Source organism: Halomicrococcus gelatinilyticus (genome assembly GCA_024227995.1).
Taxonomy (GTDB): Archaea; Halobacteriota; Halobacteria; order Halobacteriales; family Haladaptataceae; genus Halomicrococcus; species Halomicrococcus gelatinilyticus.
Genome location: CP100465.1, coordinates 1,758,754 through 1,872,204 on the forward strand (window position 1 = coordinate 1,758,754; position 113,451 = coordinate 1,872,204).

The following is a 113,451-nucleotide window of genomic DNA, read 5'->3' on the forward strand; positions in this document are numbered from 1 at the left end:
GGGATGGCCGGCGCGTTCGTCGAGGACGACGCCGAGGACGACGTCGGCGGCTACTACTGGGACCTCCGATTCGTCCTCGACAGCCTCGCCGCGCGGTCGTTCCGCATCGTCGGCCTGTTCTCGCTGGTCGTCGGTCTGACGTTCACGGCGCTGTACAGCGGCGGCATCGGCCTGCTGAAGCGCGACTTCCTCGCGCGGCTCCCGGCCGACGTCCCCCGGTCGTCGCTGGACATCGTACTGCTGCACCCGGTGGAGGCGCTCGCGTTCCAGATGAAACTGAGCCTTATCGCCGGCGTCGTCGCCGTGCTCCCGCTGGTGGGCTACTACGCGTGGCCGGCGGTCGTCGAGCGCGGACTGGCCGGCGGCGATCGGTCCGTCTTCCGCACCTGGGCGGCGGTGCTGGCCGGCGGCCTGCTCGCCGGGAGCGCCGCCGGCTACTACCTCGTCGCGCCCGTGGTCGTGTCAGCGCTGGTCACCGACGCCGTGCGGGCGGACATGGTGCTGGCCTACCGGGTCGCGCCGTTCTTCTGGCTGGTCTTCGCGACGACGGTCGGCGTCGGCCTGCTGGCGGCGGTGCCGCTCACGATGCTGCTGTTCCACCGCGGTGGCGTCGTCTCCTACCGGACGATGCGGCGTCGGTGGCGGGTGGTCGCCGTCGGCGTCCTCGTCCTCGCGTCGATGCTGCCGGGCGGCGTCCTGCTGATGCTCGGCGTCGGCGTCGCGGTGACAGCCGCGTACGGCGTCGGCCTCGGCCTCCTGTGGCTCGTGACCCTCGGGTCGCGGGTGCGGCGGCCGACGCCGACCTGACCCGCGCCGCCCGACCTGCCCGCGACCGGCGCTCGTGCCGACGTCCTCCAGCCGACGTGTCGACGTCCGCGACCGCCCCGTTCAGAAACCCATTTACTGCCCGCCCGGGAATGGACGCGTATGTTCCTGAGCTTCAGGGAGGAAGTCGAGGACGCGCTCGTCGACGCGCTCGACGGCCTCGACCTCCCGACCGACGACCTCGGTATCGAGACGCCCCCGGAGGGCGTGGACGCCGTGCTCGCCTCCAGCGCGGCGTTCCGACTCGCGGGGGAGGTCGGCGCGCCGCCGCCGAAGGTGGCCGCCGACGTCGCCGACGCGGTCGACCTCGCGGACGCCGACCTCGTCGCTGCGGCCACCGCACAGGGTCCGTACGTCAACTTCCTGCCGAGCGACGCCTACTACGAGGGGACGGTCGAGCAGGCCCAGGACGAGGCGTTCGGCCGCCTCGCCCCGACGGGCGAGGAGGTAGTCGTCGAGCACACCAGCGCCAACCCGACCGGCCCCGTCCACGTCGGCCGGGCGCGCAACCCCATCACGGGCGACGCCGTCGCGCGCATCCTCGACTTCGCGGGCCACGACGTCGACCGCCACTACTACGTCAACGACGCCGGCCGCCAGATGGCAGTGTTCACATGGGCGTACGAGACGTTCGACGAGGACGACCTCCCGGCCCCCGAGCGCGAGCGCGCCGACTACGACCTCGTGCGCTACTACCGCAAGGGTCACGAGTTCCTGGAGGAGGGCGACCCCGAGGCGGTCGAGGAGGCCGAGACGGAGATCCAGTCGCTCATCCAGGGGATGGAGGCGAACGACGAGGAGACGTTCGAGCGCGTCGCCCGCGTCGTCGACCAGGTGCTGTCCGGCATGCAGGTCACGCTCGACCGCCTCCCCGCGCCGTTCGACGAGTTCGTCAAGGAGACGCGGTTCATGCGCGACGGCAGCACCGACGCGGTCGTCGACCGCCTCAAGGACTCGGAGTACGCCGAACGGGAGGACGGCGCGTGGCAGCTCGACCTCGAACCGTTCGACGTCGACAAGGAGTTCGTCTTCCTGCGCTCGGACGGGTCGACGCTGTACACGACCCGCGACCTCGCCCACCACGAGTGGAAGTTCGACAACTACGACCGCGCGGTCACCGTGCTCGGCGAGGACCAGCAGCTCCACGCCTCCCAGCTGGAGGCCGCCCTGGAGGTGCTCGGCAACGACACCGACCAGCTGGAGTCGGTGTTCTACTCCTGGGTCAACCTCCCCGACGGCGGCATGAGCACCCGCGAGGGGACCGGCGTCGACCTGGACGACCTGCTCGACGAGGCCGTCGCCCGCGCCCGCGAGGAGGTCGAGAAGCGCATGGACGACCGCATCCGCGACGACGACCTCTCGGAGGCCGACGTCGACCGCATCGCCCGCCAGGTCGGCATCGGCGCGGTCCGCTACGACATCATCTCCAAGCAGCGCTCGAAGACCATCACCTTCGAGTGGTCCCGCGCGCTCGACTTCGAGGCCCAGAGCGCGCCGTACGTCCAGTACGTCCACGCGCGCTGCTGTGGCATCCTCGCGGAGGCGGGCGAGGGTTCCGTCCCCGACGCCGTCGACGCCTCGCTGCTCGACAGCGACGAGGAGCGCGAACTGCTGGAGACCGTCGCGCGCTTCCCGGCGGTCATCGAGGAGGCCGCCGCGGACCTCGAACCGCACACGGTCGCCACCTACACCCGCGAGTTCGCGGAGACGTTCAACGCCTTCTACCGCGAGTGTCCCGTCCTCGCCGACGACGTGGACGACGACCTGCGCGACGCCCGCCTCGCGCTCGTCGCCGCCGCGCGCCACACCGTCGGCAACGCGCTGTACGTCCTCGGCGTCGAAGCGCCGGAGTCGATGTAGAGACGGCGGCGTTCGTCGGACTGGACTCCGACCGTCCGCCTGCGCCTCGTCGTGGGTCGAGAGCACCGGTCCCCGGCTTCTACCCGAGTTTCAGGAACTCCGCGGTACCGCTCTGGTCGACGTGGATGCGATACCCCTCGTAGTTGAACGAGACCTCCACCTCCGCGGCCCGCGACGGCGGGTCGGAGAAGAGGTTGTCGACGAGGTGGTCGATGGTCTCGTACATGCTCCCCAGTTCGTCCACGTCCTTCCCCTCGATGTCGGCCACTGCCAGCGCGATCTGCGTCGCCGGTTCGTCTTCGTCCGTATCTAGCTCTCGACTGATTATCTCGTGCTCGTGGTCTTCGGTCATGGTTCGGTGGGGTCCGTTCGGAGTCTCCAATCCGGTCGCTCGACGTGTGACTACGGCCTGCTTCGACTGACGAATCGTGCAGTCGTCCTTCGATGTAGTTCCTCAAGTAACTGGTTGCCGTCCTTCATTTCACCTCCGGCGGCGGTCCGTCACGACGATGAGTGTCCCCGGAGCGACGGCTCGCGCTCCGTCCTCCGGAGCGGTCCCGTCCGCCCACCGGAGCGGTCTCGTCCGCCGGGCGCGTACACCACCCGATGACCGACGACACGTTCCGTGACGACGCGCCCGACGCATCCGACGACCCCGACCGGACCGCCGTCGAACGCACCCGCCCCGAGACCGAGGCGAGCTACGGCATCCCGACAGACCGGGAGGGGATGCTGCCGTGGTCGTTCGTCGCGGCGTCGCTGGCGACCGACCGCACGTTCTGGGTGTCGACCATGCGCCCCGACGGCCGTCCGCACGCCCGGCCCGTCTGGGGGGTCTGGGTCGACGGGCGGTTCCACTGCGGCGGCGGCGAGCGGACGCGGCGGGTCCGGAACCTCGCCGTCACCCCTGCCGTGACCGCTCACCGCGAGAGCGGCGACGAGGTCGTCATCGTCGAGGGGACGGCGGAGCGGGTCACGGACGTCGACGAAGCGCGCCTGGAACGCATCGACGCGGCGTACGAGGAGAAGTACGACGTCCAGCACGGCACGCCCGCGTTCGCGGTCCATCTCGACGCGGTGTTGGCGTGGCGCGACTACCCGACGGACGCGACCCGGTGGACGTTCGAGGAGAACGGGTAAGCGTCCGACCCACTCATCTTCCAGAACAGTCTACTCCGGCGAATCCTGTGCGGCTAGCTACTGCTTGAGCCCCTGAGAAGCGAAGCCCTCGCTCGCACCTGCGGTGCTCGCTCGCCCCTCATCCGCCACGGTCCACCCCGCACAGTCCCTCGTCCTCCCCAGCCGCCTGCGCGTCTCGGCGCTCGCTACGCTCGCGCCGGCGATGCTCGGCCCTCGCGCGCGTTGCTCGCACGCGCTCGACGACTTGATACAAGGGGTAACGGGTTTCGAACGACTGTCCTGGCCGGTCAGTCGACGGACGCCCACTCCCAGCCCTTGTTCGCCACCGTCTCGTCGTGGAGGTGGCAGGCCGCCGGGTGGCCCGCCTCGGTCGCCTGTTCGGTGGGGTCCTCTCGCTCGCAGACGGTGCCGAACTCGTCGGCGAGGCGTTCGTCCGCGGCGGCCACGTCGCCCGCGGCGACGTCCTCCAGCGCGGCCGACAGCACGCGGTCGGCGGCGTCGTCGCCGAGTTCGTCGGGGAGGTCGAACTCCTCGCGGAGCGCGGTCCGGACGCCCGCCTCGCCGACGGCGTCGGGGTCGTCGGCGACGCCCTCGGCCACGGCGAGTTCGCGCAGCGACTGGCGGTCGACGTCGCGGTCCGCGACGGCCATCCGCAGGTCCATCACCGCGCGCCAGTTGTCCTGGTCGAGGTCGTACTGCTCGGGCTGGATGACCTGTGGACAGCGCGGGTGGAACCGGCATCCGGAAGGCGGACTGGCGGCGTCCGGGACGTCGCCGGAGAGGGTCACGTCTCGGTCCGGCGCGTCCGGGTCCGGCGTCGGGACTGCGGCGACGAGCGCCCGCGTGTAGGGGTGTTGCGGGTCGGTGAACAGCTCCTCGGTCGGCCCGCGCTCGACGATCTCGCCGAGGTACATCACGCAGACGCGGTCGCAGATCTCGTGGACGACCCCCATGTCGTGGCTGATGAGCAGCAGCGAGAGGTCGAACTGCGCCTGCAGGTCGTCGATGAGCGCCAGTATCTCGGCCTGCACGCTCACGTCCAGCGCGGAGACGGGTTCGTCGGCGACCACGAGGTCGGGGTTCAGCACGAGTGCCCGCGCGAGGGCGGCGCGCTGCTTCTGGCCGCCGGAGAGTTCGTGGGGGTAGCGGTCGAACTCGTCGGCCGACAGCCCCACGCGCTCCAGCAGGTCCTCCGCGATGGCGCGGCGGCGCTCGGCGTCGGTCATGCCGTGGACGAGCAGCGGTTCGGTGACGGACTCGCCGATGGACATCCGCGGGTCGAAGCTGGCTGTGGGGTCCTGGAACACCATCTGGGCGCGCCGCCGGAACGCCTTGCGCTCGGCGCGGCCGTACGCGCCGACGTCCTCGCCGTCGAAGGTGACGGTGCCGGCGGTGGGCTCTTCGAGGTACAGCAGCGACGTCGCCGCCGTCGACTTCCCGCTGCCGGACTCGCCGATGAGCCCGACCGTCTCGCCCGGTCGGACCTCGAAGGAGATGCCGTCGACGGCGCGGACCTGCCCCACCTCGCGCTGGAGCGGTCCCTCGGTGACCGGGTAGTGTTTCTGCAGCCCCTCGACGGACAGCAGCGGTTCGTGGTCGTCGGTGCGTTCGGTCGGGTCGTCGTCGATACGTATCGGTCGGTCGTCAGTCATCGTTCACCTCCTGGCTTGCGGCCGGTCCGTCGAGGACGGTCGACGCGTCGCGGTCCGACCCGTAGTAGACGCAGGACGCCCGTTGGCCGTTCGCGACGGCGTGCAGCGGCGGCTGGCCCTCCCGCCGGCACGCCTCGGTCGCGTGCGGACAGCGCGGATGGAATCGACAGCCGTCCGGAGGGTCGACGGGGTCGGCCAGCGACCCCTCGATGGGCCTGAGTTCGGTCCCCTGCCCCGGCAGGCAGTCGAGCAGCGCCTGGGTGTAGGGATGGCTCGGCTGGTCGAACACGTCGTGGACGTCGCCGCGCTCCATCACCTTCCCGGCGTACATGATGACGACGCGGTCGGCGATCTCGGCGACGACGCCGAGGTCGTGCGTGACGAACAGGACGGCCATGTCGCGTTCGGCCTGCAGGTCCGCGAGCAGGTCCAGTATCTGGGCCTCGATGGTCACGTCGAGCGCGGTCGTCGGTTCGTCGGCGATGAGCAGGTCGGGGTCGGACGCGAGCGCCATGGCGATGACCGCCCGCTGGCGCATCCCGCCCGAGAACTCGTGGGGGTAGTCGTCGACGCGCGTCGACGCCTTCGGGATGCCGACCCGTTCGAGCAGGTCGATGGCCCGCCGTCGAGCGGCGGCGTCGCCCACGTCGCGGTGGAACTGCATCGTCTCGACGATCTGCGCGCCGACGGTGTACACCGGGTCGAGTGCGTTCTGCGGATTCTGGAAGACGTGGGCGATGCGGTTGCCCCTGACGTTCCGCAGTCGCTTCTCCGAGTACTCCGTGAGGTCGTCGCCGTCGAAGACGATGCGGCCGTCCGTGACCTCGCCCGGCGGCGTCGGGATGAGTCGCGTGACGGACTCGCAGGTGACGGTCTTGCCGGACCCCGACTCGCCGACGAGGCACACCGTCTCGCCGCGGTCGACGTCGAAGGAGACGCCGTCGACCGCCCTGACCGTCCCGTCGCGGGTGTCGAACTGCGTGTGCAGGTTCTCCACCGAGAGCAGCGGGTCGTCCATCAGCCGCTCACCCCCTCGACGCGGGGGTCGAGCACGTCGCGTAGCGCGTCACCCAGGACGTTGAACGAGAGCGTCGTGAGCACGAGCACGACGACGGTCGACCCGGACTGCCACCAGAGGAACGTCGGGAAGCTGGGGTTGTGCATGGCACCCCGGATGAGGTAGCCCCACGAGTCGTACGCGGAGATGGGGCCGAGCTTCAGGAACGACAGCGTCGTCTCGATGATGATGAGCGTGGGAATCTGGAGCGTCACGGCGGTCACCACCGTGCTCGAGACGTTCGGGACGAGGTGCCGGCGGACGACCTGGAGGCGACTGCTGCCCGCGGCCCGGGCGGCCTGGACGAACTGGGCCTCGCTGGTCTGGAGCGTGTCGCTGCGAACCAGGCGCGCGATGCCGCCCCAGTTCAGCAGCCCGAAGATGAGGATGAGCAACACCAGTTCGACGTCGGAGTACAGCGCCCGCGCGACGAGGTAGACGAAGAAGGCCGGCACGGCCTGCTGGACGTCGACGTAGCGCATCAGCACCTCGTCGACGCGGCCGCCGTAGTGGGCCGCGACGGTGCCGACGACCGTCGCCAGCGGCACCACGAGCATCGAGGTTATCAGCGCGATCTGGAGCGCCATCCGACTGCCGCGCAGGATGCTCAGCGCGACGTCCTTGCCGGCAACGGTCGTCCCGAGCGGGTGCAACCACGTCCCCTGACACATGTTGCCCTCGACCGGGCCGGCACAGAGCGAGGGGTTGTTCACGTACCGCTCGAACCCGACGGGCGGTTGTTTCGCCGAGATGCCGAGGTAGCCCGGGTCGTGGGCGACCATGTACTCGCGGAGCGGCCCGGCGAGCACCGGGCCGACGAGCCCCGCGAGGAAGAACAGGCCGATGTAGGCGAGACTCGCGGTCGCCAGCCAGTCGGTCCGGAGCTGGTCCCAGTAGTAGCGGGCCAGCCGGGGTTTCTGGACGAGCGGGGCGACGACGTAGAACGCGAAGACGGCGAGCGAGAGGAGGAACAGCCAGTCGAGGAGGGTGACGTCCCACCACTCGACCGTCGGCTCTCCGGAGGGGACGACGAGGTGGTCGTAGAGGAAGGCGGCGACGAGGAGGCCGACGACGCCGAGGAACGCCTTCGTCCGTCGACTCGCGAGGCGGCGACTGCCGTCCAGCGAGTCCCAGTCGACGGACTCGACGTCGGTCGCGCGGGCGGCAGGACCGCTCATGAACGGGGGTCACCCCCGTGTCGTGGTGCAGGATGGAAGTCGGGTTGGGGGACTAGGAGCGGATGCGGAAGCATGTTACGATTGAGACAATTACGACTACTAAAAACTTGAGGTCGTGTGGCACACGAGGCGTCGACCGACTGTTGCGGACGCCCGCTGGCTCGAATCCGGCGAAACATTCATACTGTTACGCGAGTGGAAACCTAACATGGCTTATAGGTCCCCGGACGCTCTACACGACGCGTCCGCCGGTGGCCGCGGGACAGCGTCGCCCTCGCGGGACCGGCACGCCCCTCCAGCAGAACCGGGCGGAACCGAACGCGGTCGTCGACCGGAGAACGCGGCTGACGGAACCTGGGCCCGGTGACCGGCGATGTGGCGATACCTCACCCGTCGGTTGCTCTGGACCGCCTTCGCCGCGTACCTCATCCTCTCGGTGACGTTCCTCGCGTTCGCGGCCGCGCCGCCGCCGGTGACGACGGAGGGCGAGTCGCCGATATCGACTCCGGCGCGGTGGCCGTCGACGCAGGACGAGACGTCGCTGCTCACCCAGTACACGGACTGGATCGTCCAGTACGCCACGCTCGACTTCGAGAAGGAGACGATCGACCGCATCGCCGGTGCGCTGAAGGTCACGCTCGCCTACCTCGCCCCGGCGTTGCTCGCGGCGGTCGTCGGCGGGGTGGTGCTCGGCGTGTACGCGGCCGTCAACCGCGGGACGTTGCCGGGTCGCTTCGCCACGCTGGCGACCTACGTCGTCGTCGGCATCCCGAGCTACTGGATTGCCGAATGGTCCGTGATACTGGCGTACGAGCGACTCGGAGTGATGCGCAAGTTCGCCTACGACCCCAGCCTTGACCCCTGGAGCGGGAAGAACCTCCCCATCACCCTCCTGCCGCTCGCCGTCGTGCTCGTCAGCATGCTCGCCGTCCAGGCGCGGTACGCCCGCTCCGAATCGGCCGAACACGTGCACGCCGAATTCGTGAAGACGCTCCGCGCCAACGGCGCGCGACCGCTGGACGTCGCCCGGCACGTCGTCCGCAACGCCGCGATGCCGCTGCTCTCGCTGTTCTTCATCCGGACCATCACGATGCTGTTCATCACCGTCGCGGTCGCCGAAGTCGTCTTCGGCCTTCCCGGCATCGGCTGGCTCGCGCTCTGGGCCGTCCGCAACCGTGAGATCGACATCGTCATCCTCACGACGATGATCCCGGTCGGACTCGCGCTCTTCGGCAACCTCCTTCAGGACGTCGCCTACGTGAAACTCGACCCGCGCGTCGAGTTCGGCGACCGGTAGCGGACCGCCGGCGACGGAAGCTTCCCACCGTCGCAGTCTTCGTCCTACTCCTGCGTCTCGACCGTCGCGTCGGGCGCGTTCTTCTTCACGCTCTCGATGCCCTTCCTCGCGCCCGCCTTCCGGTCGTAGCCCTCGCCGCTGTCGGCGATGACGTTGCCGTTGTCGTGGACCAGTCGCCACCGCCACTCGTCGGCCTGGTCGCGGTACAGTTCGAATGTCGCTTTGCTCATGTTCCGTCGGTCGTCGGCCAGGGCTTTAATCGCGGTGTTCCCGGCCCGTACGTTCATCATCCTGCGCGTCGACACCCGCTGTCGGATGCGAACGCGTTCGCTCGTTCCCGTCGTCCTGGTCCTCGGAACCCTCCTCTTCGCCGGTGCGTACCTCGCCGGGTACGCCGTCCCCGGCGAGTCGTCAATCGAGTCGTTCCAGGGTGCGGAGGTGGTCGACGTCCCCGACGAGGAGCCGTCGAGCCTCACCGAGCCCTCGTCGCCGCGGTTCCGGCGGTGGGTCGAGTTCCACGTCCACCGGTACGTCAACCGGGAGCGGGTCGAGCGCGGCAAGGAACCGCTGGAGTTCGACGCCGCCCTGCGCGACGTCGCGCGCGGACACAGCCAGGCGATGGCCCGCCAGGACTACTTCGCGCACGTCTCGCCCGCCGGCGAGGACCCCGGCGACCGCTACCGCGACGCCGACTACTACTGCCTGCGCGGTGCCGGCGAGAACATCGCGTACACCTACTTCGACCGCCGGGTCCGGACCGACGGCGGCACCGTCGCCCGGTACCGGAACGCCTCGGAACTCGCCCGCGGCATCGTCTCCCAGTGGATGCACTCGGAAAGCCACCGCGAGAACCTCCTCTCGTCGAAGTGGAAACGGGAGGGAATCGGCCTCCACTACGGCGACGACGGCCGTCTGTTCGTCACGCAGAACTTCTGCTGACGGCCACAAACTACTAAGTGTCCGGCACGCCACCTCACGAAAGAGAAGTTACACTTCGGGTTGCACGATGAGCGAAATACAACGTCGAGCATCCGACGACGCTGAATCCGACACGCCGTCTCGTGACGTGATCTTTCAGGTGCTCGGTAATCAGCGACGACGGTACGCCCTTCACTATCTCAAGCACTACGAGAACCCGGCGGAGATCGGAACGCTCGCCACGCAGGTGGCGGCCTGGGAGAACGAGGTGCCAGCGTCGGACGTGACGTCACAGCAGCGCAAACGAGTGTACAACACCCTCCAGCAGGCTCATCTCCCGAAGCTGAACGAGACGGGGTTCGTCGAGTACGACGCCGCTCACGGACTGGTCGAACTGACCGACCGCGCCGGGGGTCTCGACGTCTACCTCGAACTCGAACCGGAGAACAGCCTCCCGTGGTCGGAGTACTACCTCGTCCTCGGGGGTACCGGTCTCGCGCTGACGACCGCCGCGTGGCTCGACGCCGGCCCGCTCGGCGCCGTCCCGCCCGCCATCTGGGGGATGCTCCTGGGTGCGCTGGTCGTCGTCTCCGGCGTCGCCCAGCGCTACTACCGCCGGAACGTCCGCCTCGGGCACGCCGAGGCACCCGTCGAGACCGAGTGAGGACGGGGGTCACTCCCTGACGAGGCGGACCCCTCCCGGCGACCGCTCCAGCGACACGTCGTATCCGAATGCCGCGAGCAGGTCGCGGTTCGTCTCGACGTGGTCGGTCACCGCCGGCACCGTCATCTCGCCGCCCGCCAGCCCGAGGAAGACGAGCAACTGGTCGGCCAGGTGCTCGTCCACCGCGCCCGGCCCCGCGTGGAAGCCCAGGAAGGATTCGACGGCGTCGGCGGCGACCGTCTCCGCGGGCGTCCCGCGCTCGCCGTACTCGTCGAACCCGGCGACCGAGTGCTCGTAGTCCGCCCGCACGACCAGCGACGTCCCCGGCGAACGGGTGTCGACGTACGTCATCTGCGACCCGGTCACGTCGTGGCCGGCCGCCTCGACCCGCTCGCGGGCCGTCGTCGCCTGGCGCTCGGCCACCTCCGCGTCCATAAGGTCGGTCGACGCCGTCGAGTAGACGCGGACGCCCGACGCCTCGCCCCGCTCCGCGAGCGAGAGCGGCGACGGCGACGAGGGCGCGAGCAGCAGCGTCGCCTCGCCGCCGCCGGCGGGATAGAAGCCGGTCCGGGCGACGTCCACGGCGGCCGCCAGACCGGCGCGACGCAGCAGCGGGAGCTTCACCCGGCGGTAGAACGCCATCGGCGGCGACCACTTCACTTCCGTCCCGCCGCGGGCGGTCACGGCGAGCGGCTCGTCGAGCACGGTCGCCAGCGGGAGCAGCGCGTCGAACAGCAGCGTCACGCTCCCCGCGGTGCCGATGTCGACCGAGACCGTTCCTCCTGTCGGCGTCCCGGGTTCGAACGTCAGCGTCTCCGACCCGACGTCGTCGCCCTCGACCGTCGCGTCGCAGGCCTGCGCCACCGCGCGGACGGCCGTCCGGTGCTGCGGGCGGAGCCCCGGCTTCGGGCGGTTCGCGCGGACGCCCTCCATCCGGAACGGTTTCCCGGAGAGCGCGGACAGCGAGAGCGCCGTCCGGACGAGCTGGCCACCGCCGGTCGACCCGTCGAGTTCGAGCATCGCTGGCGATACGGTGCGGACGACCCTGTAGGTTACGCGAGCGCGGCGGCGGATGGGGGGCGGCCGACGCGGCGGAGCGCGCCGACGCGATGCGAACGCCGTCGCTGGTGACGGTCGCGGCGTTGCGCACGAAAAGCGGCGACGGTCGTCCGGTACGGCGTTACTCCAGGTGGACGGCGGGTCGCATCGGCACGGCGTGGCGGGCCTTGTCCGCCGGGTCCGGGACGTCCTCGCCCTCGCGGTAGACCTCGACGTCGGCGTCGAACTCGCGCTCCAGGAAACCGACGGCGTCCTCGTAGACGGCCACCTCGTCGACCTCGGAGAGGACCGCGACCTCGTCGTCGGGGCGCTCGCGCACGTCCTCGACGAGGTCCTGCACGAGGTCGTTGACGGCGTCGCCCTTCTCGCGCAGTTCCTCGTTCTGCATCACGCTACCCATCACGGCACCCACGTCGGGGCCAGTTGCCACGACCTCGTCGAGCACCGTCCGCTTCCAGTCGGCGGCGACGTACACCCGGACGGTGTCGGGGTCCGTCTCGGTCACGTCGACGATGTCGCGCACGTCCTCGGTCAGGTTCTCGACGAGGCTCTCCTCCAGTTCCGTCGTCGCGCTCTCGAACGCGGGGTCGGGGTCGGGCCACGCGGCCTCGGCGATGGGGTCGCCCGTGAGACGCTCGTGCAGTTCCGTCGCCATGAACGGGACGAACGGGGCCAGCAGGCGCAGGCGCGTCCGCAGCACCTCCTGCAGCGTCCAGCGCGCACCGGGTCGGTCCAGGTCGGCGCGCTTGCGGTACCACTTCAGGTGCTCCTCGAAGGCGTAGAAGGCGGCCTGGCTGGCGGTCCGCGTCTCGAAGCGGTCCATCGCCGCGGTCGCCTCGCGGACGGTGGCCTGCAGCTTCGACAGCAGCCAGCGGTCGACGCGCTCCAGGTCGGGGTCGGCGGGCGTCTCCCCGTCGACGATCTCCATCGCGCGGTTCCAGAAGCGGTCCAGCTGGTCGCGGGTGCTCTCGACCTGCTCGGAGCGCCAGTCGTAGTCCTGCCACGGCTCGGCGCTGTTCAGCAGGAAGAAGCGGACGGTGTCCGCGCCGTACTTCTGGATGGCCTCCTGGGGCAGGACGACGTGGCCCTTCGAGGAGGACATCTTCTCGCCCTCCAGCAGCCCCATGCCCATCACGGTGATGCCCTGCGGCCAGTTGGGCTGCTCGAAGAACTCCGCGTGGTGGAACAGGTAGAAGGTGAGGTGGTTGCTGATCAGGTCGTTGCCCGAGCAGCGGTAGTCGACGGGGTACCAGTAGTCCCACTCCTCGCGCAGGTCCAGCGCCGTCTCGTCCGGGTTCTCCACTTCCTCGGGCCCGAAGAACAGCGTGTCGAAGAAGTTCCGGTCCAGCGCCTCGACCGGCACGTCGTCGATGCGGTGGGCGATGGTGTAGTAGGACATGTACAGCGTCGAGTCCGACAGCGGCTCGATGACGAACTCGGGGTCCCACGGCAGTCGAGTGCCCAGGCCGTAGTTGCGGATGGCCGGCCACTCGTTCAGCCAGTCGATGGTGTGGTCGTACTGCTCGCGCGTGTTCTCCGGGATGGCGTCCAGCTGCGCGACCGCGTCGTGGGCCTTCTCCTTCCACTCGGCGTCGTCGTAGCGCAGGAACCACGTCTCCTGTTTCGCCACCTCGACGTCGCCGCCGCAGCGACAGACGACCTCCTCGCTGAACTCCTGCATCGAGTCGAACGACCCGCGGGCCTCGAAGTCGGCCTTCAGTTCGTCGCGGACGTCCTCGACGACCTCGCCGGCGTAGTCGCCGTACATCTCCCCCAGTCGTCCGCCGTGGAACTCGCGGTTGTACACTTCCTGGGTGGCGTCTGCCAGCGCGGGGTCGTCGCTGGATTCGATGCCGTGCTCCTCGACGGCGTCGCGGGCGGGGACCTCGCCGTACTCGTCGACGTCCAGGATGGCCACCGGCTCGATGGCTTCGACGTCGGCGGGGTCGATGTCGTACGCCTCCATCCGCTCGTCGTCGGCCTTGGCCTCCTGCAGCGCCATCCAGTCGTCCGGCGAGTGGGCGGGGACGGACATCACGACGCCCGTCGCGTTCTCGGCGTCGACGAAGCCGGCCGGCAGCACCAGCACCTCGTCGCCGGTGACCGGGTTCTCGACGCGCTCGCCGACGAGGCGCTCGCCCGTGAACCGGTCGTGCACCTCGACGTCGCGCTCCTGCAGGCGGAACTTCTCGGCGGCCGCCTCGGAGACGACCCAGCGTTCGCCGTCGACCGTGGCCTCGACGTAGTCGGCCTCGGGGTCGATGTAGGCGTTCGTGACGCCGTGGACCGTCTCCGGGCGCAGGGTCGCCATCGGCACGACCGCGTCGCCGGTGCGGAACTTGACCAGGGTGTACTCCTGGAACTCCGCCTCCTCTCCCTCCAGCAGGTCGTGGGTCGTGACCGGGTTCTCCTCCTCGGTGCAGTACTTGACGGGGTGCAGGCCCTTCTCCAGCAGGCCGCGCTCCTTCAGCGTCTCGTACTGCCAGGTGATGAACTTCGAGTAGCGGTCGTCGTTCGTGGTGAACTGGCGACGCCAGTCGATGGACAGCCCCAGCGACTTCATGTTCTTCCGGTAGCTGTTCTCGATGAAGTGGCGGGCGAAGCCCATCGGCGTCTCCATCTCCGCCAGCTGCTCGTCGGAGACGTTGTAGGTGTCCTGCAGCACCGACAGCTGGTCCTCTTCGCGCTTTTTCAGGCGCTCGACGGCGCCGACGATGGGCGTCCCCGTGACGTGCCACGCGATGGGGAAGAGGACGTTGTCCCCCTGCAGACGACGGTAGCGCGCCCACACGTCCGGCACGGTGTACGTCCTGGCGTGGCCGATGTGCATCCCGCCGCTGGGATACGGGTAGGGGACCGTGACGAAGGTGGCCTCCCCGTCGTCGGGGTCCACCTCGTAGCGCCCCTCCTCGGCCCATCGGGACTGCCACTTCTCCTCGATCTCCCGCGGGTCGTAGTCCATACAGGTCATTCCGTACAGGCGATTAAAAGAACTACCATACCTGACTGTCCGGTCTGTCTGTGCGCGAGTAGTCGTTTCCCGGGAACGGGGCGTCGGCCGTCGCGGTCGCCGACCCCTCTCTCCTACTGGGGGTCCAGCGACGCCAGTCCCTCGTCGAGGAGGTCGCCGAGCACCTCGCGGGCGTGGCCGTCGGGGTCGACGCCCTCGTAGGCCGCCTGCACCTCGCCGTGGGCGAGGACGAACGTCGTCCGGGCGGTGTACCCCTCGTCGACGTCGACGTCGAACGCCGCGGCGACCTCGCCGTCCGGGTCGGCGAGCAGGTCGAAGTCGAGGTCGTACTTGTCGGCGAACGCCTCGTGGCTGTCGACGTCGTCGGTCGAGACGCCGTACACCGCGACGTCGGCGTCGCGGTACGACTCTAGCTCCTTGTCGAACTGCTTGGCCTCGACGGTGCACCCGGGCGTGTCGTCGCGCGGGTAGAAGTAGAGGACGGTCGGCTCCTCGAAGTCGGGTTCGACCGTCTCGCCGTGCTGGTTTTGCGCCGCTACCGCCGGTGCGTCGTCGCCGTCGTCGAGCGTCATGTCCGGGCCTACCGTCCCGGGCGGCAAGCCGCTTGTGGTCGCGGCACCCTGGTAGTCGTACGCAGCGCCAGTGGCGAATCTGCGGACGGAACGGACGACGCCCGTCGAAAAGTCGGGTGCGACCGGACCGCTAGCTGATGTCGATGCTGTGGGACTCCTCGCTCGTCTCCACCTTCGGCATCGTGACGGTCAGGACGCCGTTGTGGTACTCCGCGGCGACGCTCTCCTCGTCGACCGGCTCCGGCAGCGCGACCGAGCGGCTGACCGAGCGCTGACTGCGCTCGCGGCGGAGGTACTCGCCTTCCCCTTCCTCGGTCTCCGTCTCGCTCTCGGCGTCGATGTGGAGGTGGTCGTCGTGCAGTCGGACGTCGATGTCGTCTTTCTCGAAGCCCGGCAGGTCGGCGGTGACGACGTACTCGTCGCCGTGGTCGGCCAGGTCGAGCGACATCCCGTTCGTTCCGAGGTCGATTCCCAGCCCCTCCGAGGACTCGCCGAACTGCTGTTCGAAGTTCTCGAACTGCCGGCTCATCCGTTCGAACATCTCCTCGAGTTCGTCGAATGGGTTTCTACGTCGAGCCATGGTTCTCCCCGCCAACCTGTTGGACGCGACGGGTCATAAAAATTCGCGCCGGTCGAGATGTCACGCTCGGGAACGGTGGGCTGCTGCCGTCGTCCTGCGACAGCGAGGACGTTGCGGCCGCGAGAACGCTTATCCTTCCGGCCGTCGCTCTGGTGAGCATGAGCGACGACGAACCCGGCGCGGTCAAGAAGGCCGCCCGGACCGTGACCCCGTACTACCGCGGGCGTCCCGACGCCGAGATGACGGTCATCGGCGTCCTCTACTTCCTGGGTCTCGTCATCCTGCTCGTTCCACTACTGCCGTTCATCGTCATCGTCTGGCTCATCTCGAAGCTGACGGGCGCGGTCGCACAGCGCGCGCCGACGGACGAGGACTGAAAAGGAAGGCTTCAGAGCGAGCGACCCGCTCAGTGCTGGGCGCCGACGAGGTCGAAGGGATAGCCGTTGTCGTTCTCGTCGGCGTGCTCGTAGACGACGTGGGCGGCCGCGACGTCCTGGATGGCCAGGCCCGTGCTGTCGAAGACGGTGACGCCGTCGTCGTCGGTGCGCCCCTCGACGTCGCCGACGACGATGTCGCCGATCTCGCCGTAGATGTCGTCGTCCGTCATCGTGCCCTCGTGGTAGGGGACGTTGATCTCGCCGGAGTGGGTGGTCTGGGCGTGGTCGTCGATGACGACCTTCGCGTCGAGCAGGAGTTCGTCCGCGAGTTCGTGCTTGCCCTCCGCGTCTGCGCCCATGGCGTTGACGTGCGTGTGCTCGCCGACGTCCGCGGCCGAGACGATGGGGTCCTCGACGGGCGTCACGGTCGAGAGGACGTCGCAGGACGCCGCCTCGCTGATGGTGCCGCCCCGGACGTCGAACTCGTCGTCGAAGTAGTCGACGAAGTCGGCGACGGCCGCCTCGTCGGGGTCGCTGACGACGACCTCCTCGATGGGGCGGATCTCCGAGATGGCCTCCAGTTGCGTGTACGACTGGACGCCCGCGCCGACGATACCCATCGACGTGGCGTCCTCGACGGCGAGGTGGTCGGTGGCGACGGCGGCGGCCGCACCGGTGCGCTTCATCGTCAGCGCGGTGCCGTCCATGATGGCCAGCGGGATGGCCGTCTCGGGGTCGCTGTACACCATCGTCCCCATCACGGTCGGCAGGTCGAACTGCTCGGGGTTGTCGGGGTGGACGTTCACCCACTTGATGCCGGCGGCGTCCCAGTCGTCGGCTTCGAGGTAGGCGGGCATCGACCGGAAGTCGCCGTTGTACTGCGGCAGGTCGATGTACGACTTCGCGGGCATCTGGGCGTCGCCGCGAGCGTACGCCGCGAACGCGTCCTCGATGGCCCGGATTACCTCCGGCATCTGGGTGTTGACGTCTACGTCGTCCTGGTTCAGCAGGAGCGTCTCCATACGTCTGGGATTCGCCCGCCTGCACTATAAAGTATCTAAAGTCCCCCGAATCACGCAGCGTTTGCCGGGCACTGATATGTTCCGCTCGCCTGCGCGATGCGGGCGATGACGAAGCTGCTGCTGTCGGACGAAGCCGCCGCTGTCGGGTCGTCGGACGCGAAAGAAGAACCGAACTGGGCTCGGGAGCGATGCGTCGGGCGTCGGTGGGTGGCTGGGCTGCCGTGCAATCGCGGCAGGCAGTCGTACCGCGAGGGCGGAGCCCGAGCGGGCCAAGGAACCCCGGAGGGGGTGACGCGGTGTTTTTGGTGGAGCTTTTGCCAGCGCCGGAACGCGGCGAAGCCGCGTTCCAAGCGCAGCAAAAGGTCCGCTTACATCGCGCCGCCCATGCCGCCCATGCCGCCCATGCCGCCCATGCCGCCAGCGCCGCCGGCCTCGTCGTCGCCCTTGTCGGTCGACAGTTCGCCGGCGGAGATGATGTCGTCGATCTTGAGCACGAGGTTCGCGGCCTCGGTGGCAGAGGAGACGGCCTGTTCCTTGGCGTGGGCCGGCTCGACGACGCCGGCGTCGAAGGTGTCCTCGACCTCGGTGCTGAAGACGTTCAGGCCGGCGCGGACGTCGCCGCCCTCGTGGGCCGCGCGCAGGTCGACGAGCGTGTCGATGCTGTCGAGACCGGCGTTCTCGGCGAGCACGCGCGGGACGAGTTCGAGGGAGTCGGCGAACGCCTCGACGGCGAGCTGCTCGCGCCCCTCGACGCCGTCGGCGTAGTCGCGGAGGCGGCTGGCGAGCTCGACCTCGATGGCACCGCCGCCGGCGACGACGCGGCCGTCGCTGACGGTCTGGGCGACGACGTCGAGCGCGTCCGTGACGCCGCGCTCCAGCTCGTCGACGACGTGGTCGGTGGAGCCGCGCAGGAGGAGGGTGACGCCGTGGGAGTCCTCGCCCTCGACGTAGAACATCTCGTCGTCCTCGTCGCGGGTGACGTTGCCCGTGGCGACGTGGTCTTCGGTCGCGCTGTCGAGGTCGGAGACGATGTCCGTGTCGAGGACCTCACGGAGGAACTGGACGTCGCTCTTCTTGACGCGGCGGACGGCCAGGATGTCCTCCTTCGCGAGGTAGTGCTGGGCCATGTCGTCGATGCCCTTCTGGCAGAAGACGACGTCCGCGCCCGTCTCCTTGATCTGCTCGACCTTCTCCTTCAGCTGCTTCTCCTCCTGGTCGAGGAAGTTCTGGAGCTGGTCGGGGTCGTTGATGGAGATCTCGGTGTCGACGTCCGTCTCCTCGACCTCGATGGCCTCGTTGAGGAGGAGGACATTGGCGTCCTCGACGGACTTGGGCATGTTGTCGTGGACGGGGTCCTTGTCGACGATGGCTCCCTCGAGGAGCTCGGACTCGCCGGCGGAGTGGCCGGTCTGGGTCTCGATGTTGATGAACTCCATGTCGACGGTGTCCTCGACGGTGACCTGTTGGACCGCGTCGACGATGATCTCGCTCAGGCGCTCCTTGTTGAGTTCGGCGCCCTTGCCGGTCATCGACGTCTCGGCGACCTTCCGGAGGAGGTCCTCGTCGTCGGTGTCGATGTCCTCGGCGATGTCGTCGATCTCCTCACGGGCCTTCTCGCTGGCGAGGTGGAAGCCCTTGATGACCGCCGTCGGGTGGATGTCCTGCTCGAGGAGGTCCTCGGCGCTCTTGAGGAGTTCGCCGGTGACCGCGACGGCCGTCGTGGTGCCGTCGCCCGCCTCGTCCTCCTGGGTCTCGGCGACCTCGATGATCATCTCGGCCGTCGGGTTGTCGATGTCCATCTCCTTGAGGATGGTCACGCCGTCGTTGGTGATGGTCACGTCGCCCATCGAGTCGACGAGCATCTTGTCCATCCCTTTCGGGCCGAGCGTGGACCGAACGGCGTCCGCGACTGCGCGGGCCGCCGTGATGTTGTGCTCCTGCGCGTCCTTGTCCTTGACGCGCTGGGAGTCCTCCGACATTACGATCATCGGCTGGCCTTGCATACGCTGACTCATAGTACAGTGTCGAGTATGATTGTGCTTCTATATAAAAGTTTTCTTCAGGGCGGTGGTCGGTGACGAGTAGCGGACGGAGCTCGGAGCGGAAAACCCGGCGACTGCGTTCGGGGAGACCGGATTTCGTGCGAATCTATAGCATGTTAAACTCTGCCGAACTGGTTGGCCGGCCGAGGTTTTAAATAGAATAGTGGTGCGGTTCGGCTGCACGTCGCGTCGAGCATCGGAGACCGACGTCGCCGGCGCGTCGAGGACCGAACTTCAGCCCGAGTCGGAGAACATGACGTGTTCCGTGTCGTAGGAGCCGAGCCGGCGGACCCAGCCGTTCTCGGCGATCTCCTCGACGACCTCGACGGCCTCCCTGGCGCGGTCCTCGTACAGCCCCGCCTCGAGGTCGACGTGGAAGACGTAGTCGCCGAGTCGCTCGCCGCTGGGTCGCGACTCCAGGCGCGTCAGGTTCACGGCGCGGTCGGCGAACGGTTCGAGCAGTTCCAGCAGCAGGCCGGGGTAGTTCGCGTTCGGGTAGATGACGAGCGAGGACTTCCCGCCGGCCTCCGTGCGCTCCTCGGCCGGCGCGAGGACGAAGAAGCGCGTCTCGTTCGAGTTGCGGTCCTGGATGTCCTCGGCGAGCACCGTCAACACCTCCGCGCTGTCGGGGTGGGCGATGGCGGCGACCGAGGGGTCCTCCCGCGCCCGCTCGACCCCGCGGGCGGTGCTCGCGACCGCCTCGCTGTCGACGTCGGGGTACTCGTCTTCGAGGTACGACCGGCACTGCGCGAGCGCCTGCGCGTGGCTGGCGACGACGTCGAAGTCCGCCGACTGGGCCATCAGCGCGTGCCGGATGGGCGTCACGAGCTCCCTGACGACCGCAACGTCGTGTTCGGTGAGCGCGTCCAGCGTCTCGGTGACGCTGCCCTCGATGCTGTTCTCGATGGGGACGACCCCGCGCTGGAACTCGCCGTCCACGACCGCCTCGACGATGGCCGTGACCGACTCGCGGAACGCTACCTCGTCGGCGACCGAGCTGGCGGCGCGGTGCGAGTAGGTCCCCGCCGGCCCGAGCGTGACTGCTTTCATCTGCTCGTTCCTTCCACAGTGGTCGTGAAAAGACCGTCGGGTGTGACAGATATGGCTGCCCGGGAGTACGTGGCAGCCAAACTACAGAAAAGCGGCCGCGAGTCAGCGGTTCAGCACGCGCGCCTATCGGTTCAGCGTGTGGATGGCGTGGCCGAGCGCGTTCTCGGCGGACTCCATGACCGCCTCCGACAGCGTCGGATGGGTGTGGACCGTGGCGGCCACGTCCTCCAGCGTCGCGCCCATCTCGATGGCCAGACCGAGTTCGGCGACGAGTTCGGACGCCTCGGGGCCGACGATCTGCGCGCCGAGCAGGAAGCCGCTGGGCTCGTCGGCGACGACGCGCACGAAGCCCTCGGCGTGGCCGGTGGTGAGCGCGCGGCCGCTCGCCTGGAACGGGAACTGGCCGACCGTCGGCTCGAATCCCTGCTCCTCGGCTTCCGCCTCGGTCATGCCGACCGTCCCGATCTCCGGTTCGGTGAACACGGCGGCGGGCATGGCCTGGTAGTCGATGGCCGCGGGCTCGCCCGCGATGACCTCTGCGGCGACCTGCCCCTCCGTGCTCGCCTTGTGCGCGAGCATCGGCTCGCCGGCCACGTCGCCGATGGCGTAGATGTGGTCGACCTCGGTGCGCGCGCGGTCGTCGGTCTCGATGAAGCCGGCGTCGTCGGTCTCGATGCCGGCGTTCTCCAGTTTGAGCGTGTCCGTGACGGGCTCGCGGCCGACCGCCACGAGCACCTTCTCCGCGCCGAACTCCGAGACCTCGCCGTCCTCGTTCTCGGTCGTGACGGTGATGCCGCGGCCGGCCTCCTCCCAGCCCTGCGCGGCCTCGCCGAAGTGGAAGTCGACGCCCAGTTCCTCGGCCTTCTGCTTCACCGGGCGGGCGAGGTCGTCCTCGTAGCCCGGCAGCACGGAGTCGAGCATCTCGACGACGGTGACGTCCGTGCCGAGCTTGGCGAACACGCCCGCCAGCTCCATGCCGATGTAGCCCGCGCCGACGATGACGAGGCTCTCGGGCGCCTCCTCGAGCGCGAGCGCCTGCCGCGAGTTCAGCACGGGGTCGTCGCCGAAGTCGAAGCCCGGCACCTGGATGGGCCGGGAGCCCGTGGCGACGATGGCGTGCTCGAACTCGACCGTCTCCGCGCCCTGGCCCTCGCCGCCGTGGACGACGCGCGCGGAGTTCTCGTCGGCGAACTCGGCGCGGCCCTCCATCAGCGTCACGCCGTTGGCCTTGCAGAGCTTCTCGACGCCGCCGGTGAGCTGGTCGACGACGCCGTCCTTCCACTCGACCATCTCCGCGACGTTCACGTCGAGCTTCGTGTAGATGCCCATCTCCTCCGCGTTGTTCGCGTCGTGGGCTAGCCCGGTCGCGGTTATCATCGCCTTCGAGGGGATGCAGCCGTAGTTCAGGCAGGTCCCGCCGTAGGCGTCCTTTTCCACCAGCGTCACGTCCAGGTCGAGCTGACCCGCGCGGATGGCGGCGACGTAGCCGCCCGGTCCCGCGCCGACGACCAGCACGTCCGTTCCAGTTGATATGTCTCCGACGACCATGTTATTCGAGTAGCAGCAGCTTCGGTTCGTTCAGGTACTTCAGCACCGTGTTGGCGAACTCGGCGGCGACCGCGCCGTCGATGACGCGGTGGTCGATGGACAGCGAGATGGGGAGCGTGTAGCGCGCCTCCACCTCGCCGTCGACCACTGTCGGCCGCTGTTTCAGTTCGCCCAGACCGAGGATGGCGACCTCGGGGTAGTTGATGATGGGCGTGGCGTACTCGCCGCCGATGGCGCCGAAGTTCGTGATGGAGAAGGTCCCGCCCTGCATCTCGTCGACGGCGATGGTGCGGTCGCGTGCCTTCTGGACCTTCTCGTTCATCTCCGAGGCGACCTGGAGCATGTCCTTCTGGTCGACGTCGTCGACGACGGGCACCATCAGTCCGTGGTCGGTGCCGACCGCGACGCCGATGTTGTAGTAGTTCTTGAGGACGATCTCCTCGTTCTCCTCGTCGAGCGTGGAGTTGAGGTAGGGGAACTCCTTCAGCGCCGCCACGATGGCCTTCATGATGAAGGGCATGTAGGTGAGGTGGATGCCGCGCTCCTCGGCGACCGCCTTCAGCTCCTCTCGCGTCTCCACCAGCTTCGTCACGTCGATGGTGTCGTGGTGGGTGACGTGCGGCGCGGTGTACTTCGACTGCTCCATCTGCTCGCCGATGGTCTTGCGGATGCCCTTGTAGGGGACCCGCTCCTCGCGCGGGCCGGTCTCGCCCGTCGCGACCGCCGCGGCGTCGGCCTGCTGGGCCGCCTGCTGCGCTTCGGCGTACTCCATCACGGCCTCGGGCGTGACGAACGCCTCGCCGTCGCGCTGTTCGACCGCCGGCACGGCGTCGAGGTCGACGCCCTCCTCCTCGGCGAGGCGTCGGGTCGCGGGCGCGGCCAGCGTGCGGTCGCGGTCGGCGGGCTCGACCGACGACGTGTCCGGGCCGCTGTTGGCGCCACCGCCCAGCGGTTCGACCGGCTCCTCCCCGGTCTCCGGTTCCGTCGACTCGACGTCGGGGCCGCTGTTGGCACCGCCGCCGGTCGGCTCGATCGGCTCCTCGTCTTCCTCGGCCGCGGCGCGCACGTCGCGCTCGGTCACGCGACCGCTCGGGCCGGTGCCCTCGACCGCGGCGATGTCGACGCCGAGTTCGCGGGCGACGCGCCGAGCGCTCGGCGCGGCGAACACGCGCCCCTCGGGCGTCTCCGTCTCCTCGCTGGCCTCGGCTTCGCCGGACACTTCCGGCTCCTCGGCGACCGCCTCCTGGGACTCGGTCGGCTCGTCGCTCCCGGCGCTCTCGGTCTCCGCCGTGTCCGCCGTTTCGGACAGTTCGTCCTCACCCTCGACGTTGAAGGTGATGATGACGTCGCCGACGGGGACGACCTCGCCCTCCTCGGCGAGCAGTTCGCGGACGGTACCGTTGACCGGCGAGGGAACCTCGACGATGGCCTTGTCCGTCTCGACCTCGGCGACGGGCTGGTCCTCGCTGACCTCGTCGCCGGGTTCGACCTGCCAGCTGACGAGTTCGCCCTCGGCGACGCCCTCGCCGACGTCGGGAAGCTTGAACTCTCGTACCATGTCAGAATCCCACCGCGTCGCGGATGCCTTCCTTGATGCGAGCCGGTTCGGGCAGGTAGTAGTCCTCGAGGCTGTACAGCGGGAACGGCGTGTCGAAGCCGGTGATGCGCTCGACGGGCGCCTCCTGGTACAGCAGTGCCTCCTCCTGGATGGTCGCGGCGATCTCGCCGGCGAGGCCGCCGGTCTTCGGTGCCTCGTGGACGACCGCCGCGCGGCCGGTCTTCTTGAACGACTCGACGATGGTCTCGTCGTCGAGCGGCGAGACGGTCCGGAGGTCGACGACCTCGACGTCGATCTCGCCTTCGAGGTCCTCGGCGGCCTCCATCGTCGGGCGCACCATCGCGCCCCACGTGAACACCGAGATGTCCGACCCTTCGCTGCGGACCTTGGCCTCGCCGATGGGGACCTCGTAGGACTCCTCGGGAACCTCCTCGCGGAACGCGCGGTAGATGAGCTTCGGTTCGAGGAAGATGACCGGGTCGGGGTCGCGGATGGCGCTGGTGAGCAGTCCCTTCGTGTCGTAGGGCGTGCTCGGCATGACCACCTTCAGCCCGGGCTGGTGGGCGTACATCGCCTCCATCGACTCGGAGTGGTGCTCGGGCGCGCGGATGCCGCCGCCGTACGGCGCGCGGACGACCATCGGGCAGGTGAACCGCCCGCGGCTCCGGGTGCGCAGCCGGGCCGCGTGGGAGACGATCTGGTCGTACGCCGGGTACATGAACCCGGAGAACTGCATCTCGGGGACGGGCTTGAGGCCGTAGGCCGCCATCCCGATGGCGGTCCCGACGATGCCGGACTCGGCGAGCGGCGTGTCGATGACGCGGTCCTCGCCGAACTCCTCGTAGAGGCCCTCGGTGGCGCGGAAGACGCCGCCGTTCTTGCCGACGTCCTCGCCCATGACGACGACGTCCTCGTCCTGCTTCATCTCGGTGTACAGTCCGTCGCGAACCGCCTGAACGAGCGTGAGATTCTCCGTTTCCTGCGTGGTTTCAGCCTGACTCATTGGTTAGTCCTCCAGAAGTGCTTCGTCGCCGTACTGCTCTCGGATCCGCTCGAACCACTCGAGCTGTTCCTCGAGGCGCTTGGGCATGCCCTCGTAGACGCTCGCGAACATCTCCTCGGGCTCGGGGCGTTCGACGGCCTCCGCCGCGTCGATGGCGTCGGCGACGCGCTGTTCGACCTCGTTGCCGATGGCTTCGACGCCCTCGTCGTCGAGCCGGCCCGTGTTCCGGAGGAACGACTCCAGGCGCGGGATGGGGTCCTTCTGCTTCCAGCGCTCGACCTCCTCCTCCTCGCGGTAGACGGACGGGTCGTCGGCCGTCGTGTGCGCGCCGAAGCGGTACTGGACCGCCTCGATGAGCGTCGGGCGCAGTTCGTCGTCGCCCGGGTTCTTCGCCTTCTCGACGGCGTCGCGGGTCACCTTGTACACCGCGAGCGGGTCCATGCCGTCGACCTGGACGCCCTCGAAGCCGTACGCCTGGGCCTTCTGGGCGATGGTCTCGCTGGCCGTCTGGCGCTCCCGCGGTACGGAGATCGCCCACTGGTTGTTGTTGCAGAAGAACACCGACGGGGTGTCGAACACGCCGGCGAAGTTGAGTCCCTCGTGGAAGTCGCCCTCGCTGGTCGCGCCGTCGCCGAAGTAACAGAGGAATGCGTTCTCCTCTCCCTTCAGCTTCGACGCCCACGCCGCCCCCGTCGTGTGGGGGATCTGGGTGGCGATGGGCACCGCGACGGTGAAGATGTTGGCGTCGTCCGGGATGGCGTTGCCCTCCTCGTGGCCCATCCAGTACAGCAGCGTCTGCTTCAGCGAGAGGCCGCGGACGACCGCCGCCGCGTGCTCGCGGTAGCTGGGGAACATCCAGTCGTCGTCGTCCAGGGCGTAGACGCTGCCTACCTGGGCGCCCTCCTGGCCCGACAGCGGCGGGTACGTCCCCATCCGGCCCTGGCGCTGCAGGCTGACCGCCCGCTCGTCGAAGTGGCGGGCCAGCCGCATGTCCCTGTACATCTCCACGAGTTCCTCGTCGGAGAGGTCCGGGACCTCCGCATCGTCCAGCACCGAACCGTCCTCGTCGAGTACCTGTACGCGTTCACGGGGGTCTTGGTGTACGATGCTCACGGTCGAACCCATCCTGACATGTATAGGCAATCTCTGCCTCTGGTTATAGGGTTTTCGTAATTAACTTCCCATAGGGAACTGCTGTCGCTGGATTTTACCTGGTTTGTATTTTGTACGCTCACAGAAATTCAGTGTTTAAACTTCGGTGCCCGTATCGGCCCTGGAACTGTCGGTGCGTTCTCACCGTACAACGCTCAGGGCGTTCCTTTCGGTTCACGTTGGCGTGACGAAACTATCGTGCGCTCCCCGCTCGCTCAGTCCGAGGCAACTGCGTTGCCCGCGGCTCGCGGGTCGCTGTGCTCCCCGCTCGCTCAGTCCGAGGCGGCTACGCCGCCTCGTGCCTCTCGCCGCGCCTGTTCCACCGACTTGCCGTCCCGGATGACGGCGTCCACGAACAGTTCGCCCGCCTTGTACGACGAGCGGACCATCGGGCCGCTGGCGCAGTAGAGAAAGGAGAGTTCCTCCTCGGCGACCGCCCGCCACGTCTCGAACTTCGAGGGGTGGACGTACGACTCGACGTCGAGGTGGTCGCGGGAGGGTTGGAGGTACTGTCCGAGCGTGACGATGTCCACGTCGATCTCCCGGAGGTCCGACAGCGTCTGGTACACCTCGTGGTCGTACTCGCCGACGCCGAGCATCAGGCTCGTCTTCGTGTAGATGTCCGACTCGCGCTCGACCTGTTCGAGCACCGCGAGGCTCTGCTCGTAGCCCGCTCGCGGGTCGCGGACCGGCTGCTGGAGGCGTTCGACCGTCTCGACGTTGTGCGCGATGACGTCCGGCTCCGCGTCGATGATCTTCCGTATCAGCTCCGCGTCGCCCTGGAAGTCCGGGATGAGCACCTCGACGAGGATGCCGGGGTCGCGCTCCTTTATCTCCCGGATGGTCCGGGCGAAGTGGGCGGCGCCCTGGCCCTCCAGGTCGTCGCGGTCGACCGACGTCAGGACGACGTAGTCCAGACCGATCTCGGCGACGGCGCTCGCCACGTTCGCCGGTTCGTCCGGGTCGAGCGGCTGGCCGCCGCCGGTCGCCACGTCGCAGAAACTGCAGTTGCGGGTGCAGTGGTCGCCCATCAGCATGAACGTCGCCGTGCCGCCGGCGTCCCCGCTGCCCGACGACGCGCGATTCCGCCCGCTCCAGCACTCCCCCAGGTTCGGGCAGTTCGCCTCCTCGCAGACCGTGTGGAGGTCGTGGTCCCGCAGCGTCTGCTTGATGTCCGTGAACTCCTTCCCGGCGGGTGGCTGCGTCTTCAGCCAGTCGGGTTTCCGGCGGCGACTCATTGGCGGACGTTGGGGGTGCGACGACAAAAGGATACGGTGTTCGAGGGCGGGAGTGGACGTTCGTTCGGTTTTCTCGCCCTCGGGTCGGCGGTCGCGGCTCGACGCCGGCACCGCTGGCGACTGCGGGGTCGGGACGCGGTACGGTTGCCGGTCGCGCAGGTCGAGGGTACAGCGCCGGACCGTCCGGCGGCGACCGCTCGTCGGCGGCCCGAGGAGTAATCGCGACTACTCGCCGGCGCTCCCTGACGCCGTGCTGTGAGCGCCGTCCGACGGTCGACCGGTGTCGTCGACCGCCGGCAGGTATCGTGACGATTCCGTCCTGTAACCAGCACATAACAAAGGAGCGCAGCGTCCTTCCTTGACTCATGAACACGAACGGATGGGACTGGCTCGCCGTGCTGCTGGTCGTCGTCGGTGCCCTCAACTGGGGCGTCATCGGCGCCACCGGTCTCATGGGTGACGAGACCAACCCGGTCGAGGTGGCGAGCGAGACCATCTTCCAGCCGGGTATCGACGACACGGTGAGCTACCTCGTCTACCTCCTCGTCGGTCTCGCCGGCCTCTACCACGTCTACATCGGCTACAGGATGTTCCGGTCGAGCCGTCGGGACACGAGACGGGCGCAGCGCGCCACCGAAGAGCGGACGGAGGCCGACCAGCGGACGGAGGCCGACCAGCGGACGGAGGCCGACCAGCGGACGGAGTAGCCGGTGACCCTGTAGCCGGCGACCCTTGTCGGCGTTCGGCGGTACCGACGAGCGGTGCCGACGGTCGTGATTCTGCGGCCAGGAGGCCGACGTAGCGTGGCGGCTGGGTAGTCGCGACCGTTCGAACGCGGGATTGCTGGGGTGCAGCGGCCGCGCACGCTGTGAGCGCAGTGACTTCCACTACCACACCTATAAATACTATCGGAATTTTATGCTCGAATAGAAGGCAAAATACATGCTCGACGTGTCACGTGATGAAATCACTGACGGTTCGCTGACCCGGGCGCTGCTGGTCCTCGCCGCCCCGCTCGTCGCCCAGAACCTCGTGCAGGTCGGCCAGCAGGTCATCGACACCTTCTGGCTCGGACGGCTCGGCGAGGACTCGGTCGCGGCGGTCGGCCTGAACTTCCCCATCACCGCCCTCCTGCTGGCCGCCTTCGTCGGCATCACGATAGCGACGCAGGTGCTCGTCTCCCAGCGCGTCGGTGCCGAGGACCCCGCGGGGGCACGCCGGGCGGCGTTCCACGGCATCGTCCTCTCGTTCGGCATCGGCGTCGCGCTCACCGTTCTCGTCTGGCTCCTCGCGGCCGACGTCGTCGCGCTGTTCGGGGTCGAGCCCTCCGTCGCGGAACTGGCGACCACGTACCTCGCGACGTACGCGCTTGGGTTCCCCCTCATGGCGTCGAGCGACGCCATCGAGATGGGCTTCGTCGGCTGGGGCGACTCCCGCGCCGCGCTGTACATCAACGTCACGGCCGTCGTCGTCAACGTCGTCCTCGACCCGGTGCTCATCTTCGGCTACGGGATTCCGGGCTTCGAGGGGTTGGCAATCCGGGGGGCCGCCCTCGCCACCGTCGTCGGGTACGCCTCCGGATTCGGCCTCGCGTTCGCGATGTTCCTCCGCGGGCGCGACGGTTACACCCTCACCCGGTCGGCGGCGACGTTCCGACTCGACGACGCCCGCGAACTCGTCGCCATCGGCCTCCCGCGGTCGGGCCAGCACGCCGCCTCCCAGTCGGCCCGCGTCCTGATGATCGCCATCGCGGCGGCCGCGGGCGGGTCGGCCGCGCTCGCCGCGTACAACGTCGGCGGACGCATCGCCAGCATCGCGTTCATCCCCGCGAGCGGACTCGCGCAGGCCGCCCAGAGCGTCGTGGGCCAGAACGTCGGCGCCGACAAGCCGGCTCGCGCGAGCCGTGCGACGTGGCTGGGCGCGGGCATCGCTGCCGGTGGACTGTCGCTCGTCGGGGTCGTCCAGTGGTTCGTCCCCGGTCTGCTGACGAGCGTCTTCGTTCCCGACATGACCCAGCAGGGGCTCGCGTACACTGTCGACTACCTGCAGATACTGGTCTTCGGCTACTGGGGCATCGGCGCGATGTACCTGTTCAACGCCGGGTTCAACGGCGCTCGTCGCACCAGGACGACCATGGTCGCGGACCTGCTCAAGTACTGGGGCGTCCGACTGCCGGTCGCCGCGGCCGGTGTCGCGCTACTCGACTTCGGTGCTCACGCCGTCTTCTGGGCCGTCACCGTCTCGAACGTGATCGGCGCGGTCGGCATGGGGACGTACTACTACTACACGTCGAACAACGGCCTGTTCGAACGGGCGGCCGACGTGGCGTCGAGCCCGGCGGACTGACCGCTCGTCGGCCGTCGAAGGGGGGAAAGAAGGGGGGAGCGCGGAGCGTGTGACCGCATCCGAACTCATCGACCGGAATGCCTTAAACCCACGGGGGGCGGAGCGAAAGTAAAACCGCTGTACGGGAGTGCGATGCTCGACGCGTCTGCCCTCCGTCAGACGCCGGCGTCTGACAGCCGTACGACGCGAGTCTTGCAGCGCGTGACCGGGCGCGTCACTTCCGGGTACGCGTAGATTTCCATCTGTCTTACACGCCCCTACCGGGTGCCGTCCACCGTCTGCCGCCGTGTTTGTCAGTTGCTATCGTATGTGTTCACCCCATAACTATCTATAAATTATAGTAAAAATTCATAGTTGTCTGTCGGGAACCACAGGTCGATGTACGAGGTTCGAGCGAACACGGTGAAGAATCGACTCTACCTGACTCTCGACGGCAAGATGGACGAGGACGAGGCGAGCGACGCCGCCGAGGAGGCGATCGCGGCGGTCGAGGAACTCGACCCCGGGTTCGACATCGTCAACGACATGTCGGGGTTCCAGCCGGTGTCCCAGGAGGCGGCGGAACGAATCGGCGAGGCGAAGGAGGTCATGGAGGCGAACGACGTCGACACCGTCGTTCGGGTCGTCGGCGACTCCTCCATCGGCAAGATGCAGTTCGACCGTGTCGGCGAGACGGACTACGAGACCCTGACGGCGGAATCGGTCGAAGAAGCGGAATCGAAGCTCTGAGCTAGCGCTCGTCTATCGGGACGAACTCCTGGTTCCGGGGGCCGACGTACTTGGCCCGCGGGCGGATGAGGCGGTTGTCGTCGTACTGTTCGAGGACGTGGCCGACCCAGCCGCCGACGCGACTCATCGCGAAGATCGGGGTGTAGATGTCGATGGGGATGCCCATCTGGTAGTACGTGGAGGCGGAGTAGAAGTCGACGTTCGGCGCGAGGCCTTTCTCCTCCTGCATGAACTCCTCGATGGCGGCGGACATCTCGTACCACTTGGTGTCGCCGGCTGCCTCGCCGAGTTCCTCGCTCTTCTCGCCGAGGATTTTGGCGCGCGGGTCCTTGACGTTGTAGACGCGGTGGCCGAAGCCCATGACGCGCTCGCCGCGGTCGAGGGCGTTCTGCACCCACTCGACGGGTTCGGCGTCGCTCTCGTCGACCTCCTTCAGCATGCGCATGACGTTGGCGTTCGCGCCACCGTGCAGCGGACCGGCGAGCGTCCCGATGGCGCTCGTGACCGCGCTGTGGACGTCCGAGAGCGTGCTGGACGTGACCATCGAGGAGAACGTCGAGGCGTTCAGGCCGTGGTCGGCGTGCAGCACCAGGGCCATGTCGAACGTCTCCGCGAGCACGTCGTCCGGCTCCTCGTCGTTGAGCATGTAGAGGAAGTTCTCGGCGTGTCCGAGGTCCTCCCGGGGTTCGACGGGGTCGTCGCCGTCGCGGAGGCGACTGAAGGCCGCCAGGATGGTCGGGACCTTGACGGTGATGCGCCGTCCCTTGCGGAGATTGGCCTCGTGGTCGTCCGGGTCCGTCTCGGCGTCGTCGGGGTCGTACGCCGAGAGCATCGAGACGGTGGTGGCCAGCGCGGACATGGGGTTGGCGTCGGCCGCGGCGAGTTCGCGGACCGCGTCCATGACGCCGTCGTCGACGTCGCGCTCGGCACTCATCGCCTCGCTGAACGCGTCGAGCTCGTCGCGGTCCGGGAGCTCACCGTGCCAGAGGAGGTACAGGACCTCCTCGTAGCTTGCCTCGCGCGCGAGGTCTTCGATGGCGTACCCGCGATACACGAGTTCACCCTCGTCACCATCGATATGACTGAGCGCCGACTCCGCGACAACCACGCCCTCCAGTCCTTTCTTGACCTCGTCTGACATACCCTGGTGATTGATTGCCATCCCCGAAAAGGATTACCGTTCGTCGTCGACGCGCCGCGGACGGGCCGAACGCCCGCGATTCCGCGACTGTACCGTCGCTGGTCGCGTCGCTCACCCCACGAACGTTTTTACGAGATGCCGACCAACCCGGGCCTATGGACCCCGCGAGCGACGTGGAGTACGAACCCCGGAGCGTGAAGGAAGTGCTCGCGGAGATGAAAGACACCGCGGAACTGCTCATCGACCTCTCGTTCTCCGCGGTGCTCAACGGGAGCGACGACATCGCGTCCGAGGTGGTCGACCTCGAACACCGGATGGACGTCCTGGAGCTGCAGGCCCGCATGAGCCTCCTGATGGCGGCCCGGAGCCCGGAGGACGCCGAGGAGCTCGCGCCGGTGCTCGGCGTCGTCGGGGCCGCCGAGAAGATCAGCAACGCGGCCGGCGACATCGCCAAGGTCGTGCTCGAGGACATCCGGCTCCCGGAGGCGATGCGGGCGTCGCTCCCCGAGGCGGTCGAGACGCTCGTGCGCGCGTCGGTCGCCGGGGACTCGTCGCTCGACGGGGAGACGCTCGGCGACCTCAACCTCGAAACGGAGACCGGCGTCCGGGTCATCGCCATCCACCGCGGTGGCGACTGGATACTCGACCCCGACGAGGACACGGAAATCCTGGCGGACGACCGACTGCTGCTGCGCGGCCCGGACGAGGGCATCGCGACGGTGTACGAGGACGCCACCGGCGACGCCTACGAACCGCCGGAACCGCCGACGGGCGGCGACGACGACCTCGAACGCGCCGTCGACTCGATCGTCCTGATGAAGAACATGAGCGAACTCGCCGTCGACCTGGCCTACGGGAGCGTCCTCTTCGACAGCGAGGACGTCGCCGAGGAGGTGGTCGAACTCGAAGCCGAAGTCGACGCGCTGCAGTCGCGCTTCGAGGCGTGGACGCTCCAGGCGGCGGCGCGAGTCGACGACCCCGTCTCGCTCCGCGGTCTCGTCCACCTCGCCAACAGCACGGAGGTCATCAGCGACGCGGCGCTGGAGATCAGCGAGGGCGTCCTGAGCGGTCTCGGCACCCATCCGGTGGTCGAACACGCCGTCCAGGAGAGCGACGAGGTGTTCGTCCGCGTCCCCGTCGCGCCGGGCAGCGAGTTCGACGGGACGACGCTGGGCGAGGAGCGGGTCGAGACCGAGACGGGGATGCGGGTCATCGCGGTCCGTCGCCCGCCGGCCGACTGGGTCGTCTCGCCGGGCCCGGAGACAGACGTCGAGGCGGGCGACGTGCTGCTGGCGAAGGGTACCCGCTCCGGTGCCGAGCGCCTCGACGAACTCACGGGCGACTGACCGCCGCTGCTTCTGCCGCCGTCCGTCCCGCGTCGACCGACCGGTACGCGCTGGTGGAGCACCGTTCTCGCCCCGGTCCCCGTCGGTCCCGACGAGTCCCACCGGAACCGTTCCACGGGCGACCGGCTCACCGGGCCGCGAGCCCGCCGTCGTGCTGCGATGCCAACAGTTAATACTCTCCATTCCATCGATGTTTCCATGACGATACAACGACGCCAGTTCATCCGAGCGGCTGTGGCAGGCTCGGTCGTTGGCGTCGCCGGGTGCGTGGGGCAGCAGACCGGCAATCAGGATCAGACGACGAACCAGGGGAACGGAGATCAGGGTTCGGGCAAGATCGGCGACGGCGAACTGGTCCTGGCGACGACGACGAGCACGTACGACACGGGACTGCTCGGCAAGCTCAACCCCGTCTTCGAGCGGAACTACGGGGTGACGGTCAAGACGATACCGAAGGGGACCGGCGCGAGCCTCCGGACGGCGCGCGACGGCGACGCCGACGTCATCCTCGTCCACGCGCGGAACGCCGAGGACGAGTTCATGCGGGACGGGTTCGGCGTGAACCGCCGCGACGTCATGTTCAACGACTTCGTCGTCGTCGGTCCCGAGGACGACCCGGCGGGCATCAACGGGATGGGCAGCGCGACGAAGGCGTTCTCGACCATCGCCGATGAAGGGACGACCTTCGTCTCGCGGGGCGACGACTCCGGGACGAACAAGAAGGAGCTCATCGTCTGGGACGAGGCGGGCGTCGACCCGAGCGGACAGTGGTATCGCGAGATCGGCAAGGGGATGGGCGACACCCTCGTCCAGGCCAACCAGACCGGCGCGTACACGCTGGCCGACCGGGGGACGTACCTCTCGATGAAGGACGAGATCGGTCTCGTCATCCACGTGCAGGGGCCGCTCAAGGACGGGCCGGTCATCCTGAAGAACCCGTACGGCGTGATGGCGGTGAACCCGGCCAGGTACTCCGACGTGAACTACCAGGCCGCGATGGCCTACGTCGGCTTCCTCACGAGTCCCAGGGGCCAGTCGATGATCGAGAACTACACCGCGAACGGCTCGCAGCTGTTCTTCCCGAACGCCATCGCCGAGGACCCCGACTTCCAGCAGTACGTGCCGCAGGGCTACTCGGCGCAGCAGGCGAAGAGCCTCTCGCGGGCGGACAAGCAGTTCCTGCACTGGGTGGAGACCGAAGTGCCCGCTGACTACTGACGCCGATGCTAGCCCTGCAAGTACAACTCCCTGAAGGTGGCTGGGCGTACGTCGTCAGTATCATCCTCGTCTCGCTGCAGGTGAGCGTGACCGCCGTCGGACTGAGCACGCTCGTCAGCCTCCCGGTCGCGCTGCTGATCGGCTTCACCGACTTCCCGGGCAAACGGGGCGTGACGGCCGTCATCAACACCGGCATGGGGTTCCCGAGCGTGGTGGTCGGGCTGGTCGTCCTGATGGCGCTCTCGAACAGCGGGCCGCTGGGCGACCTCGACCTCGCGTTCACGCCGCAGGCGATGATCGTCTCGCAGTTCGTCCTGGCGACGCCGGTCATCACGAGCGTCAGCCTCTCGGCGGTCGAGGGGGTCGAGCAGCAGGTTCGAGACGCGGCCTACGCCATGGGCGGGACGAACGTCGACGTCGGCCTCGTCGTCATCAAGGAAGCCCGGTACGGGATCGTGACCGCGATACTCGCCGGGTTCGGGCGCGCCATCAGCGAGGTCGGGTCGATCCTCATCGTCGGCGGGAACATCGTCTTCAGCGACGGCCAATCGTACACCCGGACGCTGACGACGGCGATCACCGTCGAGGCACGCCAGGGCCGGTACGAGATCGGCCTCGTCCTCGGCGCGATACTGCTGTTGCTCGTGCTCGGCGTCAACGGGCTGGGTTCCTGGCTCCGGAGCAAGGGACGGGGGCGACGCTCGTCATGACGCTGACAGCGACGGACGTCTCGATGGGGTTCGACGGTGATTCCGTCCTGGAGGACGTCTCCATCGGCGTCGAGTCGGGCGAGGTGCTCACCGTCGTCGGACCGTCCGGAACCGGAAAGACGACGCTGCTACGGTTGCTCGCGCTGTTCCGACCGCCCGACTCGGGAACGGTCGCGTGGAACGGGACCGACGTCTGGTCGCTCTCCGAGGAGGAACGGCTGGCGATCCGCCGACGCATGAGCATGGTGTTCCAGGAGCCGAGCCTCTTCAACGCGCCCGTCCACCGGAACGTCACGTACGGAACCCGCGTCAGACAGTCGTGGTGGGACCGGCTCGGCGCGAGCGTCCGGGAACGGTTCGACGACCCACCGCTGTCCGATTCGGTCCGGGCCGCGCTCGAAACGGTCGGGCTGACCGAGAAGGCCGGCCAGAACGCGCTCTCGCTCTCCGGTGGCGAGGCACAGCGCGTCGCGTTCGCGCGCGCGCTCGCCGTCGAACCGGGCGTGTTGCTGCTCGACGAACCGACGTCGAACCTCGACCCCCGAAACACGGCGATGCTCGAGGACGCGATCCTCCGGGCGCGAGACCGAGACGTCGGCGTCGTGGTCGCCACCCACGACATGCACCAGGCCGAACGCATCTCCGACCGGATCGGATTCGTCTTCGGCGGCGAACTGGTCGAGACTGGGCCGCCGGAACAGATATTCGAGGACCCGGCGGACCCGCGAACCGAGCGGTTCACCGGCGGTGAATTGATATACGAGGCGGAGCCATCAGAAGTAATCGAACGGGAGAACACTATCTTTCCGACGAGGTCGACATGAAGACGCGCGGCGAACCGTACATCGAGATCGACGGCGTGACCGTCGACGAGCGTGACGTGGAGGCCCTCCGGGGTATCCAGAAGCACGGCTCGATGCACCGCGCCGCCGCCGAACTCGGCCGGTCTTACTCCCGCATCCAGCAGCGGATGACCGAACTCGAGGATTCGCTCGGACCGCTCGTCACCAGGCAGCGCGGTGGCGAAGGCGGCGGCGGGAGCACGCTCACGGCCGACGCTCACGAACTGCTCGCCCGGTTCGACCGACTGCGGGCGGAGTTCTCCGGACTGGCGCGCACCGAGGAGTCGGTCTTTCCAGGGACGGTCGTCGACAGGGAGGAGCGACTCGGAACGATCGAGACGCCGGCGGGGATGGTCCGCGGGCTCGTGCCGGCCGACGTGGACGGCGTCCAGGTCGGCGTCCGCTCGGACGCGGTCGCCCTGACGACGCCCGACGAGGCCCCGGAGCCTGCCGGGACGAGCGTCCGCAACCGGTTCCGCGGGACGGTCACGCAGATCGAATCCGAAGGTGGCATCGCTCGCGTCACGGTCGACGTCGGGGCCGACTCGCCGCTGCGGACGCTCGTGACCCGGGCCAGCCTCGACGTGCTCGACCTGGCAGTGGGCGACGCGGTCGTCGCGTCGTTCAAGGCGACGGCGACGCGCGCCGTCCCCGACCCGGGCACCGACTGACGTCCGCTCGAACGGGCGACTCTCGCGGCCCGTCGAGCGAGTGCGAGAGCCCTAGTCGAGGTCGCGCACCAGGTGCCGCGCGGAGGCGAACGTGAGCACGGTCGTCACCAGCGCGCCGAGCGCGAACGCCAGCACGAACGCGAGCGCGAGGAAGTGCAGCGGTCCGCCCGCCTGGCCGCGGACCTGCCCCACGACGCCGACCCGGTAGCCGTACAGCAGCGCCGCGACGACGACGCCGACGGCGAAGCCGACGGCCGCGTTCCGCCGGACGTTCAGCGCCTCGACGAGGCCGCCCGTCGGCGGCCGGTCCGGGATGTCTCGTTGCACGCGCGACGCTTGGTGCGGTCGGGTAAAAGGCGCGTCGGTCACCGGACGACGGCCTCGGCCTCTATCTCGACCAGCATCGCGGGGTCGACGAGCGCGCTCACCTCGACCATGGTGGTCGCCGGGCGCACGTCGCCGAATAACTCGGCGTGGGCTTCCCCGACCGCCTCCCAGTGGTCGACGTCGGTGACGTACAGGCGCGTCCGGACCACGTCGTCCAGGCCCGCGCCCGCCTCGTCGAGCGCCCGTTCGACGTTCGAAAGCGCCTGCCGCGCCTGGGCGTACGGGTCGCCCTCGCCGACGACGTCGCCGTCCTCGTCGGTCGCGGTCGTGCCGGCGACCTCGACGGCGTCGCCGACCCGGACGGCGCGGGAGTAGCCGACCTTCGATTCCCACTCGGTGCCGCTCTGGACGGTCTGTCGTTCCATGTCGGCCCTCTGGTTCGAGTCGTCAAAACGGTTAGGCGTACGCGTCGAGTTCGCGCCCGAACGCGACGAAGTAGGCGACGCCGGCCAGGCCGACGACGGTCGCGATACCGAACGCGAGCACTGGCCCGCCGACGGTCGCCACGCCGGGGACGCTCGTCGCCGGGAGACCGTAGAGCCACCCGCCGACGGCGGCGCTCGGGATGGTGAGGGCGTTGCGGACGAGGTAGTACGACCCCACGACGCGCCCGCCGGCGTCCTCCTCGGCGGGACCGACGATGAGCGCCTTGTGCGCGGGGAGGCCGGCGAAGCGGAGTCCGGAGACGGCGAAGAGGAGCGCGACGAGTTCGGCCTCCGAGAGCGCGACGGTGCCGAGGGCGGGCAGCGCGACCACGACGCCGCCCGCGGGCGCGGTGACGAGCAGGACGGGAAAGACGGCGTAGACGACGAACCCGAGCGCGACGACGGGCTTGAGACCGACCCGCCGGGCGAGTTTCGCGACGGGGACCATCGTCGCCAGCGCGACGGCCATCTCGACGGCGAGCAGCACGCCGAAGAACGCCTCCGGGCCGAGGTAGCCGACGACCGGCAGCGTCGCGGACACTTCCAGGTACGTCGTCACCACGAGCACGACGAAGACGTACACCATCCCGTTGGCGAACCGGACGAGGGTGTCGCCGACGAGCAGCGGGCGCAGGGTCGCCGGCATCGTCCGGAGGTCGTCGACCACCTGGGAGACGCCCGCGAACGAGGAGCCGAGGGAGTCCTTCTCCGCCGCGTAGAGGTGGTGCTGGGCGACGGTGGCGACCAGGCCGAACGCCGCCGCCACGCCGAGCACGTACCGGAATCCGGGGTCGAAGCCGTACGCCGCGATGAGCGCCGCCGCCAGCAGCGGGCCGAGCAGGAACGCCGTCCGGCGGAACGTCTCCGTGCTGGCGAACCCGGTCGCCAGTTCCGACGGCGGGACGCTCTGTTTCACGATGGCGAAGGTCGCGCCGAGACCGAACGACTTCCAGGCCTGCGCGAACGCGAGGCCGGCGAATATCCAGAGCCACGCCGGCACCGCGGGGATGGCGTCGAGCGCGGGCGCGCCGAACCACAGCAGAAAGCCAGCGGTCGACGCCAGCCCGAAGAGGGTGAGCGCGGTGCGCGAGCCGATGCGGTCCGAGAGCGCCCCGCCGGGGTAGGGGTAGACCGCGCTGATGAGGTTGCCGAAGCTCCCGTAGAGGCCGATGACGAGGCTGGTCGCCCCGAGGAACTCCAGGTAGCGACCCATGTATCGCCCCGTCATCTGGAAGCCGAGGCTGAACGCGAACATCGCCAGCGAGAGGACGAGCACGTCCCGCTCGAGCGCGAAGAACTGGCGGAACGGTTCGAACGCGTTGACGGATTCCTCGTCGGTCGACACGGGTGTGACGTCGGACGAAGCGGGCAAAAATCCACGGTTCGCGTGGTAACAACTAGCATACGAGCGGTCCCGCGTCCGCCGCCAGCCGTCGGGGTCGGCCACGTCGAGCGCCGCAGGACGACCGCCAGCAGGGGTCGAAGACCGAACTGCTAAAGACCGTTCGGAAACGGTGTGAGTGTAATGACAACGCTCGGAACGGCGAGCGCGGCCCCAGGGGAGATCGACACGGGGCGGCTCGCGGTGGGTGAGACGCGCGACGGGAGCCAGTTCGGCCTCCCCGTCGCCGTCGTCAACGGGGACGAGGACGGCGACACCCTGTACGTGCAGGCCGTCAGCGACGGCGACGAACTCAACGGACTGGGCGTCGTCCAGCGCGTCCTCCCGCAGCTTCGCCCCGAGGAACTGTCGGGCACGGTGCTCGTGGTCGGCGTCGTCAACTACCACGCCTTCCAGGTCGCCGAACACCGCAACCCCATCGACGACACGAAGATGAACCGCGCCTACCCCGGCAACGAGTCGGGGACGTCGAGCGAACGCATCGCGGCGGCCACCTTCGAGGCGGCTACCCGCGCCGACCTCGTGCTCGACCTCCACCAGGGCTCGACCAGCCGGATGCTGAACGAGGCCCGGGTCCGCTGTGGCCCCCGCCACCGCCTCCACGGCGAGTGTCTCGAACTCGCGAAGGTGTTCGGCTGCGGGCACGTCCTCGACCAGAAGGGTCCCGACGGCCAGCTCGCCCGCGCCGCGCCGGACGAGGGCATCCCGACCATCGACCCCGAACTCGGCGGCTGCGTCGGCTGGGACGAGGAGAGCATCCAGTACGGCGTCGAGGGCGTGTTCAACGTCCTGCGCTACTACGGCTTCCTCGACGGCGACGTGGAGATCGAATCCCAGACCCGTGCGACCGGGTTCGACCGCTACGGCGCGCCGAGCGGCGGCCTCGTCAGCTTCCAGAAGGACCTCGGCGACCGCGTCGAACCGGGCGAGGTGCTGTTCGAGGTTACGGACGTCTTCGGCCGGCTGAAGGCGGAGGTCACGGCGGACAAGGCCGGCATCTTCTGGCGCTCGCGCCGTCTCCCGCAGGTCGCCACCGGCGAGTACGTCTGCTCGGTCGGCACCGACGTGGACGAGTACTGATGGCCGCCGACCTGCGCTGTCCCGCCTGCGACCGGACCTACGACGCCGGCCCCGACGAGCCGTGGCGCTGCGACTGCGGCCACCCGCTGGAGTTCGCGACGCGGCCGCTCCCCGACCGCCCCGCGCCCGACTTCGCCGAACTCGACACCCGCGACGGTCTGTGGGCGTTCGAGGAGTTCCTCCCCGTCCGGCGACTCGTCAGCCTCGGCGAGGGGTTCACGCCGCTCGTCGACGCCGACGACTGGGACGCACAGTTCAAGCTCGACTGCGTGTTCCCCTCCGGGAGCTTCAAGGACCGCGGCGCGACCGTCACCCTCTCGCGGGCCGCCGAACTCGGCGTCGAGACGGTGCTGGAGGATTCCTCGGGCAACGCCGGCGCGGCCATCGCCCAGTACGCCGCCCGCGCGGACGTCGACGCCGACATCTACGTCCCGGCGGACGCCAAGCAGTCGAAGCTCGCCGCCATCGAGCGGGCGGGCGCCACGCCGGTCCGCATCGAGGGGACCCGACAGGACGTGACCGACGCCTGCATCGACGCGGTCGAGTCGGGCGAGGGCTGGTACGCCAGCCACGCCTGGAACCCCGCCTTCTTCGCCGGCACCCAGACGTTCGCGTTCGAGGTGGCCGCCCAGCGCGACTGGTCGGTCCCCGACGCGGTCGTCGCGCCGCTGGGCCACGGCACCCTCTTCCTCGGCGCGTACCGCGGCTTCCGCGCGCTCTCCGACGCGGGGTGGACCGACGCGATGCCTCGTCTGCTCGGCGTGCAGGCCGCCGGCGTCGCCCCCGTCGCGGCGGACCTCCACGAGGGGAGCGACGCCGAGCGCAACGACGTGGCCGACGGCATCCAGATAACCGACCCGGCGCGCGGCGACCAGATTCGCGACGCCATCGAAGCGACCGGCGGCGACGCCATCGCGCTCGACGCGGCGTCCACGCGCGACAGCCTCGACGCGCTCCACCGCTCGGGCTTCTACGTCGAACCGACCAGCGCCGTCGCCGTCGCCGGCCTGCGAGCGTATCGCGAGCGCGACGTCCTCGACGAGGACGCGGACGTGGTGGTCGCGCTCACCGGCAGCGGCCTGAAGTCGTAGCGTATCTCGTTTCTGTAGCGACGTACTGGGCGAACGCGTTCGGAGAAGCGTCTGCTGATTCGGCGACGGTGCTGACTGCCCCGAAAGCCCCGCGTGCTTGACTCCCCGGACTCGCTGCGCTCCTCGCCGCCTGCGGCGGCTGCGGTGCTTACATCGTCCAGGCACGTCGACCACGCGGCCCCTTTCAGTCCCGCCCGTTTCGGCTGCCCGGTCAAGCTACGCGGAGGGACTGAAAGGGGCCGAGTTGTCGGCGACTCCCGGCGACGTCGTCGTGAGCGAAGCGAGCGACGGCTCGGCGAGCGTGCTCGCCGGTGCAAGCACCACAGGTCGAAGACCGTGGAGCGCAGCGAGCCGCGGGAGCCGACAATTCGGGGGCTTTCGAGGCCGTCACGGCCGTTCCAGCAGAACGACTGCGCGACTCAATCACCTGCTGTCGTACGCCCGTCACGGGAGTGCGTCGGAACATCGTCTGCTGTCGGCCCCACAAGAGATTTATAGCATTCCGCGACTATCACCGGTGAGCACACGATGGCTGGTGGCTGCTTTACACGCCGGGCGCTCGCCCGCTAATTCAGTAGTCACCACCATCGTCGATTCTCCGCCGGCTCTCGCACGCCCCCGGAGCGACGCGCTCCGAGACATCTATGGCGACGCGTCCCGGGGTCGTCGACCGCCATGCTCGCGGTCGAACGGGGAGCCGCAGCACCCGCTTCAACAATGTCACGACAGGATTCAGAGTCACGAGTAGTGGTATCGCTGCCAGACGGGTCCGAGCGCGCCTTCGGGGGACCCGTCACGGTCGAGGACGTCGCCTACGACGTCGGCCCGGGGCTCGGCGACGACTGCGTCGCCGGCCTCGTCGACGGCGACCTGGTCGCGCCGGAGCACCGCATCGAGAACGACGCCGACCTCCGGGTCGTCACCCCCGACTCGGAGGCGTACCGGCGCGTCCGGCGCCACTCGGCGGCGCACGTGCTCGCGCAGGCAGTCCTTCGACGATATCCCGACGCCGACCTCGCCATCGGTCCGCCGACGGACGAGGGGTTCTACTACGACTTCGACGGGGTCGAGGTCGACGAGGACGACCTCGAAGCCATCGAGGCCGAGATGCGCGACATCGTCGAGGCCGACCACGACGTCGTCCGCGAGGAGGTCAGTCCCGAGCAAGCACGCGAACGCCTCGCCGACCAGCCGTACAAGCGGGAACTGCTGGACGAGCTGGTCGACGCCGGCGAGCAGGTGACGTTCTACCGCCAGGGCGAGTTCGAAGACCTCTGTGCCGGTCCGCACGTCGCGTCGACGGGCGAGGTCGGCGCGGTGTCGCTGCTGGAGATCGCGGGCGCGTACTGGCGCGGCGACGAGGACGAGGCGATGCTCACGCGCATCTACGGCACGGCGTTCGGCTCCGAGTCGGACCTGGAGGAGTTCCTCGAACGCCGCCAGGAGGCCCGCGAGCGCGACCACCGGAAGATCGGCCGGGAGCTCGACCTGTTCTCGGTGCCGGACCACTCGCCGGGCTGCGTCCACTTCCACCCGAACGGGATGGCGATGCGTCGCGAACTGGAGGCGTACGTCCGCGCCCGGAACGACGACCTGGGGTACGACGAGGTGGCGACGCCGGAGCTCAACAAGGCCGACCTCTGGAAGCCGACGGGCCACTACGACGCGTTCCGCGAGGAGGGCGAGATGTTCGCGTGGGAGCAGGACGGGAACGAATACGGCCTGAAGCCGATGAACTGCGCGAACCACGCCCACCTGTACGACCGCCGGCGCTACTCCTACCGCGACCTGCCGGTCCGCTTCTCGGAGTTCGGCACCGTCTACCGCAACGAGCAGTCCGGCGAGCTGTCGGGGCTGCTCCGCGTCCGCCGGCTGACCCAGGACGACGGCCACGCGTTCCTCCGGCCCGACCAGCTCGAAGCGGAGCTCGAACGCACCATCCGCACCATCGAGGACATCTACGGCGACTTCGACCTGGAGGTGCTGTACAAGCTGGAGACGAAGGGCGAGAACGCGGTCGGCAGCGACGACGTCTGGGAGACGGCGACGGACGCCCTCCGGAGCGCGCTCGAATCCGAGGGGCTCGACTACGAGGTCGAGGACGGCGAGGCCGCCTTCTACGGCCCGAAGATCGGACTCGACGTCCGCGACGCCATCGGCCGCGAGTGGACCATCGGCACCGTGCAGGTGGACTTCAACATCCCGGCGCGCCTCGACCTCGTCTACGTCGACGAGGACAACGAGGAGCGCCGCCCGGTGATGGTCCACCGCGCGCTGCTGGGGTCGCTGGAGCGCTTCCTGGGCGTGCTCGTCGAGCACTTCGGCGGCGACTTCCCGCCGTGGCTCGCGCCAGAGCAGGTGCGCGTGCTGCCGATCAGCGAGGACGACCGCGCGTACGCTCACGAGGTGGCCGACGCGCTCGACGAGTTCCGCGTCGCGGTGGAGGACCGCGACTGGACGCTCGGCAAGAAGATCCGGACGGCACACGACGACCGTGTCCCGTACATGCTCGTCGTCGGCAGTGACGAAGCCGCGGCCGGCACGGTGTCCGTGCGCGACCGCGCGGAGCGCGAACGCGGCGACGTCGACCTCGCCGACTTCCGCGAGCGACTCCAGCGGGAGTGTGCCGAGAAACGGCTCGACCCCGGCGTGATACGGTGATATCGACCGGTGCCGGTCCGAAGTGGCGCTCGGCGGCTCCCGGCCCCGGTGGCTGGCCGGGCGACGGCAATCAGTTCTTCAGTCGTCGACTGCATCACGTCCTCGTTGTCTGGAACCGAACGCCGCTGTTCCGGGCGTCGTTGGGCGATTCCCCCGCAGTCGATCGGTCTGGCGCACGCTCGGGCCTCCTCGACTATCGGATGCGTGCTGGACTCTTTCTCGACGCCCACCTCTTTTGCGGGCGGAAAACAGTCCCCAAGAACATTTAACTGGTGGCTGTCATGTCGTGGTATGAATCGTGTCCTCCTGTACTATGCGTCACAGGTCGTCACCGGTGGCGCCTTCGTCTTCTTGGCCGCATCGAACGCGCTCTCGAACGGCGCCGGTGTCAGCATCCCCACGGTGCTGATGATAATCGGCGGTGCAGGGATGATTCTCGGGAGCGGCTACCACGTGCTGCATTCGAACTACGACCGCGTCGAACTGGGCACGACCACGTTCTGGCTCGCTATCGTGGGGGCGGTACTCGTCCTCGTCGCCGCAGTGCTGTCGGTCGCGTTCTGACCCTCCCCGAAGACGTCCTGCCTGGAGATGCGAGTGCGCCGAGAAGCGACTCGAACCGACGTTCCTGGCCGACGGGTGATGCACGCTCCTGGCTAGATTCTCGCCGTCTCCCATCGAAGTGTTCAAGGTCGCGAAACCGTGAGTAACGGGGTATGAACCGCGCAGAGAAGGCGAGCTTGCAGTTGCAGGCCGTCTCCGTCCTCCGGATGCTGAAGGAGACGCGGACCTACGACGAGCTCGCAGAGGTGACCGGCCTCCCCGCCGGCGACCTGAACCGCTACGTGAACGGGCACGTCCTGCCGAGCGCCGACCGCGCCGAGACGGTCGTGGAGGGCGTCGGCCGCGAGGAACTCGCCGAGGAGCTCCAGGCCCGGACGCGCAGGGACAGCGAGGGGTACGTCGACAACTCCGGCGTCGTCTTCGACCAGCAGTTCCTCGACCTCGTCGCGCCCGTGGCGGCGGAGACGTTCGACTTCGACCGCCCCGACGTGGTGCTCACCGCGGCGACGGACGGCATCACGCTCGCGGCGGCGATGGCGAGCTACTTCGGCGCCCGCTCGGCGTACGCCAAGAAGGGCAAGGAGACGGCCGTCGAGGAGTTCATCGAGTCGCGTCAGCGGCTAGCGTCCGGCATCGAACTCACCTACTACCTCCCGTCGTCGGCCGTCGCTCCCGGCGAGTCGGTGCTCGTCGTCGACGACCTCATCCGCTCGGGCGAGACCCAGGAACTGCTGCTCGACATCGCCGAGCGCGCGGACGCCGAGGTGGCGGGCGTCTTCGCGCTCATCGCCGCCGGCGAGGAGGGCATCGACCGCGCGAAGGGGCGCACGGACGCGCCGGTCGGCGCGCTGACGACGTTCGAGTGACCGGCGACGACGTTCTCGCCACTTTCGTCCGGCTGCTAGATGGCAGAAACGAACGCTCGCCCTAAAATTACGAACGTTCACGAACTTGAATGATGGTCGTCGGGCCGCGAGCGTCCTGACGGCGGACAGCCTGGATCTGTCTGTGCCCTCCGACGACGGCGCGTGTTGAACGTTCGTGTATAGGATTGTCGCCGATGGACGGAAATACTTAAATGCCTGCTATTCTCGATGCTCAAACGTGCATCATGGGCGCACTATCTGAGTACTTCGGCTTCGAGGAGAACGACACCGACCTCGCCACCGAGGTCATCGCGGGCATCACCACGTTCCTGACGATGTCGTACATCGTCGTGGTGAACCCCGCCATCATGACACAGTTCCCCGGCGAGGACGGCAAGCCGGGCATCGCAATCCAGGGCTACTCGCCGATGGAGGTCCAGCAGATGCTCGCCGTCGTCACCATCCTGGCGTCGGCGGTCGCCATCTTCGTGATGGCGTTCTACGCCAACCGGCCGTTCGGACAGGCGCCGGGCCTCGGCCTGAACGCCTTCTTCGCGTTCACCGTCGTCGGGGCGCTGGGCATCCCGTGGCAGACGGCGCTCGCCGCCGTGGTCACCGAGGGCATCATCTTCATCATCCTCACTGCCATCGGCGCGCGTGAGTACATCATCCGCCTGTTCCCCGAACCGGTGAAGTTCGCCGTCGGGACGGGCATCGGACTGTTCCTCGCCATCATCGGCCTCGAGGAGATGTACGTCGTCGTCGACGACCCGGCGACGCTGATCACGCTGGGCAACCTCGCACAGGACCCCATCGCCATCATCTCGATCGTCGGTCTGTTCCTGACGCTCGCACTGTACGCACGGGGTATCCCCGGGTCGATCGTCCTCGGCGTCGTCCTGACGAGCGCCGCCGGCTGGGTGGCCTCCTCGATGGGCGTCGAGAGCGTCCACCCGACCGCGCCGCTCGCGCCCTCTATCCCGAGCCCGCAGTACGACATCACGCCGCTCGTCGGCGCGTTCCTGGATGGCTTCGGGAACGTCGACGCGTTCGCGTTCTCGCTCGTCGTGTTCACGTTCTTCTTCGTGGACTTCTTCGACACCGCCGGCACGCTGACCGGCGTCGGCCAGGTGGCCGGCTTCCTCGACGAGGACGGCAATCTCCCCGACATCGACAAGCCGCTGATGGCCGACGCCATCGGCACGACCGTCGGTGGGATGCTCGGCACGTCGACGGTGACGACGTACATCGAGTCCGCGACCGGCGTCGAGGAGGGCGGCCGCACGGGCATGACCGCGCTCGTCGTCGGCCTCCTGTTCCTCGCGGCGCTCGCCGTCGTCCCGCTCGCGGCCGCGGTGCCGCTGTACGCCTCCCACATCGCACTGGTGGTCGTCGCCATCATCATGCTCGGCAACGTCACCGACATCGACTGGGACGACATCACCTACGCCGTTCCGGCGGGCATGACCATCATCATCATGCCGCTGACGTTCTCCATCGCCTACGGCATCGCGGCGGGCATCGTCAGCTACCCCATCGTGAAGACGGCGACCGGCGAGTGGCGCGACGTGCGCCTCGGCCAGTGGCTGCTCGCGCTCGCGTTCGTCGTCTACTTCTTCGTCCGCACGAGCGGCATCCTCCAGGCACAGGTCTGAGACTGCTCGCGCGAGGACCCCGATTCCACCTCTCGCACCGCGCCGTCGACGATTCGCGGTGTCGCCCCGCTCCTCCCCGCCCGCTGTTGGCTTTCTTTCCGCTCTCGCTGTTCTCCTCTCGGTAGCGTCGCCGCTTCGCTGGCCGTCGACCCACGAGAAACACAGGTTGCCGCGTCGCCTCGTCGTGTAGCTTCGTCGCCGCGTCGCCTCGTCGTCCTCTCCCGGGTCGCCCTACCGCGAGAGGACGGCCCGGGCCGCGAACAGCAGGTTCTCCTTGCGCTCCATCACGCGCCGGTAGAAGTACGAGAGCCACTTGCCACCGTAGGGGACGTACTGCCAGACCTCGTAGTCCTCGGCGAGTTCGTACTGGGCGTCCTCGCGCACCCCCATCAGCATCTGGATCTCGAAGTCGGTACCGTACTCCTCGTGGAGTTCCCTGGCGTGCTCGATCATCGCGGGGTCGTGGCTGCCGACCGCGATGCCGCCGTCGAACTCCCGGAACATGTACTCCAGGTACTCGCGGTACACCTCGTCGACGCGCGCCTTGTCCTTGTACGCTATCTCCGCGGGTTCGTCGTACGCGCCCTTGACGAGGCGGACCTTGCCCGGCACGTCCGCGAGGCGTTCGAGGTCCGCCTCGGTGCGCTTGAGGTTCGCCTGGACGCAGACGCCGATGCCGCCCTCGTGTTCGTACGCGAGCTGTTCGAAGGTGTCGAGGGTCGCGTCGGTCGTCTCGTGGTCCTCCATGTCCATCCAGACGAACGCGTCGTCGGCGGCGTCGGCGATGCGCTCCATGTTCTCGCGGTAGACGTGCGTGCCGACGTCGAGGCCGACCTGCGACGGCTTGACGGAGACGCACGCGGAGACGTCCGAGCGCTCGATGTCGTCCAGCAGGCGGAGGTACGCCTCGGCGTCCTCGTCGGCTGCCCGCCGGTCGTCGTAGTGCTCGCCGAGCAGGTTCAGGATGACGTTGACGTCGCGCTCGTTCATCGCCCGCGCGTGGTCCAGCGCCTCCGCTGGCGTCTCGCCGGCGACGAACTTGCTCGCGATCGGGGGTATCATGGCCGTGCGTTTGCACGCCCACGTCTTATTAGTATATAGTCCGCCCGTTCGCGAGCGCAACCTCCGGTTCGACGGTCGACCTCGGGTTTCGCCTTCCGCCGCCGGAGCGAATCTCCGATTCTTAAGGTACGCCCGTTCGCCTATCCGACCATGGACGTGTTCGAAGTCGTGGTCGTTGCGTTCTGGGCGATGCTCCCCGCCTACGTGCCGAACAACGTCGCGGTCCTGGCGGGCGGCGGCGCGCCCATCGACGGCGGCCGGACCTGGCGCGGGCGTCGACTCCTCGGCGACGGGAAGACGTGGCGCGGCACCGCCGCAGGCGTCGCGGGCGGCGCCCTGCTCGCGCTCGCGCTGAACGCGGTCCGCTCTCCGGCGGGCGACGCGGTCGGCGTCGCGCTCCCGGCGTTCCCGCTCGCCGTCGTCGTCGCGCTCCCGGCGGGCGCGATGGCCGGCGACATCCTCGCGTCGTTCCTCAAGCGCCGGACGGGCCGCGAGCGCGGCGCAGCGTTCCCCGGCCTCGACCAGCTGGACTTCGTCGTGCTGGCGCTGCTGTTCTCGCTGGTCGCCGCGCCCGGGTGGACGACCGACACGTTCACCCTCCCGGTACTGGCCGTCGTCGTCGTGGTGACGCCGCTGCTCCACCTGTCGACGAACGCGGGCGCCTACGCGCTCGGGCTGAAGGACGAGCCGTGGTGACGGCGTTCCACCGCTCGTCGCTCCGCCGTCCGTACTAGCGCTGGCGTATGCGCTCTATCTCGGCCGTCGTCCGCGTCTCGAAGAACGCCGTGACGGGGACCAGCAGGACCCAGGTGGCGATGGCCAACAGCGGGTCGGCGAGCGCGACGCCCATGGAGAGCAGGAAGACCAGCGGCGAGGCGACGAACCGGGCCGCCTGTATCCCGACGAGCCGCGAGGTGAGGCCCTCCGCGACGAGGTCCTTGCGGGCCGCGTAGGCCCACGTCGTAGCGAGCACGAAACCGGTGAGCGCCTGCGCCCCCGCGTAGAACATCACGCCGAAGCGGCCGGGGTAGGTGCTGAACATCGCCGTCGCGTAGGGGAGGAACCCCACGACGAGCAAGAAGAGGAGGTTCAGCCACAGCAGCGGGCGGTCGTGCCGGTCGACGTAGGCGAACACGCGCCGGTGGAGTATCCAGTAGAGGCCGATGACCAGGAAGCTGAGCACGTAGCCGAAGAACTCCTGCCACTGCTCGACGACGAGCGACGGTAGATCGGAGGTCGAGGCCCCCGGCGGGAGCGTCGGCACCGTTATCTCGAGGACCAGCAGCGTGATGACGATGGCGAAGACACCGTCGCTCAGGGCGATGAGACGCCCCGTCTCCGCGGACTCCCGCTCGACCCCCTTCGACATCCCCGTCGCGGTACGACGCACCGTCACTTCTATCTGTCCGCGGTCGACCACGTCACGTCCTCGTCACACGGACCGATTCGATCGGTCCGGTGGTCGTTCTCGCCCGTTCACGCGGACCGTCGCACCCGTTCCGTGATTCCTCCGACCGGTCCCGGAGTCGTGCGAACGTCTGACGAAGCATTAAGTGGTGTCAGGTCAAATATGTGCGACAACGATGGGCAACAAGAACAAGACGATCTCCTTCCGGGTGAACGAGGACTCGTTCGAGACCCTGCGGGAGATCGCCGAGAAACGCGACATCTCGTTGTCCGCGGTGTTCCGCGACTACGTCGACATGCTCGTCGCCCACGACGGGAAGGTCCGCGTCGTCCCGGAGAACCAGGTCGAGGAGAGCGACGGAGACGAGTCGGAGTTCCCGCCGAAGGTCGAGGTCCCCAAGAGCTTCGTCCGCGAGCACGAGCGCCTGGAACTGGAGGCCGACCACCTGCGAGAGCAGCTGCAGGAGCACAAGGAGTACGTCCGCCGCCTCCAGGAGCAGGTCGACGCCGACACGACCGAGGAGGAGGTCGTCAACCTCGAGGAACTCGACGACGAACTCGACACCGAGGAGACGTACCAGATCGGATAGTGCCGCCGCGTCGCCCGCCCGTACTTCTTTTCGCGTCCTCTCGCGTCACCCGGACAGCGACCGCTTCTTCCGTCGCGCGCGGTCCGCCATCTCCGTCTCGCCCTCGACGTCGGCGAGCTCCTCGACGGCCTCGAGCGTCCGGACCGACTGGTCGAGGAAGGAGAGGACGTCGCCGGAGTAGGCGTACAGCATGTAGTCGTCGCCCATCACGTCGACGATGGCGTCGGGGCCGAGGCCCTGCTCGCGCAGCTCCAGCAGGTAGCGCATGAACTTCCGCTCGGGGCAGCCACAGTAGGGGTTGGAGTCGCAGTCGCAGTCCAGGAAGTCCTCCGCGAAGTCGAGCACGCGGTCGCGGGTCGCGTCGTCGAGCTTCGCGAGGCCGTCGCCCTGGAACAGCAGGTCGAGCGTCGCCCCCTTGAACGCCCCTTTCGGGATGTTCGTCTCCAGCTGCGAGGAGAGCTGGCGGTGGTTCTTGACGTAGATCTTGTCCGTGATGGCCACGCTTGCTCGGTCCGTACTCGTCTGGGTCGGATAAGCGTGTCGTCGGCGTCGCTTCCGCGCTCGTGTGCCGGACACACAAAGCATTTCCACGCCACCCGCGTCGGAACGAGCATGAGCGACTCCTCCAGCGTCGACCTGGCGTTCGACGAGAACGACCTGCTCCCCGCCGTCGCCCAGAGCGTCGAGACGGGCGAGGTGCTGATGCTCGCGTACGTCACACCCGAGGCGGTCGAGCGGACCCGCGAGACCGGCCTCGCCCACTACTACTCGCGGAGCCGGGACGAACTCTGGCAGAAAGGGGCGACCAGCGGGAACGTCCAGCGCGTCGAGGAGGTCCGCGTCGACTGCGACGGCGACGCCCTCCTCTACCGCGTCGAGCAGTCGGGCGGCGCGTGCCACACCGGCTACCGGTCCTGCTTCTACCGCACCCTCGACGGCGAGACGGTCGGCGAACGGGTGTTCGACCCCGACGAAGCGTATGACTGACCGCGTCGCGGCGCTCCGGGACGCCGACGAGGCGTACCGCGAGGTCGACGCCGCCATCGCCGAGCGCGGCGAGGCGACCGTCGAGCGCGTCGCCGACGCCCACCGGCGCGCGACCGACCTGCTGGACCGCTACGAGGAGCGCGCCACCGGCACCGGCGACTTCGAGGCGTTCGTGCGGTTCCAGGGCGAGTTCACGGACCTCGTCGAGGACCTGCCCGACGACCTGCCTCAGCGCGACGCCTTCGAGCGCGCGGAGGACGTCCTCGACCGCCGCCGACTCAGCGAGCGCCACTTCGAGCAGGTGCGCGAGGAACTCGCCGCCGCCCGCGAGATCGCCGCCCTGCTCGACGAACGGGCGGAAACGTGCGAACGCTACCGCGACGCCCGCCGTGCCGTCTCCCGCCGGACGGCCGACCTCGACGACCGCGTCGCCGACCTCGAACGACTGCTGGAACTCGGCGACGCGGACCTCGCCGCGCCCGTCGACCACGTTCGAGACCCCATCGAGGCCTACGACGAGGCGGTCGCCGCGGCGTTCGCGGAGTTCAGGCGCGAGGCGTCCGCCCGCGAGGTCGTCGCCTTCCTCGCGGCGACCGAGAACTACCCGCTCGTGGAGTTCGCGCCGCCGCCGCAGGCGCTCCGGGAGTACGTCGCCGACGCCGACGTGGCCGACGAGCCCATCCCGGACCTGCTGGAGTACGCCGGGTACTCGCGGTCGAAGCTCGACCACTACGTCGACGACCCCGCGCGGCTCAAGCGCTGCGTCGCGACCAACGAGACGTACCTCGACCGCCTCGACGCCGGCCCGCTGCAGGTCGGCTGGCCGCCGCGCCCGGCGTCGGAACTGCGCTGGTGGTGCGAGGAGGCCGTCCGCGTCGTCGACCGCTTCGCGCCCCCGTCGGTCGTCGAGCGCCTGCACGACGTCGCGGCGCTCGCCCGCGACGAAGACGAGTTCGAGCGCGTACGCACCGCCGCGCGTGCTCGCGCGGAACTGACCGACGAAGAGCGCCGCCGCCTCGAAGACGGCGCGGTCGCCGCGGAACTGGAGGAGGCCCGTGCGGAGCGCGACCGTCTCGAAGACGCGCTAGCGGAGTATCCGGAGCGTTGATTTGCGAGCACCGGCTGCTACCTCTCCGTTTCGCGCTGTCCGGATTTTCATCCCCTGGCGGATTGGAAGGGCGAGGGCGGTTCGGCGCACCCCGGCGACGTAAGCACTGCAACGAGTGACTGCAAGGAGCGAGTGAAGCGCGCAGCGAGCCGCGGGAGTCGAACCGCCCGAGGGCTTTCGGGGCTATCGTTCCGGAGACGTTCGGATACACGAATAGAGAACGAGACTCGTCGGGACTCCCGAAAGCCCTCGCCCTTTCAGTCCGCCAGGACCTCGGTCGGTCGGCCTCGCGACACGCGCGGTGGCTCACCGCTCGTCCCATCAGCGAATGAACCGTCGCTCGCTACTTCTGGACGACGACGCAGGGGCGGGCGCGGTCGGCGAACTCGCGGTCCTCGGCGTCGACGAGCTTCCAGTAGCTCCGTGGCCGGCGGCCGGTCACCTCGCGAACGTCGTCGTAGGTGAGCAGGTTCCGGCTGTCCAGGACGAGTTCGAACGCCTCGCGGCGGCGGCCGTCGAACTCGCGGTCGAAGTGTGCTCGACTGTAGCGGTTGGGGTAGTTGAGCACGAGGTGGCCGCCGTCGCGGACGCGGTCCCACAGCGCGGCGACGGCGCGCTCGGCGTCCGCGACGAAGTAGAGCGTGGCGACGCTGTACACCACGTCGAACTCGCGGTCGGTGTCCAGGTCCGGCAGGGCGTCGACGGCGAACGAAAGGTTGTCCAGCCCCATATCGTCGGCGCGCTCGCGGTTGTCAGCGACGACGGTCTCGGAGACGTCGAGGCCGACGAACTCCGTGTCGGGGAAGCGCTCGGCGAGACCGAACGGGCAGACGGCCGGGCCGCAGCCGACGGAGACGAAGTCGTCCGGGACGCCAACGCGCTCGAAGAACCGCGCGGCGAGGTTGACCATCGCCTCGCCGCCGACGTAGGCACAGCGGTCGTAGTCGGCCTCGCGGTAGAACCGCTCCCAGTCCATCATGGCCGCGCGTTGGACGGCACGGGGTGAAATCGCTTCGGTCCCTCGCGACGATTCGTCCCGCAGCGCTTCGGTCGCGTCGCGACGTTCGGCTCCGCAACGCTTTTGCCACTGCCTCACAACCTCCCGCACATGCCAACCGAATCCCGGCAGGGTGGTACCGTCCACGAGCCTCGTCTAGCCGCGGGATTCGGCTTCTTCTTCCCCGCCTGAGCGAGCGGTGGACTCCCCGGCGGTGCGACGCCGGACACTCCGGACGTCGGGGACGAAACCGCCCGCGACGCCCTCCCTTCAGAAGGGCTAAAACGGCGGACAGGGACGTACGAAGCGAGAACAAACCGTTCACGGACGATGAAACTACCAGAACCACAGGTCGCGGTGCTGGAAGCCGCGAGCGCGACGGAAGGACAGACCATCGAACAGCTGGCGGCGGTGACGGACCTGAAACCGGAGACGGTGACGGGTGCGGCCTTCGAACTCGAATCGGAGGACCTGGTCGACGTCGACGAGCGGACCGAGGAGACGGTCTCGCTCACCGACGAGGGCGAGACGTACGCCGCCGAGGACCTGCCCGAGGTCCGGCTCTACCGGGCGGCGCTCGACGCCGGTGCCGACGACGCGCCCGCCCCGATGGGCCAGGTCATCGGCCAGTCAGGGCTGGCGGGACCGCAGGTCGACATCGCGCTGTCGAACTACGCCCGGAAGGGGTACGGCAGCATCGAGGGCGGGGAGATAACGGCCGCGCCCGACGCCGACCCGGAGAGCGACGCCGAGGCGGCGGCGCTCGCGGAACTCGCCGACGGCGGGGCAGTCGACGACGCCGACGTCCTCGACCAGCTCGACCACCGGGGACTGGTCGAGCGCGCCGAGCGGACGGTGCGCTCGGTGACGCTCACCGACGAGGGGGTCGACGTGATGATGCTGGAGGGCGTCGAGACGGCCGAGACGGTGGGCCAGCTCACCCCCGAGATGCTCACGACCGGCGAGTGGCGCGAGGTCGACTTCGCCGACTACAACGTCGAGGCCGACGCCGAGCGCGTCGACGGCGGCAAGACCCACATCCTGCGCCAGACGGCCAACCGCGTGAAGGACGTCCTCGTCGGGATGGGGTTCGAGGAGATGGAGGGCCCGCACGCCGACGCGGACTTCTGGATCAACGACTGCCTGTTCATGCCCCAGGACCATCCGGCACGGACCCACTGGGACCGGTTCGCCCTCGAGGACCCGACCGAGATACGCGACCTGCCGGACGACCTCGTCGAGCGCGTCGAGCGCGCCCACCGCGAGGGCGTCGGCGAGGACGGCGAGGGCTACCACTCGCCGTGGAGCCGCGGGTTCGCCGAGGCCATCGCGCTGCGCGGTCACACCACGTCGCTGTCGATGCGCTACCTCTCCGGGTACGCGCAGGGCGACCTCGAACCGCCCCAGCGCTACTTCAGCGTCGAGAAGGTGTACCGCAACGACACGCTCGACCCGACCCACCTGCTGGAGTTCTTCCAGATCGAAGGGTGGGTGATGGCCGAGGACCTCTCGGTGCGCGACCTGATGGGGACCTTCGAGGAGTTCTACGAGCAGTTCGGCATCACCGACCTGCAGTACAAGCCCCACTACAACCCCTACACGGAGCCGAGCTTCGAGCTGTTCGGCAACCACCCCGAGACGGGCGAACTCATCGAGGTGGGCAACAGCGGGATGTTCCGCCCCGAGGTGCTCGAACCGCTGGGCGTCGACTGCGACGTGATGGCGTGGGGGCTCTCGCTGGAGCGGTTGCTCATGCTGATGTACGGCTTCGAGGACATCCGCGACGTCCACGGGACGCTGTGTGACCTCGAACTGCTGCGGGACACGGAGGTGCTACACTGATGCCAGTCGTCGACGTCGACCCCGACGAGCTACGGACGCTGACCGGCCACGACGAGAAGGACGACGAGGAACTGATAGACGACCTGTTCGCGCTCGGCCTGGAGTACGAGGGCGACACCGAGGACGGCGACCTGCAACTGGAGTTCGCCCCCGACCGCCTCGACCGCCTCTCCGTCGAGGGCGTCGCGCGCTCGCTGCGCTACCAGTACGGCGACGCTCGCGGCGTCTACGTCCCGAACGTCAACGACGCTGACTGGACCATCGAGGTGGCCGACAGCGTCCCCGACGAGCGCCCCTACGTGACGGGTGCGGTCGTCCGGGACGTCGACCTCGACGAGGACGCGCTCGACTCGCTCATCCAGTTGCAGGAGAAACTGCACGCCACGATGGGCCGCAAGCGCGCGAAGGGCGCCATCGGCATCCACGACCTGACGATGCTGAAGGGGCGCGCGGCGACCGACGGTGACGGGGACGGCAACGCCCCTGGCAAGTCCATCACCTACCGGGGCGTCGCCCCCGACGGCGACCGGTTCGTCCCGCTGGACGCCGACGCCGAGATGACGCCTGCGGACGTCCTCGAAGACCATCCGACCGGCGAGACGTACGCGCCGCTGGTCGACGAGTACGACCGGTATCCCGCCATCTACGACGACATCGGCCTGTTCTCGTTCCCGCCGGTCATCAACGGCCGCCGGACGGAGGTGTCGACGGACTCTCGCGACCTGTTCGTCGAACTCACCGGCACCGACCAGTGGACCATCGACCACATGTGCACCATCATCTGCTACGCGCTCGACGCCCGCGGGGCGACGGTCGAGCGCGTCGAGGTCGAGTACCCCGACCGCACCCTCGTCCGGCCGGACCTCTCCGTCCGGTCGAAGACGGTCGCCCACGACCAGATCGAGACGACGCTGGGCGTCGACCTCGGTCCCGACGAGGTCGTCGACCTGCTGGAGCGGTCCGGCCTCGACGGCGAGACGGCCGAGGACGCGGACGGGAATCTCGTCTACGAGGTCGAGATTCCGCCCTACCGCGTCGACGTGCTCCACCCCGTCGACGTCGTCGACGACGTTGGGCGCGCCTACGGCTTCAACGACCTCTCGCCGCGCTACCCCGACGTGGGGACGGTCGGCGGCCGCCACGAGCGCTCTAACCTGGAGGACGCCGCCCGCGACGTGCTCGTCGGCCTCGGCTTCGAGGACCTGCTGAACTTCCACATGATCAGCGAGGAGGACAACTTCGAACGGATGAACCTCGCGGACCCCGGGTCCGACGGCGGGGATGGCGACGACCGGGACGACGCGCTCGGGGACGACGCCCCGGCGACCATCAAGAACCCCTACAGCGAGGACTACACGATGCTCCGGACGTGGGCGCTCCCGTCGCTCATGCTCGTCCTGGAGAACAACACGCACCGCTCGTACCCCCAGGACCTCGCGGAGATCGGCCTGGCGGCGCACGTCGACGAGAGCGAGAACACCGGCGTCGCCGAGCACCGGACGGTCGCTGGCGTGCTCGCGCGCCACGATGCCTCCTACGAGGACGCCAAGGCCCGCCTGCAGGCCGTCGCGCGCAACTTCGACGTCGACCTCGCGACCCCGGCCATCGACCACCCCTCGTTCATCGACGGGCGGACGGCCGCGGTCGTGATGGACGGCGAGACGGTCGGCGTCGTCGGCGAGGTCCACCCCGCGGTGCTCGTCGACCACGACCTCGAACTACCGGTCGCTGCGTTCGAGTTCCGCCTCGACGCGCTGAAGTGACCGCGCTGTCGGCCAAAGAACGGCCGTTCTCTCCTTCCTTGCTCACCCTTCGAACTCGTCCGCGACCGCTTCGATATCCGGGACCGTCAGGTCCGGGTCGCCGTCGAACGGCTCCCAGGGGCCGCCGTCGCGGTTCACCCAGACGGCGTCCATCCCGGCGTTACCGGCTCCCATCACGTCGAACCACCCGGCCGCGACGTGCGCGATGCGGTCTATCGGGGTCCCCGTCCGCCCGGCGGCGTGCCGGTAGAGGTCGGCGGCCGGCTTGAACTGCCGAATCTCGTGGGCGCTGACGGTGTCCTCCAGCAGGTCCTCGATGCCCGCGTGGGCGACCATCGAGTCGAGCATCGCCGGGTTCCCGTTCGAGAGGACGTAGAGGTCGTACCCCTGCTCGCGCAGGCGCTCCATGCCCGGGCGGACGTCGTCGAAGACGTCGAGTTCGTGGTACACCGAGAGGATCTCGTCGCGCTCGTCCGCGGGGAGGTCGACGCCGTGGGCCGCCAGCGCCCCCTGGAGGGCGTGGCGGTTCACCTCGTAGAACGGTTCGTAGGCGTCGACCTGTCCGGCGAGGAAGGTGTACTCCAGCGACCGCGCCCGCCAGAGCCGTGAGACGGGCTCCGGGTCGTCGACGCGGTCGGCGAGCGCGCGCTCCGCTGCGTCGGTGTCGACGAGCGTGCCGTACGAGTCGAAGGTGATCGTCTCGATGTCGTCGGGGTCGACCATGCGCCCCCTACGCCGTCGCGAGTCTTAGAGGTCGCCCCCGACGGCGTCCTCGACGGCGAGTCAGTGGGTGTCGTCGGCGAGGTCCATCCCGCGGTGCTCGTGGAACACGACCTCGAACTACCGGTCGCCGCGTTCGAGTTCCGACTCGGCGCGCTGGAGCAGGTCCGGCGGTTCTCTGCTCGGGAGCGCTACTTCTCTTCGTCCGACGCCTTCCGGAGTCGGTTTCCGAGTAGCGCCGCTCCGCTCAGAACGCCGGCCACGCCGGTCCCGAGATCGAAGCCCGGGAGGCCAGTGTCGTTCGACTCCGTCTCTAACCAGGCCTTCGTGCCGGGAGTAGACGAAGTCCTGGCGGCCGAGGTCGTCTCCCGGGTCGTCGGCGTCGCGGTCGTGGTCGTCGTCGAGGTGACCGGCGATTCGGCCGGGTCACCCTTGACGCAGACGAGTTGGCCGCCCCACGTGTGGATGAGATACCGGTTGTCGGTCGGAATCGGGGTCCCGAGGAACTCGTTGTCCTTCCAGTTATCGAGGCCCTCCAGCGACTTCTCGAACACCGTCTCGCCGGTGAAGACGTTCAGGCCCACCAGCGATTTGCCGATGGTGGTCACGAGGACGTTCCTCGCGACGGAGACCCCCGTGGGGATGGCTTCGTACTCGTTCGTCCACGGCGTACTCGGTGGCAGGCCGCCCCGGACCTTCGCGGACACGCCCGCGTCCGTCCCCAGGATGAACGAGGACAGCACGCGCCCGTCGGCGACCGCCGACTGTTCCAGCGTCGCCCAGTAGTCGGCGTGGTTGAACCCGCACTTCTCGTCGGGCTGTGGGCTCGTCCGCTTGATGAACATCCCGTCGGCCTGCCACGTGTACGTGTTCATCGGTGCGTTCGGGAACGGCTGGCCGAGGACGTGGATCCGATGCGTCCGCCCGCTCGGACTGACGACCGGTGGACGGTACGGAACGTCGCCGGGCGGATTGTTACAGTCCGCGTCTCGATAGGGGTCGAGTCTATCGTCCCAGACGACCGACTCGTTCTCGACGTCGATCCGCTTGAGCCCCTCGTAGTAGCCCGTGTAGTAGATGCTCCCGTCTTTGATCGCCAGCCCGGCGCTCGAGCCACGTCCGAGTTTTATCTCGAACACCGCTTCCCCGGTCTCGGCGTCGAACCCCCTGACGCCGCCCGGAGTACCGGCGACGTCGCCTTGGACGAACGGAGCGTAAACCACGCCGTCGTAGACTGACGGTGGTGCTTCGAAGGTTCCGTACGGTTCGCCGTGAGCACGCTTGACCGACGAACTCTCCGGAACTTTTGGCCGTTCGCCTTTCCACCGTTCGTCGCCGGTCTCCGCGTCCAGTGCCACAATTTTGTCGATTCCCGCGAAGTACACCGTCCCGTCGGCCACGGCGGGCGAACTCGATATCCGGGGCGCACTCACGCCGTCAGGGGCCGCTTTCTCGTACGTCCAGAGAACGTCTCCGGAACGAAGGTCGACGCACCTGAAGACGGCAACGTCGTTGCCAGCGTAGCCACCACCGACGTAGACGCGACCGTCGGCGATGGCGGGAAGCGACTGGCGGTTCTGCCCGTTCCCGATGACGAACGCCGCCTCGTCCGTCTCGACCGTCCACTCGACTTCGAGGTTCCGGGTCGCTGGCGTGGCCGGCGTGTGCGCCGTGTTCTGCAGGTCGAAGCCCCGCATCGGCCAGTCGGTCAGTTCCTCCGCGGATTGGGCCCCCGCAGACGAGGACGCTACTCCCGAAAGCGCGAGCGCTCCGGCAGTGGACCGAAGGAACGTCCGACGAGATGTCCGTGACATTCGTCCCAGACTGATTACTCCAGATTAATAATATTGACCAAAAACACGTCTGCGGCGTGATATATTCCATCGACCCGCGATTCTATCCACGCTCTAGTCGAATCGGTGACTCGCTCCGACCGAGATACTGACCGTCGTCAGTCGAGGTCCGCGCCGATGGCGTCTTCCACCGAGTCGAAGCCGTCCCGTTCCAGCAGGTCGAGAAGGCCTTCGTTGATGTCGCGCGCGATGGAGGGCCCGCGGTAGACGAGGCCGGTGTACAGTTGGACGACGTGCGCGCCCGCGCGAATCTTTCGATAGGCGTCTTCGGCGGTGAACACGCCGCCGACGCCGACGACCGGGACGTCCACGCGCTCGGCGACGAACCGGACCATCTCCGTCGCGCGGTCGGTCAGCGGCCGTCCCGAGAGGCCGCCCCCCTCGTCGCGGTGCTCGTTCCGGAGGCCGTCCCGGCGCTCGGTGGTCGTGTTCGTCGCGATGACGCCGTCCAGGCCGAGTTCCGTCACCAGGTCGAGCGCGTCCTCGACGGCAGCCTCCGGCAGGTCCGGCGAGAGCTTCACGAGCAGGGGGCTCGCGCCGGCGTCCTGGAGCGTCGTCAGGATGCGTTCGAGGTTCTCGCGGTTCTGCAGTTCGCGCAGCCCCGGCGTGTTCGGGCTGGAGACGTTCACCACGAAGTAATCGGCGTGCGCGGCCAGGCGCTCGTAGGTGTACAGGTAATCGTCCTCGGCGCTCTCCAGGGGCGTGGACTTCGACTTGCCGATGTTCGCACCGACCGGCACGTCCGGCAGCGTCTGGCTCGCCATGCGCGCGCCAACGCGGTCCGCGCCGTGGTTGTTGAACCCCATGCGGTTGATGATGGCTTCGTCCTCGCGGAGGCGGAACATGCGCGGCTTCGGGTTGCCAGCCTGCGCCTCGGCGGTCACGCCACCGATCTCGACGTGTCCGAAGCCGAGGCTGGCAAGAGCGGACGGTATCTCGGCGTTCTTGTCGAAGCCCGCGGCGACGCCAACGGGGTTGGGGAACCGCTGACCGAACGCGTCGACGGCCAGCCGTGGGTCCTCGACCTGGTACCGCGACGCGAGCAGTCGCTCGAACGGGGTTCCCTGGACGCCCCCGAGCAGCGCGTGGACGATGCCGTGGGCGGTCTCGGCCGGTAGCTGGTACAACAGCGGCTTGACGACGTCGTATCCGTTCATGAATGTAGTGAGCGTTGACCGGCGGGCATCTCGCGTGGACGGCCCACGGCGAACTCAGAACTCGTGCTCAACCTCGTCCTTGTCAGCCTTCTGGATGATGATCTTGTCTTCCCGGACGCGGACGAACACCTCGTCGCCGATCTCCATCCCGGCGACGGCCAGCTCGTCCTCGTGGAGGTTCACGTGGACGTTGTGGTATTCGCCGTCTTCGTCTTTCGCGCCACTCGGGCTGAGCTTCTTTTTCCGTACCATCGCGGTATCGTATGCAGTGGTTCGCTACAGGATGTACTTAAGTGTTTTCTACCGTACGGTTCCGTTCGGCCGTTCCTTGCGCGCACCTACGCCACCGAGCCACTTACTTTGCTCGGCTCCCTCGGTTTTCTGCCGTTCGAAATCGGAGCCCTCGGATTCAGGCTTATATATCTGTCGGCGTGAAAGGCTCATATCGGCGATATATTTATAACGAGCCCTGTGCTGGGTTGGCATGGAGGAGAAAAATCATGGTACGTGACGATGGTAAGCGAAATTTCGCACTGCGCGACACCGGCGGAGAAGAATCGAGCGTCTTCTCGGGTAACACTCCTCGACAGGCGGCGCTGAAGGCAGCGCGTCGTCTCGAACCAGCGGGTTCGGAGGACGAGGCAGACCGAACCGAGCTTCGACTTCGAGAGAAAGGGACCGACAAGGTCCACATCTACGAGGGCTGGTCCTGGGAGGAGGATGCTCCGTCCGACAAACCGGACTGGATGCCCGACGAGATAACCGAGGCGAACGTTTCCAAGCAAGGCATCGAGCACCTCGAGGAATGATCGCCCCGCGCTCGTCCAGTCGGACCGAGCGCCTGCACTGACCACGATTCTCTTTGCGCACGTACGCGAAAGTACAATAGTCTCTCAGCGGTCACACCGACAGCGGTCACGTCGTCCTGACCAGCGGTCGCCGCATCCTGGCGACGGCAGCGTTTTTATCCTCCCTGGACGTACCCCCGCCTGCGCGGGGCACATCCGACTGGACCGCACGCACGACGCGTGGGATGACTGGTCTGGCCTCCACCCGCGCAACAGTGGTGCGCTACTACTTCGAGAGCTCCGTAGTTCGTCACTCGTCGCCGATCGAGTCGTTCCTCCCGTGTTCGTGCGTCGCCCGTCGAGTTCGGGCACCGTTGTTAGTCAATATATCTCGAAGGACGTTTCCTTCGACGGTCTTAAGTGTAACCCTGCCATTCGTAGAAATGCGAACGCCGCCCGGTGGTTTCCCCCGCCGGGTGGACGCCCGAATCCGACGCCTTCAAGTAAGGCGCTCGGAGGCTCGGGCGAACGCACGCCGATCCGATGCCCTTAAATGTATAGGGTCGTTCAGATTGGATGTCGACGGCGTCCGGCGGTTTGGACGACCGGATGCACTCCTAATCCGACGCCCTTAAGTAATACGGGGCACTCGGATTGGATACGACGCGCCTTCGGCGGCTTCCGCCGAGGGCGAGCGGAATCCGACGCCCTTAAGTAAAACCGGGGCGTTGGGTAAGAACGCGAAGAAAGACGACGTGATTCGCGGAACGTTCAACTCGTTCCGCAGTCCCGGACCGATCTGGTGGGGGTCGCCCACCTGTCGGAGGCGGTTCGAAGGGCTTAAGTCCCTTCCCAGCCTACGAATAGGTCCGGAGGAAATGAGGATTCCACCCCTGCGGTCCGCCGTACACGATGGGATCTGATGTTAGCCTTGGCAGTTCGGTGACACCCGACCAGCGGATCGGTCTGGGGTCGTCGAACTGACGGACCACATAGCACATGCATTACGCATAGTGTCTCCGCCAGACCCACCGAGCATCACGCTCGGAAACCATTCCGGTTGATCCTGCCGGAGGCCATTGCTATCGGAGTTCGCTTTAGCCATGCTAGTCGCACGAGTTCAGACTCGTGGCAGATAGCTCAGTGACACGTGGCCAAACTACCCTATGGATCGGGATAACCTCGGGAAACTGAGGCTAATCCCGAATAAGGCTTCCACGCTGGAATGCGGGGAGCTGGAAACGTTCCGGCGCCATAGGATGTGGCTGCGGCCGATTAGGTAGACGGTGGGGTAACGGCCCACCGTGCCGATAATCGGTACGGGTTGTGAGAGCAAGAGCCCGGAGATGGATTCTGAGACAAGAATCCAGGCCCTACGGGGCGCAGCAGGCGCGAAAACTTTACACTGCACGACAGTGCGATAAGGGAACTCCGAGTGCGAGGGCATATAGTCCTCGCTTTTGTACACCGTAAGGTGGTGTACGAATAAGGGCTGGGCAAGACCGGTGCCAGCCGCCGCGGTAATACCGGCAGCCCGAGTGATGGCCGCTATTATTGGGCCTAAAGCGTCCGTAGCCGGCCGAACAGGTCCATCGGGAAATCTGCTCGCCTAACGAGCAGGCGTCCGGTGGAAACCAGTCGGCTTGGGGCCGGAAGACCTGAGGGGTACGTCCGGGGTAGGAGTGAAATCCTGTAATCCTGGACGGACCGCCGGTGGCGAAAGCGCCTCAGGAAGACGGACCCGACGGTGAGGGACGAAAGCTAGGGTCACGAACCGGATTAGATACCCGGGTAGTCCTAGCTGTAAACGATGCCCGCTAGGTGTGGCGCAGGCTACGAGCCTGCGCTGTGCCGTAGGGAAGCCGAGAAGCGGGCCGCCTGGGAAGTACGTCTGCAAGGATGAAACTTAAAGGAATTGGCGGGGGAGCACTACAACCGGAGGAGCCTGCGGTTTAATTGGACTCAACGCCGGACATCTCACCAGCTCCGACAGTAGCAGTGACGGTCAGGTTGATGATCTTACCTGAGCTACTGAGAGGAGGTGCATGGCCGCCGTCAGCTCGTACCGTGAGGCGTCCTGTTAAGTCAGGCAACGAGCGAGACCCGCACTCCTAATTGCCAGCAGTACCCTTGTGGTAGCTGGGTACATTAGGAGGACTGCCAGTGCCAAACTGGAGGAAGGAACGGGCAACGGTAGGTCAGTATGCCCCGAATGAGCTGGGCTACACGCGGGCTACAATGATCGAGACAGTGGGATGCCACACCGAGAGGTGGCGCTAATCTCCTAAACTCGGTCGTAGTTCGGATTGAGGGCTGAAACTCGCCCTCATGAAGCTGGATTCGGTAGTAATCGCGCTTCAGAAGAGCGCGGTGAATACGTCCCTGCTCCTTGCACACACCGCCCGTCAAAGCACCCGAGTGAGGTCCGGATGAGGCCACCATGCGGTGGTCGAATCTGGGCTTCGCAAGGGGGCTTAAGTCGTAACAAGGTAGCCGTAGGGGAATCTGCGGCTGGATCACCTCCTAACGAACGGGACCAGGCCGTCGCGCCTGGCCCACCTGCCACGTTCTACGTGGCAACGAGGGTTCCTCGACGACCTCGACCATTCCGCTGGTCGGGCACCTTTGAACTGCCAAGGCTAACGATGCCCTCGCCGCAAGGCGAGGTGGGCCCATAGCTCAGTGGTAGAGTGCCTCCTTTGCAAGGAGGATGCCCTGGGTTCAAATCCCAGTGGGTCCATCGCTTCGGGCCTCGAACGGTTCGCCGTTCAGGTCCGGATCAACGACCGATGCACCATCCCGTGAAAGCGTGGATGGGAAGGGTTCAAACACGCTCCCCTTACCACCGGGACGTGTGATGACGACCGTATGTACGTGCAATCCAGGCGTCCACTGGACCCGTTCAGCGGGTACCAGTACCGACGAATGCGAATCCACACAACGTGGCTACTGTGCCAACTGGTGGATGGCTCGGCTCGAGCGCCGACGACGGACGTGCCAAGCTGCGATAAGCCTGAGGGAGCCGCACGGAGGCGAAGAACTCAGGATCTCCGAATGGGAATCCCCACCGCAATTGCCTCGCGCAATGGGGAACGCCGGGAATTGAAACATCTCAGTACCGGCAGGAACAGAAAGCAAACGCGATGTCGTCAGTAACGGCGAGTGAACGCGACCCAGTCCAAACCGAAGCCTTCGGGCAATGTGGTGTACGGACTGACACTCAGCACCGGAACCGTCTCACGAAGTCTCTTGGAACAGAGCGCGACACAGGGCGACAGCCCCGTAGTGAGAATCAGTATGGTGTGCGTCAGCTCCAGAGTAGCGGGGGTCGGATATCCCTCGTGAAGGTAGCGGGCATCGACCGCTAAGACTGAATACGACTCGAGACCGATAGCGAACAAGTAGCGTGAGCGAACGCTGAAAAGCACCCCGAAAAGGGAGGTGCAATAGGGCCTGAAATCAGTTGGCGATGGAGCGACAGGGCACAAAAGGCCTGCTGGAAAACGACACGAGCGCGAGCTCGCAGTAGGACCCAGCAGGAGCCGGTGTTCTGTCGTACGTTTTGAAAAACGAGCCAGGGAGTGTATTTGTTTGGCAAGCCTAACTCGTGTATCGAGGTAGGCAGAGGGAAACCAACATGGCCGCAGTCTTACGACCAGGGCCGCCGTCTTCAAGGGCGGGGAGTCAAACAGATACGACCCGAAACCGGATGATCTACGCGTGGGCAAGGTGAAGCGTGGCGAAAGCCACGTGGAAGCCTGTTAGGGATGGTGTCCTACAATACCCTCCCGTGACCTGCGTGTAGGGGTGAAAGGCCCATCGAATCCGGCAACAGCTGGTTCCAACCGAAACATGTCGAAGCATGACCTCTGCCGAGGTAGTTCGTGGGGTAGAGCGACCGATTGGGAGATCCGCCTCCGAGAGGAGTCGGCCTCCCTGTCGAACTCCAAACCTACGAACACCGCTGACGCAGGGAATCCGGTGTGCGGGGTAAGCCTGTGCACCAGGAGGGAGACAACCCAGAGCTGGGTTAAGGTCCCCAAGTGCGGACTAAGTGCGATCGAAGGTGGTCCCGAGCCCTAGACAGCCGGGAGGTGAGCTTAGAAGCAGCTACCCTCTAAGAAAAGCGTAACAGCTTACCGGCCGAGGTTTGGGGCGCCGAAAATGATCGGGGCTCAAGTCCGCCACCGAGACCTGGCGGCACCAGTAACATGGTGATCCAGTAGGTTGGCGTTCTGTCCGGGTGGAAGCACGGCCGAGAGGTCGCGTGGACCGTCCAGAAACGAAAATCCTGGCCATAGTAGCAGCGTTAGTCGGGTTAGACCCCCGACGGCCTCATGAGTAAGGGTTCCTCGGCAATGCCAATCAGCCGAGGGTTAGCCGGTCCTAAGTCTCGTCGCAATTCGAGCGAGACAACAGGGAAACAGGTTAATATTCCTGTGCCGCTATGCATCGAAACCGACGCTTTGGGGTAGACTGAACCGGGCTTTCGCCCGGTCGAACCGTCCAACTCCGTGGAAGCCGTAATGGCAGGAAGCGGACGAACGGCGGGACAGCGCAAGTCAGTTCAACCTAGAGCCCGTGAAAAGGGAGCATAGCGTCCGTACCGAGATCCGACACAGGTACTCTGGCGGCGAAAGCCAAGGCCTGTCGGGAGCAACCGACGTTAGGGAATTCGGCAAGTTAGTCCCGTAAGTTCGCGATAAGGGATGCCTGCTCCGGATAGGAGCAGGTCGCAGTGACTCGGGCGCTCCGACTGTCTAGTAACAACATAGGTGACCGCAAATCCGCAAGGACTCGTACGGTCACTGAATCCTGCCCAGTGCGGGTATCTGAACACCCAGTACAATGGGACGAAGGACCCGTTAACGGCGGGGGTAACTATGACCCTCTTAAGGTAGCGTAGTACCTTGCCGCTTCAGTAGCGGCTTGCATGAATGGATCAACGAGAGCGCCACTGTCCCAACGTTGGGCCCGGTGAACTGTACGTTCCAGTGCGGAGTCTGGAGACCCCCAAGGGGAAGCGAAGACCCTATAGAGCTTTACTGCAGGCTGTCGCTGGGACACGGTCGCTAATGTGCAGCATAGGTAGGAGCCACCACACAGGTACCCGCGCTAGCGGGCCACCGAGGCAGCATTGAAATACTACCCGTTAGTGACTGTGACCCTCACTCCTGGCGGAGGACACCGGTAGCCGGGCAGTTTGACTGGGGCGGTACACGCTCGAAAAGATATCGAGCGTGCCCCAAGATTTCCTCAGTCGCGTCGGAGACGCGACGAAGAGCGCAAGAGCACAAGGAAGTCTGACAGTGTCCTACACAACGAGGGACGCTGACGCGAAAGCGTGGTCTAGCGAACCAACCAGCCTGCTTGATGCGGGCGGTTGCTGACAGAAAAGCTACCTTAGGGATAACAGAGTCGTCACTCGCAAGAGCACATATCGACCGAGTGGCTTGCTACCTCGATGTCGGTTCCCTCCATCCTGCCCGTGCAGAAGCGGGCAAGGGTGAGGTTGTTCGCCTATTAAAGGAGGTCGTGAGCTGGGTTTAGACCGTCGTGAGACAGGTCGGCTGCTATCTATTGGGGGTGTCACGGTATCTGACGTGAACGTTCGTATAGTACGAGAGGAACTACGAATGGTTGCCACTGGTGTACCGGTCGTCCGGAAGGGCGCGTGCCGGGCAGCCACGCAACACGGGGTAAGAGCTGAATGCATCTAAGCTCGAAACCCACATGGAAAAGAGATACCACTGAGATCACTCGTAGAAGACGAGTTCGATAGACTCGGGGTGTACGCGCCGAGGCAACGAGGCGTTCAGCCCGCGAGCACTAACAGATCGATGCCACACATTCATACCGCATTAGAACTGGTCCCACCGAACGGGTCCAGGCGCTAACTGGATTGCACTACATACGGTCAGTTTGGACCACCGACACTGGCGATGATCGCGGTTCGATTCCGCGAGTCGGCGTTAAGGCGGCCACAGCGGCGGGGTTCCTCCCGTACCCATCCCGAACACGGCAGATAAGCCCGCCTGCGTTCCGGCGAGTACTGGAGTGCGCGAGCCTCTGGGAAATCCGGTTCGCCGCCCCCACTCATATCACCGCTTTCAGAGCCCACGGCCCATCCCGGGTCGTGGGCTTTCTTCATTTATACAGAACCGCTGTACTGGTCGAGACCGCTATCCTTATGCGGTCGAAGCCAGTAGCAGCAACTGCGCCAAGGTGGCAGAGTCCGGCCTAACGCAGCGGCCTGCAGAGCCGCCCACCGCCGGTTCAAATCCGGCCCTTGGCTTTCTGCGACGAACGGACGTGAGGAGCGAACGCAACGCCGACTTGAATCAGGAAAGACGAGCGACAGCGTCTTTCCCCTGTTCAAATCCGGCTCTTGCCTTTTGCTGGCCAATCCAGTGCTGTTGGCCACTGTAACTATGCACACTCACAGAGATTTCCCACCGTGACCGAGACAGACGAGCGAGTGCTCGATGGCATCAATCAGACGCTGCGCCTCGACGGTCTGGTCGTACTCGTCGAACGGTTTCACTCCCACACGCAACCAGGCGTCCCACGAGAAACGATCGACCGCTACGCTGACCCGTTCTCCACGAGCGTTGGAGGCGGCCCCGACGTCGACGCCTTTCACGAAGAGGTAGAGTCCCGCCTCACTGACTCGCGAACGTGGTCCGGCGGGGACAGCCTTTACAGACTCGATCCGGGGAGGATCAGCCGGTATCCAGCAGAGTGGCACGACCGACTCGGCGGGACGACCGATGTCCGGAAGTACGTCGACTTTATCCAGGAAGAGGTGCCGGAGTTCAAGGACGACGTTGGGCAAGGCGGTTCCGGTCCTGGCGTACCCGAGCAGCCACTGCTCGACGCGATCGCAGTGGTCGGACGAACCGACCGAGACGAAGTGAAGGCCGAACTGGCAGACCTTCGTGACCGGGGCGAAATCGCGGAAGACGCCGATCAGCATCCCAACCCCGGTGTCGTACTGAGGGACGAACGCGAGGACCTCCGTGACTCCACTGTCGACAGGTAATCGAGATACGACAGCTATACTGGGGTCGTATCTACTCTTTCTACGCCCGCCCTCGCTCGATCAGATCGTCTCATCGTCTCGAGGACGGTTCGAGGTTCCGCCGGCCGGAGAGCGCACCGCTCGTCGGCGAGCGCGCAAGCCAGGTGGCTACGACGGTGACAGCGGGGTGACATCGACGTTCGACGGGGCTGACAGTACACGTATCGGCTGGCTGACTGGAGAAGTGACGGACGGACGAGGGTTCTTCTGGCGGCTACCCGTTCACGGACCACTTCCGCGTCGGCGCGCCGCTGCAGGTGTTGCTGTCGGTGGCGACGGTGGCCGGCATCGTCGTCTTCTGGGGGCTGTGAGAACCGGGTTCCACGACGGCGGGCTGGGTCAGCGGGAGCTGAGGACCGCGACGGGGCAGTCGGCGTTCCTGACGACGTACTCGACGCGGTGGCCGAGGAACGCCCGTCGGGAGAGCGGCCGCCAGTTGCTCCCGAGGACGACGAGGTCGACGACGCCGCGCCGCGCCAGCCCCGCCACCGTGGCGAGCAGTATCCACCCGATGGTGTCGTCGACCATCCCGGCCGCCAGTATCAACTGTCCGACGTCGCGCTGCAGCGCGTCGAGTTCGAGCAGCACCTTCGCTATCACCGGGATGGCGGAGATGCTCATCGCCGTCGCGACGAACAGGCTGAAGACGAGGCGCTGGTCCGGGCTCGCGACGAACGTCGCGGGGAGCACCCAGCCGAGCGCGAACCCGGTCGCGAACGGGACGGTGATGCCGCCGACCGAGAGCACCAGCGCGGTGCGTCTCCGCGCCAGCACGAGGTCGAGGTCGGTCTCCAGGCCCGTGACGACGAGCAGCATCAGCAGGCCGAGCCAGGCGACGACCTCGAGGAGGTGGAACTGCGCTTCCGACACCGCGAACAGCGCGTCGTAGGCCGAGGGGGCGACGACGCCGAGCACGGACGGTCCGAGCAGGACGCCCGCCAGCAACTCGCCGACGACCGCGGGCTGGCTGGCGGCGCTGAACAGCTCCCCGAGCCCGCGCGCGACCGCCAGCAACACCAGCAACTGGACGATGACGACGAACAGTTCGTGGTGTCCGAGCGGGTCTATCGCGGCCATGGCGTGACGCGGTTCGAGGGGGTCCGGCGACGCCGTGCTCGGTGTGCTACGACTGGCGGCGCTGGCCCCCGTGGCGTCGACAGAACCCCGATACCGGTGGTCTGCTACCACGTGGAGCGAAATAAACTCGCCGGGGGTCCGACCCCAATCCAAAGCTTCCCGTACCTGGAGGCGCTACGTCCGGGGAGAACCAGCATGACGGACACAGACACCGTGGACACCCTCGAGGCGCGGGTCGAGCGCTGGCTCACCGCCCAGATGCCGATCATCCAGATGCACGGCGGCACCAGCGCGGTGCGGAAGGCCGACCCGGCGGACGGCGAGGTCGTCGTCGAACTCGGCGGCGCGTGCAGCGGCTGTGCCATCAGCCCGCGCACGACCCAGAACATCAAGGTCGACCTCGCGAAGGAGTTCGACGAGGTGGACGACGTGGTCGTGCGCGTCGCCGACGACGGCGGCGACTGGACGCTCGACCAGCCGGAGAGCGTGATGGGCATCGACCGCAACGAGGGCGGCCGCGGCGGCCGCGGTGAGGGCGCGCCGCGCGACGACCACTTCTAAGCTCCTTCGCGCTACTTCGCTACTCTTCGCGCGCGACCTCGTGGCGGCCGAAGCCGTAGCGCAGGCGGTTCGCCAGCCGGCGGGCGAACCGATCCTCGCGCGAGTCGAACCGCTCGGACAGCGCCTCGTAGATGAGCGGCACCGGCACCTCCTGTTCGAGCGCCTCCTGGACGGTCCAGGTGCCGGTCGACCCGCCGGCGACGAAGTCGGCGACGTCGCCGAGGTCGTTCCCCTCCTCGCGGAACGCCTCCTCGCAGAGCTCCAGCAGCCAGGAGCGGATGACCGCGCCGTTGTTCCACGTCCGCGCGACCGCTTCGAGGTCGAGGTCGTAGCGGCCGCGGTGCAGCAGTTCGAACCCTTCGCCGTACGCCTGCATCAGCGCGTACTCCACCCCGTTGTGGACCATCTTGACGTAGTGGCCCGACCCGGCGGGGCCCATCCGGTCGTGGCCCGCCGGCCCGGTCGCAACCGCGTCGAAGACGGGCGCGAGCTCCTCGTAGGCCCACTCCGGCCCGCCGACCATCAGCGAGAAGCCGAGTTCCGCGCCGGCGGGGCCGCCGCTGGTCCCGCAGTCGAGGTACGCCGCCGGGGTCGACTCCGCGCGACGCACCGAGTCCTCGAAGTAGGAGTTGCCACCGTCGACGACGACGTCGTCGCCGTCGAGGTGCGGTTCGAGGTCGTCGAGCGCGGCGTCAACCGGTTCCCCGGCGGGTACCATCAGCCAGATGCGCTTCTCGTCGCCCAGTCGCTCCGCGAGGTCGGTGACGGAGTCGGCGGGTTCTGCGCCCGCCTCGGCGGCCGACGCGACGGCCTCTTCGTCGAGGTCGAACGCGACCACGTCGTGGCCGGCGTCGAGCGTGCGGTCCACCACGATGCGACCCATGCGGCCCAGTCCGATGACGCCCAGTTGCATGCGTGGAGACTGCGCGCGGCAGGTCGTAGTGGTTGCGATTCGCCGCGCGGCGACCGTCGCCAGGCAGGCCGTCTGACCCGGGGCGTCCGTCCTTCCTACCCGGTGTCGTGACGCGACCGACCGTGCGCCGTCCCTTCGTCAAGCGCGGTCTGTCGACAGTACCAACCGTATCAATCGACTCATAACAAAGCGTGTCGGGCTAAATTTAGCTATCGATGGTGCTCCGCGAGGCACGGACCGACGACGACCACCCGGGCGCAGTGACGACTGGACGCCGCGTCCGTCGCCGGCGATGGTCGGGGTCCGTTCTTCGAACGGCGAGTCGACCTGCGGTTGCGCTTCCCCCTGGGCGAACCGCGAGCGACTCGACGCGAACGTCGAACGACGCGGGGACACCATCCACCACCACGGCGTCGAGCACTACCTGCCGTCGAACGACACCCAGCAGACGGTCCAGAACGGTGCGACGCGGTTGCCGCCGTTTCGGTCCCCGTTCCTCGACACTCGCCTCGTCGGCCCCTCCCGCTGCCGGTGAACGACCATCCCCGGCGCGACACGTCCGCACCGCTCGAACGTCTCGCCCCCGGACTCGCCGACCCCCTGCGGTGAGCCGGGGGTGTCGTTCGCGTACCCCTACCCTCCTGCCACCCGGCCGGAACCTGACGACGACGCTTCGAGCACGACGGAGCGCCGGAACGCCACCCGGCGAGGGCTCGCGGGACCGATTCCGGCGGCGTCGAGCCGACGCTTCCGAAGGTAGCGCTGCGTTTCGTCTCGTCCTCCCGGCGCACCAGCGCCTTCCAGCACAGCAGCCGACCGACCGGACGAGCGCCGCGGCCACTGCTGGCCACCGCTCGGACCGTGGCGTCCGCTCCGACCGCGAGGTCCGAAGCGTCCGCGAAAAAAGCGAGTCGGGCGATGCGGGTGGAGGGCCGCGTCAGCAGAAGTTCTGCGTGGCGTACACCTTCCCTTCGTCGGTGACGGCGACGCCGATGCCCTCGTTGCGCCAGGCGTCGGCGAGGATGTTCTCCCGGTGGCCCGAGGAGTTCATCCACTGGTTCACGATGCCGCGGGCGAGTTCCGCCTCCGTGGTGTACTGGACGCCGCCGCTGACCGGCGTGTCGTACCACGTCTGGGCGATGTTCTCGCCGCCGGTGAGGTAGGTGCCGTCGCCGGTGGGCGCGCGACACTCGTAGCCGAACTGGCGGTAGCGGTCCGAGAAGTCGTCGCCCTCAGGGGAGACGTGCGAGAAGTACCCCCGCGTCGCCATGTCCTCGCTGTGCGAGCGTGCGATCGCGCGGAGGTCGGCGTCGAACGAGAGCGCGTTCAGCCCGCGCTCGGTGCGCTCGTCGTTGACGTACTGGTGTATCAGCCGCTCGACCTCGCCCCGGTCCAGGCCGTCATCGTCGGACGGAGCAGTCGTCGTGGTGGTGTCGGGAGTGGTCGTCGGCGTCGGTGTCGTGGTGGTGTCGGGAGTGGTCGTCGGCGTCGGTGTCGTGGTGGTGTCGGGAGTGGTCGTCGGCGTCGGTGTCGTGGTGGTGTCGGGAGTGGTCGTCGGCGTCGGTGTCGTGGTGGTGTCGGGAGTGGTCGTCGGCGTCGGTGTCGTGGTGGTGTCGGGAGTGGTCGTCGTGGTATCCGGAGTCGCGGTGGTCGTCGGCGTCGGTGTCGTGGTGGTCTCCGGCGTCGTCGTACTGTCCGGCGTCGTCGTGCTGTCTGGTGCCGACGTCGTCTCGGGGGTGGTGGTCGTGGGTGCCGACGTGACCGGCGACGCACCGTCGTCGGTGGTCGGCTCCGACGTGGTCGTGCTGTCGGGGGTCGTGGTCGTCGCGTCCGCCGCGTCGTCCGCCGACTGCTCGTCGGTCGACGCGAACGCGTCGGCGAATGCGTCGACCAGCGGGTTCAGGACCGCGTCGAGGTCCCAGTCGGACAGCAGGTCGGCTATCGCGGTGACGAGCGACCCGCCGTCGTCCGCCGTCCCGGCCCGGTCGCCCTGCGCGGCGGTGGTCGTCGCGGCGACCGGTGCGCCGACGCTGCTCACCAGCAGCAGCGCCACCGTCGCCAGCGCGACCATCCGAGAGCTCCCCGCGTCGGCCATCGGTTAGCTCCCCTCCGCGGTCGCGCCGTCGGTCGTATCACTGTGCGTCTCGTGGCAGCGTCGCCACTGCCGGTGTCTGGTCGTGCTGGCGTGCCATGCCATCGCGAGTAACTCTCTCTGCCCTTGCGATATAATTTTTTGTATACTCGGGGTTGCATATCTGATTGCAGATGAAAAACCAGGGACACGTTAAAGAGTATGGTGTCTGGGTTGGGGATAGGCTTGTTTTCTTCGAATCGTGAGCCAGCGTCGGCCGGTCGGCCGTTCGCTGGTCCCCCGCGTCCGTCGTCTCGTCGGTGCGCGGCGGCGCTACGCCACCAGTTCCTGCACTATCCGCGATTCGGCTTTCCGGAGATGTGTGGAGGCGGTGCTGGGCGCGCAGTCCAGTTCGGCGGCGACGTCCTCGACGGTTCCCGTGCGCGGTACGTCGTAGTACCCGGTCTCGACGGCGGCGGCGAGCGACTCGCGCTGGCGGTCGGTCAGCAGCGACGTGAAGCGGACCCGCGACGCGTCGTACTCGCCGACCTGGTCCACGTCGACCTCGATGTCGGCGGGGAGGTCGTCCATCGTCCCCTGCATGTCCGCCGGGCGGCCGACGATCTCCATCGCCATCGCTCCCTCGCCGGTGTAGACGATGGGCGGGACGACCAGCAGGCTGGTCTCCGCGAACGCGGCCCTGAACCGGCCGTCGACGTCGCGCTTCTCGTGTTCGAGGTAGGCGTAGAACGACTCGTCGTCGAGTGTCGTCACGTCGAAGGCCCGTATCAGCGGCGATTCGTCGAGCGCCGCGGCGTAGGGCTCCGGGTCGCCGACGATGCGGAAGAGGAGGTAGTCGTACTCGGGATGGGAGAGGTTCCAGTTCAGCAACTCCGCCCGTTCGAGGTCGTCGTGCTCCATCACGAACTCCCGCATCGGATTGCGCTGCTCCGGCGGGTGGTAGAGCGTCAGGTGGAGGTATTTCATGCGAGCAGCTACGGACACGCCTCTTAAAGGCTCTAGTGGCTTCGCGAGAACCGGCTTCGGCGAGGCGCTCCGAAATCTACGTATGACATCGTCAGAGTCCCATTCCGGCGAGCGCATCGAGGACAGACCGCTCCCGCCGCGCCCCGACGGCGTTCCGGTCGCCGGCAACACCGTCCAGTTCGTCCGCGACCCGTTCGCGTTCTACGACGGCCTCGCGGAGTACGGCGACGTGGTGTCGTACTCGGTGGCCGGCGAGGAGTTCTGCACGCTCCTCCATCCCGACCACGTCGAGCAGGTGCTGGTCACCGACGAGGCGTCGTTCGGCAAGAGCGAGTTCGTCCAGGACGCGGGCGACTTCCTGGGCAACGGGCTTCTCCTGAGCGAGGGCGACCACTGGCGCCGCCAGCGCACGCGGATGCAGCCGGCCTTCTACCGCGAGCGCATCGCGTCGTACGCCGCCGACATGGCCGACTTCGCCGCCGAGCGGGCGGCGTCGTGGGACGACGGGGAGACCGTCAGCGTCCTCCCGGGGATGAAGGAGCTCACGCTCGCCATCCTCGCCAGCTCGCTGTTCGACCTGGACGTCCGCGGCCGGTCGTCGGCCATCCGCGACGCGACGCGCGCCATCAACGACAAGGCCGACGCGGGGTCCGTCGACGCCTTCCTCCCCGACTGGGTGCCGACGCCGACCAACCGCCGGTTCCGGCGCGCCGTCGACGACTTCGACGACGTCATCGCCGACCTGATCGCCCAGAGCCGGGGCGCGGACGAGGCAGGGGACGACTTCCTCTCCATCCTGCTCACTGCGACCGACGACGACGGCGAGACCATGTCGGAGTCCGACCTGCGCGACGAACTGGCCACCTTCCTGTTCGCCGGCCACGAGACGACGTCGCTCGCGCTCACCTACGCCTGGGTCTGCCTCTCGGAGAATCCGGACGCCCGCGAGAAACTGCACGCCGAACTCGCGGACGTGCTCGGCGGCGACCGGCCGACGATGGCCGATCTCGCCGACCTGGAGTACACCGAGCTCGTCGTCAAGGAGACCCTGCGGCGCTACCCGCCTGCGTACGTCGTCTTCCGCGAGGCGCGCGAGGACGTCGAGATCGGTGGCTACCGCGTCCCCGAGGGGACGACGCTCACCCTCCCGCAGTTCGAGATTCACAACGACGAGCGGTGGTTCGACGACCCCGAGGCGTTCCGCCCGGCGCGCTGGACCGAGGAGATGGCGGAATCGCTGCCGGACTACGCCTACTTCCCGTTCGGCGGCGGTCCTCGCCACTGCATCGGCATGCGTTTCGCGTACGCCGAACTGCAACTCGTCCTGGCGACGATGGCCCAGCGGGTCACGCTCGACCGCGTTGACGACGGCCCGCTCGACCGCCGGATGGGGACGACGATGGAACCCGAGGGCGACGTCGAGATGGTCGTCACCGAGCGGTAAGGAGCTACTCGCGCCGGGAACGCCAGCGTTCGACGCCAGCGCCGAGCAGCGCGAGCAGTCCGCCGACGAGCAAGAACGACTGCTCGGCGAGGCGGTCCGGCGCGACGTACTTCACCATCGAGACGGCCCACGCGGCGCGCTCGCGGACGACGCCCGCGTCGCTCGTCTGGTTCGGAAGGCCGGCTTCACGGGCCGTCGGCCCGTCGCTGCCCTCGCCCGGTAGACGGTCGGCCTCGTAGGGGAGCGCGCCGGTCGACACCGCCCAGACGACCTCGCCGTTCTCGTCGACCTCGACGACGCGGTCGTTGTACGAGTCGGCGACGAGCGTGTGGCCGTTCGGCAGGCGGTCGGCGTCCCGCGGCCAGTCGAAGGTCGCGCTGCCGCCGTACTCCCACTCGATTGCGCCCGTGCTCGCGTTCAACTCGACCACGCGGTCGTTCTCGCTGTCGGCGACGAGCAGGGTGCCGTCGTCGAGCGTGTCCGGGTTGTGCTGTTCGTGGAGCACGTCGCCGCGCTCGTGGTAGTCGTCCGGCCCGACGACGGGGTCGACGGTGACGGCGCTGGCCGTCCCGCTCGTCCCACCTGCATCGTCGGTCGCGTTGCGGTCCACGTGCAGGTCGACGACCGTGTCGAAGTTCCGGAGGCTCACCCGGAAGGTGTCGCGGCCGACGCGGTCGACGTCGTTCATGTGCGTCCAGTCGCCCTCCGGGCCCATGCCGTCGGGGCGGTCGTAGCGCTCGGTGGCGTTCCACTGCCAGACGATCTCCTTCGAGCGGTTCACCGCGAACACGCGGTCGTTGCCCATGTCGACGAGCACCCAGTGCGGCTCGCCGTCGACGACGTACCGGTCGGCGTCGTGGAGTTCGTGGGCGTGCAGTTTCGCGTCGAACCACGCGTACTCCCACAGCGTCTCCTTCGTCTCCTTGTCCACGATGCGCAGCGCGTTGCGGACGCAGTTGTCGTACCCATCGTCCCCGTAGGGCGCGGGGCACTGGCTGTCGGGGAGTTCGTCGGCGACCGCGACCTGGACGCGACCGTCGCCGAGCGCCTCCACGTCGAAGACGTCGTCGGCGTCGGCGTACTCCCAGACCACCTCGCCGCCGGGGGTCACCTCGATGGCTCTCCCCTCGTCTTCGTAGCCCTGGAGCGCGACGAGCGTGTTGTTCTGCGGCCGGTTCTCGTCGACGGTCAGCCGCGGCTGGGCGGGGGCGGCGAGCGCGCCGACCGCAGCGACCGCCAGCAGCGCGACGCCGACGACGGCGAGCAGTTTCGCGCGCCGGCCGGGGACCGCGAGCCACGAGCGGGGGGAGACGTCGGAGGACACGCCCGGGCGGTTCGAAGGGGCGGAAAAAAGGTGGTTCGGTTCGCCCGCCCGGGCGTGACGCCCCGCCACCGCCCGCGGGCGAGTGGCCCGCTAGCACGCGCCATTCCTGTCAGCTTTCGAAACTACTTCCCCGCCCCCTCGCCGAGGACGCGTAATGAGTTACAGCATCGGCCTCGTCGGCAAGCCCTCCGTGGGCAAGTCGACGTTCTTCAACGCCGCGACGATGAACGACGTGCCGGAGGGTGCCTACCCCTTCACGACCATCGACCCGACGGTGGGCGAGGCGTACGTCCGCGTGGATTGCGCCGCGCCGGAGTTCGAGGAGACCTGCACCCCGAGCGTCGGCTTCTGCGAAGAGGGCACGCGCTACGTCCCGACGAAGCTCGTCGACGTGGCGGGGCTCATCCCCGGCGCTCACGAGGGCAACGGGCTGGGCAACCAGTTCCTCACCGACCTCAACGAGACGGACGTGCTCGTCCACGTCGTCGACTTCTCCGGCACGACCGACGCCGAGGGCGAACCGACCGAGGACCACGACCCCCGCGAGGACATCGACTTCCTCGAGCGCGAACTCGACATGTGGTACCTGGAGGTGCTGGAGAAGGGAATCGAGCGCTACCGGACGGGCTACGACGGCGGCGAGGACGCCATCGAGGAGGACCTCGCCGAGCAGATGTCGGCGTTCCGGACGAACGAGGACGAGATCAAGCAGGTCATCCTCTCGCTCGACCTCGAACTCGACCCCGACGAGTGGGACGAGACCGACCACGAGGAACTCGCCCGCGAGATCCGCAAGCGCACGAAGCCGATGGTCATCGCGGCGAACAAGATGGACACCCCCGAGGCGCAGGCGAACTACGCGGAGATCGTCGACGACCCCGACTACGAGCACCTGACCATCGTCCCCGCGAGTGCGCACGCGGAGAAAGCACTGAAGAACGCGGCCGAACAGGGCGTCGTCGACTACGACGCGGGCGACGAGGACTTCGCCATCGAGGGCGACGTGAGCGCCGAGCAGGAGCAGGGACTCGAACAGATCCGGGAGTTCGTCACCGGGTACGGCGGCACGGGCGTCCAGCAGGCCCTGGAGACCGCGCTGTTCGACGTCCTCGACCTCGTCGCGGTGTTCCCCGGGTCCGCGAACGGCTCGAAGAGCGAGAAGGGCGTCTTCCGCGACTGCTTCCTGCTCCCCGAGGGCTCGACCGCCGAGGACTTCGCCTACCACCTGCACAGCGACATCGGCGACGGCTTCCTCCACGCCATCGACTGTCGCAGCGAACGCCAGATCGGCGCCGACTCGGAGCTCGACCACCGCTCCGTCGTCGAGATCGTCTCGACGAACCAGTAGGCAGGACGCGGTCGGGACGGGCCGCGACTCCGCGTTCTGTCGACTAGCGGCGGGGATGACGGACAGGGTGGAGAGCGACGATAGCGGTGGGCGGTGGCGGTGTGCGGAAGGCGGCGGCTGTGGCGGTGTGCGGAAGGCGGCGGCTGTGGCGGTGTGCGGAAGGCGGCGGCTGTGGCGGTGTGCGGAAGGCGGCGGCTGTGGCGGTGTGCGGAAGGCGGCGGCTGTGGCGGTGTGCGGAAGGCGGCGGCTGTGGCGGTGTGCGGAAGGCGGCGGCTGTGGCGGTGTGCGGAAGGCGGCGGCTGTGGCGGTGTGCGGAAGGCGGCGGCTGTGGCGGTTAGCTGTACGGCGCGCGGAGCGCGCCGTTTCACCGCGAGCGACCGCAGGGAGCGAGCGGGACGTTTTTCATCGACGTTTTTGCGAGGAGGGTGCCCGCAGCGCCGAAGGCGCGAGGACACCCGACGAAGTAAAAAGGTCGAAGTAAAAAGGTCGGCTTAGAAGAACTTGAGCAGGTCGTCGCGCTTCTGGTCGTGGAGGTGCGTGCGCACCGCCTCCTCCAGCGCGTCGATGTTGCCGCGCTTTGCGGAGATGGGGGCGACGGTGTCCTGCCACTGCTGCCACGGCGGGTGGAGGCCGAGGCGGTCGCAGAGGTCGTCGAGGCGCTCGTCGCGGTCGTCGACCTTGTCCATCTTGTTCACGGCGACGACGGCCGGGACGCCGAGGTCCCGGAGGAAGTAGAACAGTTCGACGTCGTGGGGAATCTCGTCCTCGCCGGAGTGGCGGTCGATGATGTCGACGACGCTCTTGCCGTCGACGACGAGGACGCCGACCAGGATGTCGTCGGCGTGCTCCTCGACGTAGCGGACGACGTCGGTCTTGATCTGTTCGCGGCGCTCCTCGGGGACGCCGGACATGAACCCGAATCCGGGGAGGTCGGTGAGCATGAAGTCGTCGCTGGCCCAGTCGTAGAAGTTGGGCGAGCGGGTGACGCCGGGCTTGCCGCCGGTCTCGAAGGTGTGGCCGGTCAGCTCGCGCATGAGCGTGGACTTGCCGACGTTCGAGCGCCCGACGAAGACGACCTCGTCGCTCCTGTCCGGGCGGTTTTCGAACATACCTCTCCTTTCGGCTCTCGGCGTTTAACGACCGTGGTTCGTCCGCCGGGAACGCGGTCGCCGAACCGTCGTGCCGGGGCCGCCGGCGTCGCCCGGAGCTATTTCGTCGTCCGCGTCGACCACCGGACGTGCGACTCGTCGAGGTCACCATCCCGGTGGGGGAGCAGGAACTGGTGGTCGACACGCTCGAATCGCAGGGCATCGACTACTACCTGACGGACGAGACGAGCGGCCGCAGCGGCGCGGCCGACTACGCGGCGATAATCACGTTCCCGCTCCCCAGCAACGCGGTCCAGCCGGTCATCGACGACCTCCGTGAGGCGGGGCTGAGCGAGGACGCCCACGTCGTCATCCTCGACGCGGAGGTGGACACCTCCCGGCGGTTCGAGCGGTTCTCGAAGCGGTATGCCGCCGAGAGCGGTAGACGGTTCCGCATCGCTCGCGAGGAGATCCTCATCCGGTCGCGCGAGCTCTCGCCGCGGTTCCCGACGTTCGTGTTGATGACCGTGATCAGCGCGGTGGTGGCGGCGGCGGGGCTACTGCTCGATTCGCCGGCGGTGGTGGTGGGGTCGATGGTGATCGCGCCGCTGGTGGGGCCGGCGCTGTCGGCGAGCGTGGGGACGGTGCTGGACGACGCCGAACTGTTCCGTCGCGGCGTGAAACTCCAGGTCATCGGCCTCGTCCTCGCCGTCGTCGGCGCGACGGTGTTCGCCGTGATCGTCCGCGCCATCCCGCTCTTTCCGCCGGGGATCGATATCACGACGATAGAGGAGATCAGCGGGCGCATCTCGCCGGACTTCCTCTCGCTCATCGTGGCGCTCGGCGCGGGCGTGGCCGGCGTCCTGAGTCTGGCGGCGGGCGTGTCGGCCGCGCTGGTGGGCGTGATGATCGCGGCGGCGCTCATCCCGCCGGCCGCAGCGGTCGGCATCGGCATCGCCTGGGGTGAGCCGTTCGTCGCCGTGAGCGCGGCGGTGCTCGTGTTAATCAACGTCCTCTCGATCAACCTCTCGGCGCTGCTGACGCTGCAGTACCTGGGGTACCGCCCGAAGAACTGGCTCAAGCTGGAGCAGTCGCGGTCCGCGACCCTGAAGCGCGTCGGCCTGCTGCTCGTCGCCATCGCGGTGCTCTCGGTGTTCCTCGGCGGCGTGACCTACTCCTCGGTGCAGGACGCGCGGTTCACCCGGGACGTCCGCCAGAGTACCGATTCGGTGCTGTCCCGCCCGCAGTACGTGGGTGCGGAACGGCTGGACGTCGAGGTCCGCTACGGCTCGCCGCTCCCCCTGCCGCGCGACGTCGGCGGGCAGGAACTTCCGTTCCGTCGCCCTCGACGAGTCACCGTGACCGTCGGCGTTCCGGGCGACCGGCAGTACGCCGACCTGGCCGAGGCGCTCCGCACCCGCATCCGCGAGCGGACGAGCCACGACGTCACCGTCCAGGTCCAGTACGTCGGCCTCGACGAATCGGGGTAGTCCGGACCCGGTCGTGGCGGCGCGTGGTCGCTCGGTTTCGACTCCTCACCTGACTCCGCCAGAACCTCTCCTTTTGAGCGTCTCGCCCTTCGAACCGCCGGTTCAGCGTCGGGTCTTCGGTGACCCGCGGTTATTTGCGCCTGCGTCTACGAATCGAACCCGTGCGGCTCGTAGAGGTCACGATTCCGCCGGGCGAGCGCGAGGCGGTCGTCGAGACGCTGGTGGAGATGGACGTCGACCACTACCTGACCGACGCGACCAGCGCGCGGGGTAGCGACCGAGAGCACACCGCCGTCGCGACGTTCCCGCTCCCCCGGAACGCGGTCCAGCCGGTCGTCGACGAACTCCGCGAGGCGGGGCTGAGCGAGAACGCGCACGTCGTCGTCGTCGACGCGGAGGTGGACACCTCCCGGCGGTTCGAGGAACTGGCGAAGCGGTTCGGGGCTGACAGCGGCGGCAGCCGCATCGCCCGCGACGAGATCATCATCCAGGCGCGGGAACTGTCGCCCAACTTCCGGACGTTCCTCTTCCTGACGCTCGTCAGCGCGGTGGTGGCGGCGGCGGGGCTGCTGCTTGATTCGCCGGCGGTGGTGGTGGGGTCGATGGTGATCGCGCCGCTGGTGGGGCCGGCGCTGTCGGCGAGCGTGGGGACGGTGCTGGACGACGCGAACCTGTTCCGTCGCGGCGTGAAACTCCAGGTCGTCGGCGGCATCGCCTCGATACTCGGCGCGACGGTGTTCGCCGTGGTCGTCCGGAGTCTGTATCTGTTCCCGCCGACCACCGACATCACCGCGATCTCCCAGATAAGTGGTCGTCTGACGCCCGACTTCCTCTCGCTCATCGTGGCGCTCGGCGCGGGCGCGGCCGGCGTCTTCAGCCTCGCAACGGGGGTCTCGACCGCGCTGGTGGGCGTGATGATCGCGGCGGCGCTCATCCCGCCGGCCGCGGCGGTCGGCATCGGCATCGCCTGGGGTGCGCCGATGGTCGCGGCCAGTTCCGGCGTGCTCGTGCTCGTCAACATCCTCTCCATCAACCTCTCGGCCATGCTCACGCTGCGGTACCTGGGCTACCAGCCGAAGAACTGGTTCCAGCTGGAGCGGTCGCGCACCGAGACCGCGAAACGGATCGGCGTCCTGCTGGTCGCCATCGCCATGCTCTCCGTCTTCCTGGGCGGGGTCACGCTGTCGACGGTGCAGGACTCCCAGTTCGAGAATCAGGCCACAGCGGCGATCGACGACCTGGTCGGCGACCCGTCGGACCCCTACGCCGACGCCAACGTCATCGATGTGCAGGTGCACTATCGCAGCGCCTCGATGCTGGGCCAGCGCGCGTTCGCCAACAGCCTCCCGTTCCACGAACCGGAGCGGGTCGTCGTCACCGTTGGCGTACCGCGCGACGAGCGCCACCCCGACCTCGCCGGTCGCATCCGCGACAGCATCCGCGAGCGAACCGGCGACCAGGTCGCGGTCGACGTCCGGTACGTCGAGGTCGACCGGGCGAGATAGCGGAGGATTGAACCCCTCGCCGCGTGAGGCCCCGGACATGGAGACGGTACGAACCCTGCTCGTGGACGCGTTCACGGACGAGGCGCTGGCCGGCAACGCGGCCGGCGTCGTCCCGGACGCCGACGGCCTGACCGAGGCGCAGATGCAGGCCGTCGCTCGCGAACTGTCGGTCAGCGAGACGGCTTTCCTCACCGAGAGCGACGCCGCGGACCGCCGGGTCCGGTACTTCACGCCGACGACGGAGGTGGACCTGTGCGGTCACGCGACGGTGGCCGCCCACGCCCACCTGCTGGAGGACGGCGTCCTCGACCCCGGAACGCACACCCTGGAGACGAACGTCGGCGTGCTCGACGTCGAGGTGACCGATGACGGCGTCGTCTGGATGACCCAGGACGACCCCGACATCGAGCGGGTCGACCTCGACTACGACCGCGTGGGCGACGCGCTCGGCGTCGACCCTGCGGCGCTGCGCGACGTGGGCGCGGACCTGCCGCTCGCCGTCGCCTCGACCGGTATGCCCTTCCTCGTCGTCCCGGTCAACTTCCTCGAACACGTCGGTGGTGCCGACCCGGACGTGGCGGCCGTCGAGGAACTCTGTGAGGCGGTCGACGCGGTGGGCGTCTACGCCTTCAGCTTCGACGCCATCGACCGGGCGTCGACGCTCCACGGGCGGGCGTTCGTCCCGCTGGCGGGCGTCCCCGAGGACCCCGTGACGGGGACGGCCAGCGGCGCGGTCGGTGCCTACGTCCGGGAGTTCGACGCGTTCGACGACTTCCCCGAGGAGATGCGCTTCGAGCAGGGCCACTTCGTGGACCGACCGGGTCACGTCCGCGTGCGAGTCGACGAAACGGTCCGGGTCGGCGGCCGGGCGACCACCGCGCTCGACGGTCGGCTGGTCGTCCCCGACCCCGACGACGACGACATCGTCGAGGCGTAGGGTCGACCCGACCCTGACCTGTCCGCGAATCGATGGTATCGCCGCTCTTGCCACCAATTATTGCCAGAATAAGTAGGAACCCGCCGACGAGTAAATCTGTCCGAAGACAGGGGTCGCAACATTCTTTATCGGGCTTCTTGTTTCCACTCGTACGCACATGGTTGTACTCTGGCTGGACGAAATCAGCGCAGACGACCTGGAACTGGTCGGTGGCAAGGGCGCGTCCCTCGGGGAACTCACCGGGGCGGGCCTGCCGGTGCCGCCGGGGTTCGTCGTCACTGCCGGAACATACCGCGAATTCATCGAGGAGGCCGGTATCGCCGACGAACTGTTCGAGGCCGTCGACGTGGACACCGAGGACTCCGCCGCACTGGCGGAGGCCGAGGAGCGCGCCGAGGAACTCATCCTCGGCACCGACATTCCCGAGGACATCCGGGAGGGGATCCTGGGAGCGTACGATAACCTCGACGACGGCGACGCGTTCGTTGCGGTGCGGTCGTCCGCGACCGCCGAGGACCTCCCGGACGCCTCGTTCGCCGGCCAGCAGGAGACCTTCCTCAACATCACCGGCAAGGACCTCATCGACCGCGTCAAGCGCTGCTGGGCGTCGCTGTTCACCCAGCGCGCCATCTACTACCGCCAGGAGAAGGGGTTCGCACACGACAAGGTCGACATCGCGGTCGTCGTCCAGCGCATGGTCGACGCCGAGAAGAGCGGCGTGATGTTCACCAGCCACCCGTCGACCGGCGACCCGAAGATCATCATCGAGGCCGCGTGGGGGCTCGGCGAGGCCGTCGTCTCCGGGTCCGTCTCCCCGGACAACTACGTCGTCGACCGCGAATCCGGTGCGACGGAGGAGGTCACCATCGCCGACAAGAAGGTGATGCACACGAAGGACCCCGAGACCGGCGAGACGGTCGAGCGCGCCGTCGAGGACGACCGCCGCGAGTCGCGCGTGCTCACCGCAGACGACATCGACCGCCTCGTCGAACTCGGCGAGCGCGTCGAGGACCACTACGACACGCCCCAGGACGTCGAGTGGGCCATCGTCGACGGGACGGTGTACATGCTCCAGTCGCGACCCATCACGACCATCGGCGAGGGCGAGATCGAGGCCGACGCCGGCGCGAGCGAGGAGGGCGTCGCCGACGGCAGCGGGGCCGTCGAAGCCGCCAGCGGTGGCGGCGGGACCGGCCAAGAGGTGCTCGTCAGCGGACTCGGCGCGAGCCCGGGCATCGCCAGCGGCGAGGTCCGCATCGTCGAAAAGCTCGACCAGCTCGACAAGGTCGGCGACGGCGACATCATCGTCACCGAGATGACCACGCCGGACATGGTGCCCGCGATGAAGCGCGCCGACGGCATCATCACGGACGAGGGCGGCATGACCAGCCACGCCGCCATCGTCTCGCGCGAACTCGGCGTCCCCGCGGTCGTCGGTAGCACCGACGCGACCGACAACCTCGACGACGGCATGCTCGTCACCCTCGACGGCGACAAGGGCACCGTCAGCGAGGGCAAACCCGAATCCGAGCAGGAGCGCGAACCCATAGAGGAGGCGCGCCCGAAGACCCCCGTCAAGCCGATGACGGCGACGGAGGTCAAGGTGAACGTCTCCATCCCGGAGGCGGCCGAGCGCGCCGCGGCCACCGGTGCCGACGGCGTCGGTCTGCTCCGGATGGAGCACATGATCCTCTCGACGAACAAGACGCCGGCCAAGTACCTCGAGGACCACGGCGAGGACGCCTACGTCGACGAGATCGTCGAGGGCGTCCGCGGCGTCGCCGAGGAGTTCTACCCCCGACCGGTGCGCGTGCGGACGCTCGACGCGCCGACCGACGAGTTCCAGCAGCTCCAGGGCGGCGCGGACGAACCCGACGAGCACAACCCGATGCTCGGCTGGCGCGGCATCCGCCGCAGCCTCGACAAGCCCGAGGTCTTCAAGCACGAACTGGAGGCGTTCCGGGAGCTGTACGACATGGGCTACGACAACGTCGAGATCATGTTCCCGCTCGTCAACGACGCCGAGGACGTCCTCCGCGCCCGCCGGCTCATGGAGGAGACCGGCATCGACCCCGACAAACGCACCTGGGGCGTCATGATCGAGACGCCGGCCAGTGCGCTCCAGATCGACGAGATGGCCGAGGCCAGCATCGACTTCGCCAGCTTCGGCACGAACGACCTCACGCAGTACACGCTCGCGGTCGACCGCAACAACGAGAACGTCGCCGACCGGTTCGACGAACTCCACCCCGCCGTCCTCGAACTCATCGGCCAGACCATCGAGACCTGCCGCGAGCACGACATCGACACCAGCATCTGCGGCCAGGCCGGCTCGAAGCCAGAGATGGTCCGGTTCCTCGTCAACGCCGGCGTCTCCTCCATCTCCGCGAACATCGACGCGGTGCGCGACGTCCAGCACGAGGTCAAGCGCGTCGAGCAGAAGCTGATGCTCGACTCCGTGCGCTGAGCGTCGAAGCTGCACACCGACCCCGTCCGGTCGTCCGCGTGCGCTGACCCCGTTTCGCGCACCGACGCACCGCCTCGGACCGCCACCAGGCGTCGACCTGTCACGTCCGGGCACACTGTACTTATTGTCCTGGCTGTGAGTAGTCCTTGAATAGACATGACTCGACGCCCGCTTGCCGCCCTCCTCCTCGCCGCGGCCGTGCTCGCCGCGGGTTGCGTCGGCGGCTTCGGCTCCGGAACGCCCGACGCGACGACCGCGGAGACGACAGACGGGACGACGACCCACGCGACGACGACCGGCGTTGGCCCGGCGGACGCCGCCCTCCCGCCGGGCGTGACCGAGTCCGGCCTGGCGAACGCCACGAAACTCGTCGCGGCTCACGAGGCCGCGCTGGCGGAGACGGGATACGAGTTCAGGTTCACCGCCAGCACCTGGTACGGCAACGAGACGAGCGCCGGCACCCAGACCGGCACCGTGGCCGTCGGCCTGTCGTCGTTCCTCGTGACGAAGAGCGTCCAGGACGACTCCTCGACCTACACGACGGCGACGTGGGCCAACGAATCGGTCGCGCTCACGGCGTTCACCAGCGACGGCGAACGCCGGTACCAGGAGCGCGAGCGCAACGCCGACACGCAGAAAGAGATCACGAGCCAGGCGACCAAGGCGATCACCCTGCAGTCGATCCTCGACTCCGGCGAGTTCTCCGTCACCGAGGTCGAACGCACTGGCGAGCGGACGCTGACGACCGTGCGCGCCGACGCCTACGCCGGCGACGCGCGCTTCGACGACGTCTCGGAGTACAACGCCACCGTCGTCGTGGACGCGTCGGGACGGGTCCACGAGTTCCACTGGACCGTCGAGACGGCCGACCTGCGACGGGAGTCCGACTTCGAACTGACGGCCATCGGTCCCGTCTCCGTCGAGCGTCCCGACTGGGCCGGTGCCGCGGCCGAGACGGTGAACGCCGACGTCGACGTGACGAGCGACGAGGAGTTCGTCGTCGTCCACCACCGCGGCGGCGACGCGCTCCCGGCGGGGTCGACCGTCGAGATCGGTCACGACGGCGAGACGCACGCATTCGAACTGGAATCGCCGCTCGTCACCCAGGGCGACCGCTACATCTACTACCCCGCCGACGGTGGCGACCCCGTCATGACCGACGACCGTCCGACCGACGTCGACGCCGAGCGCGTCGACGGCTCGTACTCCGTCACGGTGACCGACCCCCAGGGCCGCACCGTCCACTCGACGGGCTTCGGCGTCGGCCACGGCGAGGCCTCCCAGCCGACGACCACGGCGTCTGGCTCCGCGGACGAGTGACGCAGCGCCACACGCGCTCTTGTCGGGGCCGGAACGTCCGAGAACGGAACCGCTAAACCGGGGGCGCGACTTTCACCGGACATGAACCAGCAGGGGACCGCGCCGCGCGAGCCACAGTCGTTCGAGCGCGTGCTCTCCTCGATGTGTACCGAACCGCATCCCGTCGCTCGCGAGGCCGCCGAGCGCTTCCTCGCGACGAACCCCGGCGACCCGACGACGTACCCGGCAGTCGCCGACCTCGAACGGGCGGCGGTCGAGACGCTCGGAGAGATAACGGGGCTCGCGGACCCGCACGGCTACGTCGCCAGCGGCGGCACCGAGGCCAACATCCAGGCGGTCCGGGCGGCGCGGAACCTCGCGGACGTCGACGACCCGAACGTCGTCGCGCCCGAGAGCGTCCACTTCAGCTTCCAGAAGGCCGCCGACGTGCTCGACGTCGAGCTCCGTCTCGCGCCGACCGTCGACCGCCGGGCCGACCCGGCCGCGATGGCGAACCTGGCCGACGAGGACACCGTGCTCGTCGTCGGCGTCGCGGGGACGACGGCGTACGGCCGCGTCGACCCCGTCCCGGCGCTCGCGGACCTGGCCGACGACCGCGACGCGCTCCTGCACGTCGACGCCGCGTGGGGCGGGTTCGTCCTGCCCTTCACCGACTTCGCGTGGAACTTCGACCACGCCGCCGTGGACACGATGACCGTCGACCCGCACAAGATGGGGCAGGCGGCGGTCCCGGCCGGCGGCTTCCTCGCCCGCGACGGCCGCGTGCTGGACGCGCTCGCGGTCGACACGCCGTACCTCGAATCGACGTCGCAGGCGACGCTGACCGGGACGCGCAGCGGCGCGGGCGTCGCCAGCGCGCAGGCGGCCATGGACGAACTCTGGCGCGACGGCTACCGCGAGGCGTACGAGCGAGCGCAGGAGAACGCCGAGTGGGTCGCCGCGGCGCTCGCCGACCGCGGCTACGACGTGGTCGACCCCGTGCTCCCGCTCGTCGCCGCCGACGTGCCGGCGGAGACGGTGGCGGCGCTGCAGGACCGCGGCTGGCGCGTCTCCCCGACCGGCGCGGGCGAACTCCGCGTCGTCTGCATGCCCCACGTCACCCGCGAGATGCTGGCGTCGTTCATCGCCGACCTCGACGCGACGTGACAGTCTCCTTGGAGGTCCGCGGCGGTAGGTCCCGATTACTACACGCCTGTGACTGGCGTCGGGTCCTCTCGTACCGTCTCAGTATGACAACGTTACGCAATTGTAATTTACGTAGACAGGTTACGAGATGTTAAAGTTTACAACGACGGACGCCCTGTCTTCGGTCGTGCTAACTGGGGTAGTCGGTCCGGCCGCGGACGCACTCGCCAGCGGCGTCGTGCTCGGCCTGTTCGGCTGGCTGAAACACGCCGTGGAGGCGGCGACCGGCTGGCCCGGGCTGGTCATCATCGCCGTCTACTCCTTTCTCATCTCGTTCGTCCTGCCGCTGCCGAGCGAGGTCGTCCTCGGCGCGCCGCTCGACCTCGGCCTCGGCCAGCCGGCGCGACTGGGCCTCATCACCGTCGTCAGCGGCGCGGGCAAGGCGGCCGGGAGCGTGTTCGCGTTCCACATCGGCCAGGAGGCCAAGCAGGAGGCCGGACCGGTCATCCGCTACCTGCGTCGGTCGCGGTTCGACATCGTCGAGTGGTCGGAGACCAAGACCGTCGAGATCGCCCGTCGCTGGGGGTACGTCGGCCTCGCACTCGCGCTGTCGGTTCCGTTCTTCCCCGACACGATCTCCATCTACGCCTTCTCCATCCTCGAGGAGGACTACGTCAAGTTCGCCGCCGCGACGTTCGTCGGGAGCGTCGGCCGCCTGCTGGTCACCATGGGCGCGGGCGCCGCCGTGCTGTTCGCGACCTGACCTGGGGTAGCTGTTCGGCGACGCTCCGCTCTCTCGGCGACGTGCCCCCGTCTCCCCAGTCGCTACATCCTGTCCGCCGACGCGGATTCCCGCTTCCGTAGAACTTAACCTCGTACCGCGATACCGTGGTGTATGAAAATCGCACTGCTGGGCGGCACCGGCGACATCGGTCAGGGACTCGCGCTGCGGTGGGCGTACGACACCGACCACGAGGTCATCGTCGGGTCGCGCGACCCGGAGAAGGCCCGCGAGATGGCCGACGAGTACGAGGTCGAACTGTCGAGCCGCGGCGTCGACCGCTCGATCAACGGCTTCGCCAACGAGATGGCTGCCGACCGCGCCGACGTCGTCGTGCTGGCCGTCCCGGCCTACCACGTCCGGGACACCGTCGAGGCCGTCGCCGACCGCCTCGACGACGTGGACGTCCTCGTCACCCCCGCCGTCGGGATGGACCGCGACGAGGACGGCTTCCACTACAAACCGCCGGGCGTGGGCAGCGTCACGCAACTCGTCGCGGAGGCCGCTCCCGACGACGTGCCCGTCGTCGGCGCGTTCCACAACCTCGCCGCCGACCGCCTCGCCGACCTCGGCATCGAACTCGACCTGGACACGCTGCTCGTCGCGGACGACGCCGACGCCAAGGAGACGGTCCGGCTACTCGCGGACGGCATCGTCGGACTCCGACCGCTCGACGCGGGCGGACTGGCCAACGCCGCCGAGGTCGAGAGTCTGACGCCGCTGCTCATCAACCTCGCGATGAACAACGAGGGGATGCACGACGTGGGCGTCACCTTCGAGTAGTCGTGGTGGGCGTCACCTTCGAGTAGTCGCGGTGGGCGTCACCCCGCGAAGCACGCCCGACGCGATTCCTCCCGCTCCCGGAACGTGCCCGACGCGGCCTCTCGAAGCCGTCTCCGGGGGCGCTCCCGCCGAGAAATACTTATGCGGTTCGCGCCCGTTCGTACACCACGATGACTGAGGTCTCCGCGAGCGTCGGTCGGTATCTCAGCACCATCCATCTCGTCTCCGCCGCGACGGACCATCCGGCGCGGACGAGCGAGCTGGCCGACGCCCTCGACGTGAGCGCGGCCAGCGTCACGGAGATGCTCCGGACGCTGGAGGAGCGCGACCTGGCGACCTACGAGAAGTACGAGGGAGCGACGCTCACGCCGGACGGCGAGCGGACCGCCCGGGAACTGCTGTGGAAGCACTGCGTCGCCGAGAACTTCCTGACGGAGGATCTCGCGATCGACGACACCGAGGAGGCGCGCGACGTCGGTCACGCCCTCTCCGACGACGTGGCCGCCCAGTTGCGCGCGCGCATCGGCCATCCCTGCGCTGGCGAGTGCAGCGCGCCGGAGGAGGAGTTCGACGCCTGCTGCGACGACGTCCGCGGCGACCGCTAGAGTAGCTCCCGATACACCTTGCCGAACGCCTGTCGCTGGAGCGTCGCCACCGCGGCGGCCGCCTCGCGCTGGTACGTCGCCGCGACGACGGTCTCCGCCGCGGGTGCGACGTGCCACGCGACGTTCTCGACGTTCTCGCTTCCCTCCTCGACGACCTCGAACGACCCGGGAATCGCCGCCTCGAACTCCTCGCGAGAGCCGGTGTGGACCTCCAGCAGCGACGCGAACAGGGCGTCGCGGGCCGTCTCGACGACCTCGCCCGTCACGCGCTCCTCGTACTCCCCGCGGTCGAACCGCATCGCCTTCGCCGTCTCCTTCACGACGGTCTGGGCCGCGGGGCCGACCGCCTCGTACCGTTCGCGCGCCGCCGCTACGTCGTCGGGTGACAGTAGTCCGTGGGTCTCCATGTCCGGGCGTTCCGTCGGCGGGGACTACTCGTTTTCGTCTCCGCGATCCGCACACGCCCGCCCGACCGCCGCGCGGCCGTCCGTCTCCTGGAACCTCGCCGGGGCCGGGCCGCCGAACAGCGGGACCCCGGGGTGGCCGAACCTGACCCCCAGCAGCGCCACCCCGACCAGCGCCGTCGCGGCGTACCCGACCATGCCCAGTTTCGCCTGGAACAGCAGCAACAGCACCGAGACGTAACAGAGGGCGCTGCCCACGGTCCCGAAGCGCTCGGCCGTCACCTGACCGACCTCCTCGCCGCGACCGACGCCGAAACCGGCGAGGCCGCCGGCCGCGAGCACCGGCACCGTCATCGCTCGCACCGCCGTGAACGCCGGAGCGAACGTCTGCCAGGCGGCTGCTCCCGCTCCGAGGACGACCGTGGCGGCGACGAACGTTCTGGCGGCCCACCGCATGATGGTCGTTCAGTGTAGGCCAGCTGTTAAGAAACCGTCGGTCGCGGGGCGTCGCGCCGTCGACGGCCGCGTTCTCGTCGTCCGCACGCTCCCGGCCTACGTCTCGTCGCCGTCCTCCGCGGATTCGTCGTCGGCGTCGTCTTCCGAAAGCATCTCCTCGGTCATCCGTCGCGCCTCGTTCAGGATGCGCTGGGTGTCGGCGTCCTGCGCCCCTGCGCCGGCGGTCCGCCCGTAGCCGCCCGAGCGCTGCAGTTCCTCCTCGAACTGGTGGTCGTGGTCGTGGTCCGGCGGCCGGGTGTCGTCGAACACCTGCGGATACTCGGCCTCCTCGACGTGGTCGGTCACCCGCGGGGCGAGTTCGTCTGGTCCCTCGTCCTCCCAGCCGGGGGCGTGCTCGTCGAGCCACGCCGCGTGCTCGTCGTCGCCGAGCATGGCCGTGAACGCGAGGTGGTTCGCGAGGTGCTCCCCGTCCGACTGGGGCGTCTCGCAGACCGGACAGGCGTATCCCATGCACGTCGCTACGCGGTGCGGACGGGAAAACCCTTCATTTCAGGTCGGCGACCATCACCAGCGCGTCCTCCCCGTCGTTGTAGTAGCGCGGTAGCGTCCGGAGGTACTGGAAGCCGAAGGAGTTGTACAGCGCGATGGCCGTCTCGTTGCTCTCGCGCACCTCCAGTTTCACGCTGTGAGCGCCGCGCGTCCGCAGCTCCGCCAGCACGCGTTCGAAGAGCTTCGTCCCGATGCCCTCGCCGCGCCGGGACGGGTGGACGGCGACGTCCTTGACGTGGCCGAGCGCCCGCCCGTGGTTCGGCATGAGGTCGGCCACGACGTAGCCGACCACCTTCGTCCCGTCGACCGCGACGAGGAAGGTGGGCTCGTCGAGGTAGCGCTCGAAGGCGGAGAACGGCCACGGCTGGTCGAACGACGCCTTCTCGATGCGGAAGACGGCGAGCAGGTCCGCCTCCTCGACCGGGCGGATGCCGATGCCTTCCGCATCGCTGGCGGCAGTCGTCACGTTCGGCCGTTCGGCGCGAACGCCTATAGCTTTCATGCTCACCGAACCGGCGGTAAGCGTCGGGTCGGTTCCGTGTCCTCGCGACGAGCGGCGGCTGTCACGCCTCGTCAGCGGCGGCGGAGACCTGCCGCTGGTCGACCGTGGCGCGCCGAAAAAGATGGTCGTCTCGATCAGTCGTCGGCCGGGGCCGCACCGCTGCCGCCGGACTCGGCCTGCTTCTTCGTGTGGGGCAGCTTGCCGCCGTCGGCGAGGATCTGGCGCTCGCGGTCGGACGCGTCGAGGTGGCCGGTCGCCTCCCAGTCGTCGTTCACGCGGATGGTGAACTCCTCCTGGCCGGAGCGGACCGCCTCGGCGACGTCGTCGACGATCTCGACGTCGTCGCCCTGCTCGATCTTCTCGTAGGTTTCCTCGTCGATCTCGAGCGGGACGAGACCGAAGTTGAAGAGGTTCGCCTTGTGGATGCGGGCGAAGCTCTGGGCGAGGACGCCTTCCACGCCGAGGTACATCGGACAGAGGGCGGCGTGCTCGCGGGAGCTACCCTGGCCGTAGTTCTCGCCGGCGACGAGGAAGCCGCCGTCGGCCTCCAGCGCGCGGTCGGCGAACGTCTCGTCGACGCGCGAGAGGGTGAACTCCGACAGCTTCGGGATGTTCGACCGGTACATCAGGATGTCCTGGGTCGCCGGGATGATGTGGTCGGTCGTGATGTTGTCCTGCATCTTCAGCAGGGCCTCACCTTCGACGTCGGCACCCATCTCGTCTTTCAGCGGGACGTCGCCGATGTTCGGGCCCTTGATGAGCTCGTCGTCGACGGCCTCGTCGGGCGCGATGAGGTCGGGGTCCTCGCCGTCGATGTCGTAGCCGTCGCCGAGCTCGAAGCCGGGGTCCTCGAGGTCGCCGAGCTCGTCGGCGAGGTCGCGCGGGTCGACGATCTCGCCCTTGAGCGCCGCCGCCGTGGCGACTTCCGGCGAGCAGAGGTACACCGAGTCGTCCTCGATGCCCGAGCGGCCCTCGAAGTTGCGGTTGAACGTGCGCAGGCTCACGGAGTCGGAGGCGGGCACGTGACCGATGCCGATACACGCACCGCAGGTCGCCTCGGAGAAGTTGACGCCGGCCGCCATCAGTTCCGCGACGTGGCCCTCGCGAGCCAGCATCTCGGAGGCCTGCTTGCTGCCGGGCGCGACGATCATGTCCGTCTTGCGGTCGACCGTGCGGCCCTCCAGCATCTTCGCGGCGGGGAGGATGTCCTCGTACGCGCCGTTGGTGCAGGAGCCGATCATGACCTGGTCGACGTCGGTGCCGGCGACCTCGCGGACGGGCACGACGTTGTCGGGCATGGACGGCTTCGCGATGAGCGGTTCGAGGTCCGAGAGGTCGACGACGATCTGGTCGTCGTACTCGGCGTCCTCGTCGGGGCCGATCTCGACGTACTCGTCGCTGCGGCCGAGGCGGTCGAGGTACTCCTCGGTCTTCTCGTCGGTCGGGAAGATGGAGGTGGTCGCACCGAGCTCGGTGCCCATGTTCGTGATGGTGGTGCGCTCGGGGACCGAGAGCGTCTCGACGCCCGGACCGGTGTACTCCAGCACCTTGCCGACGCCGCCCTTCACGGAGAGGCGTCGGAGGAGCTCGAGGATGACGTCCTTGGCGGTCGCCCACTCGGGCAGTTCACCCTCGAGGCGGACGTTGACGACCTCCGGCATCTCGATGTAGTACGGGCCGCCACCCATGGCGACCGCGACGTCGAGACCGCCGGAACCGATGGCGAGCTCGCCGAGGCCACCGGGCGTCGGCGTGTGGGAGTCGGACCCGAGCATCGTCTTGCCGGGTGCCGCGAAGTTCTCCTTGTGGACGTTGTGGCAGATGCCGTTGCCCGGGCGGGAGAAGTGTGCACCGAACGTCCCCGCCGCCGAGCGGAGGAAGCGGTGGTCGTCCGTGTTCTTGAAGTCGAACTGGTAGGTCTGGTGGTCACAGTACTGGGCCGCGAGTTCCGTCTGGACCTCGTCGAGGTCCAGCGCTTCGAACTGCAGCCAGACCAGCGTCCCCGTGGTGTCCTGCGTGAGAACCTGGTCGATCTCGATCCCGATCTCCTCGCCGGTTTCGAGTTCCCCCTCGACGAGGTGGTCGTCGAGAATCTTCTCCGTCAGTGTCTGTCCCATAACGCGCGAATATCGACTCTCCTTGGGTATAAATCCCGCGTGTTTGAGTTGTTCCGTTCGTGGGTGAATCCCTCCGCAATCAGGCAAAATTCGCGCCACGGCCGACGCGTCGCCCCCGTCGTGTCAGCCGCGCCCGCCGGGGGCACGACGCCGCGACGAGGCCCCGATTCCGGCAGGGTTATACTTGCCCCGGGGGAGGGTTGGAACATGTTCCGGAGCGGAACCTTCGTCGCCGAGGCCCTCGGCGACACCGACGCGACGCAGGTCCAGCCGAACGGCGTCGACCTGACGCTGGCGGCGGTGTACGAGCAGCGCGACTCCGGTCGCATCGGCCGCAACGACAAGGAGATCGGCAACCGGCAGGAGGTCGAACCGGAGCAGGTCGGGGAGAGCGTCCCCGAGACCTACTACCTCCGTCGGGGGACCTACGTCGTCCAGTACGGCGAGACCGTCCGCATCCCGGACGGCCACGTCGGCTTCCTCTACCCCCGGTCGTCGCTCATGCGCAACTCCTGTATGCTCCACACCGCCGTCTGGGACGCGGGCTACGAGGGGAAAGGCGAGGGGCTGCTGGAGGTCCACCACGACGTCGAGATAGAGCGCGGGGCGCGCATCGGCCAGCTCGTCCTCGCGGAGGCCGACCACGACGACACCTACGACGGCGACTACCAGGGCGAGAACCTGTAGACACCTTCGAAACGAAACCCCTTTTCCCTGGCCCTGCTCACCCGCAAGCGTGCACGGGAACCGGGCGCAGTTCTACGCGCTCTATCTGACGCGGTTCGCCACCGGTTTCGGCTTCGTGACGCTCGTGACGCTGCTGGGCAAGTACATCGACGTGCTCGACCCGGGCTCCGGGCTCGTGGTCGGCCTGTTCGTCTCGGGGCTGACCGCGGCGCAGGCCGTCGCCGTCGTCCCGATGGCGTGGAGTGGCGACCGCTACGACAAGCGGACCGTGCTGCTCGCTAGCCTCGCGCTCTCGGTCGTCGCCTACGGTGCCTTCCCGTTCGTCGACTCCAGCGCCGGCTTCGTCGGGGTCCGCGCCCTGCAGGGCGTCGCACTGACGGGGACGGGCCTCGTCACGCTCGCGCTCGTCGGCGAACTCTCGACGCTGGAGACGCGCGCGAACCACATCGGCAAGGCGAACGCGGCGCGGTTCGCGGCGGCCATCGTCGGCGCGCCGGCGGCTGGCGTCCTCTACCAGCTGTACGGCTTCGACGCGGTCTTCGGCGTCATCGTCGTGCTGCTGGTGCCCGCGCTGCTCGGCGTCCTCGCGTTCGTCGAACCGGACGACACCCGCATCGAGGGGTTCCCCTTCGCCGACCTCGCGGTCAATCGCCGCCTGCTCACGCTCTCCAGCTTCCGCGCCCAGTACGCCGTCGCGGTGACGATGGTGCGAAAGTGGGTGCCCATCTTCGCGGGCGTCACCGCGGCTCGCGGCGGTCTGCACTACGCCGCGTTCGCCGTGAGCGTCGTCCTCGTCGCCGAGAAGTTCACGAACATGCTGCTCCAGCCCCACACCGGCCGCCTCTCCGACCGGTTCGGCCGCGCGCTGTTCGTCTTCGTCGGCGGGACCGGCTACGGCCTCGTCGCGCTGACCATCCCGTTCGCCCCGGCCATCGGCGAGGCGCTGAACGCGCCGACCGCCGTGCCGACGACGGGACCGCTCGTCGCCGCGCTCCCGGTGGTCGACCTGGCGGCGCTGCTCGGCGACCTCTCGCCAGCGTTCGTCCCGCTCGTCGTCCTGAACGGCCTGCTCGGCGTCGCCGACAGCTTCCGCGAACCGGCGAGCATGGCGCTGTTCGCCGACGAGGGCACGGACGACGGCGGCGTCGCCAGCAGCTTCGGCATCCGCGAACTCGTCTGGCGGCCCGGGAGCATCCTCGCGCCGCTGCTCGGCGGCGTGCTGATGGGTTCGGCGGGCATGGAGTGGGTGTTCTACGTCGGCGGCCTCGCGTCGCTGTCGGGCGTACTCACCTTCCTCGGCGTCCTCTCGTACTCCCACGGCGCGAGCGCGCTGACGCGGTGGTGACGCTCGTCACTTCTCGCTCAGGCCGCTGTTCGCCGGGCCGTCGACGACGCTGCCGTCGACCTCGAACCGCGACCCGTGGCACGGACAGTCCCAGGACCGCTCGGCGTCGTTCCAGCTCACGACGCAGCCGAGATGCGGACACACCGCCGAGCGGCGGTGGTGCTCGCCGTCCTCGTCGCGGTACACGGCGACCAGGTCGCTGCCGTCGCGGACGACCTGCGCCTCGCCCGGCGCGAGCGACGGGCCGTCGCCGGCCAGCGACGACCACGCCCAGCCGCCGACGAACTCCTTGCCGGCGTCGACGTTCTCCTCGACCAGCGTCCCGGCGGATTCGAGCGGCGGCAGTCGCCCCGGGTCGTACACGTCGGCCCACTCGCTGCCCGTGCCTGCTATCTCGTCGGCGAGCAGCGTGCCCGTCGCGACGCCGTTGGTCATCCCCCAGCCGCCGTAGCCCGTCGCGACGTGGGCGTGGTCGCGCCACGGCGCGATGGGGCCGACGAACGGCACCCCGTCGGACGTCTCGTAGTCCTGGGTCGACCACTGGTAGGCGACCGACTGGACTTCGAACCGGTCGCGGGCCGCCTGCTCGACGCGCCGGTAGCGCTCGGCGGTGCTACCGCCCTGTCCCGTCTTGTGGTTCTGGCTGCCGACGAGCACGAGCGACTCCTCGGCCGTCTCGTGCGGCCGCACCGAGAAGTACGGGTCGCCAGGCCGGTAGTACATCCCCTCCGGGGTCGGGTCGCGGACGCGCAGCGCGAGCACGTACGACCGCTTGGGGTAGGCCCGTGCGAAGTACCCCGCCGGGTCCTGGAACGGGAAGTGGGTGGCGACGACGACGTCGTCGGCGGTGACCGTCCCGCGCTCGGTTGCGACGCGACACGGCTCGCCCCCGCTGACGTCGGTCACCCTGGTCTCCTCGAACACGCGGCCGTCGCCGCTCTCCAGTTCGTCGGCGAGGCCGAGCAGGTACTGCCGCGGGTGGAACTGCGCCTGGTCGTCGAACCGCACCGCACAGTCGGCGTCCAGCGCCAGCGGGACGTCGTCGACGAACTCTGCGGGCAGTCCGAGGCTCCGCGCGGCCTCGACCTCCTTCCGGACGCTGGACCGCCGGTCGCGGTCGGTGACGTACGTGTACGCCGGCCGACGGCGGAACTCGCAGTCGATCTCCTCGGCGCGCTCGGCGACGGTCTCGATGGCCGCCTCGTTGGCCGCCGCGTACTGGTGGGCGCGCTCGCGCCCCTCCCGCGACACGAGGTCGTGGTAGACGAGGCCGTGGAGGCTCGTCAGTTTCGCCGTCGTGCGCGCCGTCACCCCCGAGACGACGCGGTTCGCTTCGAGTACGGCGACGTCCAGTCCGGCGTCGTCGAGTTCTGCCGCGGTCGACAGCCCCGCGATGCCCGCGCCGACGACCGCCACGTCGACGCGCAGGTCGCCGTCGAGCGGGTCGTAGTCGGTCTCCGGCGTCGTCGCGGACCAGAGCGATACTCCCTCCCCCGGAAGGTCAGCGTCGGCCATGGAATCCCCCGGCCGTGGTTCGACGGTCCCCGGCAAAAGGGCGGTGGCTACTGTACGTACCCGAGGTCGGCGAGTCGCTGCTCGACCGCGTCCTCGTCCATCGTTGCGCCGCCGTCGCCGTCGTACTCGGGGTACGACTGTGCGCCGACGTCGTCGACGACCGGGACGACCTCGCCGTCCATCCGGTCGCTGTAGGGGACGCCGAGCGCGGACATGACCGTCGGCGCGACGTCGAAGAGGTGGGGGTGGTCCGGCATCGCGTCGGGGTCGACCCCGTCGCCGTACGCCGCGAAGACGCCGTCGAGCTTGTGGTTCCAGGGCTCGGTCGGCGGCGCGAAGTGGTCGCCGAGCAGTTGCGCGGAGAGGAACTGCCCCATCCCGTCCGGGACGGTGACGACGTCGGGCGCGTTCTCGGCGTTCTTGCCGTGGAAGTAGCGCTCGCGGGGGGCGACCGTCTCGAAGACGGGGTCGCCGTCCGGCGTCTCGACCGCGCGCAGCGCCGCCATCACCGCCTCGCGGACGTCGTCGTACTGTTCGGGGGGAACCGTGCCCTGGGGTTCGCGGCCCTCGAGGTTGATACGCACGCCGAGTTCGGTCCGCGCGCGCATGTACGCCGTCGAGTTCTCGAAGTCGACCTGCTCGTTGCCGGTGCGGGCGACGTTCCGCGGCGCGACCCGGCGGGCGACGTCGGCCAGCCCTACCGTTTCGAGTGCGGTCCGGATGCGGTGGGCGGTGAGGCCGACCTTCGCGGCGCTCGCGGCCAGTCGCTCGACGGCGTTCGGTTCCCACGTCGTCGTGTCCTTGCCCTCGCGCAGTTCCTCCTGGATGGGGTTCCACGACGGCATCCCCTTGCCGCCCCGCGTCGCCTCGACGAACCCCTCGTCGCGCAGGAACTCGTTGACGCGGAACTCGTAGTCGTCGTAGGGACCCATGCCGTGGTCGCTGGCGAGGAAGACGGTGTCGGGGTCGCAGTCGTCCAGGATGCGCGCTATCTGGCGGTCGGTCTCCCGGTACACCGTCCGAACCTTCTCCCGGTCGCCGTCGAACTCGTGGAAGACGGTGTCGGGCTTCTGGAACTGGACGAAGCCGAACTCCGGGTCGTGCTCGTCGGCCAGGTAGCGGAACGCCTCGCCGCGCATCCGCACGAGGTCGGTGTACTCGTCCATCTTCTCGCTGTCGGTGTACGACGACTCCTCGCGGGAGTAGGTCGGGTACACCCGGTAGTCGCCGATGGCGTCCCGGACGTCGTCGAGCAGCCCCTCGGGGTGGCAGGTCGGGTCCTCGGGGCCGATGAACCCCGGCAGCACCGCGCCGTCGACGGCGTCCGGCGGGTGGGTGACGGGGACGTTGACGACGACGCTCGTCACGTCGTGGCGGTCGAGCAGCGTCCAGATGGCGTGCTCCTCGACGTCGTCGCCGGTGACGACGCGGAAGTCGTACCCCTCGTAGGTGACGAACCCGCAGACGCCGTGCTTGCCGGGATTGACGCCGGTGTACAGCGACGGCCACGCGCTCGGCGTCCACGGTGGCATCTGTGACTCCAGGGGGGCCGCGGCGCCGTCCTCGCAGATCGAGCGGATGGTCGGGACGTCGCCGTCGAGTCGGTCGAAGACGGACAGACAGCCGGCGTCGATGCCGACCAGCAGGACGTCGAGCGCCGTTCCGGTCATCGCGGCCACCTCCGGGAGCGGTCGGTCTCGGTCGTGTGGTCGTCGAGACGGGCGGCGTGTCTCCCCCCGTCCGCGACGCTCGCCGCACTCATCGCCAGACTCTAGCGGTGCGGGGTATTTTATTATGTCACGCCTAAACCGGCGGGCGACGGATTTCGGCCGAATCGCGGGGCGGCGCTCGGTGTCGGGGTCGGCCCCGCCGTCAGTCCTCGCCCTCTGGAACGGGCGCGGGGCCCGGTTCGTCGATGACGGCCTCCTTCCACGTGCCGCGGGTGAACCACAGCGCGGCGGCGATGGCCCCGACGACGTTGCCGAACGCCATCCCGACCCAGACGCCGGTCGGGCCCATGTCCTGGACGAACGCGAGGCCGTACACGACGGGCACCCGGCCGAGCCACAGCGCGACCATCGAGAACGCCATGGCCGTCTTCGTGTTGCCCGCGCCGCGGTAGGCACCGAGCAGCACCTGCAGCAAGGCCATGAACGCGAACTCGATGGAGCGGATGCGCAGGTACGAACTGCCGTACTCGATGGTCTGGGCGGCCTTCTCGGTCCCGGTGGCCATGAACACGCCCACGATGGGGCCGGGGAACAGCGCCGCGACGACCGCGACCGCGAGCATCACGGCCGAGCCGGCCTTCGCGGCGAGCCACACCGCCCGCTCGGCGCGCTCGGGGTTCTCCGCGCCGAGGTTCTGGCCGACCATCGTGTTCGTCGCCCGGCCCAGCCCCATCGCGGGGAGGAAGACGAGCGACGCGAGGCGGTTGCCCAGGCCGTAGGCGCTCACCACCGGCGGAGCGAACTGGACGACCATCGCCGTCAGGGTTATCATCGCCAGCGCGCTGGTCGACTGCTCGAGCGCGCTCGGCGTGCCGATGCTGACGATGTCCTTGATGTAGCCCAGGTCGGGGACGAGGTCGTCGAACCCCACGTCGGGGCCGGCGCTTGCGCCGAACAGGACGTACAGGCCGATGACGCTCGCGACGGCGCGCGCCAGGATGGTCGCCAGCGCGGCCCCTTCGATGCCCATCTTCGGGATGGGTCCGGCCCCGAAGATGAACAGGGGGTCGAGGACGACGTTGATGGCGACGCTGACGGCCATCACGCGCATCGGCGTCCGCGTGTTGCCGTAGCCGCGCATCAGCGAACTGAACACGAAGAACCCGAACAGGAACGGGAGCCCGAGGAAGAACACCTTCATGTAGTCCCGGGCGAGCGGGAAGACCTGGCCGCCCGTCGCCTGCTGGCTCGGGATGGCGGCCAGCATCGGGTCCGTGAGGAGGTAGCCGGCGGCGGCGAGGACGACCGCCAGCATCGTGACGAACGACAGCACCTGGCCGGCGACCTCGCCCGCGGACCCCTCGCTGTCCGCGCCCGTGTACTGGGCGACGAGGATGCTCCCGGCCGCGTTGAACCCGCCCGCGATGGAGATGAGGAAGAAGATGAGCGGGAACGCGAGGCTCATCGCCCCGACGGCGTCTGCGGAGAAGCGTCCGAGCCAGAACGTGTCGGCGACGTTGTAGGCCACCTGGAGGAGCTGGATGACGACGATGGGCCACGCGAGTTCGAACATCGGGCGGACGAGGCCGCCCTCGGTAATCGACCCGCTGGCGCGCGGGCTACTCATCGTACTTTCGGAACGAAACAGCGGCGTTTCAATATTTCGACTCGTGTGCGGCACGTGAAGAACTATCACTGCCGCACCGTCGCCGGCTCGACGGTGGGGTCGACGCACCGCCGGCGAGCGCGCGTCTCGTCCGCCCGCTGCTGCCGGATTAGACCGTTGCTAAGCTGCGCTGTCCCCGCCGTCGGGGTACGAAACCGAAGCGCTCATGCCGGGACGGACACTGGTGAAGCGGGGACACGGTATGATACTGACGGGAACGGTCGTCGCGGACGCGTCGACGACCATCGAAGACGGGGGCATCGCCGTCGAGGGCGACCGGATCGCCGCGGTCGGCGAGCGCGAGGCAATCCTCGACGCGTATCCGGACCGCGAGGTTCACTCGTACGACCTGCTCGCGCCGGGGTTCGTCGGCAGCCACGTCCACTCGGTCCAGAGCCTCGGGCGCGGCATCGCCGACGACACCGAACTGCTGGACTGGCTGTTCGACCACGTCCTGCCGATGGAGGCGAGCCTCGACGCCGAGGCGATGTACGTCGCGGCGCGCCTCGGCTACCTGGAGATGATCGAGAGCGGGACGACGACCTGCGTCGACCACCTCTCGGTCCACCACGCCGACCGGGCGTTCGACGCCGCGGTCGAGATGGGCGTCCGCGGCCGCCTCGGGAAGGTGCTGATGGACAAGCGCGCGCCCGACGGTCTCCGGGAGGACACCGACGCGGCGCTCGCTGAAACTGAACGGCTCGTCGACCGCTACCACGGCGCCGCCGACGGCCGCATCCGGTACGCCGTCACGCCCCGGTTCGCCGTCTCCTGCACCGAGGACTGTCTCCGCGGCGCGCGCCGCATCGCCGACGAGAACGAGGGCGTCCGCATCCACACCCACGCCAGCGAGAACCGCGACGAGGTGGCGACCGTCGAGGAGGACACCGGCTACCGCAACGTCCACTGGCTCGACGAGGTCGGCCTGACCGGCGAGGACGTCGTGCTCGCCCACTGCGTCTGGACCACCGAGAGCGAGCGCGAGGTGCTCGCGGAGACCGGCACGCACGTCACCTACTGCCCCTCCTCGAACATGAAGCTCGCGAGCGGTATCGCGCCCGTCGTCGACTACCTGGACCGCGGCATCAACGTCGCGCTCGGCAACGACGGGCCGCCGTGCAACAACACGCTCGACCCGCTGACTGAGATGCGCCAGGCCAGCCTCCTCCAGAAGGTCGACCACCACGACCCGGAGGCGACGCCCGCCCGGACCGTCTTCGAGATGGCGACCGTCAACGGCGCGCGCGCCGCTGGCTTCGACCGCGTCGGCAAACTCCGCGAGGGCTGGCGCGCGGACGTCGTCGGCCTGACGACCGACGAGACCCGCGCGACGCCGCTGTACGACCCGCTCTCGCACCTGGTGTTCTCGGCCCACGGCGACGACGTCGAGTTCACCATGGTCGACGGCGAGGTGCTGCAGGCGGACGGCGAGGTGCTGGTGGCGGACGCCGACGAGATCCGGGCGCGAGCGCGGGCGGTCGCGTCGGGACTCGACGGAGCGCCGGACTGTCTCTGCTGACGCTCCTCGGTCCCGTCGCGTCCGCTCCCGAGTCAGTCGCTCCTGCAATCGGTCAGTGGCGGCCTGAACGTCCGATCCGGCATTCTCCCCCGGGATGTGCGGCGTATCTGGCTCCGGTAGCCACTCTCCCGACCGCTGTGAGCCGGGCCACTCTTTCGACCGCTGCGTGCCGGGCGTATCGCGTGCCAGGCGTCCACTCTTTTGTACGTGTGTGCCGTGAGCGAAGTCGGGCGTCCGAATGGTCAGCTATCTCGTCAGACTCGTCCGCGTCGGCCTCGCGTTCCTGCCGTTCCTGACGGCGTTCCTCCGTGACCGCCGACGGTTCGTACTCTTCGGCCGGTCGCGGACCCTGACCGACGAGCAGCGCCAGCAGCGCGCCCGCGAACTGCGGGACGCGCTGCTCGACCTGGGCCCGACGTTCATCAAGATCGGACAGGTGCTCTCGACCCGGCCCGACATCGTCCCCGAGACGTACGCCGAGGAGCTGTCGTCGCTCCAGGACGCCGTCCCGCCGGGCGCGTACGGCGAGGCGGAACCGACCGTCGAGGCCGACGTGGGTCGGGACGTCTACGACGAGTTCGACCCCGACCCGGTCGCTGGCGGGTCGCTCGCGGAGGTGTACGAGGCAACCTACCAGGGGAACCCGGTCGTGGTGAAGGTCCGCCGGCCGGGCATCGTCGCCCTCATCGAGACCGATCTCCGGGTCATCCGCCGCCTGCTGCCCGTCGTCGTCCGCATCGCCCCGGAGCGTCACCGCTTCTCCCTGCGGAACATGGCGGACGACTTCGAGCGCATCATCCGCGAGGAACTGGACTTCGAGCGCGAGGGGAGGATGATGGACGAGATCCGCGAGAACTTCGCGGGCGACGACACCGTCAGAATCCCGCGCCGGTACCCCGACGCGTGCTCCGAGCGCGTGCTCACGATGCAGCGCGTCGACAGCATCAAGATAACCGACGTGGACCAGCTTCGCCGGGCCGGCTTCGACCCGGCCGTGATCGCAGAGGACGTCGCGAACGCCTACTTCGAGATGGGGCTGGAGGACGGCATCTTCCACGGCGACCCCCATCCCGGCAACCTCGGCGTCGACCAGCGGGGTCGCGTCGTCTTCTACGACTTCGGCATGACCGGGCGGTTCACGCCGCGGATGCAGGACGCCATCGTCGAACTCTACCTCGCCATCGCCCAGCGCGACGTCGACCGCATCATGGACGTCCTCGTCGACCTCGGCGCGCTCGACCCGACGGTCGACCGCGAGGCGATGGCTCGCGTCCTGACGCTCGTCATCGAGGACCTCGAGGGACGGGCCGTCACCGACTGGCGCCGCATCATCACGGAGGTGACGACCGTCCTCCAGGAGTTCCCCTTCCGCCTCCCGCCCGACCTCATGCTCGTCATCCGGGTCGGCACCGTCGGCGAGGGCGTCCTGCGACAGCTCGACCCGCAGTTCGACTTCATCGCGGCGGCGCGCGAGTTCCTCGTCGAGCACGGCTACATGCAGCGCGGCGCTCGGAACGTCGCCGCGGAGACGCGCGGGGAGGCGTGGGAGTCGTTCCGGGCGGCGCTCCGCACGCCGACGAAGCTGGAGGCGACCCTCGACACGGTCCGGCGCGGCGAGCTCAGCGTCGAGGGCCTGGACCTGCACGACCCGCTCACCCGCGTCGGGCGCACCCTGGCGTACGCCATCATCACCGCGTCGTGGGTCGTCGGCTCGTCCATCCTGACCCGCGAGAGCCCGCTGTTCGGCGCCATCGGGTACGTCATCGCGACCGTCATGACCGTCTTCTTCCTGCTCGCCATCCGCGGTGTCATCCGCGAGGAACGGGGGTAGTTCGGAGGCGGCGACGGTGCTCCGCCGGGGGACGACGACGCCACACCGGGGGGCGGCGACGGTGCAACGGACGCACCGGCCGCCGCTTCGTCCACGCTTGTTCACGCAGGCAGCACGTTTAGGGGACTCATCGCCCTACTCCGTGGGCACGATGGTCGACGTGATGGGACACTTCGGGATGGCACTGCTCTGGGCGCTGCCGGCGCTCGTCGTCTGGAACGGGCGGGCGAGCCTCGCGTTCATCGCGCTCGTGCTCTCCACGGCGATGTTGCCGGACGTCGATCTGGTGTTGAGCCAGTTCCTGCCGATCGCCCACCACGGCATCACGCACACCGTCCTGTTCGTGGTGACGGTCGGCGTCGTCGCCGGTGCCGTCGTCGAGTACGGACTCAAGTCGTGGCTCGAACGCGCCTGGCTGCGCAGCGAGGGCCACACCATCTCGGCCGGCGCGCTGTTCGTCTTCGTGGCGGGCGCGCTCGTCCTCGGCGGGTTCAGCCACCTGTTCGCCGACATGCTGTCTGCGCCCGACATCGCCAAGCCGGTCGAGCCGTTCTGGCCCCTGTTTAGCAAGCCCTGGTCGGTCGACGTCGCCTGGTACAACTCGCCGTGGTGGAACCGCGGTCTGCTGGCGATCGCGGCGACGCTTCACCTCGTGGTCGGCTACCTCGACTTCGACGTCGACCACCCGTACCGCATCTCCGGCGAGTCGTAGAGCGCCCCGTCGTCGGTTCTCGGTGCAGCGCCCGTCGGTGTGGGACGGTCGCTCGGGCCGGTAGGTGGCCCCTGACTCTTTAATTCGGGGTTCAGGCAGGGTATAACAATCAGTCAGCCATCCGTTTCAGCGTCCGAGTGACCTCCGATGACTCGACAATCTGCTCCGACGACCCGACGTAGCGTCCTGCGACTGTCAGGCGCCGTACTCGCGGCGACGTCGCTCGCCGGGTGCTCCGGCCTGACGTCCTGGGACGACGAGGGGAAGCGGACGCGGACGACCACGGAGAACGAACCGACGACCACACGGAGCGAACCGATCGACGCCGACCAGGTGTCGCTCCGGAAGCGGGGACAGATACGGCCGTCGCCGGGGTCGCCGCCCGGCGGCGGCTACTCCGAGACCGAGGTCCGGGACGACGGTCGCTACGCCATCCTCGGGACCAAGTGGGGCACCTCCGGGTCCTATCTCGTCGACGTCTCGGACCCGACCGCCCCCGAACAGGTCCACCATCTCGACAATCCGGACGCCGCGCCGAACCTGGACGTCAAGTTCGGCCACCGGACGGGACTGTACTACCGGGCGATAGAGCGGACCTGGCCCGGGAACTTCGAGGTCGTCGACTACGGCCACTCGGCCGGGTCGCCGTCCGACCCGACGGTCGTCGGCTCCGTCGACGAGGGGAAGTCGCACAACCTGACGCCCCACCCGACGGAGCCGGTCCTCTACACGGTGAACTACGACCTGGAGACCAACGGGTTCGACGCGTACGACCTGAGCGACCCGACGGCCCCGCGCAAGACCGGCCAGTACGGGCCGCAGGGCGCGTGCCACGACGTCAACGTCGACCCGGACCGGGAGGTGCTCTGCGCCGCGTTCCAGGGCGGCGAGTACATCGGGTTCGTCCTCTACGACGTGAGCGCCCCGCGGCAGCCGACCGAGATCGGGCGCTTCGACTACGACGAACGCACGCAGTACGACCAGGTGGAAATCGGCGAGGAGGCGTTCGGACGCGCCCACCACGGCCACTTCGACCCGCGCCGCGACCTGCTCTACCTCGGCGACGAGCGCGTCAAGGGGAGTCCCGGCGGCAAGCACGTCTTCGACGTCGGATGGCGGGACGGGTCGCTGTCCGACCCCGTCCCTGTCGGGTTCACCCTCTCCCCGAACGCCCAGCGCATGAACCCGGACGACACCGCGGCGTACTTCGACTGGACCGGCCACCACTTCGCCGTCGTCCCGCTGCAGGACGCGACGCTGCTCGCCGCCGGCGACTGGCACGAGGGCGTCGTGCTGTACGACGTCACCGACCCGACGAACCCGCACCCGGTCGACCGGTACCAGACCGACGACGGCACGGAATCGCTGACGCCGAACGACACGGTCTCGCGGTTCGGCGAACCGCCGATGGCGTGGCGGGCCGACTACCACGGCTCGGACGACCGGCGACTCGTCGTCGCCAGCGACTCGTTCACCGGCCTCTACACGTTCGAGTTGACGTCGGGGTCGGCGTAGCGCGTCGTCTGGCGACGACTACTCCCTGCCCATCGCGTGGAACTCGTCGTTCGGTCGCCAGTCGGCGAACGTGGCCATCCGGTTCGAGAGGTTGAAGAAGGCCGTCACGCTCCCGATGTCCCAGACCTCCTCGTCGCTGTAGCCGGCGTCGCGCAGTCGCTGCAGGTCATCTTCGGTCACCTCCGTCGGGCGCTCGGTGAGCTTCACCGCCACGTCGAGCATCGCCATCCGCTTCTCGCTCACGTCCGCCTGGCGGTAGTTCGCCACCAGCTGGTCGGCGAGCGTCGGTCGCTTCGCGTAGATGCGGACGAGCGCGCCGTGGGCGACGTTGCAGTAGTAGCAGTGGTTGACGCCGGAGACGGCGACGATGATCATCTCCACCTCCTCGCGGTCGAGCGCCGTGTCGTCGACGAGCGCGTCGTGGTAGTCCACGAACGCGCGGAAGTGGGACGGCTTGTACGCGAGCGCCGCGAACACGTTCGGCGTGAACCCGGCGCGCTCGGTCTCCTCGTCGATGCGCTCCCGGAGGTCGTCGGGAATCTCGTCGTAGTCCGGAACCGGGAATCGCCGCTGTGCGTCGTCGTCGAGTGTCGCGTCGGACATGGCTCCGCGTTTGGTGTGCTGTCACTTAACGATGTAGCGTGGGCCGCGGCGGTGTACGCAGCGTTCCCGTGAGACGCTTCGCCCCCCGTGTCCGCTCGTCGTAGAATCGAACCGGCGCGACGATAGTCTGAACCGGGGCGAGACTCGCTGCGTTCCCCACGGCCGCACGTCGAACCGTATCGACGATCTTGCGTCGTAGTCGGGCCGACGGTGACGATGGGTTACCCGACCGGCGAGGCAGTCGGAGCCCGCTTCTCGTCCGGGACCGACCCCCGGTCAGCGACGTTCGTCGTCGTCACGCCCGCGGTCGTCGTCCCGTTCGCCGCGGTCGTCTGCCCCTGTACTGCGGACTGTACCTGCTGGTAGCGAACAGACGGCGTCGTCTGGTCCGTCCGGCGCTCCGACGCCGTCACGCCGACCGGCGCGGCGACCGCACTCGCCAGCAGCAGGACGACGACGACCGCCGTTCGTTTGGCCTTCACCGTGGTCTCCATCGTGTCCAGGCGCTTGCCCGACCAGCAGCGGCTTGAAGCCCGCAAATCGTTCACCGCGCCGAACGACCGTAGTGACACGATTCCCGGTGCCGTTCGCAGCGAGACCGTCGTTATTCCGGCCGTATGTCGACGACGGACGGCGGACACGGGCCGCCCCGACGCGGGCGAGAATTAGCCCCACTGTCGAGTCCGCGACAGGGTATTCCCCAGCAACGGGGTCGTAACGCACACAACGCTGCGAACGGCCGGCGGTGTTTACGACGCGGGACGGCGAGTCGGTTCCCGGAGTGACACGACCTGATGACAGCCTCATCCCGCAGTCGAACGCTCGTCCTGCTCGCGGTCCTGGGGATGATCGTGTGGGGCGCCGGCGTGGACGCGTTCGCGACCCACGCTCAGCAGCCCGTCGAGTCGAATGCGGAGCGCGGCACGCTGGCCGCGGTGCAGACGACCTCGGGGAGCGCCGATCCGTACGAACCCAACGACAACTACACGCAGGCGACGCCGATAGAGTCCGGTCAGGTCGCGGCGGCCGCACTCGACCACCGGGGGGACGTCGACTGGTACGCGGTCCAGGCACAGAGCGGGCAGAACCTCACCATCGAACTCGAAGCCGCTCGTAACCTCACGACCCGGCGCGGCACTCCGGGGACGCTGTTCTTCCGCGTCTTCACGCCGAGCGGGAACGTGGTTCCGATCGGTCCGCAGGACTTCGGCCTGGTGAACCGGTCCCAGTACGTGTCGGTCTCCGGTATCACCAACCAGTCCGGCGACTACCTCGTGCAGGTCGGGTCGGTCTACGGGACCGGTTCCTACGCGTTGCGCGCGACGACGCAGGCGGCGACTGCCGGCGGTGCGGCGACCCAGGGTTCGTTCACGATCGTCGATAGCTGGGTGCCCACCACGACGACCACGACGACCACGACGACCACGACGACCACGACGACCACGACGACCACGACGACTACGACGACGCTGACGTCGACGCCGACGGTGACGACCACCGGCGTCTCGACGCCGACGCGAACCCCGGGGACCGCCCCCGGCGCCGGCGTCGAGAACACTACCGGATTCATCGACGATGGGACGACGGCCGGCGGCGGCGTCGGTACGCCCAGCGGCGGCACGGTCGGGGTCAACTCGAGCGAGTACTAGCACCGACGTCGCCAACCGCGTCGTTCCGCGACGCTCCACTCCCTGATCCAGATCCCTCGCTTGCGACGATTCGCTCCTCACGTCCGTTCGTCGCAGAATCGAGCGGGCGCGACGGGAGTTCGTTCAGCCGTCGAACGAACGTACTGGAACCCAACACAGACGTTCTCCTGACGCTATCCGAGAATACGATACTCGACTGTGTCATCGCGCTGAGGACAATACGCTAACACTTGCCGTCCCGATGTTGGCGACACGGGGCGACCTGGACGACGTGGACCAGAGTCCTCTACTCGCTCCGGGAGGATGCCCGGGACGTGACTGCACAGGATATGGCCGACCGCGTCGGCGTCTCCCCCAGCACCATCCGCAATCGAATCGACCGACTCGAAGCGGACGGCATCATCAGTGGCTACCATCCGGAGGTCGACCACGAGGCAGCCAATCTTCCGTTGCAAGTGTCGTCCGTCATCTCCGCGCCGTCCGACGAACTCGAGTCACATTCGCGCGAACTGCGGGGAATCCAGGGCATTATCGACGTTCGGGAGATGCTCACCGGCCGACGTAACATTCACGTCGACGTCGTCGGGACGAGCACGACCGACATCACGCGAACCACGGACGCGATCGACGACCTCGGCGTCGACACCGAGAGTTCGGAGACGATGCGGACGCGGCACGTCCAGCCGTTCACCCACTTCTTCTTCCAGGGGACTGGATCGATGAGCACCCGCGGCGAACACGACGAGGACGACTCCCCTGCCTGAAATATGGGGGACGACGTCTGGTTTCTGTGATTGTTCCCGGTGGGGTGTCACTCACTTCATCACGCAACCAGTTTCTCTGAAAATGTTCCGCATTTACACACGTTCGACCCCCATCTCTACGTGTATGTTAGATACGAAACTGTCCGTGTTGGCGAACGGCCACCGACGACGGTTGCTCAACATCCTGGCACAGACGAACCCCTCGGACGAGCCGATCCCCACGTCGCGCGCGGTACAGGCCGACGGTGGGACTCCCTCCGCCGACGGCGGAAAACATCCCGAGTCGATCAAACTGTATCACGTCCACCTCCCGAAGCTAGCAGACCACGGATACGTCGACTGGAATCAAGAGGCACGGACCGTGGCGAGGGGTCCGCAGTTCGAGAACATCGTACCACTTCTCACTGCACTGAACGAGATGCAAGATGTACTCTCCGAAGATGGCGTTCCGGACTGACATCTCGTGGCAAAAACTGCCACGGATGTGGCAGCTCGGCACGGAGCAGCGATCGGTTGGGACCCATACGAGCTCCGTGCACACGTTGGTTCGCACTCCCCGGGTATAACCTTACTGTGATTATCTGAGTTACTCCTCTGGCGGTCGACGAAGCGACCCACTGAGACGTGGCCGCCAGCGGGGTGCGCGAGAGCGACCCCTGTTCTCGCCTCCGGGTTGTATCGCCAGTGTCAGCTGCAGGATAGCAGTGTGATATCCCGAATTATCGCCCAGAAATCTGCGCATTAAGTGGGTCTGTCCTGTTGATTCTCGAACTCCTGGGGAAAATATACTCACAATCCGCAATGTGATAGTGTCCGAATGAGTGTGGTTCAAGACCGAGAAAGCATTTGGCGTAACTGTGACCAGGAGTTCTTCCAGCGGGAATCGGTCGGTGGGAGAGCAACTGACTTGTGAGCGGCGACGGAACACCACAGACAGCACCGGAACCGCCGGTCGCATGGTTGGGACCCATGAAAGGCTTAACTAATCACCAGCAGGCAGTCGAATTGCTCCAGAAACTCGGGCTCAAAGAGTACGAGGCAAAGTGTCTCGTTGCGTTGTCGCGGCTTCCGAAAGCGACCGCCAAGGAGATCAGCGAGACCTCCGACGTCCCCCGAACGCGCGTCTACGACGCGATCGGGGTGTTGGAAGCAAAGGGTCTCGTCGAAGTCCAGCATTCGAGCCCCCAGCAGTTCCGGTCCGTGCCGATCGAGGAAGCGGCGGAGACGCTTCGCGAGGAATACGCGACGCGGACGGAGACGCTCGTCGAAGCAGTCAACAACATCGAACCAGCACAGCCGGAGGGTGACGAAGAGGTTACGCACGAGGTCTGGGCGCTCTCGGGCACCACGTCGATCGCGACCCGAACCGAACAGCTCATCGACGCTGCCGACGAGGAGGTCGTTCTCATCGTTAGTCGTGAGGAGGCTCTCACCGACGAGTTGTCCGACAAGCTGAAGGCAGCTATCGAGAGGGACCTGAGGGTTCTCGTCGGTACGGTAACCGAGCAGCTCCGCGAGCAGGTGGCCGAGACGCTCCCGGAGGCAAAGGTCTTCGTCTCGGAGCTGGAGTGGCTGCACAGTTCATCACACGACCTCGACGACGACACCACGATCAGTCGGTTGCTGCTCGTCGACCAGAACACCATCCTGGTGAGTTCGATCCACGAGACCGCGACTGGCGACGTCGAGACGGAACGCGCCGTGTTCGGACGCGGCTTCGAAAACGGGCTGGTGGTGATCGCACGGCGGCTGATGGCGACCGGGTTACACCCGGCGGTGGATCCGGAGATGCCGAACGAATAGCCCCGGTCGGCGTGGATCGCTTCGGGAGTACCAGTCCGCGTCGGAGCCGTCACTTTCACCGGCGGACGTGTCCGTTCAGAACGAGTTTCGGTGACTCAGCGGTTCCCCGTTCGTCCCCGTCCGTTCGGTCGTTGCCCACCGGGTGGACACGACGTCGTCGGTATCCGTTTCAGATCAGTCGCTCGTCGTCAGTTTCCTCCTCACGTCCGTTCGTCGCAGAATCGAGCGGGCGCGACGGGATTGTGAACCACGTCGAGACGGTCCTGCTCGGTCGCTTGCGCTCCCTGCGCGGGCTGCGACTCGCCTCGTTCAAATCCCTCGCTTGCGGCGATTCGCTCCTCACGTTCGTTCGTCGCAGAATCGAACGGGCGCGACGGGATTGTGAACCACGCCCGAGAACCTGCGCTTGGCGCAGAACCTCGGTCCGGTTCAAATCCTTCGCTTGCGGCGATTCGCTCCTCACGTCCGTTCGTCGCAGAATCGAGCGGGCGCGACGGGATTGTGAACCACGTCGAGACGGTCCTGCTCGGTCGCTTGCGCTCCCTGCGCGGGCTGCGACTCGCCTCGTTCAAATCCCTCGCTTGCGGCGATTCGCTCCTCACGTTCGTTCGTCGCAGAATCGAACGGGCGCGACGGGATTTGAACCCGCGGCATCTTGGTCCGGAACCAAGTGCTCTGTCCGCTGAGCTACGCGCCCTCGTGCACCGGTATGCGGTACCGCAGTTTAACGCTTGTGAAAACCCCGCTGTCGATCTCGGGTCAGTTGCCCGACGCGTCGGCGTCGTTCCGGCCGTGCGACCGCTCGACCGCCGCACGCTAGCGACGGACGCTGGCCCGACCCATCTCTCGCAAAGATTTATGTGTCTGTGCAATCAAATTATGGGTGAACCTCCGTTTTTACGGTGGTTCATGGGTGTGTATCGGGCTAGCATCCCGAAACCACTGCTTTCCGGCGAGCGGACTCGTTCTGACGAATGTTCGTGCGCCCCAGACGGTCGAGTGACGACTCCGACTGCTGTGACGTTCGGACGCCGCGGCCGAACCCCCGACGAACGCGAGAGGGAACCGAGAAGAACCGCCCCTAGTCGTCCGACCGGCGTTCGTCGCGGATGACGCCGAGCACGTCCTGGCGGGCGATGATGCCGACGAGTCGACCCGCGCCGTCGTCCGCGGTGCCGGGTTCGACGACCGGCAGGCGGTTGATGTCGCGCTCGTCGTCGACGAGCAGGTCGAGGATGCGGTCGAGGTCGTCGTCCGGTTCGACGGTCACCACGTCCGCGGTCATGACGGTCGAGACCGGCTTGCCGGCGTTCTTCGCGAGGTCGATGCTGGTGTCGAGTTCGTCCCACGAAAGGTCGATGGCGTACTCCAGACTCTCGAGGAACGGCGGGAAGCCGATGGGGATCCACAGCGTCCGGTCGCTGGGCTGGAACAGCTGGACGAGGTCGGTCTGGGTGACGATGCCGACCAGCGTGCCGTCCTCCTCGACCACGGGGAAGCCGTTGAAGTCAACGCGAGCGAGGCGGGTCAGCGCCTCGCTGATGTCGTCGTCGGGGGTGACCGTCTCGACGTCCGTCGTCATCAGGTCGCGAGCCGTGATTGTCATGGTCGGGGAGAGGCGAGCCCGCGTGTAAGCTTTTTCGCGTCCGACCTGTCGGCGAACTCTCGTCGCTCCAAAAAGTTCATACCTGTGACTCCCGCAATGAGCGGGTATGCCCGGAACGGAGTACGAGGAGAGTCTCCGCGATCTGCAGGACGACGTGCTCTACATGAGCGAACTCGTCATGGAGCGGATCCGCAAGGGACTGAACGCGCTCGAACGGAAGGACAGGCAACTCGCTCGGGAGATCATCGACGCCGACGACGAGATCAACCAGCTCTATCTCGACATCGAGGGGGACTGCATCGACCTGCTGCGCCTGCACGAACCGATCGCGGGCGACTTCCGGCTCGTCGCCGCGTCGTACAAGATCATCACCGACCTCGAACGCATCGCCGACCTGGCGGTGAACCTCGGCGAGCACACCCTCGACGCCGACAAGGACGTCTTCCCGGAGGTCGACGTCCAGGAGATCGGCGACCTGGCGCTGTCGATGATCGAGGACGCCATGACGGCCTACGACGAGGAGAGCATCGACGCCTGTTACGAGGTCGCCGAGCAGGACGACGAACTCGACGAACTCTGCGAACGTGCGAGCGCGCTCGTCGTCCGCGACCTCATCGAGACGGAGCTTGAGGCCAACTCCGACGAGGAGGTCGAACAGCTCCTCCAGGACGTCTCGCGCCTCCTGCTGACGGTCCGGGACCTCGAACGCGTCGGCGACCACGCGGTCAACATCGCCGCCCGAACGCTGTACATGATCGAGAACGACGACGAACTCATCTACTGACGGCGTCCGTCACGTCGGACCGCTCGACGCGGTAGCACGGCTCGACGTCGAGCCGGCGCGGGCGGGTCGACCGGTCCGCCCGGTCCCCTGCCCACTTCAAGCCGCCACTGTTACACCACTATCCCTTTGTAGGGCCAACACGTAGCAACTGGCATCGAACGCGGGCTGGGTCCAGGCGTATCGGGGGGCTGGAGTGCTGAAACTCCCGGTAACAAAGGACTTATGCCCCGTGAACCATCAGCCACGAACATCCCCGCAAGTGTAAAATCATGAACGAAGTGCAACTCGAGGTGGCGAAGGCGTACCCGAACGACTCGGGTCGCGGTATCGCCCGTCTCGATCCGGACACGCTGCTCCACCTGAAGCTGAGTCCGGGAGACATCATCGAGATCGAAGGTGCCGACACCACGGCGGCGAAGGTCTGGCGCGCTGACCGCCAGGACTGGAACACCGACACCGTGCGTATCGACGGGTTCACGCGCCAGAACGCCGACGTCGGGATCGGCGAGCGCGTCGAGATCCGGAAGGCCGAGGCCGAGAAGGCAGACAAGCTGGTGCTCGCCCCGCCGGAGGAGGCGAGCGTCCAGTTCGGCAGCGACGCCGCCGGCATGGTGAAACGCCAGATCCTCAAGCGCCCGGTGGTCGAGCGCGACATCGTGCCGGTCATGTCGAGCAC

100 protein-coding genes, 3 tRNA genes, 3 rRNA genes and 1 pseudogene (2 of these 107 cut by a window edge) are annotated in these 113,451 nt (G+C 68.0%); 60 read left to right on the plus strand and 47 right to left on the minus strand.

Features of this window, described 5'->3' with window-relative positions:
• Together NKT36_RS09295 and argS are read left to right on the plus strand one after the other, a co-directional pair.
• Window positions 1-807, plus strand: the end of a protein-coding gene (locus tag NKT36_RS09295) for a twin-arginine translocase subunit TatC (RefSeq protein WP_327050773.1). It extends 1,044 nt beyond the left edge of the window; only the last 807 of its 1,851 coding nucleotides appear in the window; the start codon falls outside the window, past its left edge; it ends in the stop codon at window positions 805-807.
• Window positions 808-927: 120 nt separating this feature from the next.
• Window positions 928-2,685 carry an arginine--tRNA ligase gene (argS, locus tag NKT36_RS09300; protein WP_327050774.1) on the plus strand — a complete coding sequence of 586 codons (1,758 nt, stop codon included), beginning with the start codon at window positions 928-930 and terminating at the stop codon, window positions 2,683-2,685.
• Between the two features lie 79 nt (window positions 2,686-2,764).
• On the opposite strand, the gene NKT36_RS09305 is transcribed toward argS, so the two are convergent.
• Window positions 2,765-3,037, minus strand: a complete 273-nt coding sequence (locus NKT36_RS09305; protein ID WP_327050775.1) for a HalOD1 output domain-containing protein — start codon at window positions 3,035-3,037, stop codon at window positions 2,765-2,767.
• Between the two features lie 254 nt (window positions 3,038-3,291).
• Here NKT36_RS09305 and NKT36_RS09310 point away from each other — a divergent pair, with 254 nt between their 5' ends.
• On the plus strand, window positions 3,292-3,825 hold the full coding sequence (locus NKT36_RS09310; RefSeq protein ID WP_327050776.1) for a pyridoxamine 5'-phosphate oxidase family protein: 534 nt from the start codon (window positions 3,292-3,294) through the stop codon (window positions 3,823-3,825).
• A gap of 287 nt (window positions 3,826-4,112) precedes the next feature.
• On the opposite strand, the gene NKT36_RS09315 is transcribed toward NKT36_RS09310, so the two are convergent.
• The 3 genes from NKT36_RS09315 to NKT36_RS09325 are packed head-to-tail and all read right to left on the minus strand — an operon-like array spanning window position 4,113 to window position 7,712.
• Window positions 4,113-5,477: an ABC transporter ATP-binding protein gene (locus NKT36_RS09315; protein WP_327050777.1), complete on the minus strand. Its 1,365-nt coding sequence runs from the start codon at window positions 5,475-5,477 to the stop codon at window positions 4,113-4,115.
• Complete coding sequence (locus tag NKT36_RS09320; RefSeq protein ID WP_327050778.1) at window positions 5,470-6,495, minus strand: ABC transporter ATP-binding protein; 1,026 nt, start codon at window positions 6,493-6,495, stop codon at window positions 5,470-5,472. Before NKT36_RS09320 ends, NKT36_RS09315 begins: the two co-directional genes overlap by 8 nt.
• Window positions 6,495-7,712, minus strand: coding sequence for an ABC transporter permease (locus NKT36_RS09325; protein WP_327050779.1), 1,218 nt, complete (start codon window positions 7,710-7,712; stop codon window positions 6,495-6,497). Before NKT36_RS09325 ends, NKT36_RS09320 begins: the two co-directional genes overlap by 1 nt.
• 373 nt (window positions 7,713-8,085) lie before the next feature.
• Between NKT36_RS09325 and NKT36_RS09330 the strand changes: the two genes are divergently transcribed.
• On the plus strand, window positions 8,086-9,009 hold the full coding sequence (locus tag NKT36_RS09330) for an ABC transporter permease (protein WP_327050780.1): 924 nt from the start codon (window positions 8,086-8,088) through the stop codon (window positions 9,007-9,009).
• Window positions 9,010-9,053: 44 nt separating this feature from the next.
• Here the strand turns inward: NKT36_RS09330 and NKT36_RS09335 are convergent, their stop codons facing one another.
• A complete protein-coding gene (locus NKT36_RS09335; protein ID WP_327050781.1) occupies window positions 9,054-9,239 on the minus strand; it encodes an HVO_2922 family protein in 186 nt (61 codons plus the stop codon).
• Between the two features lie 85 nt (window positions 9,240-9,324).
• Between NKT36_RS09335 and NKT36_RS09340 the strand changes: the two genes are divergently transcribed.
• Complete coding sequence (locus NKT36_RS09340; RefSeq protein WP_327050782.1) at window positions 9,325-9,948, plus strand: CAP domain-containing protein; 624 nt, start codon at window positions 9,325-9,327, stop codon at window positions 9,946-9,948.
• 67 nt (window positions 9,949-10,015) lie between these two features.
• Entirely contained in the window at window positions 10,016-10,591 is a 576-nt protein-coding gene (locus NKT36_RS09345; protein ID WP_327050783.1) for a DUF7344 domain-containing protein, read from the plus strand.
• A 9-nt stretch (window positions 10,592-10,600) separates the two neighbouring features.
• Here the strand turns inward: NKT36_RS09345 and rtcA are convergent, their stop codons facing one another.
• The 4 genes from rtcA to NKT36_RS09365 all read right to left on the minus strand — a co-directional run bounded on the left by rtcA (window position 10,601) and on the right by NKT36_RS09365 (window position 15,773).
• A complete protein-coding gene (gene rtcA, locus NKT36_RS09350; RefSeq protein ID WP_327050784.1) occupies window positions 10,601-11,611 on the minus strand; it encodes an RNA 3'-terminal phosphate cyclase in 1,011 nt (336 codons plus the stop codon).
• A 160-nt stretch (window positions 11,612-11,771) separates the two neighbouring features.
• Window positions 11,772-14,612, minus strand: a complete 2,841-nt coding sequence (gene leuS, locus NKT36_RS09355; RefSeq protein WP_327050785.1) for a leucine--tRNA ligase — start codon at window positions 14,610-14,612, stop codon at window positions 11,772-11,774.
• A 122-nt stretch (window positions 14,613-14,734) separates the two neighbouring features.
• Entirely contained in the window at window positions 14,735-15,193 is a 459-nt protein-coding gene (locus tag NKT36_RS09360) for a peroxiredoxin (protein WP_327050786.1), read from the minus strand.
• Window positions 15,194-15,323: 130 nt separating this feature from the next.
• Window positions 15,324-15,773, minus strand: coding sequence for an Hsp20/alpha crystallin family protein (locus tag NKT36_RS09365; protein WP_327050787.1), 450 nt, complete (start codon window positions 15,771-15,773; stop codon window positions 15,324-15,326).
• 158 nt (window positions 15,774-15,931) lie between these two features.
• Between NKT36_RS09365 and NKT36_RS09370 the strand changes: the two genes are divergently transcribed.
• The gene (locus tag NKT36_RS09370; protein WP_327050788.1) at window positions 15,932-16,150 is read left to right on the plus strand and encodes a DUF7535 family protein; all 219 of its coding nucleotides are present in this window, start codon (window positions 15,932-15,934) and stop codon (window positions 16,148-16,150) included.
• A gap of 29 nt (window positions 16,151-16,179) precedes the next feature.
• Here NKT36_RS09370 and NKT36_RS09375 read toward each other — a convergent pair whose 3' ends face one another.
• The 8 genes from NKT36_RS09375 to lipA all read right to left on the minus strand — a co-directional run bounded on the left by NKT36_RS09375 (window position 16,180) and on the right by lipA (window position 26,763).
• Window positions 16,180-17,172, minus strand: a complete 993-nt coding sequence (locus tag NKT36_RS09375; protein WP_327050789.1) for an ornithine cyclodeaminase family protein — start codon at window positions 17,170-17,172, stop codon at window positions 16,180-16,182.
• A 368-nt stretch (window positions 17,173-17,540) separates the two neighbouring features.
• Window positions 17,541-19,187 carry a thermosome subunit beta gene (gene thsB, locus NKT36_RS09380; RefSeq protein WP_407652165.1) on the minus strand — a complete coding sequence of 549 codons (1,647 nt, stop codon included), beginning with the start codon at window positions 19,185-19,187 and terminating at the stop codon, window positions 17,541-17,543.
• A gap of 261 nt (window positions 19,188-19,448) precedes the next feature.
• On the minus strand, window positions 19,449-20,264 hold the full coding sequence (pheA, locus tag NKT36_RS09385) for a prephenate dehydratase (RefSeq protein ID WP_327050790.1): 816 nt from the start codon (window positions 20,262-20,264) through the stop codon (window positions 19,449-19,451).
• A gap of 123 nt (window positions 20,265-20,387) precedes the next feature.
• Window positions 20,388-21,812 carry a dihydrolipoyl dehydrogenase gene (gene lpdA / locus NKT36_RS09390; protein WP_327050791.1) on the minus strand — a complete coding sequence of 475 codons (1,425 nt, stop codon included), beginning with the start codon at window positions 21,810-21,812 and terminating at the stop codon, window positions 20,388-20,390.
• A gap of 1 nt (window position 21,813) precedes the next feature.
• Window positions 21,814-23,370: a 2-oxo acid dehydrogenase subunit E2 gene (locus NKT36_RS09395; protein ID WP_327050792.1), complete on the minus strand. Its 1,557-nt coding sequence runs from the start codon at window positions 23,368-23,370 to the stop codon at window positions 21,814-21,816.
• 1 nt (window position 23,371) lies between these two features.
• Entirely contained in the window at window positions 23,372-24,373 is a 1,002-nt protein-coding gene (locus NKT36_RS09400) for an alpha-ketoacid dehydrogenase subunit beta (protein ID WP_327050793.1), read from the minus strand.
• A gap of 3 nt (window positions 24,374-24,376) precedes the next feature.
• Window positions 24,377-25,498, minus strand: a complete 1,122-nt coding sequence (pdhA, locus tag NKT36_RS09405; protein WP_407652166.1) for a pyruvate dehydrogenase (acetyl-transferring) E1 component subunit alpha — start codon at window positions 25,496-25,498, stop codon at window positions 24,377-24,379.
• A gap of 299 nt (window positions 25,499-25,797) precedes the next feature.
• Complete coding sequence (gene lipA, locus NKT36_RS09410; protein WP_327050795.1) at window positions 25,798-26,763, minus strand: lipoyl synthase; 966 nt, start codon at window positions 26,761-26,763, stop codon at window positions 25,798-25,800.
• Between the two features lie 365 nt (window positions 26,764-27,128).
• Here lipA and NKT36_RS09415 point away from each other — a divergent pair, with 365 nt between their 5' ends.
• The 3 genes from NKT36_RS09415 to NKT36_RS09425 all read left to right on the plus strand — a co-directional run bounded on the left by NKT36_RS09415 (window position 27,129) and on the right by NKT36_RS09425 (window position 29,838).
• Window positions 27,129-27,470, plus strand: a complete 342-nt coding sequence (locus tag NKT36_RS09415; RefSeq protein WP_327050796.1) for a DUF378 domain-containing protein — start codon at window positions 27,129-27,131, stop codon at window positions 27,468-27,470.
• 235 nt (window positions 27,471-27,705) lie between these two features.
• Window positions 27,706-29,109: an MATE family efflux transporter gene (locus NKT36_RS09420; protein ID WP_327050797.1), complete on the plus strand. Its 1,404-nt coding sequence runs from the start codon at window positions 27,706-27,708 to the stop codon at window positions 29,107-29,109.
• Window positions 29,110-29,487: 378 nt separating this feature from the next.
• Entirely contained in the window at window positions 29,488-29,838 is a 351-nt protein-coding gene (locus NKT36_RS09425) for a hypothetical protein (RefSeq protein WP_327050798.1), read from the plus strand.
• A 1-nt stretch (window position 29,839) separates the two neighbouring features.
• Here the strand turns inward: NKT36_RS09425 and citZ are convergent, their stop codons facing one another.
• Entirely contained in the window at window positions 29,840-30,979 is a 1,140-nt protein-coding gene (gene citZ / locus NKT36_RS09430; RefSeq protein ID WP_327050799.1) for a citrate synthase, read from the minus strand.
• A 155-nt stretch (window positions 30,980-31,134) separates the two neighbouring features.
• Between citZ and NKT36_RS09435 the strand changes: the two genes are divergently transcribed.
• The 5 genes from NKT36_RS09435 to NKT36_RS09455 all read left to right on the plus strand — a co-directional run bounded on the left by NKT36_RS09435 (window position 31,135) and on the right by NKT36_RS09455 (window position 35,766).
• Window positions 31,135-32,325: a potassium channel family protein gene (locus tag NKT36_RS09435; RefSeq protein WP_327050800.1), complete on the plus strand. Its 1,191-nt coding sequence runs from the start codon at window positions 31,135-31,137 to the stop codon at window positions 32,323-32,325.
• Between the two features lie 198 nt (window positions 32,326-32,523).
• Entirely contained in the window at window positions 32,524-33,543 is a 1,020-nt protein-coding gene (locus tag NKT36_RS09440) for a substrate-binding domain-containing protein (RefSeq protein ID WP_327050801.1), read from the plus strand.
• 5 nt (window positions 33,544-33,548) lie between these two features.
• Window positions 33,549-34,253 (plus strand): ABC transporter permease, encoded by a 705-nt coding sequence (locus NKT36_RS09445; protein ID WP_327050802.1) that lies wholly within the window; start codon window positions 33,549-33,551, stop codon window positions 34,251-34,253.
• A complete protein-coding gene (locus NKT36_RS09450) occupies window positions 34,250-35,077 on the plus strand; it encodes an ABC transporter ATP-binding protein (RefSeq protein WP_327050803.1) in 828 nt (275 codons plus the stop codon). The genes NKT36_RS09445 and NKT36_RS09450 overlap by 4 nt, the downstream gene beginning before the upstream one ends.
• Window positions 35,074-35,766, plus strand: a complete 693-nt coding sequence (locus tag NKT36_RS09455) for a TOBE domain-containing protein (protein WP_327050804.1) — start codon at window positions 35,074-35,076, stop codon at window positions 35,764-35,766. Before NKT36_RS09450 ends, NKT36_RS09455 begins: the two co-directional genes overlap by 4 nt.
• A gap of 51 nt (window positions 35,767-35,817) precedes the next feature.
• Here NKT36_RS09455 and NKT36_RS09460 read toward each other — a convergent pair whose 3' ends face one another.
• Genes NKT36_RS09460 through NKT36_RS09470 form a run of 3 tightly spaced genes read right to left on the minus strand, consistent with a single transcriptional unit; the run spans window position 35,818 to window position 37,923 of the window.
• Complete coding sequence (locus NKT36_RS09460; RefSeq protein ID WP_327050805.1) at window positions 35,818-36,093, minus strand: DUF7536 family protein; 276 nt, start codon at window positions 36,091-36,093, stop codon at window positions 35,818-35,820.
• Between the two features lie 38 nt (window positions 36,094-36,131).
• Complete coding sequence (locus NKT36_RS09465) at window positions 36,132-36,518, minus strand: RidA family protein (RefSeq protein ID WP_327050806.1); 387 nt, start codon at window positions 36,516-36,518, stop codon at window positions 36,132-36,134.
• A gap of 31 nt (window positions 36,519-36,549) precedes the next feature.
• Entirely contained in the window at window positions 36,550-37,923 is a 1,374-nt protein-coding gene (locus NKT36_RS09470; RefSeq protein WP_327050807.1) for an MFS transporter, read from the minus strand.
• A gap of 180 nt (window positions 37,924-38,103) precedes the next feature.
• Between NKT36_RS09470 and NKT36_RS09475 the strand changes: the two genes are divergently transcribed.
• The 6 genes from NKT36_RS09475 (at window position 38,104) to NKT36_RS09500 (ending at window position 45,897) form a co-directional block, all read left to right on the plus strand.
• Window positions 38,104-39,060 (plus strand): succinylglutamate desuccinylase/aspartoacylase family protein, encoded by a 957-nt coding sequence (locus NKT36_RS09475; RefSeq protein WP_327050808.1) that lies wholly within the window; start codon window positions 38,104-38,106, stop codon window positions 39,058-39,060.
• Window positions 39,060-40,151 (plus strand): pyridoxal-phosphate dependent enzyme, encoded by a 1,092-nt coding sequence (locus tag NKT36_RS09480; protein ID WP_327050809.1) that lies wholly within the window; start codon window positions 39,060-39,062, stop codon window positions 40,149-40,151. Before NKT36_RS09475 ends, NKT36_RS09480 begins: the two co-directional genes overlap by 1 nt.
• Before the next feature lie 717 nt (window positions 40,152-40,868).
• A complete protein-coding gene (gene thrS / locus NKT36_RS09485; protein WP_327050810.1) occupies window positions 40,869-42,812 on the plus strand; it encodes a threonine--tRNA ligase in 1,944 nt (647 codons plus the stop codon).
• A gap of 291 nt (window positions 42,813-43,103) precedes the next feature.
• Complete coding sequence (locus NKT36_RS09490; RefSeq protein WP_327050811.1) at window positions 43,104-43,376, plus strand: hypothetical protein; 273 nt, start codon at window positions 43,104-43,106, stop codon at window positions 43,374-43,376.
• A gap of 152 nt (window positions 43,377-43,528) precedes the next feature.
• Window positions 43,529-44,242: a phosphoribosyltransferase family protein gene (locus NKT36_RS09495; RefSeq protein ID WP_327050812.1), complete on the plus strand. Its 714-nt coding sequence runs from the start codon at window positions 43,529-43,531 to the stop codon at window positions 44,240-44,242.
• A gap of 245 nt (window positions 44,243-44,487) precedes the next feature.
• Window positions 44,488-45,897, plus strand: a complete 1,410-nt coding sequence (locus tag NKT36_RS09500; RefSeq protein ID WP_327050813.1) for an NCS2 family permease — start codon at window positions 44,488-44,490, stop codon at window positions 45,895-45,897.
• Window positions 45,898-46,128: 231 nt separating this feature from the next.
• On the opposite strand, the gene NKT36_RS09505 is transcribed toward NKT36_RS09500, so the two are convergent.
• Window positions 46,129-46,959: a proline dehydrogenase family protein gene (locus NKT36_RS09505; protein ID WP_327050814.1), complete on the minus strand. Its 831-nt coding sequence runs from the start codon at window positions 46,957-46,959 to the stop codon at window positions 46,129-46,131.
• A gap of 150 nt (window positions 46,960-47,109) precedes the next feature.
• Here NKT36_RS09505 and NKT36_RS09510 point away from each other — a divergent pair, with 150 nt between their 5' ends.
• A complete protein-coding gene (locus NKT36_RS09510; RefSeq protein ID WP_327050815.1) occupies window positions 47,110-47,655 on the plus strand; it encodes a CDP-2,3-bis-(O-geranylgeranyl)-sn-glycerol synthase in 546 nt (181 codons plus the stop codon).
• A 34-nt stretch (window positions 47,656-47,689) separates the two neighbouring features.
• On the opposite strand, the gene NKT36_RS09515 is transcribed toward NKT36_RS09510, so the two are convergent.
• Entirely contained in the window at window positions 47,690-48,379 is a 690-nt protein-coding gene (locus NKT36_RS09515) for a TMEM175 family protein (protein ID WP_327050816.1), read from the minus strand.
• A gap of 163 nt (window positions 48,380-48,542) precedes the next feature.
• Between NKT36_RS09515 and NKT36_RS09520 the strand changes: the two genes are divergently transcribed.
• Window positions 48,543-48,956, plus strand: coding sequence for a ribbon-helix-helix protein, CopG family (locus NKT36_RS09520; RefSeq protein ID WP_327050817.1), 414 nt, complete (start codon window positions 48,543-48,545; stop codon window positions 48,954-48,956).
• A gap of 45 nt (window positions 48,957-49,001) precedes the next feature.
• On the opposite strand, the gene NKT36_RS09525 is transcribed toward NKT36_RS09520, so the two are convergent.
• Window positions 49,002-49,457, minus strand: a complete 456-nt coding sequence (locus NKT36_RS09525) for a DUF5814 domain-containing protein (protein ID WP_327050818.1) — start codon at window positions 49,455-49,457, stop codon at window positions 49,002-49,004.
• 111 nt (window positions 49,458-49,568) lie between these two features.
• On the opposite strand from NKT36_RS09525, the gene hisI reads away from it, so the two are divergent.
• Together hisI and NKT36_RS09535 are read left to right on the plus strand one after the other, a co-directional pair.
• The gene (gene hisI / locus NKT36_RS09530) at window positions 49,569-49,943 is read left to right on the plus strand and encodes a phosphoribosyl-AMP cyclohydrolase (protein WP_327050819.1); all 375 of its coding nucleotides are present in this window, start codon (window positions 49,569-49,571) and stop codon (window positions 49,941-49,943) included.
• The gene (locus NKT36_RS09535) at window positions 49,936-51,051 is read left to right on the plus strand and encodes a DUF7118 family protein (protein ID WP_327050820.1); all 1,116 of its coding nucleotides are present in this window, start codon (window positions 49,936-49,938) and stop codon (window positions 51,049-51,051) included. The genes hisI and NKT36_RS09535 overlap by 8 nt, the downstream gene beginning before the upstream one ends.
• Window positions 51,052-51,394: 343 nt before the next feature.
• On the opposite strand, the gene NKT36_RS09540 is transcribed toward NKT36_RS09535, so the two are convergent.
• Entirely contained in the window at window positions 51,395-52,030 is a 636-nt protein-coding gene (locus NKT36_RS09540) for a class I SAM-dependent methyltransferase (protein ID WP_327050821.1), read from the minus strand.
• A gap of 348 nt (window positions 52,031-52,378) precedes the next feature.
• On the opposite strand from NKT36_RS09540, the gene pheS reads away from it, so the two are divergent.
• The gene (gene pheS / locus NKT36_RS09545; RefSeq protein ID WP_327050822.1) at window positions 52,379-53,890 is read left to right on the plus strand and encodes a phenylalanine--tRNA ligase subunit alpha; all 1,512 of its coding nucleotides are present in this window, start codon (window positions 52,379-52,381) and stop codon (window positions 53,888-53,890) included.
• Window positions 53,890-55,653 carry a phenylalanine--tRNA ligase subunit beta gene (gene pheT, locus NKT36_RS09550; protein WP_327050823.1) on the plus strand — a complete coding sequence of 588 codons (1,764 nt, stop codon included), beginning with the start codon at window positions 53,890-53,892 and terminating at the stop codon, window positions 55,651-55,653. The genes pheS and pheT overlap by 1 nt, the downstream gene beginning before the upstream one ends.
• Before the next feature lie 42 nt (window positions 55,654-55,695).
• Here the strand turns inward: pheT and NKT36_RS09555 are convergent, their stop codons facing one another.
• Entirely contained in the window at window positions 55,696-56,376 is a 681-nt protein-coding gene (locus NKT36_RS09555; RefSeq protein ID WP_327050824.1) for a haloacid dehalogenase type II, read from the minus strand.
• 3 nt (window positions 56,377-56,379) lie between these two features.
• On the opposite strand from NKT36_RS09555, the pseudogene NKT36_RS19240 reads away from it, so the two are divergent.
• Window positions 56,380-56,532 (plus strand): annotated as a pseudogene (locus NKT36_RS19240) (hypothetical protein); the annotation flags it as partial.
• Between the two features lie 32 nt (window positions 56,533-56,564).
• Here the strand turns inward: NKT36_RS19240 and NKT36_RS09565 are convergent.
• The 3 genes from NKT36_RS09565 to NKT36_RS09575 form a co-directional block, all read right to left on the minus strand.
• The gene (locus tag NKT36_RS09565) at window positions 56,565-58,187 is read right to left on the minus strand and encodes an outer membrane protein assembly factor BamB family protein (RefSeq protein ID WP_327050825.1); all 1,623 of its coding nucleotides are present in this window, start codon (window positions 58,185-58,187) and stop codon (window positions 56,565-56,567) included.
• A gap of 137 nt (window positions 58,188-58,324) precedes the next feature.
• Window positions 58,325-59,383, minus strand: coding sequence for a quinone-dependent dihydroorotate dehydrogenase (locus tag NKT36_RS09570; RefSeq protein WP_327050826.1), 1,059 nt, complete (start codon window positions 59,381-59,383; stop codon window positions 58,325-58,327).
• Window positions 59,384-59,437: 54 nt separating this feature from the next.
• Window positions 59,438-59,635 carry a hypothetical protein gene (locus NKT36_RS09575; RefSeq protein ID WP_007982308.1) on the minus strand — a complete coding sequence of 66 codons (198 nt, stop codon included), beginning with the start codon at window positions 59,633-59,635 and terminating at the stop codon, window positions 59,438-59,440.
• Window positions 59,636-59,883: 248 nt separating this feature from the next.
• Here NKT36_RS09575 and NKT36_RS09580 point away from each other — a divergent pair, with 248 nt between their 5' ends.
• From NKT36_RS09580 to NKT36_RS09610, 7 genes are all read left to right on the plus strand, one after another.
• A complete protein-coding gene (locus tag NKT36_RS09580; RefSeq protein ID WP_327050827.1) occupies window positions 59,884-60,192 on the plus strand; it encodes a non-histone chromosomal MC1 family protein in 309 nt (102 codons plus the stop codon).
• 1,032 nt (window positions 60,193-61,224) lie between these two features.
• Window positions 61,225-62,696, plus strand: a 16S ribosomal RNA gene (locus NKT36_RS09585).
• A gap of 143 nt (window positions 62,697-62,839) precedes the next feature.
• Window positions 62,840-62,911: transfer RNA gene (locus NKT36_RS09590), tRNA-Ala, on the plus strand.
• Window positions 62,912-63,108: 197 nt separating this feature from the next.
• Window positions 63,109-66,023, plus strand: a 23S ribosomal RNA gene (locus tag NKT36_RS09595).
• Window positions 66,024-66,144: 121 nt separating this feature from the next.
• Window positions 66,145-66,266, plus strand: a 5S ribosomal RNA gene (gene rrf / locus NKT36_RS09600).
• The 16S, 23S and 5S rRNA genes sit together here with 2 tRNA genes alongside, the layout of an rRNA operon.
• A 124-nt stretch (window positions 66,267-66,390) precedes the next feature.
• Window positions 66,391-66,466: transfer RNA gene (locus tag NKT36_RS09605), tRNA-Cys, on the plus strand.
• A 162-nt stretch (window positions 66,467-66,628) separates the two neighbouring features.
• On the plus strand, window positions 66,629-67,213 hold the full coding sequence (locus NKT36_RS09610) for a hypothetical protein (RefSeq protein ID WP_327050828.1): 585 nt from the start codon (window positions 66,629-66,631) through the stop codon (window positions 67,211-67,213).
• Between the two features lie 378 nt (window positions 67,214-67,591).
• Here NKT36_RS09610 and NKT36_RS09615 read toward each other — a convergent pair whose 3' ends face one another.
• Entirely contained in the window at window positions 67,592-68,329 is a 738-nt protein-coding gene (locus tag NKT36_RS09615; protein ID WP_327050829.1) for a cation:proton antiporter domain-containing protein, read from the minus strand.
• A 195-nt stretch (window positions 68,330-68,524) separates the two neighbouring features.
• Between NKT36_RS09615 and NKT36_RS09620 the strand changes: the two genes are divergently transcribed.
• Complete coding sequence (locus NKT36_RS09620) at window positions 68,525-68,890, plus strand: NifU family protein (RefSeq protein WP_327050830.1); 366 nt, start codon at window positions 68,525-68,527, stop codon at window positions 68,888-68,890.
• Window positions 68,891-68,909: 19 nt separating this feature from the next.
• Here NKT36_RS09620 and gnd read toward each other — a convergent pair whose 3' ends face one another.
• Window positions 68,910-69,803, minus strand: a complete 894-nt coding sequence (gene gnd / locus NKT36_RS09625; protein ID WP_327050831.1) for a phosphogluconate dehydrogenase (NAD(+)-dependent, decarboxylating) — start codon at window positions 69,801-69,803, stop codon at window positions 68,910-68,912.
• Window positions 69,804-70,095: 292 nt separating this feature from the next.
• Between gnd and NKT36_RS09630 the strand changes: the two genes are divergently transcribed.
• Complete coding sequence (locus NKT36_RS09630) at window positions 70,096-70,338, plus strand: hypothetical protein (protein ID WP_327050832.1); 243 nt, start codon at window positions 70,096-70,098, stop codon at window positions 70,336-70,338.
• 402 nt (window positions 70,339-70,740) lie between these two features.
• Here NKT36_RS09630 and NKT36_RS09635 read toward each other — a convergent pair whose 3' ends face one another.
• Both NKT36_RS09635 and NKT36_RS09640 read right to left on the minus strand, forming a co-directional pair.
• Window positions 70,741-71,898 (minus strand): CAP domain-containing protein, encoded by a 1,158-nt coding sequence (locus tag NKT36_RS09635; protein ID WP_327050833.1) that lies wholly within the window; start codon window positions 71,896-71,898, stop codon window positions 70,741-70,743.
• 309 nt (window positions 71,899-72,207) lie between these two features.
• Window positions 72,208-72,861 (minus strand): helix-turn-helix domain-containing protein, encoded by a 654-nt coding sequence (locus NKT36_RS09640; protein WP_327050834.1) that lies wholly within the window; start codon window positions 72,859-72,861, stop codon window positions 72,208-72,210.
• Window positions 72,862-72,943: 82 nt separating this feature from the next.
• Here NKT36_RS09640 and NKT36_RS09645 point away from each other — a divergent pair, with 82 nt between their 5' ends.
• Window positions 72,944-74,305, plus strand: a complete 1,362-nt coding sequence (locus tag NKT36_RS09645; protein WP_327050835.1) for a cytochrome P450 — start codon at window positions 72,944-72,946, stop codon at window positions 74,303-74,305.
• Between the two features lie 4 nt (window positions 74,306-74,309).
• Here NKT36_RS09645 and NKT36_RS09650 read toward each other — a convergent pair whose 3' ends face one another.
• On the minus strand, window positions 74,310-75,629 hold the full coding sequence (locus NKT36_RS09650) for an aryl-sulfate sulfotransferase (protein WP_327050836.1): 1,320 nt from the start codon (window positions 75,627-75,629) through the stop codon (window positions 74,310-74,312).
• Between the two features lie 154 nt (window positions 75,630-75,783).
• On the opposite strand from NKT36_RS09650, the gene NKT36_RS09655 reads away from it, so the two are divergent.
• Window positions 75,784-76,977, plus strand: a complete 1,194-nt coding sequence (locus NKT36_RS09655; RefSeq protein WP_327050837.1) for a redox-regulated ATPase YchF — start codon at window positions 75,784-75,786, stop codon at window positions 76,975-76,977.
• 491 nt (window positions 76,978-77,468) lie between these two features.
• On the opposite strand, the gene engB is transcribed toward NKT36_RS09655, so the two are convergent.
• Window positions 77,469-78,086, minus strand: coding sequence for a GTP-binding protein EngB (engB, locus tag NKT36_RS09660; protein ID WP_327050838.1), 618 nt, complete (start codon window positions 78,084-78,086; stop codon window positions 77,469-77,471).
• Window positions 78,087-78,214: 128 nt separating this feature from the next.
• On the opposite strand from engB, the gene NKT36_RS09665 reads away from it, so the two are divergent.
• The 9 genes from NKT36_RS09665 to NKT36_RS09705 all read left to right on the plus strand — a co-directional run bounded on the left by NKT36_RS09665 (window position 78,215) and on the right by NKT36_RS09705 (window position 89,078).
• Entirely contained in the window at window positions 78,215-79,555 is a 1,341-nt protein-coding gene (locus NKT36_RS09665) for a TIGR00341 family protein (protein ID WP_327050839.1), read from the plus strand.
• A gap of 161 nt (window positions 79,556-79,716) precedes the next feature.
• Complete coding sequence (locus tag NKT36_RS09670; RefSeq protein ID WP_327050840.1) at window positions 79,717-81,060, plus strand: TIGR00341 family protein; 1,344 nt, start codon at window positions 79,717-79,719, stop codon at window positions 81,058-81,060.
• 37 nt (window positions 81,061-81,097) lie between these two features.
• Window positions 81,098-81,997: a PhzF family phenazine biosynthesis protein gene (locus NKT36_RS09675; RefSeq protein ID WP_327050841.1), complete on the plus strand. Its 900-nt coding sequence runs from the start codon at window positions 81,098-81,100 to the stop codon at window positions 81,995-81,997.
• Window positions 81,998-82,154: 157 nt separating this feature from the next.
• Window positions 82,155-84,464 (plus strand): pyruvate, water dikinase, encoded by a 2,310-nt coding sequence (gene ppsA, locus NKT36_RS09680; RefSeq protein ID WP_327050842.1) that lies wholly within the window; start codon window positions 82,155-82,157, stop codon window positions 84,462-84,464.
• Window positions 84,465-84,620: 156 nt separating this feature from the next.
• A complete protein-coding gene (locus NKT36_RS09685; protein WP_327050843.1) occupies window positions 84,621-85,784 on the plus strand; it encodes a DUF7537 family lipoprotein in 1,164 nt (387 codons plus the stop codon).
• Window positions 85,785-85,865: 81 nt separating this feature from the next.
• Entirely contained in the window at window positions 85,866-86,930 is a 1,065-nt protein-coding gene (gene mfnA / locus NKT36_RS09690) for a tyrosine decarboxylase MfnA (RefSeq protein WP_327050844.1), read from the plus strand.
• Window positions 86,931-87,057: 127 nt separating this feature from the next.
• Window positions 87,058-87,672: a YqaA family protein gene (locus tag NKT36_RS09695; RefSeq protein ID WP_407652167.1), complete on the plus strand. Its 615-nt coding sequence runs from the start codon at window positions 87,058-87,060 to the stop codon at window positions 87,670-87,672.
• A gap of 132 nt (window positions 87,673-87,804) precedes the next feature.
• The gene (gene npdG / locus NKT36_RS09700; RefSeq protein ID WP_327050845.1) at window positions 87,805-88,473 is read left to right on the plus strand and encodes an NADPH-dependent F420 reductase; all 669 of its coding nucleotides are present in this window, start codon (window positions 87,805-87,807) and stop codon (window positions 88,471-88,473) included.
• 170 nt (window positions 88,474-88,643) lie between these two features.
• The gene (locus NKT36_RS09705) at window positions 88,644-89,078 is read left to right on the plus strand and encodes a metal-dependent transcriptional regulator (protein ID WP_327050846.1); all 435 of its coding nucleotides are present in this window, start codon (window positions 88,644-88,646) and stop codon (window positions 89,076-89,078) included.
• Here the strand turns inward: NKT36_RS09705 and NKT36_RS09710 are convergent.
• From NKT36_RS09710 to NKT36_RS09730, 5 genes are all read right to left on the minus strand, one after another.
• On the minus strand, window positions 89,075-89,485 hold the full coding sequence (locus NKT36_RS09710) for a DUF5809 family protein (RefSeq protein WP_327050847.1): 411 nt from the start codon (window positions 89,483-89,485) through the stop codon (window positions 89,075-89,077). The two genes, NKT36_RS09705 and NKT36_RS09710, sit on opposite strands and share 4 nt — an antisense overlap.
• Before the next feature lie 24 nt (window positions 89,486-89,509).
• A complete protein-coding gene (locus NKT36_RS09715; protein ID WP_327050848.1) occupies window positions 89,510-89,938 on the minus strand; it encodes a hypothetical protein in 429 nt (142 codons plus the stop codon).
• A gap of 96 nt (window positions 89,939-90,034) precedes the next feature.
• Window positions 90,035-90,448, minus strand: coding sequence for a DUF5810 domain-containing protein (locus NKT36_RS09720; RefSeq protein WP_327050849.1), 414 nt, complete (start codon window positions 90,446-90,448; stop codon window positions 90,035-90,037).
• Window positions 90,449-90,482: 34 nt separating this feature from the next.
• Window positions 90,483-90,953: a ribosomal protein S18-alanine N-acetyltransferase gene (rimI, locus tag NKT36_RS09725; RefSeq protein WP_327050850.1), complete on the minus strand. Its 471-nt coding sequence runs from the start codon at window positions 90,951-90,953 to the stop codon at window positions 90,483-90,485.
• Window positions 90,954-91,123: 170 nt separating this feature from the next.
• Complete coding sequence (locus tag NKT36_RS09730; RefSeq protein WP_327050851.1) at window positions 91,124-93,106, minus strand: aconitate hydratase; 1,983 nt, start codon at window positions 93,104-93,106, stop codon at window positions 91,124-91,126.
• A 207-nt stretch (window positions 93,107-93,313) separates the two neighbouring features.
• On the opposite strand from NKT36_RS09730, the gene NKT36_RS09735 reads away from it, so the two are divergent.
• Both NKT36_RS09735 and NKT36_RS09740 read left to right on the plus strand, forming a co-directional pair.
• Complete coding sequence (locus NKT36_RS09735) at window positions 93,314-93,793, plus strand: deoxyuridine 5'-triphosphate nucleotidohydrolase (protein ID WP_327050852.1); 480 nt, start codon at window positions 93,314-93,316, stop codon at window positions 93,791-93,793.
• 49 nt (window positions 93,794-93,842) lie between these two features.
• The gene (locus tag NKT36_RS09740; RefSeq protein ID WP_327050853.1) at window positions 93,843-95,138 is read left to right on the plus strand and encodes an MFS transporter; all 1,296 of its coding nucleotides are present in this window, start codon (window positions 93,843-93,845) and stop codon (window positions 95,136-95,138) included.
• Between the two features lie 6 nt (window positions 95,139-95,144).
• On the opposite strand, the gene NKT36_RS09745 is transcribed toward NKT36_RS09740, so the two are convergent.
• The 3 genes from NKT36_RS09745 to NKT36_RS09755 form a co-directional block, all read right to left on the minus strand.
• Window positions 95,145-96,653, minus strand: coding sequence for an FAD-dependent oxidoreductase (locus NKT36_RS09745; protein WP_327050854.1), 1,509 nt, complete (start codon window positions 96,651-96,653; stop codon window positions 95,145-95,147).
• Window positions 96,654-96,700: 47 nt separating this feature from the next.
• Window positions 96,701-98,323, minus strand: a complete 1,623-nt coding sequence (locus tag NKT36_RS09750; protein ID WP_327050855.1) for an alkaline phosphatase family protein — start codon at window positions 98,321-98,323, stop codon at window positions 96,701-96,703.
• 202 nt (window positions 98,324-98,525) lie between these two features.
• The gene (locus NKT36_RS09755) at window positions 98,526-99,950 is read right to left on the minus strand and encodes an MATE family efflux transporter (protein ID WP_327050856.1); all 1,425 of its coding nucleotides are present in this window, start codon (window positions 99,948-99,950) and stop codon (window positions 98,526-98,528) included.
• Window positions 99,951-100,191: 241 nt separating this feature from the next.
• Here NKT36_RS09755 and NKT36_RS09760 point away from each other — a divergent pair, with 241 nt between their 5' ends.
• The 4 genes from NKT36_RS09760 (at window position 100,192) to NKT36_RS09775 (ending at window position 105,566) form a co-directional block, all read left to right on the plus strand.
• Window positions 100,192-101,508 (plus strand): 5'-deoxyadenosine deaminase, encoded by a 1,317-nt coding sequence (locus NKT36_RS09760; protein ID WP_327050857.1) that lies wholly within the window; start codon window positions 100,192-100,194, stop codon window positions 101,506-101,508.
• Window positions 101,509-101,746: 238 nt separating this feature from the next.
• Window positions 101,747-103,339 carry an ABC1 kinase family protein gene (locus NKT36_RS09765; protein WP_327050858.1) on the plus strand — a complete coding sequence of 531 codons (1,593 nt, stop codon included), beginning with the start codon at window positions 101,747-101,749 and terminating at the stop codon, window positions 103,337-103,339.
• A 151-nt stretch (window positions 103,340-103,490) separates the two neighbouring features.
• Window positions 103,491-104,051 carry a metal-dependent hydrolase gene (locus tag NKT36_RS09770; RefSeq protein WP_327050859.1) on the plus strand — a complete coding sequence of 187 codons (561 nt, stop codon included), beginning with the start codon at window positions 103,491-103,493 and terminating at the stop codon, window positions 104,049-104,051.
• Window positions 104,052-104,198: 147 nt separating this feature from the next.
• A complete protein-coding gene (locus tag NKT36_RS09775; RefSeq protein ID WP_327050860.1) occupies window positions 104,199-105,566 on the plus strand; it encodes a hypothetical protein in 1,368 nt (455 codons plus the stop codon).
• An 18-nt stretch (window positions 105,567-105,584) separates the two neighbouring features.
• On the opposite strand, the gene NKT36_RS09780 is transcribed toward NKT36_RS09775, so the two are convergent.
• Both NKT36_RS09780 and NKT36_RS09785 read right to left on the minus strand, forming a co-directional pair.
• Entirely contained in the window at window positions 105,585-106,169 is a 585-nt protein-coding gene (locus NKT36_RS09780; RefSeq protein WP_327050861.1) for a peroxidase-related enzyme, read from the minus strand.
• Between the two features lie 221 nt (window positions 106,170-106,390).
• Window positions 106,391-106,708 carry a hypothetical protein gene (locus tag NKT36_RS09785; RefSeq protein ID WP_327050862.1) on the minus strand — a complete coding sequence of 106 codons (318 nt, stop codon included), beginning with the start codon at window positions 106,706-106,708 and terminating at the stop codon, window positions 106,391-106,393.
• Between the two features lie 255 nt (window positions 106,709-106,963).
• On the opposite strand from NKT36_RS09785, the gene NKT36_RS09790 reads away from it, so the two are divergent.
• From NKT36_RS09790 to NKT36_RS09805, 4 genes are all read left to right on the plus strand, one after another.
• Window positions 106,964-107,818, plus strand: a complete 855-nt coding sequence (locus NKT36_RS09790; RefSeq protein ID WP_327050863.1) for a hypothetical protein — start codon at window positions 106,964-106,966, stop codon at window positions 107,816-107,818.
• Window positions 107,819-108,132: 314 nt separating this feature from the next.
• Window positions 108,133-108,582 (plus strand): Lrp/AsnC family transcriptional regulator, encoded by a 450-nt coding sequence (locus tag NKT36_RS09795; protein ID WP_407652169.1) that lies wholly within the window; start codon window positions 108,133-108,135, stop codon window positions 108,580-108,582.
• Window positions 108,583-108,706: 124 nt separating this feature from the next.
• Window positions 108,707-109,039 carry a DUF7344 domain-containing protein gene (locus NKT36_RS09800; protein ID WP_327050865.1) on the plus strand — a complete coding sequence of 111 codons (333 nt, stop codon included), beginning with the start codon at window positions 108,707-108,709 and terminating at the stop codon, window positions 109,037-109,039.
• Window positions 109,040-109,587: 548 nt separating this feature from the next.
• The gene (locus tag NKT36_RS09805; protein WP_327050866.1) at window positions 109,588-110,385 is read left to right on the plus strand and encodes a TrmB family transcriptional regulator; all 798 of its coding nucleotides are present in this window, start codon (window positions 109,588-109,590) and stop codon (window positions 110,383-110,385) included.
• Between the two features lie 624 nt (window positions 110,386-111,009).
• Here the strand turns inward: NKT36_RS09805 and NKT36_RS09810 are convergent.
• Together NKT36_RS09810 and NKT36_RS09815 are read right to left on the minus strand one after the other, a co-directional pair.
• A tRNA-Arg gene (locus NKT36_RS09810) sits at window positions 111,010-111,082 on the minus strand.
• A 384-nt stretch (window positions 111,083-111,466) separates the two neighbouring features.
• Window positions 111,467-111,991 carry a CBS domain-containing protein gene (locus NKT36_RS09815; protein ID WP_327050867.1) on the minus strand — a complete coding sequence of 175 codons (525 nt, stop codon included), beginning with the start codon at window positions 111,989-111,991 and terminating at the stop codon, window positions 111,467-111,469.
• A gap of 106 nt (window positions 111,992-112,097) precedes the next feature.
• On the opposite strand from NKT36_RS09815, the gene phoU reads away from it, so the two are divergent.
• Together phoU and NKT36_RS09825 are read left to right on the plus strand one after the other, a co-directional pair.
• Window positions 112,098-112,775 carry a phosphate signaling complex protein PhoU gene (gene phoU / locus NKT36_RS09820; RefSeq protein ID WP_327050868.1) on the plus strand — a complete coding sequence of 226 codons (678 nt, stop codon included), beginning with the start codon at window positions 112,098-112,100 and terminating at the stop codon, window positions 112,773-112,775.
• Between the two features lie 269 nt (window positions 112,776-113,044).
• Window positions 113,045-113,451, plus strand: partial view of a CDC48 family AAA ATPase gene (locus NKT36_RS09825; protein ID WP_327050869.1) — the start only. Its footprint extends 1,816 nt past the window's final position; the window shows 407 of its 2,223 coding nt (coding positions 1-407); the start codon lies at window positions 113,045-113,047; its stop codon lies beyond the right edge, outside the window.

Excerpts from the sequence above, each read along its gene's own strand:
- NKT36_RS09510 (WP_327050815.1), top strand. The coding sequence starts at position 47,110 with ATGGACGTGTTCGAAGTCGTGGTCGTTGCGTTCTGGGCGATGCTCCCC.
- NKT36_RS09400 (WP_327050793.1), bottom strand. The coding sequence starts at position 24,373 with ATGAGTCAGGCTGAAACCACGCAGGAAACGGAGAATCTCACGCTCGTT.
- NKT36_RS09615 (WP_327050829.1), bottom strand. The coding sequence starts at position 68,329 with ATGGCCGCGATAGACCCGCTCGGACACCACGAACTGTTCGTCGTCATC.
- NKT36_RS09760 (WP_327050857.1), top strand. The coding sequence starts at position 100,192 with ATGATACTGACGGGAACGGTCGTCGCGGACGCGTCGACGACCATCGAA.
- NKT36_RS09735 (WP_327050852.1), top strand. The coding sequence starts at position 93,314 with ATGTTCCGGAGCGGAACCTTCGTCGCCGAGGCCCTCGGCGACACCGAC.
- NKT36_RS09580 (WP_327050827.1), top strand. The coding sequence starts at position 59,884 with ATGGTACGTGACGATGGTAAGCGAAATTTCGCACTGCGCGACACCGGC.
- NKT36_RS09705 (WP_327050846.1), top strand. The coding sequence starts at position 88,644 with ATGACTGAGGTCTCCGCGAGCGTCGGTCGGTATCTCAGCACCATCCAT.
- NKT36_RS09480 (WP_327050809.1), top strand. The coding sequence starts at position 39,060 with ATGGCCGCCGACCTGCGCTGTCCCGCCTGCGACCGGACCTACGACGCC.
- NKT36_RS09435 (WP_327050800.1), top strand. The coding sequence starts at position 31,135 with ATGGACCCCGCGAGCGACGTGGAGTACGAACCCCGGAGCGTGAAGGAA.
- NKT36_RS09745 (WP_327050854.1), bottom strand. The coding sequence starts at position 96,653 with ATGGCCGACGCTGACCTTCCGGGGGAGGGAGTATCGCTCTGGTCCGCG.
- NKT36_RS09360 (WP_327050786.1), bottom strand. The coding sequence starts at position 15,193 with ATGACGCTCGACGACGGCGACGACGCACCGGCGGTAGCGGCGCAAAAC.
- NKT36_RS09770 (WP_327050859.1), top strand. The coding sequence starts at position 103,491 with ATGGTCGACGTGATGGGACACTTCGGGATGGCACTGCTCTGGGCGCTG.
- NKT36_RS09415 (WP_327050796.1), top strand. The coding sequence starts at position 27,129 with ATGAACACGAACGGATGGGACTGGCTCGCCGTGCTGCTGGTCGTCGTC.
- NKT36_RS09620 (WP_327050830.1), top strand. The coding sequence starts at position 68,525 with ATGACGGACACAGACACCGTGGACACCCTCGAGGCGCGGGTCGAGCGC.
- pheT (WP_327050823.1), top strand. The coding sequence starts at position 53,890 with ATGCCAGTCGTCGACGTCGACCCCGACGAGCTACGGACGCTGACCGGC.
- NKT36_RS09500 (WP_327050813.1), top strand. The coding sequence starts at position 44,488 with ATGGGCGCACTATCTGAGTACTTCGGCTTCGAGGAGAACGACACCGAC.
- NKT36_RS09305 (WP_327050775.1), bottom strand. The coding sequence starts at position 3,037 with ATGACCGAAGACCACGAGCACGAGATAATCAGTCGAGAGCTAGATACG.
- rtcA (WP_327050784.1), bottom strand. The coding sequence starts at position 11,611 with ATGCTCGAACTCGACGGGTCGACCGGCGGTGGCCAGCTCGTCCGGACG.
- NKT36_RS09730 (WP_327050851.1), bottom strand. The coding sequence starts at position 93,106 with ATGGGACAGACACTGACGGAGAAGATTCTCGACGACCACCTCGTCGAG.
- NKT36_RS09640 (WP_327050834.1), bottom strand. The coding sequence starts at position 72,861 with ATGAAATACCTCCACCTGACGCTCTACCACCCGCCGGAGCAGCGCAAT.
- NKT36_RS09570 (WP_327050826.1), bottom strand. The coding sequence starts at position 59,383 with ATGAACGGATACGACGTCGTCAAGCCGCTGTTGTACCAGCTACCGGCC.
- NKT36_RS09495 (WP_327050812.1), top strand. The coding sequence starts at position 43,529 with ATGAACCGCGCAGAGAAGGCGAGCTTGCAGTTGCAGGCCGTCTCCGTC.
- citZ (WP_327050799.1), bottom strand. The coding sequence starts at position 30,979 with ATGTCAGACGAGGTCAAGAAAGGACTGGAGGGCGTGGTTGTCGCGGAG.
- argS (WP_327050774.1), top strand. The coding sequence starts at position 928 with ATGTTCCTGAGCTTCAGGGAGGAAGTCGAGGACGCGCTCGTCGACGCG.
- NKT36_RS09715 (WP_327050848.1), bottom strand. The coding sequence starts at position 89,938 with ATGCGGTGGGCCGCCAGAACGTTCGTCGCCGCCACGGTCGTCCTCGGA.
- NKT36_RS09490 (WP_327050811.1), top strand. The coding sequence starts at position 43,104 with ATGAATCGTGTCCTCCTGTACTATGCGTCACAGGTCGTCACCGGTGGC.
- NKT36_RS09755 (WP_327050856.1), bottom strand. The coding sequence starts at position 99,950 with ATGAGTAGCCCGCGCGCCAGCGGGTCGATTACCGAGGGCGGCCTCGTC.
- NKT36_RS09630 (WP_327050832.1), top strand. The coding sequence starts at position 70,096 with ATGGTCGGGGTCCGTTCTTCGAACGGCGAGTCGACCTGCGGTTGCGCT.
- phoU (WP_327050868.1), top strand. The coding sequence starts at position 112,098 with ATGCCCGGAACGGAGTACGAGGAGAGTCTCCGCGATCTGCAGGACGAC.
- hisI (WP_327050819.1), top strand. The coding sequence starts at position 49,569 with ATGAGCGACTCCTCCAGCGTCGACCTGGCGTTCGACGAGAACGACCTG.
- NKT36_RS09455 (WP_327050804.1), top strand. The coding sequence starts at position 35,074 with ATGAAGACGCGCGGCGAACCGTACATCGAGATCGACGGCGTGACCGTC.
- NKT36_RS09750 (WP_327050855.1), bottom strand. The coding sequence starts at position 98,323 with ATGACCGGAACGGCGCTCGACGTCCTGCTGGTCGGCATCGACGCCGGC.
- engB (WP_327050838.1), bottom strand. The coding sequence starts at position 78,086 with ATGTTCGAAAACCGCCCGGACAGGAGCGACGAGGTCGTCTTCGTCGGG.
- NKT36_RS09420 (WP_327050797.1), top strand. The coding sequence starts at position 27,706 with ATGCTCGACGTGTCACGTGATGAAATCACTGACGGTTCGCTGACCCGG.
- pdhA (WP_407652166.1), bottom strand. The coding sequence starts at position 25,498 with ATGGGTTCGACCGTGAGCATCGTACACCAAGACCCCCGTGAACGCGTA.
- NKT36_RS09365 (WP_327050787.1), bottom strand. The coding sequence starts at position 15,773 with ATGGCTCGACGTAGAAACCCATTCGACGAACTCGAGGAGATGTTCGAA.
- ppsA (WP_327050842.1), top strand. The coding sequence starts at position 82,155 with ATGGTTGTACTCTGGCTGGACGAAATCAGCGCAGACGACCTGGAACTG.
- NKT36_RS09375 (WP_327050789.1), bottom strand. The coding sequence starts at position 17,172 with ATGGAGACGCTCCTGCTGAACCAGGACGACGTAGACGTCAACACCCAG.
- NKT36_RS09465 (WP_327050806.1), bottom strand. The coding sequence starts at position 36,518 with ATGGAACGACAGACCGTCCAGAGCGGCACCGAGTGGGAATCGAAGGTC.
- npdG (WP_327050845.1), top strand. The coding sequence starts at position 87,805 with ATGAAAATCGCACTGCTGGGCGGCACCGGCGACATCGGTCAGGGACTC.
- NKT36_RS09320 (WP_327050778.1), bottom strand. The coding sequence starts at position 6,495 with ATGGACGACCCGCTGCTCTCGGTGGAGAACCTGCACACGCAGTTCGAC.
- mfnA (WP_327050844.1), top strand. The coding sequence starts at position 85,866 with ATGAACCAGCAGGGGACCGCGCCGCGCGAGCCACAGTCGTTCGAGCGC.
- NKT36_RS09370 (WP_327050788.1), top strand. The coding sequence starts at position 15,932 with ATGAGCGACGACGAACCCGGCGCGGTCAAGAAGGCCGCCCGGACCGTG.
- NKT36_RS09655 (WP_327050837.1), top strand. The coding sequence starts at position 75,784 with ATGAGTTACAGCATCGGCCTCGTCGGCAAGCCCTCCGTGGGCAAGTCG.
- NKT36_RS09800 (WP_327050865.1), top strand. The coding sequence starts at position 108,707 with ATGTTAGATACGAAACTGTCCGTGTTGGCGAACGGCCACCGACGACGG.
- pheS (WP_327050822.1), top strand. The coding sequence starts at position 52,379 with ATGAAACTACCAGAACCACAGGTCGCGGTGCTGGAAGCCGCGAGCGCG.
- NKT36_RS09330 (WP_327050780.1), top strand. The coding sequence starts at position 8,086 with ATGTGGCGATACCTCACCCGTCGGTTGCTCTGGACCGCCTTCGCCGCG.
- NKT36_RS09765 (WP_327050858.1), top strand. The coding sequence starts at position 101,747 with ATGGTCAGCTATCTCGTCAGACTCGTCCGCGTCGGCCTCGCGTTCCTG.
- NKT36_RS09445 (WP_327050802.1), top strand. The coding sequence starts at position 33,549 with ATGCTAGCCCTGCAAGTACAACTCCCTGAAGGTGGCTGGGCGTACGTC.
- NKT36_RS09535 (WP_327050820.1), top strand. The coding sequence starts at position 49,936 with ATGACTGACCGCGTCGCGGCGCTCCGGGACGCCGACGAGGCGTACCGC.
- NKT36_RS09310 (WP_327050776.1), top strand. The coding sequence starts at position 3,292 with ATGACCGACGACACGTTCCGTGACGACGCGCCCGACGCATCCGACGAC.
- NKT36_RS09335 (WP_327050781.1), bottom strand. The coding sequence starts at position 9,239 with ATGAGCAAAGCGACATTCGAACTGTACCGCGACCAGGCCGACGAGTGG.
- pheA (WP_327050790.1), bottom strand. The coding sequence starts at position 20,264 with ATGAAAGCAGTCACGCTCGGGCCGGCGGGGACCTACTCGCACCGCGCC.
- NKT36_RS09675 (WP_327050841.1), top strand. The coding sequence starts at position 81,098 with ATGGAGACGGTACGAACCCTGCTCGTGGACGCGTTCACGGACGAGGCG.
- NKT36_RS09325 (WP_327050779.1), bottom strand. The coding sequence starts at position 7,712 with ATGAGCGGTCCTGCCGCCCGCGCGACCGACGTCGAGTCCGTCGACTGG.
- lpdA (WP_327050791.1), bottom strand. The coding sequence starts at position 21,812 with ATGGTCGTCGGAGACATATCAACTGGAACGGACGTGCTGGTCGTCGGC.
- NKT36_RS09395 (WP_327050792.1), bottom strand. The coding sequence starts at position 23,370 with ATGGTACGAGAGTTCAAGCTTCCCGACGTCGGCGAGGGCGTCGCCGAG.
- NKT36_RS09815 (WP_327050867.1), bottom strand. The coding sequence starts at position 111,991 with ATGACAATCACGGCTCGCGACCTGATGACGACGGACGTCGAGACGGTC.
- NKT36_RS09695 (WP_407652167.1), top strand. The coding sequence starts at position 87,058 with ATGTTAAAGTTTACAACGACGGACGCCCTGTCTTCGGTCGTGCTAACT.
- NKT36_RS09780 (WP_327050861.1), bottom strand. The coding sequence starts at position 106,169 with ATGTCCGACGCGACACTCGACGACGACGCACAGCGGCGATTCCCGGTT.
- NKT36_RS09450 (WP_327050803.1), top strand. The coding sequence starts at position 34,250 with ATGACGCTGACAGCGACGGACGTCTCGATGGGGTTCGACGGTGATTCC.
- NKT36_RS09345 (WP_327050783.1), top strand. The coding sequence starts at position 10,016 with ATGAGCGAAATACAACGTCGAGCATCCGACGACGCTGAATCCGACACG.
- NKT36_RS09540 (WP_327050821.1), bottom strand. The coding sequence starts at position 52,030 with ATGATGGACTGGGAGCGGTTCTACCGCGAGGCCGACTACGACCGCTGT.
- NKT36_RS09475 (WP_327050808.1), top strand. The coding sequence starts at position 38,104 with ATGACAACGCTCGGAACGGCGAGCGCGGCCCCAGGGGAGATCGACACG.
- NKT36_RS09565 (WP_327050825.1), bottom strand. The coding sequence starts at position 58,187 with ATGTCACGGACATCTCGTCGGACGTTCCTTCGGTCCACTGCCGGAGCG.
- NKT36_RS09710 (WP_327050847.1), bottom strand. The coding sequence starts at position 89,485 with ATGGAGACCCACGGACTACTGTCACCCGACGACGTAGCGGCGGCGCGC.
- thsB (WP_407652165.1), bottom strand. The coding sequence starts at position 19,187 with ATGAGTCAGCGTATGCAAGGCCAGCCGATGATCGTAATGTCGGAGGAC.
- NKT36_RS09425 (WP_327050798.1), top strand. The coding sequence starts at position 29,488 with ATGTACGAGGTTCGAGCGAACACGGTGAAGAATCGACTCTACCTGACT.
- NKT36_RS09775 (WP_327050860.1), top strand. The coding sequence starts at position 104,199 with ATGACTCGACAATCTGCTCCGACGACCCGACGTAGCGTCCTGCGACTG.
- NKT36_RS09340 (WP_327050782.1), top strand. The coding sequence starts at position 9,325 with ATGCGAACGCGTTCGCTCGTTCCCGTCGTCCTGGTCCTCGGAACCCTC.
- NKT36_RS09645 (WP_327050835.1), top strand. The coding sequence starts at position 72,944 with ATGACATCGTCAGAGTCCCATTCCGGCGAGCGCATCGAGGACAGACCG.
- gnd (WP_327050831.1), bottom strand. The coding sequence starts at position 69,803 with ATGCAACTGGGCGTCATCGGACTGGGCCGCATGGGTCGCATCGTGGTG.
- thrS (WP_327050810.1), top strand. The coding sequence starts at position 40,869 with ATGTCACGACAGGATTCAGAGTCACGAGTAGTGGTATCGCTGCCAGAC.
- lipA (WP_327050795.1), bottom strand. The coding sequence starts at position 26,763 with ATGAGTCGCCGCCGGAAACCCGACTGGCTGAAGACGCAGCCACCCGCC.
- NKT36_RS09520 (WP_327050817.1), top strand. The coding sequence starts at position 48,543 with ATGGGCAACAAGAACAAGACGATCTCCTTCCGGGTGAACGAGGACTCG.
- NKT36_RS09685 (WP_327050843.1), top strand. The coding sequence starts at position 84,621 with ATGACTCGACGCCCGCTTGCCGCCCTCCTCCTCGCCGCGGCCGTGCTC.
- NKT36_RS09555 (WP_327050824.1), bottom strand. The coding sequence starts at position 56,376 with ATGGTCGACCCCGACGACATCGAGACGATCACCTTCGACTCGTACGGC.
- NKT36_RS09575 (WP_007982308.1), bottom strand. The coding sequence starts at position 59,635 with ATGGTACGGAAAAAGAAGCTCAGCCCGAGTGGCGCGAAAGACGAAGAC.
- NKT36_RS09720 (WP_327050849.1), bottom strand. The coding sequence starts at position 90,448 with ATGGGATACGCCTGTCCGGTCTGCGAGACGCCCCAGTCGGACGGGGAG.
- NKT36_RS09635 (WP_327050833.1), bottom strand. The coding sequence starts at position 71,898 with ATGGCCGACGCGGGGAGCTCTCGGATGGTCGCGCTGGCGACGGTGGCG.
- NKT36_RS09440 (WP_327050801.1), top strand. The coding sequence starts at position 32,524 with ATGACGATACAACGACGCCAGTTCATCCGAGCGGCTGTGGCAGGCTCG.
- NKT36_RS09790 (WP_327050863.1), top strand. The coding sequence starts at position 106,964 with ATGACAGCCTCATCCCGCAGTCGAACGCTCGTCCTGCTCGCGGTCCTG.
- NKT36_RS09505 (WP_327050814.1), bottom strand. The coding sequence starts at position 46,959 with ATGATACCCCCGATCGCGAGCAAGTTCGTCGCCGGCGAGACGCCAGCG.
- leuS (WP_327050785.1), bottom strand. The coding sequence starts at position 14,612 with ATGGACTACGACCCGCGGGAGATCGAGGAGAAGTGGCAGTCCCGATGG.
- NKT36_RS09315 (WP_327050777.1), bottom strand. The coding sequence starts at position 5,477 with ATGACTGACGACCGACCGATACGTATCGACGACGACCCGACCGAACGC.